99 protein-coding genes, 2 tRNA genes and 2 pseudogenes are annotated in these 108057 nt (G+C 69.0%); 58 read left to right on the top strand and 45 right to left on the bottom strand.

Going from position 1 to position 108057, the window contains the following annotated elements:
• Together QHF89_RS30995 and QHF89_RS30990 are read left to right on the top strand one after the other, a co-directional pair.
• Positions 1-290: pseudogene (locus QHF89_RS30995) on the top strand (hypothetical protein); the annotation flags it as partial.
• A 16-nt stretch (positions 291-306) separates the two neighbouring features.
• Positions 307-744 (top strand): hypothetical protein, encoded by a 438-nt coding sequence (locus QHF89_RS30990; protein ID WP_136927401.1) that lies wholly within the window; start codon positions 307-309, stop codon positions 742-744.
• Between the two features lie 108 nt (positions 745-852).
• On the opposite strand, the gene rpsI is transcribed toward QHF89_RS30990, so the two are convergent.
• Together rpsI and rplM are read right to left on the bottom strand one after the other, a co-directional pair.
• Positions 853-1248, bottom strand: coding sequence for a 30S ribosomal protein S9 (gene rpsI, locus QHF89_RS30985; protein WP_136927400.1), 396 nt, complete (start codon positions 1246-1248; stop codon positions 853-855).
• 14 nt (positions 1249-1262) lie between these two features.
• Entirely contained in the window at positions 1263-1706 is a 444-nt protein-coding gene (gene rplM, locus QHF89_RS30980) for a 50S ribosomal protein L13 (protein ID WP_136927399.1), read from the bottom strand.
• A 193-nt stretch (positions 1707-1899) separates the two neighbouring features.
• On the opposite strand from rplM, the gene QHF89_RS30975 reads away from it, so the two are divergent.
• A complete protein-coding gene (locus QHF89_RS30975) occupies positions 1900-3123 on the top strand; it encodes an acyl-CoA dehydrogenase family protein (RefSeq protein ID WP_136965397.1) in 1224 nt (407 codons plus the stop codon).
• Between the two features lie 22 nt (positions 3124-3145).
• Positions 3146-4369, top strand: a complete 1224-nt coding sequence (locus QHF89_RS30970; protein WP_136965398.1) for an acyl-CoA dehydrogenase family protein — start codon at positions 3146-3148, stop codon at positions 4367-4369.
• Positions 4370-4411: 42 nt separating this feature from the next.
• Here QHF89_RS30970 and QHF89_RS30965 read toward each other — a convergent pair whose 3' ends face one another.
• The 5 genes from QHF89_RS30965 to QHF89_RS30945 form a co-directional block, all read right to left on the bottom strand.
• Positions 4412-6523: a peptidase domain-containing ABC transporter gene (locus QHF89_RS30965; protein WP_136965399.1), complete on the bottom strand. Its 2112-nt coding sequence runs from the start codon at positions 6521-6523 to the stop codon at positions 4412-4414.
• Between the two features lie 4 nt (positions 6524-6527).
• Positions 6528-6746 carry a hypothetical protein gene (locus QHF89_RS30960; protein WP_136927395.1) on the bottom strand — a complete coding sequence of 73 codons (219 nt, stop codon included), beginning with the start codon at positions 6744-6746 and terminating at the stop codon, positions 6528-6530.
• Positions 6743-7909 carry an aKG-HExxH-type peptide beta-hydroxylase gene (locus QHF89_RS30955; RefSeq protein WP_136965400.1) on the bottom strand — a complete coding sequence of 389 codons (1167 nt, stop codon included), beginning with the start codon at positions 7907-7909 and terminating at the stop codon, positions 6743-6745. Before QHF89_RS30955 ends, QHF89_RS30960 begins: the two co-directional genes overlap by 4 nt.
• Positions 7910-7922: 13 nt before the next feature.
• Complete coding sequence (locus QHF89_RS30950) at positions 7923-9170, bottom strand: radical SAM protein (RefSeq protein WP_136965401.1); 1248 nt, start codon at positions 9168-9170, stop codon at positions 7923-7925.
• 108 nt (positions 9171-9278) lie between these two features.
• Complete coding sequence (locus tag QHF89_RS30945) at positions 9279-9431, bottom strand: hypothetical protein (RefSeq protein ID WP_170228813.1); 153 nt, start codon at positions 9429-9431, stop codon at positions 9279-9281.
• 293 nt (positions 9432-9724) lie between these two features.
• On the opposite strand from QHF89_RS30945, the gene QHF89_RS30940 reads away from it, so the two are divergent.
• The 4 genes from QHF89_RS30940 to QHF89_RS30925 are packed head-to-tail and all read left to right on the top strand — an operon-like array spanning position 9725 to position 14044.
• The gene (locus tag QHF89_RS30940) at positions 9725-10459 is read left to right on the top strand and encodes an ABC transporter ATP-binding protein (RefSeq protein ID WP_136965402.1); all 735 of its coding nucleotides are present in this window, start codon (positions 9725-9727) and stop codon (positions 10457-10459) included.
• Positions 10456-11574 (top strand): efflux RND transporter periplasmic adaptor subunit, encoded by a 1119-nt coding sequence (locus tag QHF89_RS30935; RefSeq protein ID WP_136927391.1) that lies wholly within the window; start codon positions 10456-10458, stop codon positions 11572-11574. Before QHF89_RS30940 ends, QHF89_RS30935 begins: the two co-directional genes overlap by 4 nt.
• Positions 11574-12797, top strand: coding sequence for an ABC transporter permease (locus QHF89_RS30930; RefSeq protein ID WP_284721139.1), 1224 nt, complete (start codon positions 11574-11576; stop codon positions 12795-12797). The genes QHF89_RS30935 and QHF89_RS30930 overlap by 1 nt, the downstream gene beginning before the upstream one ends.
• Positions 12794-14044 carry an ABC transporter permease gene (locus QHF89_RS30925; RefSeq protein ID WP_284721138.1) on the top strand — a complete coding sequence of 417 codons (1251 nt, stop codon included), beginning with the start codon at positions 12794-12796 and terminating at the stop codon, positions 14042-14044. Before QHF89_RS30930 ends, QHF89_RS30925 begins: the two co-directional genes overlap by 4 nt.
• A gap of 44 nt (positions 14045-14088) precedes the next feature.
• Here the strand turns inward: QHF89_RS30925 and QHF89_RS30920 are convergent.
• Positions 14089-14176 (bottom strand) — tRNA-Ser (locus QHF89_RS30920).
• Positions 14177-14279: 103 nt separating this feature from the next.
• Positions 14280-14366: transfer RNA gene (locus QHF89_RS30915), tRNA-Ser, on the bottom strand.
• Between the two features lie 86 nt (positions 14367-14452).
• Here QHF89_RS30915 and QHF89_RS30910 point away from each other — a divergent pair.
• A complete protein-coding gene (locus QHF89_RS30910; RefSeq protein WP_136965404.1) occupies positions 14453-15211 on the top strand; it encodes a hypothetical protein in 759 nt (252 codons plus the stop codon).
• Here QHF89_RS30910 and guaB read toward each other — a convergent pair.
• Entirely contained in the window at positions 15199-16650 is a 1452-nt protein-coding gene (gene guaB, locus QHF89_RS30905) for an IMP dehydrogenase (RefSeq protein ID WP_136965405.1), read from the bottom strand. The genes QHF89_RS30910 and guaB overlap by 13 nt on opposite strands.
• Before the next feature lie 284 nt (positions 16651-16934).
• Between guaB and QHF89_RS30900 the strand changes: the two genes are divergently transcribed.
• The 3 genes from QHF89_RS30900 to QHF89_RS30890 all read left to right on the top strand — a co-directional run bounded on the left by QHF89_RS30900 (position 16935) and on the right by QHF89_RS30890 (position 20981).
• A complete protein-coding gene (locus QHF89_RS30900; RefSeq protein ID WP_136965406.1) occupies positions 16935-18440 on the top strand; it encodes a serine/threonine protein kinase in 1506 nt (501 codons plus the stop codon).
• A 94-nt stretch (positions 18441-18534) separates the two neighbouring features.
• The gene (locus QHF89_RS30895) at positions 18535-19494 is read left to right on the top strand and encodes a PEGA domain-containing protein (RefSeq protein WP_136965407.1); all 960 of its coding nucleotides are present in this window, start codon (positions 18535-18537) and stop codon (positions 19492-19494) included.
• Positions 19494-20981 carry a hypothetical protein gene (locus tag QHF89_RS30890; RefSeq protein ID WP_136965408.1) on the top strand — a complete coding sequence of 496 codons (1488 nt, stop codon included), beginning with the start codon at positions 19494-19496 and terminating at the stop codon, positions 20979-20981. The genes QHF89_RS30895 and QHF89_RS30890 overlap by 1 nt, the downstream gene beginning before the upstream one ends.
• A 6-nt stretch (positions 20982-20987) precedes the next feature.
• Here QHF89_RS30890 and selD read toward each other — a convergent pair whose 3' ends face one another.
• Both selD and QHF89_RS30880 read right to left on the bottom strand, forming a co-directional pair.
• Positions 20988-22037: a selenide, water dikinase SelD gene (gene selD / locus QHF89_RS30885; protein WP_136965409.1), complete on the bottom strand. Its 1050-nt coding sequence runs from the start codon at positions 22035-22037 to the stop codon at positions 20988-20990.
• Between the two features lie 15 nt (positions 22038-22052).
• Positions 22053-23447, bottom strand: a complete 1395-nt coding sequence (locus QHF89_RS30880) for an ABC1 kinase family protein (protein ID WP_136927383.1) — start codon at positions 23445-23447, stop codon at positions 22053-22055.
• Between the two features lie 182 nt (positions 23448-23629).
• Here QHF89_RS30880 and QHF89_RS30875 point away from each other — a divergent pair, with 182 nt between their 5' ends.
• The 5 genes from QHF89_RS30875 (at position 23630) to QHF89_RS30855 (ending at position 26266) form a co-directional block, all read left to right on the top strand.
• Positions 23630-24127 carry a cysteine hydrolase family protein gene (locus QHF89_RS30875; protein WP_136965410.1) on the top strand — a complete coding sequence of 166 codons (498 nt, stop codon included), beginning with the start codon at positions 23630-23632 and terminating at the stop codon, positions 24125-24127.
• A 79-nt stretch (positions 24128-24206) separates the two neighbouring features.
• Positions 24207-24935, top strand: coding sequence for a hypothetical protein (locus QHF89_RS30870; RefSeq protein ID WP_136965411.1), 729 nt, complete (start codon positions 24207-24209; stop codon positions 24933-24935).
• Between the two features lie 7 nt (positions 24936-24942).
• A complete protein-coding gene (locus QHF89_RS30865; RefSeq protein WP_136965412.1) occupies positions 24943-25515 on the top strand; it encodes a hypothetical protein in 573 nt (190 codons plus the stop codon).
• A gap of 62 nt (positions 25516-25577) precedes the next feature.
• On the top strand, positions 25578-25829 hold the full coding sequence (locus QHF89_RS30860; protein ID WP_284721137.1) for a prolyl oligopeptidase family serine peptidase: 252 nt from the start codon (positions 25578-25580) through the stop codon (positions 25827-25829).
• A complete protein-coding gene (locus QHF89_RS30855) occupies positions 25826-26266 on the top strand; it encodes a GNAT family N-acetyltransferase (RefSeq protein ID WP_136965414.1) in 441 nt (146 codons plus the stop codon). The genes QHF89_RS30860 and QHF89_RS30855 overlap by 4 nt, the downstream gene beginning before the upstream one ends.
• Positions 26267-26303: 37 nt before the next feature.
• On the opposite strand, the gene QHF89_RS30850 is transcribed toward QHF89_RS30855, so the two are convergent.
• Positions 26304-27077: a hypothetical protein gene (locus QHF89_RS30850; RefSeq protein WP_136965415.1), complete on the bottom strand. Its 774-nt coding sequence runs from the start codon at positions 27075-27077 to the stop codon at positions 26304-26306.
• Positions 27078-27573: 496 nt separating this feature from the next.
• Between QHF89_RS30850 and QHF89_RS30845 the strand changes: the two genes are divergently transcribed.
• Together QHF89_RS30845 and QHF89_RS30840 are read left to right on the top strand one after the other, a co-directional pair.
• The gene (locus tag QHF89_RS30845) at positions 27574-28854 is read left to right on the top strand and encodes a hypothetical protein (RefSeq protein WP_136965416.1); all 1281 of its coding nucleotides are present in this window, start codon (positions 27574-27576) and stop codon (positions 28852-28854) included.
• Positions 28844-29506, top strand: a complete 663-nt coding sequence (locus tag QHF89_RS30840; RefSeq protein ID WP_136965417.1) for a DUF4304 domain-containing protein — start codon at positions 28844-28846, stop codon at positions 29504-29506. Before QHF89_RS30845 ends, QHF89_RS30840 begins: the two co-directional genes overlap by 11 nt.
• Before the next feature lie 49 nt (positions 29507-29555).
• Here QHF89_RS30840 and QHF89_RS30835 read toward each other — a convergent pair whose 3' ends face one another.
• Positions 29556-29969 carry a hypothetical protein gene (locus QHF89_RS30835; protein ID WP_284721136.1) on the bottom strand — a complete coding sequence of 138 codons (414 nt, stop codon included), beginning with the start codon at positions 29967-29969 and terminating at the stop codon, positions 29556-29558.
• Between the two features lie 57 nt (positions 29970-30026).
• Here QHF89_RS30835 and QHF89_RS30830 point away from each other — a divergent pair, with 57 nt between their 5' ends.
• Entirely contained in the window at positions 30027-30959 is a 933-nt protein-coding gene (locus tag QHF89_RS30830; protein WP_136965419.1) for a 1-acyl-sn-glycerol-3-phosphate acyltransferase, read from the top strand.
• Positions 30960-30967: 8 nt separating this feature from the next.
• Positions 30968-31921 (top strand): quinolinate synthase NadA, encoded by a 954-nt coding sequence (gene nadA, locus QHF89_RS30825; protein WP_136927375.1) that lies wholly within the window; start codon positions 30968-30970, stop codon positions 31919-31921.
• 25 nt (positions 31922-31946) lie between these two features.
• Here the strand turns inward: nadA and QHF89_RS30820 are convergent, their stop codons facing one another.
• The 3 genes from QHF89_RS30820 to QHF89_RS30810 form a co-directional block, all read right to left on the bottom strand.
• Entirely contained in the window at positions 31947-32375 is a 429-nt protein-coding gene (locus tag QHF89_RS30820) for a response regulator (RefSeq protein ID WP_284721135.1), read from the bottom strand.
• A 174-nt stretch (positions 32376-32549) separates the two neighbouring features.
• The gene (locus QHF89_RS30815) at positions 32550-33200 is read right to left on the bottom strand and encodes a deoxynucleoside kinase (RefSeq protein WP_136927373.1); all 651 of its coding nucleotides are present in this window, start codon (positions 33198-33200) and stop codon (positions 32550-32552) included.
• Between the two features lie 17 nt (positions 33201-33217).
• A complete protein-coding gene (locus QHF89_RS30810) occupies positions 33218-34054 on the bottom strand; it encodes a hypothetical protein (RefSeq protein WP_136965421.1) in 837 nt (278 codons plus the stop codon).
• Between the two features lie 109 nt (positions 34055-34163).
• Here QHF89_RS30810 and QHF89_RS30805 point away from each other — a divergent pair, with 109 nt between their 5' ends.
• Together QHF89_RS30805 and QHF89_RS30800 are read left to right on the top strand one after the other, a co-directional pair.
• On the top strand, positions 34164-34697 hold the full coding sequence (locus QHF89_RS30805; RefSeq protein ID WP_136965422.1) for a DUF4920 domain-containing protein: 534 nt from the start codon (positions 34164-34166) through the stop codon (positions 34695-34697).
• Positions 34698-34876: 179 nt separating this feature from the next.
• The gene (locus QHF89_RS30800) at positions 34877-36409 is read left to right on the top strand and encodes a glutamate-cysteine ligase family protein (RefSeq protein WP_136965423.1); all 1533 of its coding nucleotides are present in this window, start codon (positions 34877-34879) and stop codon (positions 36407-36409) included.
• On the opposite strand, the gene QHF89_RS30795 is transcribed toward QHF89_RS30800, so the two are convergent.
• Positions 36370-37251, bottom strand: coding sequence for a hypothetical protein (locus QHF89_RS30795; RefSeq protein ID WP_136965424.1), 882 nt, complete (start codon positions 37249-37251; stop codon positions 36370-36372). The two genes, QHF89_RS30800 and QHF89_RS30795, sit on opposite strands and share 40 nt — an antisense overlap.
• An 81-nt stretch (positions 37252-37332) precedes the next feature.
• Positions 37333-39477, bottom strand: a complete 2145-nt coding sequence (locus tag QHF89_RS30790; protein ID WP_136965425.1) for a DsbA family protein — start codon at positions 39475-39477, stop codon at positions 37333-37335.
• 203 nt (positions 39478-39680) lie between these two features.
• Here QHF89_RS30790 and QHF89_RS30785 point away from each other — a divergent pair, with 203 nt between their 5' ends.
• Genes QHF89_RS30785 through QHF89_RS30775 form a run of 3 tightly spaced genes read left to right on the top strand, consistent with a single transcriptional unit; the run spans position 39681 to position 42446 of the window.
• Positions 39681-40610 (top strand): MbnP family copper-binding protein, encoded by a 930-nt coding sequence (locus QHF89_RS30785; RefSeq protein ID WP_136965426.1) that lies wholly within the window; start codon positions 39681-39683, stop codon positions 40608-40610.
• A gap of 4 nt (positions 40611-40614) precedes the next feature.
• A complete protein-coding gene (locus QHF89_RS30780; protein ID WP_136965427.1) occupies positions 40615-41823 on the top strand; it encodes a methanobactin export MATE transporter MbnM in 1209 nt (402 codons plus the stop codon).
• Positions 41820-42446 carry a hypothetical protein gene (locus QHF89_RS30775; protein ID WP_136927365.1) on the top strand — a complete coding sequence of 209 codons (627 nt, stop codon included), beginning with the start codon at positions 41820-41822 and terminating at the stop codon, positions 42444-42446. Before QHF89_RS30780 ends, QHF89_RS30775 begins: the two co-directional genes overlap by 4 nt.
• Positions 42447-42455: 9 nt before the next feature.
• Here QHF89_RS30775 and QHF89_RS30770 read toward each other — a convergent pair whose 3' ends face one another.
• Positions 42456-43985 (bottom strand): glycosyltransferase family 39 protein, encoded by a 1530-nt coding sequence (locus QHF89_RS30770; protein ID WP_136965428.1) that lies wholly within the window; start codon positions 43983-43985, stop codon positions 42456-42458.
• 14 nt (positions 43986-43999) lie between these two features.
• Positions 44000-45106: a M14 family metallopeptidase gene (locus QHF89_RS30765; protein ID WP_284721134.1), complete on the bottom strand. Its 1107-nt coding sequence runs from the start codon at positions 45104-45106 to the stop codon at positions 44000-44002.
• 131 nt (positions 45107-45237) lie between these two features.
• Here QHF89_RS30765 and QHF89_RS30760 point away from each other — a divergent pair, with 131 nt between their 5' ends.
• Positions 45238-46218: a BREX-2 system ATPase PglY family protein gene (locus QHF89_RS30760; RefSeq protein WP_136965430.1), complete on the top strand. Its 981-nt coding sequence runs from the start codon at positions 45238-45240 to the stop codon at positions 46216-46218.
• A gap of 4 nt (positions 46219-46222) precedes the next feature.
• Here the strand turns inward: QHF89_RS30760 and miaA are convergent, their stop codons facing one another.
• Positions 46223-47176, bottom strand: coding sequence for a tRNA (adenosine(37)-N6)-dimethylallyltransferase MiaA (gene miaA, locus QHF89_RS30755; protein ID WP_284721133.1), 954 nt, complete (start codon positions 47174-47176; stop codon positions 46223-46225).
• Positions 47177-47254: 78 nt separating this feature from the next.
• Between miaA and QHF89_RS30750 the strand changes: the two genes are divergently transcribed.
• Positions 47255-48118 carry a phosphatase PAP2 family protein gene (locus tag QHF89_RS30750; RefSeq protein WP_136965432.1) on the top strand — a complete coding sequence of 288 codons (864 nt, stop codon included), beginning with the start codon at positions 47255-47257 and terminating at the stop codon, positions 48116-48118.
• Here QHF89_RS30750 and QHF89_RS30745 read toward each other — a convergent pair.
• Both QHF89_RS30745 and QHF89_RS30740 read right to left on the bottom strand, forming a co-directional pair.
• Positions 48115-49560, bottom strand: a complete 1446-nt coding sequence (locus QHF89_RS30745) for a cytochrome P450 (protein ID WP_136965433.1) — start codon at positions 49558-49560, stop codon at positions 48115-48117. The two genes, QHF89_RS30750 and QHF89_RS30745, sit on opposite strands and share 4 nt — an antisense overlap.
• Positions 49561-49598: 38 nt before the next feature.
• Entirely contained in the window at positions 49599-50297 is a 699-nt protein-coding gene (locus tag QHF89_RS30740) for an AMIN-like domain-containing (lipo)protein (RefSeq protein WP_136965434.1), read from the bottom strand.
• A gap of 204 nt (positions 50298-50501) precedes the next feature.
• On the opposite strand from QHF89_RS30740, the gene QHF89_RS30735 reads away from it, so the two are divergent.
• Positions 50502-50963 (top strand): STAS/SEC14 domain-containing protein, encoded by a 462-nt coding sequence (locus QHF89_RS30735; protein WP_136965435.1) that lies wholly within the window; start codon positions 50502-50504, stop codon positions 50961-50963.
• A gap of 118 nt (positions 50964-51081) precedes the next feature.
• On the opposite strand, the gene QHF89_RS30730 is transcribed toward QHF89_RS30735, so the two are convergent.
• From QHF89_RS30730 to QHF89_RS30720, 3 genes are all read right to left on the bottom strand, one after another.
• Positions 51082-51318: a hypothetical protein gene (locus QHF89_RS30730; protein WP_136965436.1), complete on the bottom strand. Its 237-nt coding sequence runs from the start codon at positions 51316-51318 to the stop codon at positions 51082-51084.
• Between the two features lie 222 nt (positions 51319-51540).
• Positions 51541-52074, bottom strand: a complete 534-nt coding sequence (locus QHF89_RS30725) for a hypothetical protein (RefSeq protein WP_136965437.1) — start codon at positions 52072-52074, stop codon at positions 51541-51543.
• Positions 52071-52517 carry a hypothetical protein gene (locus QHF89_RS30720; RefSeq protein ID WP_284721132.1) on the bottom strand — a complete coding sequence of 149 codons (447 nt, stop codon included), beginning with the start codon at positions 52515-52517 and terminating at the stop codon, positions 52071-52073. Before QHF89_RS30720 ends, QHF89_RS30725 begins: the two co-directional genes overlap by 4 nt.
• Positions 52518-52650: 133 nt before the next feature.
• Here QHF89_RS30720 and QHF89_RS30715 point away from each other — a divergent pair, with 133 nt between their 5' ends.
• Positions 52651-53520, top strand: coding sequence for a serine/threonine-protein kinase (locus QHF89_RS30715; protein ID WP_136965439.1), 870 nt, complete (start codon positions 52651-52653; stop codon positions 53518-53520).
• 11 nt (positions 53521-53531) lie between these two features.
• On the opposite strand, the gene QHF89_RS30710 is transcribed toward QHF89_RS30715, so the two are convergent.
• Positions 53532-54461 (bottom strand): esterase-like activity of phytase family protein, encoded by a 930-nt coding sequence (locus QHF89_RS30710; RefSeq protein ID WP_136965440.1) that lies wholly within the window; start codon positions 54459-54461, stop codon positions 53532-53534.
• A gap of 71 nt (positions 54462-54532) precedes the next feature.
• Between QHF89_RS30710 and purN the strand changes: the two genes are divergently transcribed.
• From purN to QHF89_RS30675, 7 genes are all read left to right on the top strand, one after another.
• Positions 54533-55198 (top strand): phosphoribosylglycinamide formyltransferase, encoded by a 666-nt coding sequence (gene purN, locus QHF89_RS30705; protein WP_136965441.1) that lies wholly within the window; start codon positions 54533-54535, stop codon positions 55196-55198.
• Between the two features lie 13 nt (positions 55199-55211).
• Positions 55212-56807: an NAD(P)-binding protein gene (locus QHF89_RS30700; RefSeq protein WP_136965442.1), complete on the top strand. Its 1596-nt coding sequence runs from the start codon at positions 55212-55214 to the stop codon at positions 56805-56807.
• Between the two features lie 93 nt (positions 56808-56900).
• Positions 56901-58040 carry a PEGA domain-containing protein gene (locus QHF89_RS30695; protein WP_136965443.1) on the top strand — a complete coding sequence of 380 codons (1140 nt, stop codon included), beginning with the start codon at positions 56901-56903 and terminating at the stop codon, positions 58038-58040.
• A 28-nt stretch (positions 58041-58068) separates the two neighbouring features.
• Entirely contained in the window at positions 58069-58650 is a 582-nt protein-coding gene (rsmD, locus tag QHF89_RS30690; RefSeq protein ID WP_136965444.1) for a 16S rRNA (guanine(966)-N(2))-methyltransferase RsmD, read from the top strand.
• Between the two features lie 81 nt (positions 58651-58731).
• On the top strand, positions 58732-59058 hold the full coding sequence (locus QHF89_RS30685; RefSeq protein WP_136965445.1) for a hypothetical protein: 327 nt from the start codon (positions 58732-58734) through the stop codon (positions 59056-59058).
• A gap of 15 nt (positions 59059-59073) precedes the next feature.
• A complete protein-coding gene (gene truA, locus QHF89_RS30680) occupies positions 59074-59907 on the top strand; it encodes a tRNA pseudouridine(38-40) synthase TruA (protein WP_136965446.1) in 834 nt (277 codons plus the stop codon).
• A 72-nt stretch (positions 59908-59979) separates the two neighbouring features.
• Positions 59980-61356, top strand: a complete 1377-nt coding sequence (locus tag QHF89_RS30675) for a trypsin-like peptidase domain-containing protein (RefSeq protein ID WP_136965447.1) — start codon at positions 59980-59982, stop codon at positions 61354-61356.
• A gap of 19 nt (positions 61357-61375) precedes the next feature.
• Here the strand turns inward: QHF89_RS30675 and QHF89_RS30670 are convergent, their stop codons facing one another.
• Together QHF89_RS30670 and QHF89_RS30665 are read right to left on the bottom strand one after the other, a co-directional pair.
• Complete coding sequence (locus QHF89_RS30670; protein WP_136965448.1) at positions 61376-62959, bottom strand: serine/threonine-protein kinase; 1584 nt, start codon at positions 62957-62959, stop codon at positions 61376-61378.
• Between the two features lie 139 nt (positions 62960-63098).
• On the bottom strand, positions 63099-64580 hold the full coding sequence (locus QHF89_RS30665; protein ID WP_136965449.1) for a serine/threonine protein kinase: 1482 nt from the start codon (positions 64578-64580) through the stop codon (positions 63099-63101).
• A 168-nt stretch (positions 64581-64748) separates the two neighbouring features.
• On the opposite strand from QHF89_RS30665, the gene QHF89_RS30660 reads away from it, so the two are divergent.
• Entirely contained in the window at positions 64749-65951 is a 1203-nt protein-coding gene (locus QHF89_RS30660; RefSeq protein ID WP_136965450.1) for an exo-beta-N-acetylmuramidase NamZ family protein, read from the top strand.
• A gap of 82 nt (positions 65952-66033) precedes the next feature.
• Complete coding sequence (locus QHF89_RS30655) at positions 66034-66672, top strand: hypothetical protein (RefSeq protein WP_136965451.1); 639 nt, start codon at positions 66034-66036, stop codon at positions 66670-66672.
• Positions 66673-66676: 4 nt separating this feature from the next.
• Here the strand turns inward: QHF89_RS30655 and QHF89_RS30650 are convergent, their stop codons facing one another.
• The 3 genes from QHF89_RS30650 to QHF89_RS30640 are packed head-to-tail and all read right to left on the bottom strand — an operon-like array spanning position 66677 to position 71198.
• The gene (locus QHF89_RS30650; protein WP_136965452.1) at positions 66677-67645 is read right to left on the bottom strand and encodes a GNAT family N-acetyltransferase; all 969 of its coding nucleotides are present in this window, start codon (positions 67643-67645) and stop codon (positions 66677-66679) included.
• A gap of 48 nt (positions 67646-67693) precedes the next feature.
• Positions 67694-69421 (bottom strand): acyl-CoA dehydrogenase family protein, encoded by a 1728-nt coding sequence (locus tag QHF89_RS30645; RefSeq protein WP_136927340.1) that lies wholly within the window; start codon positions 69419-69421, stop codon positions 67694-67696.
• A gap of 40 nt (positions 69422-69461) precedes the next feature.
• On the bottom strand, positions 69462-71198 hold the full coding sequence (locus QHF89_RS30640) for an HDIG domain-containing metalloprotein (RefSeq protein WP_284721131.1): 1737 nt from the start codon (positions 71196-71198) through the stop codon (positions 69462-69464).
• A gap of 310 nt (positions 71199-71508) precedes the next feature.
• On the opposite strand from QHF89_RS30640, the gene folP reads away from it, so the two are divergent.
• From folP to QHF89_RS30625, 3 genes are read left to right on the top strand one after another with little or no spacing between them, the layout of a single operon-like run.
• Positions 71509-72381, top strand: coding sequence for a dihydropteroate synthase (gene folP, locus QHF89_RS30635; protein ID WP_342763976.1), 873 nt, complete (start codon positions 71509-71511; stop codon positions 72379-72381).
• A 3-nt stretch (positions 72382-72384) separates the two neighbouring features.
• Entirely contained in the window at positions 72385-73716 is a 1332-nt protein-coding gene (gene cdaA, locus QHF89_RS30630; RefSeq protein WP_284721130.1) for a diadenylate cyclase CdaA, read from the top strand.
• Entirely contained in the window at positions 73713-74660 is a 948-nt protein-coding gene (locus tag QHF89_RS30625) for a CdaR family protein (protein ID WP_136965453.1), read from the top strand. The genes cdaA and QHF89_RS30625 overlap by 4 nt, the downstream gene beginning before the upstream one ends.
• A 34-nt stretch (positions 74661-74694) precedes the next feature.
• On the opposite strand, the gene QHF89_RS30620 is transcribed toward QHF89_RS30625, so the two are convergent.
• Positions 74695-75744: a BMP family lipoprotein gene (locus tag QHF89_RS30620; protein ID WP_136965454.1), complete on the bottom strand. Its 1050-nt coding sequence runs from the start codon at positions 75742-75744 to the stop codon at positions 74695-74697.
• 74 nt (positions 75745-75818) lie between these two features.
• Between QHF89_RS30620 and QHF89_RS30615 the strand changes: the two genes are divergently transcribed.
• Positions 75819-76496: a hypothetical protein gene (locus QHF89_RS30615; RefSeq protein WP_136965455.1), complete on the top strand. Its 678-nt coding sequence runs from the start codon at positions 75819-75821 to the stop codon at positions 76494-76496.
• A gap of 8 nt (positions 76497-76504) precedes the next feature.
• Here QHF89_RS30615 and QHF89_RS30610 read toward each other — a convergent pair whose 3' ends face one another.
• The gene (locus tag QHF89_RS30610) at positions 76505-77314 is read right to left on the bottom strand and encodes a UPF0158 family protein (RefSeq protein WP_136965456.1); all 810 of its coding nucleotides are present in this window, start codon (positions 77312-77314) and stop codon (positions 76505-76507) included.
• Positions 77315-77673: 359 nt separating this feature from the next.
• Positions 77674-79185, bottom strand: a complete 1512-nt coding sequence (glpK, locus tag QHF89_RS30605; protein ID WP_136965457.1) for a glycerol kinase GlpK — start codon at positions 79183-79185, stop codon at positions 77674-77676.
• Positions 79186-79360: 175 nt separating this feature from the next.
• Here glpK and QHF89_RS30600 point away from each other — a divergent pair, with 175 nt between their 5' ends.
• From QHF89_RS30600 to QHF89_RS30590, 3 genes are read left to right on the top strand one after another with little or no spacing between them, the layout of a single operon-like run.
• Positions 79361-81361 carry an adenylate/guanylate cyclase domain-containing protein gene (locus QHF89_RS30600; protein ID WP_136965458.1) on the top strand — a complete coding sequence of 667 codons (2001 nt, stop codon included), beginning with the start codon at positions 79361-79363 and terminating at the stop codon, positions 81359-81361.
• Positions 81362-81373: 12 nt separating this feature from the next.
• Positions 81374-82321, top strand: a complete 948-nt coding sequence (locus QHF89_RS30595; protein ID WP_136927333.1) for an acetyl-CoA carboxylase carboxyltransferase subunit alpha — start codon at positions 81374-81376, stop codon at positions 82319-82321.
• 60 nt (positions 82322-82381) lie between these two features.
• Positions 82382-83356 (top strand): Gfo/Idh/MocA family protein, encoded by a 975-nt coding sequence (locus QHF89_RS30590; RefSeq protein ID WP_136965459.1) that lies wholly within the window; start codon positions 82382-82384, stop codon positions 83354-83356.
• Here QHF89_RS30590 and QHF89_RS30585 read toward each other — a convergent pair.
• The gene (locus QHF89_RS30585; RefSeq protein WP_284721129.1) at positions 83322-84440 is read right to left on the bottom strand and encodes a metallophosphoesterase; all 1119 of its coding nucleotides are present in this window, start codon (positions 84438-84440) and stop codon (positions 83322-83324) included. The genes QHF89_RS30590 and QHF89_RS30585 overlap by 35 nt on opposite strands.
• Before the next feature lie 121 nt (positions 84441-84561).
• Between QHF89_RS30585 and QHF89_RS30580 the strand changes: the two genes are divergently transcribed.
• The 5 genes from QHF89_RS30580 (at position 84562) to QHF89_RS30560 (ending at position 88408) form a co-directional block, all read left to right on the top strand.
• Positions 84562-84897, top strand: a complete 336-nt coding sequence (locus QHF89_RS30580) for a gamma-butyrobetaine hydroxylase family protein (RefSeq protein WP_284721128.1) — start codon at positions 84562-84564, stop codon at positions 84895-84897.
• The gene (gene yihA / locus QHF89_RS30575; protein ID WP_136927329.1) at positions 84894-85643 is read left to right on the top strand and encodes a ribosome biogenesis GTP-binding protein YihA/YsxC; all 750 of its coding nucleotides are present in this window, start codon (positions 84894-84896) and stop codon (positions 85641-85643) included. The genes QHF89_RS30580 and yihA overlap by 4 nt, the downstream gene beginning before the upstream one ends.
• Positions 85644-85783: 140 nt before the next feature.
• Positions 85784-86401: an RNA polymerase sigma factor gene (locus QHF89_RS30570; RefSeq protein ID WP_136965462.1), complete on the top strand. Its 618-nt coding sequence runs from the start codon at positions 85784-85786 to the stop codon at positions 86399-86401.
• 97 nt (positions 86402-86498) lie between these two features.
• The gene (locus QHF89_RS30565) at positions 86499-87614 is read left to right on the top strand and encodes an AAA family ATPase (protein ID WP_284721127.1); all 1116 of its coding nucleotides are present in this window, start codon (positions 86499-86501) and stop codon (positions 87612-87614) included.
• On the top strand, positions 87611-88408 hold the full coding sequence (locus QHF89_RS30560; RefSeq protein ID WP_136965464.1) for a DUF3226 domain-containing protein: 798 nt from the start codon (positions 87611-87613) through the stop codon (positions 88406-88408). The genes QHF89_RS30565 and QHF89_RS30560 overlap by 4 nt, the downstream gene beginning before the upstream one ends.
• A 4-nt stretch (positions 88409-88412) precedes the next feature.
• Here QHF89_RS30560 and QHF89_RS30555 read toward each other — a convergent pair whose 3' ends face one another.
• Complete coding sequence (locus QHF89_RS30555) at positions 88413-89285, bottom strand: PAS domain S-box protein (protein ID WP_284721126.1); 873 nt, start codon at positions 89283-89285, stop codon at positions 88413-88415.
• Between the two features lie 125 nt (positions 89286-89410).
• Here QHF89_RS30555 and QHF89_RS30550 point away from each other — a divergent pair, with 125 nt between their 5' ends.
• The 6 genes from QHF89_RS30550 (at position 89411) to QHF89_RS30525 (ending at position 98116) form a co-directional block, all read left to right on the top strand.
• Complete coding sequence (locus QHF89_RS30550; protein WP_136965466.1) at positions 89411-93241, top strand: NADH-quinone oxidoreductase subunit M; 3831 nt, start codon at positions 89411-89413, stop codon at positions 93239-93241.
• Between the two features lie 3 nt (positions 93242-93244).
• Positions 93245-94825, top strand: a complete 1581-nt coding sequence (locus tag QHF89_RS30545; RefSeq protein WP_136965467.1) for a type I restriction-modification system subunit M — start codon at positions 93245-93247, stop codon at positions 94823-94825.
• The gene (locus QHF89_RS30540) at positions 94818-95504 is read left to right on the top strand and encodes a restriction endonuclease subunit S (protein WP_136965468.1); all 687 of its coding nucleotides are present in this window, start codon (positions 94818-94820) and stop codon (positions 95502-95504) included. Before QHF89_RS30545 ends, QHF89_RS30540 begins: the two co-directional genes overlap by 8 nt.
• Before the next feature lie 33 nt (positions 95505-95537).
• Positions 95538-96350, top strand: coding sequence for a hypothetical protein (locus QHF89_RS30535; RefSeq protein WP_136965469.1), 813 nt, complete (start codon positions 95538-95540; stop codon positions 96348-96350).
• A gap of 169 nt (positions 96351-96519) precedes the next feature.
• Entirely contained in the window at positions 96520-97596 is a 1077-nt protein-coding gene (locus tag QHF89_RS30530; RefSeq protein WP_136965470.1) for a GTP pyrophosphokinase, read from the top strand.
• A complete protein-coding gene (locus tag QHF89_RS30525; RefSeq protein ID WP_136965471.1) occupies positions 97589-98116 on the top strand; it encodes a hypothetical protein in 528 nt (175 codons plus the stop codon). Before QHF89_RS30530 ends, QHF89_RS30525 begins: the two co-directional genes overlap by 8 nt.
• Before the next feature lie 65 nt (positions 98117-98181).
• Here QHF89_RS30525 and QHF89_RS30520 read toward each other — a convergent pair whose 3' ends face one another.
• Complete coding sequence (locus QHF89_RS30520) at positions 98182-98337, bottom strand: hypothetical protein (RefSeq protein ID WP_284721125.1); 156 nt, start codon at positions 98335-98337, stop codon at positions 98182-98184.
• Positions 98338-98367: 30 nt separating this feature from the next.
• Positions 98368-100194, bottom strand: a complete 1827-nt coding sequence (locus tag QHF89_RS30515) for an SMI1/KNR4 family protein (RefSeq protein ID WP_136965472.1) — start codon at positions 100192-100194, stop codon at positions 98368-98370.
• Between the two features lie 249 nt (positions 100195-100443).
• Here QHF89_RS30515 and QHF89_RS30510 point away from each other — a divergent pair, with 249 nt between their 5' ends.
• Positions 100444-100881 (top strand): hypothetical protein, encoded by a 438-nt coding sequence (locus QHF89_RS30510; protein WP_136965473.1) that lies wholly within the window; start codon positions 100444-100446, stop codon positions 100879-100881.
• A 311-nt stretch (positions 100882-101192) separates the two neighbouring features.
• On the opposite strand, the gene QHF89_RS30505 is transcribed toward QHF89_RS30510, so the two are convergent.
• The 5 genes and pseudogenes from QHF89_RS30505 to QHF89_RS30485 all read right to left on the bottom strand — a co-directional run.
• Positions 101193-102281 carry a nucleoside hydrolase gene (locus tag QHF89_RS30505; protein WP_136965474.1) on the bottom strand — a complete coding sequence of 363 codons (1089 nt, stop codon included), beginning with the start codon at positions 102279-102281 and terminating at the stop codon, positions 101193-101195.
• Between the two features lie 81 nt (positions 102282-102362).
• Positions 102363-102875 carry a hypothetical protein gene (locus tag QHF89_RS30500; protein WP_136965475.1) on the bottom strand — a complete coding sequence of 171 codons (513 nt, stop codon included), beginning with the start codon at positions 102873-102875 and terminating at the stop codon, positions 102363-102365.
• Positions 102876-102904: 29 nt separating this feature from the next.
• Positions 102905-103948 carry a hypothetical protein gene (locus QHF89_RS30495; protein WP_136965476.1) on the bottom strand — a complete coding sequence of 348 codons (1044 nt, stop codon included), beginning with the start codon at positions 103946-103948 and terminating at the stop codon, positions 102905-102907.
• A complete protein-coding gene (locus QHF89_RS30490; RefSeq protein WP_136965477.1) occupies positions 103945-105525 on the bottom strand; it encodes an FG-GAP repeat domain-containing protein in 1581 nt (526 codons plus the stop codon). Before QHF89_RS30490 ends, QHF89_RS30495 begins: the two co-directional genes overlap by 4 nt.
• Before the next feature lie 90 nt (positions 105526-105615).
• Positions 105616-108057 (bottom strand): annotated as a pseudogene (locus QHF89_RS30485) (hypothetical protein); the annotation flags it as partial.

Raw genomic sequence — 108057 nt, 5'->3', positions numbered from 1 at the left:
CGGGCGCGCCGCCGTCGCCCGCGGGGAGCGCCGCGCCTGCCGCGCCGGGCGTGCCGCCGTCGCAGCCTGCGGGGGAGCCGGCCGCGGTCCAGCCCGGCTTCGTCGAGGAGACGGGCGATGATGACGATGAAGGCGGCGGCCAGCCGATCCCCGCGCCGCTCTTGAACGGCCTGCCCATGGGACCGTCGTCGGCGACGCCGATCGGGTCTGCGGCGGGCAAGAAGCCTCCGGCACAGCCTGCGCCGGACGCGCCCCCGGACGATCCGGGCGAAGAGTCCGAGGCACATTGAGCGCGACGGGGTTCGTTTGAGCCGCAACGAATCGTCGAAGCCGGTGCAGATCGCGCAGGCGGGCGACAGCGTGCTCGAAGTGGAGGAGCCCGACCTCGTGATCTACCGCCTTGGCGGGGTCGTCGAGGGGCACCAGCTCCGGACGTTGCGCGTGGCCGAAGGCCAGTGGAACGAGGGCAAGCGCTACTTGCTCGTGCTGGTCGACATCTCGCGCCAGATGAGCTCGACCATGGACGCGCGCAAGGCGTCCACCGAGCCCGCGCTCGGGACGCACAACCGCGCGATCGCGATCTGCGGCGGCAACCACTACGTGCAGGTCCTCTCGGACCTCGCGGTGCGCGCGATGCGCTCGCTCACGCGCACCGAGGTGCAGGTGCGTTTCTTCCCGGACGAGGAGATCGGGCGAGCCTGGCTTCACGCGCAGCGCGCCGAGCTCGTGTCGAAGACGAGCTGATCGCGAAGGTCTTTCCTTGGGCGGGGAACGCTTCGAGACAAAACACCAAAACCCCCTGTCCTTCCCGTGAAGGCGGAGAGGGGATTTTGGAGACCGAACGGGCAGCGATCAGCGCTTCGAGTACTGGAAGCGCTTGCGGGCGCCCGGCTGACCGTACTTCTTGCGCTCCTTCTTGCGCGCGTCGCGCGTCAAGAAGCCGGCGCGCTTCAGCGAGGCGCGGCGCTCGGGGTCGGCGAGGCAGAGGGCGCGCGCGATGCCGTGGCGCATCGCCTCGGCCTGCGCGCTGTGCCCGCCGCCGGACACCGTCGCTTGCACGTCGTACTGGTCGACGAGCTCGAGGAGCTCGAGCGACTGACGCATGATCATCTGGTTCGTCTCGCGCACGAAGTAGTCGTTCGCGCCACGAGCATTCACCGAGATCTTGCCGGAGCCCGGCGAGATCCACACGCGCGCGACGGCCGTCTTGCGCTTACCGGTAGCGTAGATGCGATTGTTCTCGGGCATGGATCGGTCTCAGTTCACGCAAGGGGCTGCGGCTTCTGCGCCGCATGGGGATGATCCGGTCCGGCGTACACCTTGAGCTTCGTGATGAGCTCGCGGCCGAGGACGTTCTTCGGGAGCATTCCCTTGACCGCCTTCACGATCGGCAGCTCGGGCTTGCGCTCGAGCAGGTGACCGTAGGCCTCGGTCCGGAAGCCACCCGGCTCACCGCTGTGCCGGACGTACTGCTTTTGCTCCAGCTTGCGTCCCGTGAGCGCCACCTTCTGGGCGTTCACGATGATCACGAAATCCCCCGTATCGACGTGGGGCGTGAACGTGGGCTTGTTCTTGCCACGCAGGATGGTCGCGACTTGCGAGGCGAGGCGGCCGAGGGGCTTGCCCTCCGCGTCGATCACCCACCACTTACGATCTGCGAGCGCCTGCGCAGGCTTGGCGCTGTACGACTTGGGGACTGGATTCATCGCTCGGACTCCGAGGGACACCGGCTAGCTGAAAGGGGCGCAACTTCTACAGGCGGGGTGGCGGTCTGTCAAGGATCGACGAGGGCAAAACCGCATTGGATCGTTCGTGATCCACCCGTCCTCACACCCGGAAGGTGCGTAAAACCCGCCGCGTTGACGGCGATGCCACCCTTGGCCGACCTTGCCGGGACCCATGATTGCCTTCGAACCGACCGAAGACCAGCGGTTGATGCAGGACGCCGTGGCGGAATTCGCGAAAGCCACGCTTCTGCCCCGGACACGCGAGCTCGAACACGCGCGCTGCGTGTCCGAGGACATCCGGCGCACGGCACACGAGATGGGGCTCGGGCTCGTCTCGGTCCCCGAGGCCGCCGGCGGCCAGGGCCAAGGGCTCGTGACCACGGTGCTGATCGAGGAGGAGCTCGGCGCTGCCGACGCCGCCGCAGCGTTTGGCCTCGCAGGGCCCGGCGCGTTCGGTCGCGCGGTGATCGAGCTCGGCGGACCCGAGCGCGCCGCAGAGCTGCTCGCCGGCTTCGCAGAGGAAGGCGGCTGGGACCGGTTTGGCGCGGTCGCGTGGAGCGAGCCCGCGCCGTGTCGCACGCACGAAGGCTTCGCGACGAAGGCCGAGCGGACCGACGAGGGCTACCGGATCACGGGGAAGAAGGCGTTCGTGGGGAACGCGGCGCTCGCCGATCGGTTCGTCGTGTTCGCGCAGGTGGAGCCCGAGCGCGGCTGGGGCGGGATCGGCGCGTTCGTGGTGCGGCGGGACAACGCCGGGATCCGCGTCGGGGAGCGACACAAGACGCTCGGGCTCGACGCGGCGAGCTTCGGCGAAGTCGTGCTGGAAGGCGCGGTCGTGCGCGATGCGGATCGGCTGCACGGCGACGGAGGCGAGGAGGGTTTTACCCGCGCGGCGCTGCGTTTCTTCGTGAAGCACGCGCTCGTCGTGGCGGCGCGGGCGGTGGGGCTTTCGCGCTTCGCGTTCGAGCTCGCGCGCGAGCACTGCGATACGCGCGTCGCGTTTGGAAAGCCGATCGGCCACTTTCAGGCCGTCGCGTTCACGCTCGCGGATCGGGCGATGGACGTGGAGACGTCGCGCTGGCTCGTGTGGAAGGCGGCGGCGGCGTGGGATGCAGGTCAGTCCGAGCGGGACGCGTTGCTCGCGTCGGCGCGCGCGGCGGCGCACGCGTTCGAGGCGACGATGCGCACGGCCGACGACTGCGTGCAGCTCTTCGGCGGCTCGGGCTTCATCCGCGACCTCGTGGCCGAGAAGCTGATGCGCGACGCGAAGCAGCTCATGCTCGCCGCGCCGACGGCCGAGCAGCTCGATCAGCTCGCGAGCGCGATCGAGCTCGGGCAGAAGCTCGATCCCGCGCTCGTGCTGCCCACCCCCGACACCCAGGCGATCTTCACCTGACGGACCGAACGAGGAGCCGACGATGATCGAATTTGCTTTGAGCAAGAAGCAACACGAGCTGAAAGAGGCGCTCCAATCGCTCGGACGTCACGTGATCCGGCCGATGAGCCTCGACATGGATCGCAACAAGGAGGTGCCGGAGTCGTTCCTGCGCAACTTCATGATGATGTCGAGAGGCTTCCGCTCGGACGACATCGCGGAGTTCCAGGAGGGCGCGCCGCGCAAGGAGCGAGATCCGAGCAAGCCCTCCGAGGCGAACCGCACGGCGGTGATCGCGGCCGAGGAGCTCGCGTGGGCCGACGCGGCGATCCCGCTCAGCATGCCGGGGCCGGGACTCGGCGCGCCGCCGGTGCGCGCGACGGGGACGCCGGAGCAGAAGAAGCGGTTCCTCGGGATGTTCCGCGACATGGACACGGGCCCGCTCAAGTGGGGCGCGTACGGGCTGACGGAGCCGGATGCGGGCAGCGACGTGGCGGGCATCCGCACGAGCTGTCGCAAGGACGGCGCGCACTGGGTGCTGAACGGGCGCAAGTGTTACATCACGAACGGCGGCCGCGCGGTGTGGACCGTCATCTTCGCGACCGTGGATCCTTCGCTCGGGCGCGCGGGGCATCGCGCGTTCGTGGTGGAGAAGGGGACGCCCGGGTTCGAGGTCGGCAAGATCGAGGACAAGATGGGGCTGCGCGCGAACGAGACGGCGGAGCTCGTGCTCGAGGATTGTCGCGTGCCGGAGGAGAACCTGCTCGGCGGCGAGGAGGCGTATCGATCGAAGGAGGGCTTCATGACGGCGATGAAGACCTTCGACAACACGCGCCCGCTCGTCGCAGCGATGGCCGTGGGCATCGGGCGCGCGGCATACGAGTACGCGCGCGACTTCGTGAAGCAGAACTACGTGCTCGGGCGGCCGATCCCGAGGTACGCGGCGATCGCGGAGAAGCTCGCGAAGATCGGGCGACGTCTGGAGGCGGCGCGGCTGCTCGTGCATCGCGCGACGTACCTCGCGGACATGAACATCCCGAACGCGAAGGAGGCGAGCATGTCGAAGGCCGCGGCGGGGCAAGCCGCGACGCTCGCGTGCATCGACGCGATCGAGATCTGCGGCGCGCACGGGACGCTCCAGGCGGAGCACGCGCTGCTCGAGAAGTGGTTCCGCGACATCAAGGTCTACGACATCTTCGAGGGCACCGGGAACATCCAGCGCGTGGTCATCTCGAAGCGGATCGTGTCGAACCTGAAGTCGTTTTGACGTCAAACGGAGCGGGGTCGACCGCGGGGGGCTCGATCCGGCTCAGCGCATCCGGGTGACGCGTCCGCCGCGGACCTCGTAGACGATGTCGGCGACCGAGACGAGGTGCGAACGATGCGCGACGACGATGCGCGTCGGCGCCAGGTTGGCGAGGACGGCCGCGATGCGCGTCTCGTTGTCGGCGTCGAGGTTCGCGGTGCCTTCGTCGAAGAGGATGATCTTCGGCTGGCGGTAGAGGGCGCGCGCGATGAGGATCCGCTGCCGCTGGCCCCCTGAGATCTGCGCGCCCATGTCCCCGACGAGCGTGCCGTACTCCATCGGCATCGCCTCGATCTCGTCGGCGATCGAGGCGTCGCGGGCCGCTGCGCGGACCCGGTCCATGTCGATCGTCGCGTCGAAGAAGGCGATGTTCTCGGCGATCGAGCCGGCGAGCAGCGTGTCGTCCTGCATGACGGTGCCGAAGCGCTCTCGCCAGCCGTGCCGGTGGACGTCGCGGATCGAGGCATCGTCGAGGTGCACGTCGCCTTCGCTCGGCGTCTCGATGCCGAGGATGATCTTGATGAGCGTGGACTTCCCGCTCCCGGACGGCCCTACGATCGCCACGCACGCGCCGGCCGGGACCTCCAGCGAGACGTCATCGAGCACCAGCGGCTCCGTCGCCGCGTACCGGAAGCGGACGTTCTTCAGCGACAGCGCGCCCGCGCCGTCGACCGGCATGTCGCGTCCGCCCACGGGCTCCGCTTCGGCGAGCATGAGGTCGTCGAGCCGACGCAGGTGGACGCCGACGAGCTGCAGGGAGGACAGGTTCTCGGTGAGCGTCCCGAACCGCTCACGGAACACGCCGCGATACGCGAGGAAGCCGAAGAGGGTGCCGAGCGGCACGGGATCGGCGCCCACGCCGAGCACCCCGATGCCGAGGACGAGCACCCATTCGAGGGCCCCGATGGTGGACGCTGCCGATTCCACGCCGGTCTGCAGGCGGCTCAGGCGCATGTTGGCGTTGAGGACACGGACGAGGTCGTTCTCCCACAACGCGAACCGCTGGGCCTCGCGCCCCGCGAGCTTGATGGCTTGCACCGCGCGGATCGATTCGAGGAGGCGGGCGAGCTCTTTTCCTTCGGCGTGCAAGAGCTCGTCGGAGAGCTCGCGTTGCCGCGGCAGCGCCGCGAACCGCATCGTGGTCTCGACCGCGAGGCCGAGGATCACGATCGCAGCGAGCTTCGGGCTGAACCGGATCATCAGCGCGGCGGTCACCACGCTGACCGCGAGGTCGATGAGCAGGGGAATCGCCCGATCGGTGACGAAGCGCCGGATCGCGTCGACCGATCGGACGCGCGCCAGCACGTCGCCGAGGATCTGCCGCTGGAAGAAGGACACCGGGAGCGAGAAGAGACGCCCGACGATGTGCGCGGAGACGCGGTGGACGAAGAGATTGCCGAACCGCGTGACCAGCACCCCGCGTGTCCACGACGCGCCTGCCTGCACCACGATCATCAAGGCAATGCCCGTGAGGATCGTCAGCATCGCTGGGTCCGATGTGCCGGCCGTGGGGTGACGGTCGATCAGGGTCCGATATGCGAAAGGCAGGGAGACAATGGATGCCTGGAGCAGGACCGTGAGCCACAGGGCCCGAAGCGCGACCGAGCGCAGGTGCGGGTCGTCGATCCACGCCCGCCGGAAGCTCCGCGAGAGCGCGAGGGGCTCGCGGGAGAACGCATCCGTGGGCGTGAGCTCGACCGCGATCCCGGTGAAGGAGGGCGATACCGCGTCGATTTTCATGCGCACGCGGCCCCGCGCAGGATCCACGATCGACGCGACGTCGCCCGTGAGTTTCTCCAGGACCACGAAATGGTCCATGTTCCAGTGGAGAATGGCGGGCGTCTTCAGATCGCCGAGGCGGTGAAGGCCGATGCGCACGGGGCGCGCCGCGAGGCCGAGCGCCGCCGCGAGGCTCATCAACATGCGCAGGCTGAGTCCACGCGGCGTGGTGGTGAGCTTCGCGCGAAGCGCCGCGAGGTCGGCCTCGAGCCCCCAGGAAGAGGCGACCATGGCGAGGCACGCGAGCCCGCATTCGCTGGGCTCTCCTTGCAGAATGATGGGGACGGCTCGCGCGGGGCGGGGGGGCGAGGCTTCGCTTTCGGCGACGCTGGCCATGGGCTCAGCGGGCTCCCCAATACAACGCGACGAGGCCGGCCGCCGCCAGCAACGTCAGGACGGCGAGAATCCCATGCTCGGCGGGCAGCCGGCCTTCCCACGGCTCGCCGGCGCCACGCGTGGCGTGCGCGGCCACCGCCTCCGGGCGGTAGAGTCGATGATTGTCCCGCCGGTTGCTCTTGCCGCCTTTTTCCTGGCTCTCGCTCGCCTTGCTTTCGCTCATTGTCGTGCTGCGGAATCGACCGCGTTGCACACGCCCCGCCAGAATCGCTGGCCGCTCTCCGTGAGGGTCTTGCTCTGGTCGAGGGCGGGCCGGTAATCCTCGTCGAACCAGCGCTGATGGACGTTGAATCGATCCTGCGAGGCAGCGTCGAGCCCGGTCGTCCGGCGAAGCGCGTGGTAGTAAACGATCATGTTCCCCACCGCGTGCGCCCCGGAGAGGACCCGCTCGATCGGCCGGTGCGCCCGCTTGATGGGAGAGTAGTACACTTCGTCGCTCCCTGTCTGCACGAACGGCGCGACCATCGAGTAAAGCAACATGTGCTGGTGGGCGCACTCGTGGACGAGAAGCTCGCCGCAGAACGCCGCGTCGTCGGGCGTTTCGATCGCAATGAGCCCGGGATGATCGTAGGAGCTGCCGGATTGGGCCTCGTGACTCCCGCTCCGGTCGAGGAGCAAGCACCCCGCGGCCGTGCTCGCGACCCACGGTGCGAAGAGCGGCGCGCTCTCCAGCAAGAGCCGCCACGCGGCGCGAATGACGTCGATGCGCTCCTGCGGCGCAGCTACGGTCGCAGGCGGGGCGGGCGGGGGGGCCGCCATCCAGGGGAATCCCTCGACGGAATGGCGCAGCCCGCTGACCGTGACGTACCGCGGCGCGAGACCGCCGCTCGGAAAAACCCTCCACGGGCCGCCCGGCGCCTCGGCCGGGACGAGGTTTTTCTCCGGCGAGAGGACGTACGTCGCATGGCCCAGGTCCGAATGAACGGTCGTCTTGTTTTCCCCCGCCGTGAGGCGGCACGTCCCGTGAATGGGTTCGAGCCACCCGTCGAGGTAAAGCCATTGCGGCGTGTCGATATCGACCTCCACGACGCCCGACCCGCCCATGCCGCCGTGGAGCGCGGCGAGCTGGAGCGCGGCGAGCGCGGGCGCGTCGTTTCGCAGGGCGAGCAGGGCCAGACCCATTTCGGGGCGCCACGCGCTGCCTCGGCCCGGGGTGAACGCGACGAGGGCGCGGGCGGCCTCGTCCTTTCCGGCCCGCGTCAATACGTCCGCCACCCGGCGGCGCGTGGCATTGAGGCGACCTGCCGCGAGCGAACGCACGGCGCCGACGGCGTCGCCGTGGACGGGCGACGCGAAGATGTCCGCGTGGGAGGAGATGTCTGCCATGGGTTTGTCCGGCTCAGCGTGGAGGGGACGCCAGTTGCCCGTTCTCCGGGGCGACCCCCGGTTCGGGCGCGGGCGCAGGGTCGATCGCGGCGATCCTGCTCGTGATCTCGGAGAGGGGAATCCCGTTCCGGACGAGGAATGCGGCGATCTCGGCGTAGATGTCCTGCAGGCCCTTGCAATACAGCGATTTGTTGTCGAACCGGAGGGCCTTGGAGAAACGATTGATCGGTCGCCCGGCCTTGCAGATGTTCCACCACCCGCACGCCTTGCACCCTTCCGGTCGCCTCAGCGACGCCTCGGCCTGCTCGCGCCAGGCGTCCGACTCGACGAGGTCTTCGAGGCCATGGGTCTCGATATTGAGGCCCATGGAGGCGAAGCGCGGATCGACGACGCGCAGCGTATCCTCGGGGGCCAGGTCGCCGTTCGACGAGACGGAGATGATGTTTCGATAGTCGTCGCGATACGTTCGGAGCAGGTCCATGGCTTGCGAGCTCACCATCGCGGACAGGAGCTCCGAGAAGACGCGGATGTGGACCTTGGGGTTCTTGTCGCGCAGCCACGCGCGGCACGCCGAGAGCAAATATCGCTCGACGCCGCGGACGATCTCCTCGTTCACCCCCGAATCCCACGTGTAATCCGGGGTCAAAAAGCTCATGTCGGTCACGCCCAGGGTGTGGACGAAGTGACGGTACACGGCGCCGCCGTCGGCCCCGGGGTTGATCACCGCGAGGAGCCCGGGCGCGCTGATCCTTTTTTGTGCCGCGGCCTCCTGGAGCAGGCGTAGCCCCGCGACCGTGCGGTCATACGAGCCGCGGTCCTTGAGGTCGAGCCGGTGCTTGTCGTTCACGGCGGGTGGCCCGTCGAGCGATACACCCACGGAGATCTGATATTTCTCGAAGAGATCGATCCACTCGTCGCGGACGAGGACCCCGTTCGTTTGCAGGCCGAAGTCGAAGCGGAATCCGTCTTCGTGCTTGCGGAGCCTCTCGCACATGTCCGCGAATCGTGCGCGTGGCATCAGCAGCGGCTCGCCGCCGTGAAAGATGAGCGTCACCCGCTCGATGCCGTACTTCTTCGCCGCTCGCGCCGAGAACGCCCCGAGAGCGTCGACGACCTCGGGCGACACAAGCGGGGGATGCTTCTTCCAACTGTCGTCGCCGGCGAAAAAGAAATAACAATAGTCGCACTTGAGGTTGCAGCGCTCACTTACCTTGAATACGATGTTCAGATACTCGGCGGTTCGACGGATGTCCTGAAGCATCTCGCGCTGATTCCTTTCGTATCCAAGGCCCGCGTTCGAGCCACCGAGCGCGGCCTCCTTATAAAGAAGGAGGCCGCGCCCAGCGGACTCACTCCACGTGGTGGAGGTTTACTTCTGCTGCTGCTTGAACTGGACGTGCAGGCTGAAGCCGCCGCCCGTGACCTCGTCGATGTGGGCCTCGATGAGGTCCTCGGCACCTTCGAAGTCCATGCTGTCCTCGTCGGCGAGACGATCCTGGATCTGCTTCTCGATGTCGTTCATGGTTTTCTCCTGCTCGTGAATTACTCCGGTGAGGAGCAATACTCAGAATTATCAATCTCCGCGTCGTCCCACAAGAACATTCGTTGGCGCGTCGTCTTCGGAGAAGGCTTGGGGTGGGCGCGTGTTGTAGAATTCAATTTGTGTTGCAACGGAATGCTCGGGGAAGCCTGCGACGATGCCGTTCCTGCGTTTTTTGTGCGGAGCGATGAAATTTCTGGGTGGCGTGAGACGAAGTCTCGTAGCATCGGCCCCTTCCGCGGGCGCGACCGCTACGGCCGGAAGAGGTTCCGTTCATGGATCCCCTGATCCAGATCGAGTCGATCACGAAGGTGTACTGGATGGGGCAGATCGAGGTGCACGCGCTCCGCAATGTCTCGCTCGAGATCGGGAAGGGCGAGATGGTCGCCATCATGGGCGCCTCCGGGTCGGGGAAGTCGACGATGCTCAACGTCATCGGGACCCTCGACCGGCCGACAGAGGGGCGATATCGTCTCGATGGAGAGGATGTGGGGGCGCTCGACGAGGTGGAGCTCGCGCACCTCCGAAACCGCAAGATCGGGTTCGTTTTTCAGTCGTTCAACCTCCTGCCCCGGGACAACGCCCTCCAGAACGTCGAGCTGCCGATGATCTATTCGGGTATCCGGCCGTCGGAACGCCGAGAACGCGCGCGGCGCGCGCTCGTGCGCGTCGGCCTCGCCGAGCGTATCGATCATCTGCCGAACCAGCTCTCCGGCGGCCAGCAGCAACGCGTCGCCATTGCCCGCGCGATCGTCAATGAGCCCTTGCTCCTGCTCGCCGACGAGCCCACGGGGGCGCTCGACTCCGCCACGACGGTGCAGGTGATGGGCCTCTTTCGCGAGCTCCACGCCCAGGGAATGACCGTGGTCGTCGTGACGCACGACGAGGCCATCGCCGCTTATGCGGACCGGGTCATCACCTTCAAGGACGGGACCTTGCTCTCCGACGTGTCGAGGTCTGTCGAGGCCGACCCAGGATCGGCCGCAGCCGCGCAGGGAGCCACGGCATGAGCGCGAAGCGGAAACGGCGGTGGCCGTGGCTCTTCGCGCTCGTCGTGATCGTCGCCCTCGGCGTCGTCATTTCGCAGCGGGGCGGCGCGGGAGCGGCCCCGCTCGACCCCGCGCTCGTCGTGACGGCGAAACGCTCGGAGTTGGTCCTGGAGGTGGTCGAGACCGGGAAGGTCGAGGCGCGCAACAAGGTCGAGCTCAAATCGAAGGTCCCTGGCCAGGTGGCCGAGGTCCTCGTGGACGAAGGCGCGCAGGTGAAAAAAGGAGACCTGCTCGTCGTCCTCGATCCGACGGACTATCAACGCGAGCTCGCCCGCGCGGAAGCCGAGCTCGCGAACGCGCAGGCGTCCGTTGCTTATGCCAAACTCGTCCTCGGCCGGAAAACCGCGGGTGTCGAGGGGTCCGTTGTCCCCGCGCACGAGCTCGATGCGGCCCGGCACGACCTGGCCACGAAGGACATCTCCGTGCGGCAGGCGCGCGTCGCGGTGGACATCGCCCGGGATCGCCTTCGATACACGAAGATCGTCGCGCCGATGGCCGGCACGGTGATCCAGCGCGGAATCGAGCCGGGGGAGGTCGTCACCCCCGGCGTGCAGGCCACCTTCAATGGCGAGGCGCTGCTCGTCGTGGCCGACCTCTCGACGCTGGTCGTCAAAATCGAGGTCAATCAGATCGACGTGGCGAAGATTCAACTCGGGCAGGCCGCGACCCTGACGCTCGACGCGCTCCCCGGGAAAACCTACGAGGCGCGCGTGACGAAGATCGCGCCGGCGTCGACGCGCCCGCAGGGCAGGGACGTGGACGTGTTCCCGATCGAGGCCGAGCTCACCGCGGCCGATGCGCAGATCAAGCCGGGGATGTCCGCCGACGTGCGGATTCGTCTCGACGTACGCCGCGACGTCCTCACGCTGCCGATCGAGGCGGTCCGGGAGAGCGGCGGCAAGGCGCGCGTCACGCGCGTCCACGATGGCCCCGAGGGCCGACAAACGACGGAGGAGGTCGAGGTCGTCCTCGGCGCGCGCACCGATCGCGAGGTCGAGGTGGTGCGCGGGATCGAGGAGGGGAACCGCGTCCTGCTCGAGCCGGGGTCTGCCGCCGCCAACGAGACGCAGATGTGATGTGGACGAGTCACCTCGTGATCGCCGCCAAGGCGCTCGTGGCGCACAAGCTCCGCTCGCTCCTGACGGTCACGAGCATCATGATCGGCGCGTTCGCCATCGTCCTCATGTCGTCGCTCGCCGAGAGCGGGCTCCAGACGCTCAGCCGCGGCATCGAGGAGATCGGCGGCGCTCGGCTGCTCCTCTTCGTGCCCAAGGTGCCGGAGCGCGCCGCGCGCAAGCAGGGCATGTACACGCTCGGCTTCGAACTGCGCGACAAGGCGCGGTACTTCGATCAGGTCCCGCACGTCGTCGAGACGGCGATGTACGCGTCGCTGGGCACGAAGGACATCCTCTCGTTGAAAGGGAAACAGGAGCGCACGTCCCTCGTCGCCAGCGACGAGAGCTTCTTCGCGGCGTACGGGATGCGCATCGGTCGAGGCCGCGCGTTCACCGAGGAGGAGAACAAACGCCACGCGCGGGTCTGCGTCGTCGGCCACAAGCTCGCGGAAAAACTCTGGGATGGTGATCCGCTCGGGCAAAACGTCACCATCGGCGTGCTGCGGTGCCGGGTCATCGGCGTCCTCGCGAACAACGAGCGCTTCGGCGTCGGGTTCGGGTTCGATTGGGTCGACCTGCTCATCGCGCCGCTCGAGACCGTGGCGGAGCTTTTGCCGCGCACGCGATTCGAAACGACGGTCGTCGCGAAGACCGACGACGCGAAGCAGAACGACGCGGTCAAGCGCATCGTCAACGCGCGCCTCGTCTCGCGCCATCGCGGCGTCGACGATTTCACGATCTACGACTTCAGCTCGATCATGGGGAAGTTCGAGATGATCTTCCTGATCATGGAGGCCGTCGTCGGCCTGATCGCTGGCGTCGCGCTTCTGATCGGCGGGATCGGCGTGATGAACATGATGCTCGTCAGCGTCTCGGAGCGCGTGCGCGAGATCGGGATCCGCAAGGCCCTCGGCGCGACGCCGCGCGACATCGGCGCGCAGTTCCTCGTCGAGGCCATGCTCCTCTCCGGCTTCGGCGGTCTGCTCGGCACGGCCGCAGGCGCGCTCGTCGCGCTGGTCGCGGCGCCGCTGGTCGCGTCGGCCATCCCGACCTGGGTCGGCTCCGTCTCGACGGGAGCGGCCACGGCCGCGCTGCTCGTTTCGCTCGGCCTGGGCGTGGGTTTTGGCTGGTTGCCGGCGCGTCGCGCGGGTGGCCTCGATCCTGTCGTGGCGATGCGTCGATGAGGTTCCTCGATCTGCTCCGGTCCGTGCGGTTCGTCGTCGGCGGGCGGCTGCGCGCCCTGCTCACGCTGCTCGGCGTGATGATCGGATCGGGCTCCATCGTGGTCCTCGCCTCGCTCCTTCGAAGCGGCGAAGCCGCGCTGCTGCGCGCCAGCCAGGAGGCCACCGAGAGCGACCTCGTCCAGGTACGCCGTGAAGAGGCCAACGCGCGAGACCGCAAGCGCACGCGGCGTGAGCTGTCGCGTGACGATGCCCGCGCGCTCCGCGCGTCCGGCGGCATCCGCGGCTTTGATGCGCAGAGCGAGTCGACGAAGCGAACGGAGGCACACGCGGGCGACAAGAAGACGAGCATCACGCTCGTCAGCGCCACGCCGACCGCGCGCTCGCTCTATCGCCTCGAACTTGCGCGTGGTCGTTTCTTCGTCGACGCGGACCTCGAACGTCGCGCGAGGGTGTGCATCCTGGGCCATGAGGTCTGGCAGAAGCTCTTCGGCGATCGGGGCTTCGCGGGGTTCGAAGCCGACGAACTCCCTCGGATCCTCGTCGAGGGGCACACGTGGACGGTGATCGGCGTGCTCGTGAATCGTCCGATCTTCGGCTCGACGGACAGCACCGACATCTGGAACCGGAAGGTGCTCGTCCCCGAGACGACCTACGACGCGATCCTCTCGCCGAACCACGCGGTGAACCGCATCTACGTGCGACGAACGGACACGGCCGAGGTGACGACGCCGCTCTCCACGCTGCGGAGCATCGTCTCGTCGACGCTCCTGCGCAGGCACCTCGGCGTGAAGAACTTCAAGATCGAGGACGACGAGAGCAGCAGTCAGGATCGGCTCATCCTGAGCGTCGTGGAGCTCTTGCTCCTGAGCACGAGCCTCATGGCTCTGCTCGTCGGCGGCATCAACATCATGAACATCATGCTCGTGACCGTGACGGAGCGGACGCGCGAGATCGGCATCCGCCGCGCCGTCGGCGCGCCACGCCGCGCCATCCTGGCCCAGTTCCTCCTCGAAGCCGCGGCCATCTCCTCCGTCGGCGGCGCGTTCGGCGTGCTCGGAGGCGTCGGCATCTCGTGGCTCTTGGCCCAGGTGATGACGCAGGTGGTGGGCCGCTGGGATCACCACGTCGAGCCGTGGTCCCTCGGCCTCGGCCTCGGCCTCGCGCTCGTGACGGGCGTGATCTTCGGCTTCTACCCAGCCTGGCGTGCTGCGCGGCTCGATCCCATCGAGGCGCTCCGCACCGAGTAGGTGCGGCGTGCGTCCGGACGCATCCTCGAGCGCGTTATTGTTTTTGGCGGAGAGAGCGGGATTCGAACCCGCGGTACGTTGCCGTACACACGATTTCCAGTCGTGCACCTTCGACCACTCGGTCACCTCTCCAAACGGTGTGACGATCTGCTGTCTCGCCACCCCGCAGCGCACTCGCGACAACGCGCCGGTAGCTTGGGGCCATCGGCGCGCGTCACGTTTACGCTGGTCTGTGCGGAGAGAGCGGGATTCGAACCCGCGGTACCCGTGAGGGTACACCTGATTTCGAATCAGGCACCTTCGGCCTCTCGGTCACCTCTCCGCGGGCGAAGATGGCAAAAGGCGGCCGCCTGGTCAAGCGTCGTCCGTCCTTGCCAACGAAGAAATATCCAGCGTATGGCTCGGGCCATGCCCCCGCTCGCCCCGAAGGCCCGGAAGGCCCGCGCGTTTGGCGCAGCCGCGCTCCTCGTATCCCTCCTCGGAGCCGAGGAGGCGCGTGCCCAGGCCGCCCCGACGGCCCAGCCGAGGAAGCCCCGACAGACCGCGCTCGACCTCTCGGCGTCGGTCGGCGGCGGCGTTCGCCTCGGCGATGCGCCCCTCTTCCCGGTCACGCAGCGCGGCGGGACCCTGTTCGGCCTCGGGCTCACCTACCTCCTGCACCCCCTCTCGATCGGGCTCACGTACGAGCACGTGGGCCTCGGCCGCGAGGACAGCGGCGTCGTGCCCTTCGGCGCCGTGCGCATCGCGCGCTCGACCGACTCCGCGTGGGCCTCGGTCCGCGTGCGTTTTTCCGGCCTCGAGCCCATCGTGCCGTTCCTCGGCGTGGGCCTCGGCGCCGTTTGGCAAAGCGCACACGCCGACGGCGTCTTCCTCGTCGATGGAGGGCTCCGCGGCGGACAGCCCTTCTCCTGCTCCGCGACGGACAGCCTGAACCTCGGCCTGCGCGCCGCCGTCGGCGTCGAGGTGCCGATCGGAAAAAAGGTCTCGTTCACCGGCGAAGGATCCCTCGACGCCTACCGCCTCTCAAGCGAGGTCATCGAGGGCTGCGCGCCCGGCGCCGGGACGACGAACGCGCTCCTCTTCCGCGTGGGCTTGCTCTACCGCTTCGATCTCAGCGAGGGCCGCGACAAGCCGCTGCCGCCGACGAGCGCTCGTTACGTGCGGTAGTTCGGCGCTTCTTCCGTGATGATCACGTCGTGCACGTGGCTCTCGCGGAGCCCTTGCGACGTGATGCGCACGAAGCGCGCCTTCTGCCGCAGCTCGGCCACCGTCGAGCAGCCCGTGTAGCCCATGCCCGAGCGCAGGCCGCCGACGAGCTGGAACAGGATCGAGCCGAGCGACCCGCGGTACGGCACGCGGCCCTCGATGCCCTCGGGCACGAGCTTCTCGTCCGCCGCGCCGCCCTGACCGTAGCGATCCTTCGAGCCCTTGCGCATCGCGCCGAGCGAGCCCATGCCGCGGTACACCTTGTAGCTGCGGCCCTGGTAGAGCACGAGGTCGCCGGGCGACTCGTCCGTGCCCGCGAAGAGCGAGCCGACCATCACGCACCACGCGCCCGCGGCGAGCGCCTTTGTCACGTCGCCCGAGTACTTGATGCCGCCGTCGGCGATGATCGGGATGCCGTGCCGATCGGCGACGCGCGCGCAGTCGGAGACAGCCGTGATCTGCGGGACGCCGACGCCCGCGACGATCCGCGTCGTGCAGATGCTGCCCGGCCCGATGCCGACCTTCACCGCGTCTGCGCCCGCGTCGACGAGCGCCTCGACGGCCTCGGGCGTGGCCACGTTCCCGCCGACCACGTCGATGTGCGGGAAGCGGTTTTTCACGCGCTTCACGGTGTCCAGCACGCCACGCGAGTGCCCGTGCGCCGTGTCCACGACGAGCACGTCGACGTTCGCCGCCGCGAGCGCCTCGGCGCGCTCGTCCGCGTCCGGCCCCGGGCCGAGCGCGGCGCCGACGCGCAGACGGCCGGCCTCGTCCTTCAGCGCGTCCGGGTTTCGATCGGCCTGCAGGAGATCCTTGATCGTGATGAGACCGATAAGCTTGCCGTTCTCCACGACGAGCAGCTTCTCGATGCGGTGCGCGTGGAGCAGCTCCTTCGCGCGGTCGTTCGAGACGCCCGGCGGCACCGTCACGAGCTCGCGGGTCATCAGCGCGCTGACGGGCTGATCGAGGTTCTTTTCGAAGCGGATGTCGCGCGCCGTCAGGATGCCGACGGGCTTTCCGCCTTCGACGACGGGCACGCCGCTGATGTCGTGCTCGTTCATCACGCCGAGCGCGTCGCGCAGCGACTCGTCGGGGCGCACGGTCACGGGCGAGGTGATCATGCCGCTCTCGGCGCGCTTCACGCGCTCGACCTCGCGCGCCTGCTGCGCGATCGTGAGGTTCTTGTGGACGATGCCGATGCCGCCGGCGCGCGCCATGGCGATGGCGGTGCGTCCCTCGGTGACCGAGTCCATCGCCGCGCTGACGAGCGGAATGTTCAGCGGGATGCGCCGGCTGAAGCGCGCCCGCACGTCCACCTGGTTCGGCAGCACTTCGCTATAGGCCGGGACCAGGAGCACGTCGTCGAAGGTCAGGCATTCGCGGAGCTTGTCGTCGAGCATCAGCTACCTCGGGGGTTTGGGGGCGTAGCTCGCTTGCCGAGCGGAGCCCCCAAGCGTCGAGCGGAGGGGGGCGGGTCTAGCGCGTGCCCGCGGCGAACGCCACGGATCCGGGGCATCGGTGTGTCGGTGCCCACGGCATAGTCGTAAATATTTGTAACAATTACGTAAATTTGGCGGCTCAGCGCGCCTGTTTTCCGCGCGTCGGGCGGCCGTTCGCGCGAGAAGGCGAGCGGCGCGGCGCGGCTATTGAAAGCGGAAGACTGCACGCTTAGAAGGAAGATCCCTTGGCGGAACCGGATGCGGGGCTGCTCGCCCCCGGCAAGATCTTCCACGGCCATTACGAGGTCGTGCGTTGCGTCAGCACCGGCGCCATGGGCGCGGTCTACGAGGTCATCGACCAGAAGACACTCCGCCGCCGCGCCCTCAAGGTGATGCTGCCCGGCCTCGTCGGCAGCCCCGAGATGCGCGAGCGCTTCAAGCTCGAAGCCACGGTCACCGCCGACATCGTCAGCGAGCACATCGTCGAGACGTTCGACGCCGACGTCGACGCCGCGACCGGCGCGCCCTTCCTCGTGATGGAGCTTTTGCGCGGCGACGACCTCGCGAACGTGCTCGGCGACCGGGGGAAACTCTCGCCGCCCGAGATCGTCCTCGTGCTCTCGCAGGCCGCGCGCGCGCTCGACAAGACGCACGCCGCGGGCATCGTGCATCGTGATCTCAAGCCCGAGAACATCTTCATCACGTACCGCGACGACGGCACGCCCCGCATCAAGCTGCTCGATTTCGGCATCGCCAAGGTGCTCGCCTCCGGCCAGCACGCCGGCATGAAGCAGCAGACGATCAACCTCGGCACACCGCCGTACATGTCGCCCGAGCAGATCCTGGGCGAAGGCACGATCGATCATCGCGCCGACCTCTACGCGCTCGCCCACATCGCCTATGCGCTGCTCGTCGGCGAACCGTACTGGCTCGAAGACAGCCGCAAGCTCGAGTCGCTCTACACGCTGCTCTTGCACATCGTGGAGGGCGCGAAGGAGCCGGCTTCGGTGCGCGCGCGTCGCTACGGCGTCGAGCTGCCGCAAGCCTTCGATGCCTGGTTCACCCGCGCGACCTGGCCCAAGCCGGACGGGCGGTTCGTGAAAGCCACGGACCTCGTCCTCTCCCTCGCGCAGGTGCTCGGCATCCCGCTCGACGCGCGGCCGATGACCTCGTCTGGCGACTGGGATCTCACGGCGACCTCGGTCCGCAAGCTCGCGGGTGGGCTCTACCGTCCGCCCACGCCCGGCGCGCCTTCGTCGAACCCCGGCATGCCCGCGCCCGTGCCGCCGCTCCCGCCCGCGCCCGCGCTCCGATCGCCGGGCGCCGCGCCGTACGGACCGTACTCGAACGCGGCGATGGCGACCCCGGCCGCGCCGCCCGCGAAGAAGTCGAACCGCAAGACGATCGGGGCCGTGCTGCTCCTCGCGTTTGTCGTGGGCATCGGCGTCGCGGCGATCGTCCTTCGCTTCTCCGGCCCGGCCGACGCGACGGCCACCACGCCGGCCGCAGGGGGCGTCGCGCCGACCGTCGCCTCTTCGGCCCCCGAGGCCCGCGCGCCTTCGAGCGCCGCGGCGCCTGAGGCGCTTCCCGCGGCGACGACCGCAACGCCGGCGCCCTCGTCCGCAAGCGCCACTACGCCGGCGGCAGCGACGACGGGCAAGGCAGCAAGCCCGACGACCACGACGACGAACCCCGCGACCAAGCGCACGACGAAGAAGCAAACGGGGTATGATCCGCTCCGTGAGCTTTGAGCCACGCGATCCCGCTGCGCTGTCGTGCACAGACGTCGCTCGCTCCCCGCGGAAAACCCGCTCGGCGGGCGCTCGACGTGCGCGCGTCGGATCCGTGCTCCTCGCGTGCCTCGGAGCGTCGCTCGTCGCGGCGCCGCCTCGTGTCGCGCAGGCGCAGAGCGCGTCCGTCCCCGATCCTGCGGCGGCCGCGCTCTTTCAGGCGGGCCGGGATCTGCTCGATCGCGGCAACTGGAAGGAGGGCTGCGCCAAGTTCGAGGCGAGCATGATCCTCTACCCCGCGGCGAGCACCCTGCTCAACATCGCGCGATGTTACGAGCATGAAGGAAAGCTCGCGCTCGGGTGGTCGGCCTACCAGCGCGCGATCATCCTGAACCGCGAGACCCAAGGGGAGGAGCGCAAGCGCGCGCTCGAGGACGTGGCGCAGAAGGGGCTCGCGAAGATCGAGCCGCGCCTGCCGCGCATCAAGATCGCCGTCAGCGGCAGCGCGCCCCCGGGGCTGCGCGTCACGCACAACGGCAAGGATGTGCCCGTCGCGATGCTCGGCACGGTCATCCCCGTGGATCCAGGCCCGCAGTCGATCAGCGCCGACGCACCCGGTTACGAGCCGTTCACGCAGACCGTGGAGGTCGCCGAGGGCAAGGTCCTCGACGTCGTGATCGCGCTGCGCACCGACGAAGAGGCCGCGGGAGGCCGGCGCATCCCGATCTGGGCATGGGCGGCCGGGGGCGCCGGCGTCGCGCTCCTCGCGGGCGCGGCCGCGTTCCGGATCGATCAGGCCTACATCGAGGGCAAGCAGTCGGGCATCTGCGACGGCGACGTCCAGAAGAACTGCCCGCCGCTCACGTTTTACGACCCCGCGCCCGACAACACGCGCAAGAACCGCAGCAACGCCCTCTTCATCGGGCTCGGCATCGGGGGCGTCGCGGCGCTCTCGGCGGCGGTCGTCGGGTTCGTCACGGCGCCGAAGACGGGCGCGTCGCGCACGGCGAAGCTCACGACATGGCCGTGGGTCGGCCCGGACGGCGCGGGCGCGGGGATCGGAGGTCGTTTCTGATGGACCGCACGGATCGCAGAGCTCTCCTCGTGCTGGCCCTCGGGCTCGCGGCGATCGGCGCGCCAGGATGCGCGGCCGAGGACGCCCAGCCGGGGACCCGGGTCCCCAACACCACGACCGGCGGCGGCGGGCGCGAGGGCGGAGATCTCGTCTGGCAGAAGAGCTTCGGCCAAACGGGCATCGACTCGAACCAGAGCGTCCGCGACATGGCCGTCCTGCGCGACGAGGGCCACGTCTTCGCCGTCGTGGATTTCGACAATCAGCTCGAGATCCCGAACCTCGAAGGCGCCCCGTACATGACCACGGGGGCGTTCGACATCGCCGTCGTGAAGATGTCCGTCGTCGGGGGCAACGTGGTGTGGGGCAAGCACATCGGCGATCCCTCCGAGCAGTACCGGACCACGGTGGCCGTCGACAAGGTCGGCAGCGTCGTCCTCGCGGGCGGGTGGGACGGGCTGCTCTCCGTCGACGGCCACACGGCGAACCCGTTCGGCGGGGTCGACGCGTACGCGGTGAAGCTCAAACCGGAAGGCGTGGCTCAGTGGGTCTACCGGGTCGGGGACGCGGAGACGCAGTTCGTGACCGACGTCGCGCTCGATCCGGAGGGGAACGTGATCCTGGTCGGCGTGGTGAGAGGAACCGTCGACTTCGGCGACGGCGTCCCGAGCGCGCCGGACCCCGGCACCGACATCTTCGTCGTCAAGCTCGACTCTGCGGGCAAGCACCTCTGGCACCAGCGCGTCGGCAGGGCGGCGAGCGACGACGTGAAAAACCCGAGCGCGTCGGTCGAGGTCATGCCGAGCGGCGACATCGTCGTCGCGGGCAACATGGCCGAGACGCTCACGTTCTCGGGCTGCACGCTTCCGCAGTACGGCGGCTCTGACGCGTTCGTCGTGCGGCTCGCGCCGGACGGCTCCTGCGTGTTTGGAAAGACCTTCGGCCCGGCGGAGGATCAGCGCGCGTACGGCCTCGCGATTGGTCCGTCGAACGAGATCCTCGTGACGGGCGAGTTCGCGGGCGCGTTCGACCTCGGCGGTGGCGCCACGCTGAAGAGCCGGGACGGCACCGATCTCTTCGTGCTCGCGCTCGACGCCACGGGCCAGCACCTCTGGAGCCGCCGCTTCGGCTCGTTTGGCAACCAGACCGGCCGATCGATCGCGGTCGCGCCGAGCGGCGAGATCGTCGTCGGCGGCGAGTACCGGGGCATGCTCGAGTTCTACGACGAGGACGCGGTCATCAACGTCCAGAGCGGCGGGTCGCCGAGCGACGTGTTCGTCCTGAAGCTCGACGCGGCAGGGCAGGTCTTGTGGGGGAAGGGCTTCGGCGCGGACGACGACCAGGCCGCGACCACCGTCGGCTTCGACAACGAGGAGCGGGTTCTCGTCGGCGGCTGGTTCAGGCGCTCTCTGTCGCTGTCCGCGGACAAGGGGCTGACGAACAGCGGCCCGAACGGCGACGACGGCTTCGTCTTCGCGCTCTCGCCCTGACGCGGACTACGTTCGCGTCGCGGCGACGCGGATCTTCCCGGCCGGCCCGTCGTCGAGCCTGCCCACGATCGCCCGCGCCGGCGTGCCGCGTGCTTCGAGCTCCCTGACGAGCGCGTCCACGCGGGCCGGCTCCACCGCGATGAGCAGCCCGCCCGAGGTCTGCGCGTCGGAGAGCACGAGCTCGGCGGGTTTGTCGATCCCGTCCTCGTAGCTCACGTGATCCTTCAGGAAGCGCCAGTTCGCGTGTGTCCCGCCGGGCGCGATGCCTTCCTTCACGTAGGCCCACGCCTCCTCCACGACGGGCACCGCGTCGAGCCACACCGTCGCGCCGCATCCGCTCGCGGCCACCACGTTCCGCAGGTGCCCGAGCAGCCCGAAGCCCGTCACGTCCGTCGCCGCGTGCACGCCTACGGCCGTCATCGCCTCGCAGGCCCCGCGGTTCAGCGTCGACATGAGCTGGATCGCCTTCCCGATCGCGCCGCGCGTGTCCTTGTTCTGCTTCGCGGCCGTCGTCAGGATCCCGATCCCGAGCGGCTTCGTCAGCACGAGCAGATCACCCGGACGACCTCCCGCGTTCGACACCACGCGATCCGGATGCACCACGCCCGTCACGGCGAGCCCATAGATCGGCTCGTCCGTCTTGATCGTGTGACCTCCGACGAGATCGATCCCCGCCTCACGCGCCTTCTCGGCCCCGCCGCGCAGGATCTCCGCGAGGATCGAGGCGTCGAGGGTTTCGTCGGGGAAGCCCACGAGGTTCAGCGCCGTCAGCGGCTTGCCGCCCATCGCGTACACGTCGCTGAGCGCGTTCGTCGCGGCGACCGCGCCGAAGTCGTACGGATCATCGACGACGGGCGTGAAGAAGTCCGTCGTCAGCACGAGCGCCGTGTCGGCGGAGAGCCGGTAGACGGCCGCGTCGTCGGCGGTGCTCGTCCCGATCATCACGTTGGGATCGGTGATCGGCGGCAGACCTCGGAGGAGCGGGAAGAGATACCCGGGCGGATGTTTCGCTGCGCAGCCCGCGCGCTTGGCGACCTGGGTGAGCCGTACGGTCATGGTTGCCTCGACGTCCTACGCAGGGATGGGGTGCACGCCGTCGCGGATCCAGCCCTCGCTGATGGTGCGGAACGACGCCTCCGTGCCGAGCCCGGCCATCACCGAGGCGAGGCCCCATTGCAGGCGGTTCACGAACGTGAAGTCCTGCGGCATCTTCGGCACGTGCGGGATGTTCGGGATCGCCTCGCCTTCCTTGAAGGCCAGGCTCTTGATGCCGCGCGCCAGGAACTGCACCGTCTCGCGTGATTTCTCGCGCGAGCAGACCCACGTGCCCTTCGTCGTGAGCGGCATCATGAGCTCCATCGTGTAGCTCCGGTAGAGATCCCAGGTCTCGTCGTTCGGGTCGTAGCCGAGCACCTCGATGCACGCGCGATCGAACTCGACCCAGTCCCCGTCGAGCGCGGCGCGCATGTAGCGCTTCATGTCGTTCACGAGGTCGGGCGGCAGCATCTTCACGCAGCCGAAATCCAGGAACCAGACGCGCCCGTCCGGCAGGAAGCGGTAGTTGCCCGGGTGCGGGTCGGCGTAGAGCACGCCGTAGCGGAGCATCGACCGGAACGTGAAGCGCCAGATCGCCTCGCCGGCGCGGTTGCGCGCCTCCTGGCTGCCTTCCTTGCAGAAGTCGGCGTAGGGCGCGCCGTCGGCGAAGCTCGTCGTGATCACGCGCCTCGTCGTCAGCGAGTGGTGGACCTCGGGGATCAGGATGTCCGGCTCGTCCGTGTTGAGGCGGCGGAAGAGGTCGGCCATCTCGGCCTCGCGGCCGTAGTCGAGCTCGGCCAGGAAGACCTGCCGGATCTCGTCGAGCGTCTGCGTCGCGTTGAGCTTGCGCGAGAGCGGCTTGATCATCGTCTCGAGCAGCGAGATGCTCTTCAGGTCGTTCTCGATCGCCTTGTCGATCCCGGGGTATTGGACCTTCACGGCCACGCGCTCGCCCGCCTTCGTGACGGCGCGGTGCACCTGACCGATGCTCGCCGCGGCGAAGGGCTCGCGCTCCCACTTCGCGAAGACCTCCTCGGGCGGCGCGCCGAGCTCGGTCTGGATCATCTGCGCGGCGGACTCGGCCGAGAGCGGCGGCGCCTTGTCCTGAAGCTTTTTCAGCGCGGCCTGGAATTTGTCCTCGTGGCCGGGTGGGGCGAGGCCGTCGATGTAGCTCGCCATCTGGCCGAGCTTCAGGGGCAGGCCCTTCATCTCGCCGAGCGTCTTCAGCATCGCCTCGGCGGTCTTCTTGACCTCGGCGGCCATGCGCTCTTTCGCGGCCGCCTCCTCGTCCTCGGTGCGAGGGCTCTTCGAGAGCGCGCGTTTGGCGCCTTCGAGGGCGAAGGGGATCGAGCGCGGGGCGAGGCTCGCGAGCCTCGCGATCCGGCCGAGTCGAGAGGTCGGCGGCTTGTCCTTGGGCTTGTCGTCGGCCATGCGGGGGCGCGGCGCCTTGGGTGCCGCAAGCGTTACTTGGGCTTGCTCGACCAGCATCGTCAAGGGAGATGGCTGCTCGCGCCGAGGAAATCGTGCCGTGGACGACCCTCGTCCCGCCGCGCTACGGTCGCACCTGCCGTGCGCGGGCGCGCATGAACGCGCCTGCGACGAGGAGTTTCCCGATGAAGCCTGCCCTCCTGGTCATCGACGTACAGAAGCAATTTTTCGACGAAAGCCCCGAGACAGCGCGCTCGCTGACGAACGCGATCGAGTACATCAATGCCGGCATCGCGCTCTTTCGCGCGAAAAACCTGCCCGTCGTCTGCGTGCAGGACATCGGCGAAGAGGACGAGCGGGTCCCGGGCACCACGCGCTTCGAGGTGCCCGAAAGCGTGAAGGTCCTCCCCTCGGACCTGCACATTCACAAGACGTACGGAAATTCGTTCAACAAGACGCCGCTCGCGGGCGCCTTGCGCGAGCGCGGCGTCGATACCGTCATCCTCACCGGGTATTGCGCCGAGTATTGCGTGCTCTCCACCTATCGCGGCGCGCTCGACCACGACTTCACGCCGATCCTCCTTCGGGGCTCGCTCGCGAGCGGCGTCGCGGAGAACATTCCGTTCGTGGAGCGCATCAGCGACGTCATTTCTTATGGCGCGCTGAAGCAGGTCCTCGGCTGATCGGACGTAAAGGCGGACACGCACCGCGTTGACAGAAACCGGGGATCTTGGTCGCATCCCGGCAATGACGTCCCCGCGTGTGCGAACCTTCCTCTCCCTCGGCCTCCTCGGTTTCGCGACGACGGCGCTCGTGCCGCTCGGCTGCGGGGCCAAGATTGTCTACTCGGCGATGAGCGAGGGCCCACGCGTACCGGACGCCACCGCGGAGCGCTTGCGAGAATGCGTCGATGAGTTCGGTGGCGACCTTCGCGGGGGGTACTACACGTTCGACTACACGGTGAAGGTCGACGAGGAGGGCCGCGTGGTCGATGTGGAGTCGAAGGGCGTGCCCCACGCGGATCTCGCGGGCTGTACGCGGATCGCGTTGCACGTCATGACCATCCCGGAGGACCTCTTCAGGCTGCGCAAGCTGCGCCTGTCCGAGTCGCCCGCTCCTGCGAACGGGCAGACGCCGGCCGAGCGTGGACTCGTCGGTAACCCCGGGGTGCTCGTGGCTGTGGCCATTGCGCTCGCCGACCTCATCATCGAAGCGGGCCCCGTCGTCATCGTGATCGCCGCTTCGCTGGAGCTCAGCAAGGATATTGCGGAGACGGTTGGGAAGAAGTCAGGCCCGCTGTCCTGTCAAGACCATCTCAACGCTTGCCTGGGCTCGCCTCTGGCAGACTTGCCGGGGCATGTCGAAGGCAATAAGAGATGTGCCATGTGCTATGATTTGTGCAGGGGCAGGGGAACATGGCCCAAGGGAATCGAATTGACGGATGAGTCCTGGGCGTCGTGCATCTACCCGAATATCAAATGGTACCATTAGGACCGACATGATTACGGAAAAAGAAAGAGCGGCTCAACTCTTCTCGGATTTCGCGAAGGCGCACGACGCCCTCCTGGTCAAATCGCTGGACCGAAACCGGACTTTCGCCGAGGCCGTCGACGACTACCGAAAGCTCGAGGCGGAGTTCGTGGCGCGCGCAGGCGACAGCGACTTTGCCGTGGTCGAAACGAGGCGACGCGTCGCTGAGGCCATCCTCTTGCTCGCGAACGAAAAACGCATGCCCTTTGAGGTCTGCCGCGAGGCGTGGAACGAGCTTGTTCGCCTCGGCTTCACGAATATTCACGTCAGGTGCATGAAGACCTGGTTTTACGCGGATTGCTGCGCGTACGACGAAAAGCCCGAGGAGGGTCTCGCCGTGCTCGAGCCCCTCATCGCCGAACTCGAGTGTGGGTTCGAGGAAGCCAAGGCGGCGCAGCGCCGCACGGGCTTTTACGAGGACCAGCTGGAGACCCTGGAGAAGCTCCGGGGCGCGCTCTTGGCCCAGCAAAGGGGAGAACTCCGCCCGGAGCGAAGCACCCGGCGGCTCGACGAGGCGGCCCCTCCGACGCCGGAAGAATGAAAAGAGGCTCGATGCGCTCGATGACGAGTTCTCCAAGGCGCGCCTCTCCGTCGTCAAGACCTTTGCGAGGACAGCGGGGCGGAGCTTCGCCGACGTCGTCGCCGGTCCCCGGCGTCCTCGTTCGGCTCGACTCGCCCGCGCACCTCGCCGGGCAGGGCACGAGCGCCGGCGGCATCATGATCGGCGGCGTGATCGTCCGCCGGCCCGACCTCTTCGGCGCCACCGTGATCCGCGTGGGCATGGTGAACGCCTTGCGCTTCGAGCAAATCCCGATCGGCCCCTTCAACACGAGCAAATTCGGAACGGTCAAATGATTCGTCCTCCCCGCATCTCCGACCTCCACGCCGTCTTCGCCGTCGAGCGCGACGTCTTCGGCACGCACGTCTATCCGGACTTTTTCTTCCGGCAGGCGTTTGATCTCTGGGGCGACACCTTTTTCGTGGCCGACGGCGAAGACGGCTCGCTCGACGGATACGTCCTCGGCGTCTCCTCGCACGAGCCCGGCGTCATGTGGGTCCTCTCCCTCGCCGTTCGGGCCGCGTCACGGGGGCGCGGCATCGGCAAAGCGCTGATGCACGAGCTGCTCGCGGCCATGAAGGCCCGCGGCACGTCCTCGGCCAAGCTCACGGTGCACCCGGACAATCCGGCCGTGACGCTTTACCGGAACCTCGGATTCGAGGTCATCGGCGAGGAACCGCATTATTTCGGCGAGAAGGACCCCCGGTGGGTCATGGAGCTGCGATGGGGATGAAGTCGCTCGCGGGGGGGGGCGGGAGAGGGGCAGCCGGTCAGCCCGTCGCGGGGGCGTCGTCCGCGCTGTCATCCTCGACGGCGCGGCTTGGCGGCTTGATGTGGGTGAGCGCGAATGCCTTGAGGAGCGCGGGTTGCGATTGGGAAGCTGCCGCCAGCCGCGCGGTGTTTCTCGCCGAGCGGCACAGGGTCACGATGATCCCGTCGATGACATCCATCTGCTCGGTGGAGAGCTGCGTGCCGGTCCCCTCGCGCGCGTCCGCGGCAGCGCGCAGCGAGGCGGCGGCCGCGGCGAGCGATAGCAACGCCGTCATCCCCCCGCGCTTCTTCGCGACCTCGACCACGGTCTCGCTGCTCATTGTCGTCCGAAGCGAGTCGAGCTGCGTCGCGAGCTTCTCCGCGTCGTCGGGCAACACGCTCGCGCGATCGAGCGCCGTCTCCACCGTGCGCGCCGTGTCCTCGTACCCCGCGTCCTCGAGCACGCGGTGCGCGGCTGCGAGGACCGATCGTGCGCGTGCGCGCGCGGCCTTCGCTTCCGTGGTCGCGGCGAGATAAGCCTGGCTCGTCGACCTCTTTTTCCCGGCGGCCTCGTCGCGCCCCACGCCTGCGTCGATCAGCGCATTTCGCGCGGCTTCGAGCAGCACCACGTCCTCGGAGGCGAATCCGCAGTCGAGGAGGGCCGACGCGTACGAATCGAGGGCGTGGAGGGTCTTGTTCGCCTGCTTGAGCGTGTCGCTGGACCCGTACGCGCGGCCGATGCGGAGGTAACGGTCGCGGCCTTTGGGGGAGATCGTCGTGAGATCGAGGGGCATGTTCGTGTCCTACCTGCGCATGTGCGCGGTTCTGAGGTTGTCAAGGCGCCGTCAGCGCGAGCGTTCGACGAAGCCGAGCGCGCATTCATGGGTTGAAATTGTGCCTTTGTGACGGAGACGTCTGCCGCGGCGGAGCGCGCGCGTGCATGCACCCGTCGGCGCGCTGCATTCACCCGTCGGCGCGCTGCATTCCTGCGGTCGGCGCGTGCCTTCACGTGTTCGACGTGTGCCGCCACACGTCGAGGGCCTGCCTTCGGGTAGAGCGAGCGTGCCTTCGCGGGGAGAAGGTGTGCCGCCACACGTGGATGGCGTGCCGTGGCGGGGTTTGGGGATGCCTCCGCGGGGGAGGGCGTTGCCGCGCGGGGGCGGTGGCGTGCAATCTCTTGTCCCCGCGTCGGGGCTTGTTGCAGAACGGACCGCCAGGAAGAACGCGGGTCCGCGCACGGCGCCACGGGGGTGGCCGGGTGAGGCCTTGCGCAAACGGAAGGCCACTTCCATGGCCTGGTTGTCGAACCGCTTTGTTCGGTTTTGGCTCCTCGTGCTCGTCGCTTGGGGTCTCTCGATAGGGCTCCTCGGGTGCGCCGCGACAGGCGCGCATACACAGGCGTGGGCGCAGAGGACGCCGAACGGAATAAGGGTGTTCCGCATCTGCCGGCGCCATCCCCACGTCGACCCGAATGCCCGTTATTGGTACGACGTGGGGGACGGAACGCCTCGAACGACGTTCCTGTCGCTCGACGATCTCTTGGAGAGCCGCGAGGCCAAGGCTGTTTATATTCATGATCCCCACGCGCCGTCCGAGAGCCGGAAGCTCTTGGGGATTGCGTTCCAGCATCTCCCCTGCGACAAGCCGCCGCCGCCCCCGCCGGAGAAGGTCGCGGCGAAGGAGAAGGAGGGCGGAGAGAAGAAGGACGAGGCCCGGCGCGCCGAGCCGCCGAAACCGCTGCCAAAACCGCTGCCGCGACCGATTGCGAGACCACCGGAGCGGGAGCGGTGCACGGCGTATCGGGAGCCAGGCCAGACGCGGCAACGCCGCGGCACGGGTTCACGTACGTGCACGAGGATTCTGGTCAAGCGGCCCGGCGGGGAGCCGGCCGTCGCGGAGAATCGACCGCACCCGGTCGAGGCGCCCGTGCCGAAGGACCCGAGCGAGGTGCAGCCGGGTGAGGTATGGCAATACGAGACCTGGAGCCAAACCCCGGAGGAGATCGCGCGGCTCGATCGCGCCTACGAGTGCCTCGCGGGCGTTTGCCATGCGAGACACCAGAACTTCATTCCGAAGGACAAGAAGAAGCCCGCCGGGAAGCACCATGGGCAGTCGTTGTCAACGGGGAGTGGCAGCGGTGGGGGAGCGAGCACGCCGCAGCCCGCGCCAAAGTCGACGGTCAAGACGAGGACCAAGCCGGTCGGGAAGCCGAACGGCGCGAAGCCGAACGGCGCGGCGTCAGGGCAGGGGGGCAACGGGAGCGCGGCGGACCCGCCACCGCAGGCCAAACCGAAGCGGGGAGGCGAGAACCCGGCGGCGGCGCGGGGGCGGGAGGTGCATGAGGAGTTCAAGAAGAAGGTCGAGGCGAAGCAGGCAGAGGGGTGGAAATCCGAACCGCATATCAAGGTGGAGGGTGGCACGCACGTGAAACCCGACGCGGTCACGCCCAAAGGGCATCCGATTGAACTCAAGCCGAACACGCCGACGGGCAGAGAAGCGGGCAAACGCCAGATGCAGAAGTACGAGGAAGTTCTCAAAAAGAAGGGACGTGTGATCTATTATGACCCCTGAGCGAGCCCTGCGGGACCGAAGGAGCCACATCTTCAAGACCTGGGTCGCGCCCACGCTCCAGGCGGCGGGCTTCAAGAAACGAGGGAGCGTGTACGTGCGGGACTTGGGGAGCGTCCAGCACCTCTTCAACCACGAGACTGGCAAAATCAACACGGCCGGCAAGTCCAGCTTCACGACGAATTGTGGGATCCATGTGCCGGGGGTCAGAGTTCTCTACTGGGGTCCAGGCAGCGTCGAATCCAAGGCACCTCAGGCCGCGGACGGAATCCTGAACGTGAGGCCCGGAATGCTGACACCAACGGGCGACAGGTGGTGGCATCTCACGTCCTCCGATGGGCCCGAGAAGGACGACGAGGTAGGACAGGAGCTATTGAGGCTCGTGGAGGTCGCGGCCCTGCCCTTCTTCGACCGGTTTCGAGACGAACGCGCGGTCGCGGAGTTCCTCTCGCAGCCCCGAAGGAAGGAGGACCGCTTCATCGATCCCCGTGAAGATACGTTCGAGCTCTTCTATGCCGCGATCCTCTGGAAGCGGCTGGGGTGCAAGGACAAGTGTCGCGAATGCATCGAGCGGGAGCGGTCGAAGACCAAGAAGCGTTATGGCGCCAAGACCGACGAGGCGTTCTTCGCGCGCTTCTCGTGTGACGACGACTGACGCATTTGCTGCGGAGGGCCGGCCCGCGGGCGCGCGCTCGTGGTCTGCTTCACGGGAGCACCTCGATCGAATCCGGCGTGAGAATGGGCAATTCGCCCTGGATGAGACATTGCTCTTGCGGCCCGCACTTGTGAATCCGGAGCTTGCCCCGCACGCGGACGCGTTTTCCCACGGTCGTCTTCTGCCAATCCTCGCCGAGATGCTTTTTCAGGTCGTCGCGCGGGATCAACACATCGGCGACCGAACCGAATCCCTTGCTCGGATGAAGCTCGCCCTCGCGCGTCTCGACGCCCTCTTCGGCCTGCTTCGGCGCGGGCGCAGCCTTCGGCTCCTCGACCCCCGGGGCCTCGACCCCCGGGGCCTCGACCCCCGGGGGCGGACTCGCCGCCTCGCGGCAGCCTGGCGTAAACACCGCTCCGGCGAGCATGACGACAAGGGCGAAACGGCGTGAAACGGAGAGCATGAAACGCATCATGTCGAGCGCGCTCGGCCGCCGCAACCAGAGTATCTTGGGCGCGTCGTGAACGCCGCGCGCTCTGCCGACCTCGCCGAGATCCTCCACATCGCGCGCGCCGAGATGGCCGGGCACCTCGCGAAAGATCGCGGCCCGCTCGCCCATCGCGCAGCCGAGATCGTCCTCCACCCCGCGGCGCTCTCGCTCGCGAAACACCTCGTCGCCTTCGACGACGACCTCGCGCGGCTCGGCTCGCTCCGCCGCGCTTCGCTCGCCATGCTCGCTCGGTATGGCGTGCGCGCGCGCCTCGCCGACACCTCCGGCGGCCCGCACGACCTCACCGCGCGACGCGCAGCGCTGCCCGAGCGGGGCCCTCTCCTCGTCGTGTCGAACCACCCCGGCCTTTACGACGCCCTCGCGCTCTTTTCGGCGGTGGGCCGCGACGACCTCGCCGTCATCGCCGCCGCGCGGGATCTGCTCTTCGCCTTGCCCCACGTCCGCAAGCACCTCCTCTCCGCGCCGCCCGACGCGCGCGCCGGCCTCGCGCTCCGCGCTGCCGCCCGTCACCTCACGCGCGGCGGCACGCTCCTGCACTTCCCCGCAGGCCGCATCGAGCCCGATCCACGCCTCGTCCCTCCCGGCGAAAGCGCGCTCCACGCCTTCCAACCCGGCCTCGACGCGCTCATCTCGCTCACGGCGCGCGCACGCCCCGACCTCGTCGTCGTGCCCGTGATCGTCTCGGGGGTCGTCTCGCTCCGCGCGCGCGCCTTCGCCTCCGCGCTCGCGGGCCGCGCGGGGTTGACCGATGCGTTCGTGCCGCTCCTCCAGCTCACGCTCCCCGGCTTCGGCGACGTCGACGTGCGTGTCACGATCGGCCCCGCGCTCGACGTCGCGGAGCTTGGCGCCGAGCCCTCCACGCACCTGCGCCTCGCCCTCGAACGCCTCGCGCGCGCCGTCCCGCGCCCCCCTGGCGCGGCGCCCGCGGAGCCTCTACGTTGAGGCCCACGATGAGCGAAACCGTCCGAGGCAAGATCGACCCGGGTCTGGATCTCGAGGCCGAGATCGTGCGGCTCAAGAAGGAGCGCAACGCCGTCCTGCTCGCCCACTACTACCAGGAGGGCGACATCCAGGATCTCGCGGACTTCCTCGGCGACTCGCTCCAGCTCGCCCAGCAGGCGAAGAAGACCACGGCCGACGTCATCCTCTTCGCGGGCGTGCACTTCATGGCCGAGACCGCGAAGATCCTGAACCCCGATCGTATCGTCGTCGTGCCCGACCTCGAAGCCGGCTGCTCGCTCGCCGACGGCTGCCCGGTCGACCGGTTCCGCGCCTGGCGCGCGAAATACCCCGACGCCGTCTCGATCACGTACATCAACTGCACGGCCGAGGTGAAAGCCGAGAGCGACTACATCTGCACCTCGTCGAACGCCGAGAAGATCGTCCGCGCGATCCCCGAGGACAAGGAGATCCTCTTCGCGCCCGACAAGAACCTCGGCCGCTGGCTCGAGCAGAAGACCGGCCGAAAGATGCGGCTCTGGCAGGGGAGCTGCGTCGTGCACGAGACCTTCAGCCTGCGCAAGATCATCGCCCTGCGCGAGCAACACCCCACGGCCAAGCTCATCGCGCACCCCGAGTGCGAAGAGGCGCTCCTCCGCATGGCCGCGTTCATCGGCTCGACGACCGCGCTGCTCAAGTACACGCAGACCGACGACGCGGAGGCCTACATCGTCGCGACCGAGAGCGGCATCGTGCACCAGATGCGCAAGGCTTCGCCGCACAAGACGTTTCTCGAAGGGCCGCCCGAGAAGAACTGCGCCTGCAACGAGTGCCCCTTCATGCGCCTCAACACGATGGAGAAGGTCTACCTCGCGCTGCGCGACCTCGAGCCCCGCATCGAGATGCCCCTCGACCTGCGCGAGCGCGCGCGTGTGCCGATCGACCGGATGCTCGCGCTCTCGTGAGCCATCCCGGACGCCCCCTTCGTGCTCAAAGGTTCGTCGGCGTGTCGGGCTTGCCCGTCGCCAGCTTGCGCACGAGCGCGCGCAGCTCGGACGGGTCGTAGGGTTTTTCCAGGAGCAGGTTCTCTACGCGCGCGAAGAATGCGCGCACGTCGCTCGTGAACGCCGCGCCCGTGAAGAAGACGATCTGCCGCGCCACCTCCGGCGCCGTCACGAGCAGCCGCTCATAGAGCTCGAACCCGTTCATCCCCGGCATCCGCACGTCGCACAGCACCACGTCGAAGCGCGCGCCCGCCTCCACCACCGCGAGCGCCTCGTGCCCGCTCGACACCGCGGTCACCTCGTGCTCGTTCGCGAGGAGCCGTCGGATCGAAGCCACGATGAACGGCTCGTCGTCGACGAGCAACACGCGCGTCCGCCGCGCGGATCCCCCATGTCCCGCCGTCGTTCCCATCATCGTCGTGCCAATGAGCCCCACGAAAACTCCAGGAATCCCATTAGGTCGCCCATCGCTGAACATTGCGCAAGCGCCAAAAGCAAGCATGCGGCAACTTGTCGCCCAGTGCCAATGGGTTGACACTGACGCCGCGTGTCGCAATGAACGCAATGGTGCGGCTGCCAGGCGAAATGTTCAGCCGAGGTGCTTCTCGATCGCGCGGATGACCTCGAGCCTGTCGAAGAGCCGCTCCACGTAGTCGAGTCGATCGGTCTCGATGACCATCGTCGGCGAGAGATCGTACCGCGCGTGCCATTCCTCGTAAAGCTTGTCGAGCGCGGCGAGGTAGCTCTTCGGCACTTTGCGTTCAAAGTTTCGTCCGCGCTGGCGGATGCGCCGCACGAGGGTCGGCAGAGGGCAGCGGAGGTAGATCATCAGGTCCGGCGGCCGGATCTCCTCGCGCAGCGTCCGATAGAGATCGTCGTACATCTGCCAGTCGCGGGCGTCGATGTAGCCGGCCCGGTGCAGGTGCGCGGCGAAGATCTCCGCGTCCTCGTAGAGCGTCCGATCCTGCACGATCGGCCGAGGATCCACGGCCGCGCGGCGTACGACGTCGCGGTGGATGTGGAAGCGCTTGACGAGGAAGAAGAGCTGCGAGCTCATCGCCCAGCGCGACATGTCCCCGTAGAAGTCGGACAGGTACGGGTTCTCCTCGTTGGGCTCGAAGAACGGCACCATTCGGAACTGCTGCTCGAGCCATTTCACGAGGCTCGATTTCCCAGCTCCCATGTTCCCAGCCACCGCGATGATCCGGGGGCGCGCGCCATCCCGCCGGCTCTCGACCATCTCGTCCTCCGCTCCCCTCAAAGCACGAGCGAAAGCCCGAGCGTCGTCACGAAACCCCCAGCAAACCTGGGGAAAGGCCCCACCGTCACGCGGCGCCCCGAAGCGTCGATCGCTTGCTCTTCCTCGAAGGCACGGCCTCGTTGCGCCGTCTCGGGGTAAAACGCGCCCGTCGTCTCGATCTCCAGCGCGAGCCACCGCGGCACCACGTCGAACGACGCGCCGAGGCCAAGCGGAATCTCCACGAACGACGCAGCCCGCTCACGCACGGGAAACACGCTCCCCCCCGACGTCGCGACCGAGAACCGCCCGAGCTCGAGCCGCCCCCAGCCCGCGCCCGCCGAGACCCACGCCCGCGCCCGCGGCGTGATGCGCCACGTCGGCGCGATCCGCAGGCCGAACGAGTACGTGTAGAACTCGGCATCCCCCGGATCCCCGACGAGCCCGAGGGCGCCCGAAGGCATGTTGAAGTCGCGCTCCGTGCGCACCGCGTACAGGCTCGCGCGCAGGTACCGCGTGATGTCGACCCGCGCCCAGAGCCCCATCCCGACGGACGCGGGATACCGCACGCCCGTGTCGCCGCTCGGGATGCGATGCACGAGCGCCACGCCGCCGCCGAAGTCGACGTGGCGTGTGAACGGCGGCTCCGTGATGTCGAGCGGAGGCAGCTCCTTCGGCCGTGGCGGCGGCTCGGGCGCAGCCGGCGCCGCGGCCGCGTCTGCCGCCTCTTCGCTCGCGCTCGCGCCGCGCGCCGTCCCCATCACCCCGCCGAGCGCGAGGGTGATGGCGGCCGCGGACGCGAGCGCACGTCGGCCTCTCCGCCGTCGGTCTTCGAGGCGCTTCACCCGTGCTCGCATCGCGTGCCCCTTGTAGCAAAGTTCGGGCTCCTCGGTCGACCGACCACGGCTTTGGTCGTTTCGATCCCTTCTGGCACGGTCCCGAAATCTGCGGCACACTCCGCCCGCCATGCACACGTCTCGGCTCTTCGTTTCGCTCGCCGGTCTCACCCTTCTTGTCGCGGCTTGCAACAAGTCCGAAGCGCCCCCCGCGCAGGCCGATCAGCCGGCCGCCCTGCCGACGCAGGTGCCCGGGCAGCCGCAGGGCGCGGTCGCGGAGAGCATCAAGCCGCTCGCGCAGAAGAAGTTCGGCCAGCCGGTGACGGAGACGAAGACGACGGCGCTCACGGACCTGACGAAGGAGCCCGCGAAGTTCGCCGAGCAGACGGTGCGCACCGAGGGCGTGGTCTCGGCGGTCTGCAAGTCGATGGGCTGCTGGATGGAGATCGCCGACACCACGGGCAAGGCGCACATCAAGATGGCGGGCCACAGCTTCTTCGTCCCGCGCGACAGCTCGGGCCACCGCGCCGTCATCCAGGGCAAGGTCCTCACGCCCGAGGCCGACAAGGGCGTCTGCGGCGCCGACGACGGCTGCGGTCAGGGCGGCAGCGCCAAGATGGCCCAGGTGAACATCGAGGCGACGGGCATCGAGTTCATCGATTAGTCCCGAGGGGGACGCCTCGCGTCCCCCTCTCGCCCGGGCAAAGCCCGGTCGATTCACCCCCCGAGGCGAGTTCGCTTCGCGATCTCGCAGAGCGCCGAACAGGTCGGCGCTCTCGTCCCGAGGGGAATCGCGCCTCCCCCGCTCCCGCCCGCCGCGCGTGAACGCAAAGCTCGGAGGGCATGGGCCTCCTGATCACGCGCGACGATTTCACCGAGGACGAGTTCGCTCGTTTCTCCGAGCGGATCGAAGAGCAGCTCGACGTCCTCGGCACCCTCGCAAACCTCCCCGGCTTCGGCGAAGGGCCGGCCACGGTCGGCGCCGAGCTCGAGCTGTTCCTGGTCGACCCGGCGGGCCTGCCGCTGTCGGCGAACCGCGAGGTCCTCGCGCGCACGGTCGATCGACGGTTTACTGTCGAGCTCGACCGGTTCAACCTCGAATTCAACGCAAGCCCGTGCCCGCTCGCCGGCCGCCCGTTCACGGCGCTCGCGGACGAGCTCGCCGGCGCGCTCGTGGAGATCACGCGCGCGGCGCGGGAGCAGGGCGGGCGTATCGTGCCCATCGGCATCTTGCCCACGCTGCGCCGCGAGGATCTCACCGCCGCGGAGCTGACCGACGTCCCCCGTTATCGCGCCCTCGGCAAGCGCATCCGGCGCCTGCGCGGCGGCCCTTTTCACGTCCGCATTCACGGCGAAGACCCGCTCGCGCTCGACACGGACGACGTCGCGATGGAGGGCGCCGGCACCTCGTTCCAGGTCCACCTCCGCGTCCCGCCGCAAAGTTTCTCCAGATATTACAATGCGGCGCAGATCGCCACGATCCCGGCCCTCGCCGCCTCGTGCAACTCGCCGATCCTGATCGGCCATCGCCTCTGGGACGAGACGCGCATCGCGCTCTTTCGCCAGGTCGTCGACGATCGTCTGGACGCCCCGGCAGCCTTTCACCCGCCGTCGCGCGTGTCCTTCGGGTATGGCTGGGCCCGCGACGGGGCCGCCGAGCTTTTTGCCGAGAGCGTCCGGCTCCACGCCCCGCTCCTGCCCGTGCTCGGGAGCGAGGACCCCCGACAAACCCTCGCCTCGGGCGGCGTCCCCGGCCTCGCCGAGCTCCGTTTGCACCACGGCACCGTCTGGCGCTGGAACCGCGCCGTCTACGACCCGGGCAGCGGCGGCCATTTTCGTATCGAATATCGCGCCTTGCCCGCCGGGCCCACCGTGGTCGACATGCTCGCGAGCGCCGCGTTCCTCCTCGGCGCCACGCTCGGCCTTGCCCCGGATGTCGATCGCCTCTTGCCCGCCTATCCGTTCGAACTCGCGCGCCACGCGTTTCATCGAGCGGCGCAACATGGCCTCGACGCCGTCGTTCCGTTTCCGTGCGACGAGGCCCCGTCCCCCCGCGCGGTCCCGGTCGTCACGTTATGCGAGCGCCTCCTGCCCCTCGCCCGGAGCGGTCTCGTGGGCGCGGGCGTGCTCGAAAGCGAGGCCGACCGCTTTCTCGATGTCTTCGCCGCCCGGGTACGATCTGGACAAAACGGCGCGCGGTGGCAACGCGCGGCGCTCGCGGCTTTGCGGGTCCGACATTCACACGAGGAGGCGTTGCGGCGGATGCTTGCCCAGTACGAGGAGCGCGCGGCCTCCGGCGAGCCCGTGCATACGTGGGCGCCGGTCGAGGGAGGTGCTCAGAACAAACCCATGACTGACAGCCCCATCCGATCCTGACCCATCATCGGCACGACCGTGACCGAGCTCGGCAGGATCGCGCGCGCGCCTTTCACCGATTCCTGGGGCGCCTCCACGGTCTCCGTCGAGAAAACGGCCATGTCGAGCGCGGGTGCGGCGACGTATCCGACGAGGGCCCCGATGGCGACGTACCCGATGGCTTCGTACCCGGTCCCCGCGCCGGCCATGAGCCCGAGGAGCCCGCCTCCGAGGGGAAGGCCGACGTTGAGGCCGAGGCTCGCAAAACCCTTGCCGACGTGCCCGTGTGCCCAGTGAACGATGGGCCCCGTGAGCACGTGCCCCGCAAGGCCGAGGTACGTGATCGGGCTCCCCTGGCCGACGACCGCCACGAGATCACCCGCGACCACGCCAATCAAGGTTTGCCACCCATACCAGCGTTTCACCTTCTGCGTGGGGACCTCCGTGGTCCAGCCGGGCAGGGGCAACGCGTACCCTCGCCCCCAGGCCCCGTTGGGGGGAGGTTGCGGATACGGCCCCGGCGGATAAGGCGCATAAGGTCCGGGCGGGTAAGGCGCGTAAGGCCCGCCGCCCGGCGGCGGGGCCGGCGGCGGCGGAAGGGAAGCCCCATTCGCAGCCGATCCTGGCGGCGGCGGTGGAGCCGGCACCCCTGGCGTGGGTGTCAGGGGGCCTGCGGGCGGCGCAGGGAAGGGATTGGCTTGGGGCGGCGTGGGGACCGCGGGCGGCGGCGGCGCCGGGTTCGTCGCGGAAGGCGGGGGCGGAGGGGGCGGGGGCGCCACGCCCGGTTGCTGCGCGTTCACGCGCGTCGCGAGGGTGATCGTGGCGAGGGCGAGGGCGGGGCCGAGCCGCGGGCGTGTGCGCATCGGCGGCGAGGATATCAAGAAGCGTGCCCCCGGCGGAAGGCCGGCCACGTCGAAACCCCGACGTGGCCCGGCGCCGGGGGGTTACTTCGCTTCCTTGAGGGCGAGGTTCACGGCCTTCTTGAACTTCGACAGCGGCTGCGCGCCCGAGATGAGATACCCATTGATCACGAACGTCGGCGTGCCCGAGATCGAGGCGTCGTCGGCGGCCTTGATGTCCGCGTCGATGAGCGCCTTGTGCGTCTGCCCGTCGATCGCGGCGAGGACCTTCTGTACGTCGAGCCCGAGCGCGGCGGCCGTCCGCTCGATGCCGGCGCGGTCGAGCTGCGTCTGGTCCTGGAAGAACGCGTCGTGCATCTTCCAGAAGGCGTCGTTGCCCTTTTGCTTGAACGCCTCCATGGCCGCCAGCGCGGCGGGCATCGCGTTCTTGTGGAACGGCAGCGGCTTGTTTCGCCAGACGAACCGGATCTTGCCCGGGAAGGCCGCGTCGAGCTCGGCGAGCGTGGGCTCGACGCGCTTGCAGAACGGGCACTCGAAATCGGAGAAGATCTGCACCGTGACCTTCGCGTTCGTCGGGCCCTTGGTGGGGTTCTCCTTCGTGAATGCGGGGATCGCCTTCACCTTCTCGAACGTCGCGGCCTTGCCGTCCTTGATGATCGTGTCGTAGAGCTTCGCCGCGGGCGTGCCCTTCTTGACGAGGGCCTCCGACTTCGTGATCTCCTCGTCGATGAGGGCCTTGAACTTGTCGATCGGCTGCGCGCCGACGAGGCGGCGGCCATTGATGAAGAAGTGCGGCGTGCCGCTCGCCTGCACGTCGTCGGCGAGGTCCAGGTCCTGCTCGATGCGGGCCTTGTGCTTCTTCTTCGCGATCGCGTCGCTCGCCTTCTTCACGTCGAGCCCGAGGTTCTTCGCGATGGCCTCGAGGTCCTCGGGCGCGAGCTTGCCGTTTGCCGCGAAGAGCAGGTCGTGCGCCTGCCAGAACGACGCTTCGCCTTTTTGCGCGCGTGCCTCGAGCGCAAGCTCGGCCGCGGGCTCGGCGTCCTTGTGGAAGGGCAGGGGGTTATTCTTGTACACGATTCGGAGTTTGTCGCCGTAATCGCGGGCGAGCTGCTCGATCGTCGGCGTCACCCTGACGCAGAACGGGCACTGGAAATCCGTGAACATCACGAGCGTCACGAGCGCCGTGTTCTTGCCCCGCACCGGCGAGCCGTCGACGGGCACGCGCCAGACCGTCTTCGTGTCCTCGGCCTGGCTCGGGCTCGCGCCGGGCCGGTCCTCGGGCTTCTGGTAATTCTGCGCCGAGAGCACCGCATAGACCTTCTCGGGCGCGGTGCCGCTCGCCGTCGCTTTGCGTGCGGCCGCGATCTGCTCGTCGATGACGGCGCGGAACTTGTCGACCGGCTGCGCGCCGGAGAGGTGCACGCCGTTGATGAAAAAGGCGGGCGTGCCCGTCACGCCGAGCTTCTTGCCGAGCTCGATGTCCTCGTCGAGCTTCTTGCCGATCTCGCCGCTCGCGAGCGTGGCATCGACGAACTTGCGCGTGATGCCCCGCGGCAGCGAGCCGTCGATGACCTGCGGGTCGAGCCGGCCGGCGAAGAGCGCGTCGTGATAGGCCCAGAACCAGGGCGAGCCCTTCAGCTTGAACACGGCCATCGCCGTCTCGGCGGCCGGGCGCGCATTCTTGTGGAACACGAGCGGGAAGTTTTTCCAGACGATCCGGAGCTGGTCCTTGCCGTAGATTCTTCCGAGCTCCGCGAGCGTGCCCGCGGCGCGCGCGCAGAACGGACACTCGAGGTCGGAGAACGCGACGATCGTGACGGGCGCTTTCGGGCTGCCCCAGCTCGGATCCGCGGCCGTGACGGGCACCGGGCTCTTCGCGCCTTCGCCCGTGTCGGCCTCGGTTCCGCCGGTCCACGTGCCGACTTCGGCGGGGGCCACGGTGCGCACGGGGAATCCGTTTCCGGTGTTGTCGTCCTCGGCGCCGCCGACGAGGGCCCTTTCTCCGTCACCTTCGGCTGCGCCGGCGGCACGTGGCGCGCCTGCGCCTTTGTCCCCGCCGCGGCCGGCGGTTTCGGCGCCCTTTCCAGCGGCGGCGCCGTTCGCGCCCTGATCAGCGGGCCCCTGGGACCCGTCTCCGGGCGAGGCGGCCTGCGGCGTCGGCGCCGGGCCGCAGGCGACTGCGGCCGAGAGGGCCGTCACGAACCCGATTCGGAAGAGCTTCACGAGCATGGCCGGCACCCTACAAGAAACGTCGCCACGACGCACGCGGCTTGCGCGCGGATCCACGTGGCTTCAACATCCCCACGAGGTTCCGTCAATGGCGCCGCGCAGCCGAAGCAAAGACACGGATCCGAGTGGCACGGGGGATGCATCAAATTGTCGCATTGCCTGGACACGGAAACGGGTTCATGGCTTTCGGACGGAGGTGAGACGTGGCTTCTGAACTTGGTACTTCGTTGGGAAGGTGGCTCATCGTGGCGCTCGGCGCGGCGCTCGTCGCAGGGTGCGGCGGAGGCGGCGACGGATCGGGCGGCAACGGCGGAGCGGGCGGCAGCGGCGGATCGGGCGGCGGTGGATCGGGCGGCGGCGGGCCGAACCTCCTCGACGTGGAGGTCGCGTTCGAGGGGCGCGTCGGAGACGAGGCATTCGATTGCGGAAAGACCTACACCGCGGGAAGTGCGTCCACCGAGGTGCGGATCTCCGACTTTCGGCTCTACGTGCACGACGTGCGCCTTTTGCGCAAGGACGGCAGCGACGTCCCGGTCGAGCTCACGCAGGACGGGCTGTGGCAACACGAGAACCTGGCGCTCCTCGATTTCGAGAACAAGGCCGGCGCCTGCGCGAACGGCACCAGCGAGACGAACACCACGATCAAGGGCAGGGTGCAGGCCGGGAGTTACCAAGGCATCACGTTCAAGGTCGGCGTGCCTTTCGAGCTGAACCACGGCGACGCGGCGGCGGCGCCTTCGCCGCTCAACCTGAGCGCGCTGTTCTGGAACTGGAACGGCGGGTACAAGTTCCTCCGTGTGGATGCGGCGCCGACGGCGGGCGGCGGGGCGTTCAACGTGCACATTGGCAGCACGGGCTGTACGGAGGACGCGTCGGGCGCGGTCACGGCTTGCGAGCGGCCGAACCGCCCGGAGGTGCGCCTGACGGACTTTGATCCGCTGATGAGCAAGATCGTCGTCGATTACGCGGCGCTCGTCGCGGAGAATGACGTCTCGCAGAACGTGGACGGCGCGCCGGGCTGCATGGCGGGCTTCGACGACACCGAATGCCAAGCCGTCATGGGCCGGCTTGGCATTCACGTGGATGACGGGTCGGTTCATCCGGACGAACAGAAGCTCTTCGTGGCGGAGTGAACCCATGAAATACCTTCCCCTCCTCCCCTTGGCCGCGCGGGGGTCTTTCGCCGCGCTTTTGCTTCTTGGCGCCTTCGCAGGCTGCGGTGGGGAGGGGGAGGGGCCGCCCGCGCCCGTGCCCCCGGCCCCCGCGACCTGGGATTTTGGCCTGCCCGCGGGGTATCCGAAGCCGAAGGTCCCCGCGGACAACCCGATGTCGGTCGACAAGGTCGAGCTCGGCCGGCGCCTGTTCTACGACAAGCGGTTGTCCGGGAACGAGACGCAGAGCTGCGCGTCGTGCCACGACCAGAAGCTCGCGTTCACGGATGGGCGCGCGGGCGGGCTCGGATCGACGGGCGAGGTGCACCCGCGGAGCTCGATGTCGATCGTGAACGTGGGCTATCTGTCGACGCTCACCTGGGCAAACCCGTTGATCACGGAGCTGGAGGAGCAGGCGCTCCTGCCGCTCTTTGGCGAGACGCCGGTCGAGCTCGGGCTCGCGGGCAAGGAAGACGTGCTCCTCGAACGATTGCGCAAGGAGCCGGTGTACGAGGCGCTCTTTCCGAAGGCGTTTCCAGACGAGGCGGACCCCGTGCGGCTGGAGAACGTGGTCCGGGCGATCGGCGCGTTCGAGCGCAGCGTGATCTCCTACCAATCGGCCTGGGATCGGTACAACTACGCCGGCGATTCGAAGGCGCTGTCGGAGGCCCAGAAGCGCGGCAAGGACCTGTTCTTCTCGGAGAAGCTCGAGTGCTTCCATTGCCACGGCGGCTTCAATTTCTCGGACTCCGTGGTGCACGACGGCAGCACGTTCACCGAGACGATGTTCCACAACACGGGCCTCTACAACCTCGGCGGCACGGGCGCGTATCCGGAGGGCAATCGAGGCGTCTACGAGGTGACCCAGGTCTCCACGGACATGGGCCGGTTCCGCGCGCCGACGCTCCGCAACATCACGCTCACGGCGCCCTACATGCACGACGGGAGCATTGCAACGCTCAGCGAGGTGCTCGATCATTACGCGGCCGGCGGGCGCACGATCGCGGATGGCCCGTACGCGGGCGTGGGGAGCACGAACCCGTACAAGAGCGAACTCATCAATGGATTTGTGTTGACCGAGGAGGAGAAGGCTGACGTGCTTGCTTTCCTCGCGGCGCTGACGGACGATGCGCTGCTCACCGATCCGCGCTTCGCGGACCCTTGGAAGCAGGACAGCGCGGGAGGAATGCCGTGAAGAGAATCGGACGAATCGTGGGAATCGTATCGCTCGCCGGCGCGGTGTTCGTCGGGACGAGCGTGGGCGCGTGCGGAGGCGAGACGGAGAACCCGCCCGCGACGAACGAGCCGGACCTGACCGGCGTGATCTACACGGGCGCGGCGACGGACGAGGCGCTCGAAGCGCTGCTCTTGGCCGCGCCGAAGACCGACGCGGCGCAAGGCGTGGTGGTGGACACGCCGGCCGCGGGCGCGACGCTGCCGAAGGACGTGCCGCCGACGATCGAATGGCACGTGGGCGGGTCCTCCGCGGCGCGCGAGCCTTCGGCGGGAGAAAGGTTTGTCGGGGCCGCGAAGGCGATCGCCTCGTTTTTCGGTCCGCGCGAGGCCTGGGCGCACGGGGCGCCGGTGAACGGCCGCGCGTATCTGCTCGTGTTCTCGACGCCGAAGAGCCCCGAGCTCGTGCGTGTCTTCACGACGGAGCTTTCGTACACGTTCGACGCGGCCTCGTGGACGAAACTCGCGCTCACGGGGGAGCCGGTGACGCTCGTCGTGACGAACGCGATCTTCGAGGACAACCGCGTGGCGCAGGACGGAGGGCCGTTCACGGGGGAGGCGGTGACGTTTTCGATCGGGCCGTGAGCCGCCGCCTCACCGCCGCTGCCCCGCCGGCCGCGGGGAAAACACCCCCCGCGGTCGCGTCTTCATCCCCGTCACCGGGAAGAAATCGTTCCCCCCGAAGAGCGGCGGGTCCTTTTCGTTGCGTTGGTAAAACAGGTTGATCTCTTTCTTGTAGAAATCGGTATCCGGGATGACCGCGCCGAAGCGCTGCGTCTTCAGCGCCTCGCGGAGCTCGTCCCGGAGCGCGATGCCCGGCGGGCCGCCGCCAATGCCCAGGATGTCCTGCATCGCCATCTCGTGCGCGAACGGGCGCTTGCCCGCGAGCGTCGGGAGGTGGCCGTGCGCCGGGAGCCATACCTCGCCGGGCAATGCGGCGAGCTTCTTCACGAAGGCGTGGCCCGCCTGCTCGTCGCTGCGCGAGGGCACGAGGCGGCGAGGATCGTAGATGACGCAGGCGAGCTGGAGGGCCGCGACGCCGAACGCCGCGGCGCGCAGGCGGGCCCGCAGGGCTTCCGGCGCCTGGCCGATGCTCTCGAGGGCCGTGGCGATGCCGAGGCCAAAGAGAATGGCGAGCACGGAGAACGCGGGCATGAGCACGTTCGGCCAGCCGCCCGCATGCAGGCGCCCGCCCCACGAGGTCCCGAGCGCGCCGGCCGCGGCGAAAAACCAGAAGAGACGCGCCTTTCGCGCGCCCTCGCCCGAGGCCGCGAACCAGTAGAGCGCCGCGGCGAACGAGACGGCGAGCGGCGCGAAGAGGTCGTCGACCCAGTAATCGACCCACATTGCCGGCACGTTCGGGTGCTGCGAGGGCAAAAAGAAGACGTAATAACGGAACCAGCCGCCGTGCAGGCGATCGAGCGCGAGGACCGAGAGGCCGATCGTGCCGAAGAGCGCCACGCCAAACCCGAGCCCGCGCTTCCACCCGTCCGCGAAGAGCGCATACGCCGCAAGAGGCGCCGCGGCCACGAGCATCGATTGTTTCGTGAGGAACGAGAGCAGGAACAAGGCGACGGCGAGGAGCCGGAAGCCGAGGCCCTCGCGGAAGCGGAGGACGTAGAGGCCGAGGAGCAAAAAGAGGAGCGCGAGCGAGTCGACCCGCGCGATATCCATGAACGCGACGCTCTCGCGGTACGTGCCCGCGAAGAGGCCCGCCGCGAGCACGGCCGCGAGGCGGTTTTTCGTCTCGCGATGCACGAAGAGCGCGATGAACGCGAGGCAGCCGAGCGACGAGAGAACCGAGACGAGGCGCAGGGAGAAAAAACCGAGGCCGAAGAGCTTGCTCACGGCCGCGGAGACGTAGAAGTAGAGCGGCGTGTAGATGAAGGGGACGAAATCGATCGTGGGGCGATCGTAGAGGCGTTTGCCCGAGAGGATGTGGCGGACGTGGTCGACGGCGCCGCCTTCCATCCATTCGATCTCGAATGGATACCGGAGGTGCAGGACCGCGAGCACGAGATAGATGCCGACGTACGCGACGGCGCCGAGGCCGACGAGCCAGGGCAGGCCGCGGCCGAGGAAGGCGGGGAGGCGCCGCCAAAGGGGGAGGAGCCGAGCAAGCATCGAGGGGCGCTACCCTAGCGCAGCGCGCCCAAAGATTCGAGCACGGCCTCGAGCGAGGAGCGACCAAGCTCGGCGGCGCGGTCAGGGCCGAAGCCGCTCGGGCCCTCCTTGAACGGCATCTCGATCGTCATCGACAAGCAATCGAAGCGCTCGCCGACCCAGTTGTTTCCGATGCGCAGATCACCCTTGCCCGGGTCGTCCGCTCCATAATCGAGCTCCGAGGAAAAACCTCCGTCGCGCCGCGCGAGGCTCCGCGTGAAGCGCCGTTCCAGCTCGTAGAGGCGCTCGGAGTAGCCGGGGTTTCCCGCGCAGCCGATGGCGAACGCGGCGTCGGCGTGCTCGTCGCCGTGCACGTCGAGGAAGAGGTCCACGCCCGCCTGCTCCATGGCGCTGCGTACGGAGGCGACCTCGGGGCTCAGCTCGCGGCTCGGCGCCTGCCATTCACGATTGAGGTCCCGCCCGGCCGCGTTCGTGCGGAAATTGCCGCGCGTGCTGCCGTCCGGGTTCACGATCGGCACGACGTACACCACGGCCTCGTGGAGGAGCGTGTCCGTGACCAGGTCGTCCTCGGCGAGGAGCCGGACGAGCGCGCCCTCGACGAACCACGAGCCCATCGTCTCGCCAGGATGTTGCCGCCCCGTGATCCAGAGGCGGCGCTTGCCCGGGTGCTCCTCGCCGAGGACGATGAGGTGGATCGGGCGTCCCTCGACGCTCGCGCCGATCGGGAGCACGCGCGCCCGCGGCGAGCGATCGACGACCGAGAGGAGCGCAGCGAGGCGATCGAGGGGATACGCTGCAAAATACGAATAATGGACCGTGTCGTGCTCGGGCCGGTGCTGGAGGACGAGGCGGCGTCCATCGAAATGGGTGGGGACGCGGAACCATCGTTCGAGGTCATACGATGCGAGCGCGCGGTAGCCGTGGAAGGCGTCGGGGTGCATCGCCTCGCCCGCGTCGTGGATCGTGAGCTCGACGTGGCGGCCGCGCGCGCCTCGAACCCGGAAATGGAACCATTGCCGGATGCCGGCGGCGCTGTCGGCGCGCAAGGAGAGTTCGGCCTCGGCCCCGTGGTGGCCCGTGACGACAATGCTTCCGCCGCAGAGGTCCGCGTCGACGTGCATGAAATGCATCATGCCACGAAGAGCGGGCGAGCGGGGAGCGATCGTGGGCCCGCGCGCGGGTGTGTCCCGCACATGGCGAAGGCCCCGGCGTGCGGGGCCGTTTCGCCTATACTCCGCCGCGGAGAGGTCGAATGGGGAAGAGCAGGACGGGCATCGACAGCAGCGCAGGCTCCCTGCCGGAAACGACGACATGGGCGCGCGCCGTCGTCCTCGGGACGGGGATCCTCGGCGTGAGCCTGACGGAGCGCGCGCTCTCTGCGAAGGCCCTGGAAGAGTTCGCGCGCAAGGTGCTGGAGGTCGTCCGCGCCATCACGCCCGCGACGCGCAAGCTCGTCGAGGTGCTCGAAGCACGCATGAGCGAGCTCGGCATCGATCACGACTGCGACAGGCTGCGCACGGCCCGGAGCGCGCGCCTTCTCTGCGAGGCGCTCGCCAGCAGGTCGCTGCGCGAAGCCCGCGAGATCGTCGAGGCGCTCGCCTCCGCGCGCCTCGAGACGAGCTCGTCGGCCGTGCAGGCGAGCCTCGGCGCTGCGGACGATTCGCTGGAGACGCTCGACGATCCGCTGGTGCTCGGCGTGCTCAAGCAGCTCGCGGGGCGCGAGAAGAATGATCTTTCGGCGTCCAAGTATCTGCGCGAGGCGCGCGCAATCCTGCGGCAGGACGAGATGCGGCGGTCGCTGTCGGTGGAGCTGCGCATGGTGGCGGGCGCGGCGCAGGCGTATCTCCTGAGCGGCATGCCGAGCGCTGATGGAGCGCCGCTGCACGGCCTTCCCGAGGATGGCGTGTTGCCCAAGAGCGCGGTGCTCGCGAGCGTCGTGGCGCCTGCCGCGGTGCGGATCGAGGCGTCGCGCGGGACGCCGCCGCCGAGCGCGACGCGGTCCCGCGCAGAGAGCACGAAGCGCAAGTCGCTCACGCAGACGCTGGCGTCGGAGGGCGTCTTGCCGTTCACGCGGGTGAGCGTGGAGCGGCGTGGATCGATGCCCGACCGAAAGTCCGCGCGCGCGCTCCTGGCCGAGGCGGTGCGCGAGGTGGAGCAGAAGCTCGAAGCCTCGAAGGGGCCGGCGTTGCTCTCGCTCGTGATCACGCTCGACATCAGCGACAAGGGCGCGTGATGGATCAGGCGTCGAGCGCGACGTAAAGGACGGGCTCGTCGCGCAGCCACGTGCGCTGGCGGCGCGCGAAGACGCGTGTCGCGCGGACGATCGTGTCTTCGAGTTCCTCCCGCGGGAGCTCGCCTTCGAGGTGCGCGCGCACCTGCTTGTATCCGACCGATCCCATCGGTCGCGCCGTGGCGTGGCCCGCGCCGAGCAGCGCGCGCACTTCGTCGATCCAGCCCGCGTCGAGCCAACGCCGGACGCGCGCGCGCATGCGATCGTCGAGCGTCTCGCGGGGCCAGGCGACGCCGACGAGGCGCGTGTCGTGGCGCTTCTCGCGGAAGCCGTGCTCGGCGAACCACTGGCTCTGCGGTTTGCCCGAGAGCTCGTGAATTTCGAGCGCGCGGCTCACGCGGACGAGGTCGTTTGGCGCGAGGCGCGCGGCGCTCTCGGGGTCGACGGCGGCGAGCATGGCGTGCAGGGCCGCGCGCCCTTCGGCCTCGGCGATCGCTGCGTGCCGCGCGCGGATCGCGGGGTCGGCGGGCGGCGCGGGGGCGAGGCCGTAGACGAGCGATTTGATCCAGAGGTACGTGCCGCCGCAGACGATGGGCACGCGGCCGCGGCGTTTGACGTCCTCGATCGCGCGCTCGCCGAGCCCGGCGAAGGTCTGCGCGTCGAGGGGCACGAGCGGGTCGGCGATGTCGACGAGGTGGTGCGGGGCCCGCGCGCGCTCCTCGGCCGTGGGTTTGCCCGAACCGACGTCGTAGCCGCGGTAGATCTGCACGCTGTCGGCGTTTATGATCTCGCCGCCGAACGTCTCGGCGAGGCGGAGCGCGAGCTCGGTTTTTCCGCTCGCGGTGGGGCCGACGACGACGAGGAGCTCGCCCTCGCGCGGCGGCTCGATCGTGCGCCACGAGGGGGCCGTTCGAGGGGGCTCGTTCGGCTCGTCGTTTTCGTCCGGGGGACGGGCATCCACGGTTTCGTGATCGTTCGGGCGCATCGTTCGGGCCCGCGAGGGGTCTTCCGCGCGGGGGACTTCCTGTAGCATCTCCGGATGTCCTCGAAGCCGCGCTTCCTGCTTTCGTTTGCCTTCGTCACGTGCCTCGCCGCGCCGGGGGTGGCCTCGGCACAAGAGCCTCCGCCCGCCCGGCCGATGATGCGGGTGAACCTGCCGATCGATCTCACCGTGATCGGCGTGGGCGGCGCGGCGTGGATCACGACGGAGGTGCTGAAATCGAAGATCGCGCCGGCGACGTGCCGATGGTGCAGCCCGCCGGGGTTCGACGATTCGATCGCGCGCACGCTGCGCTGGAACAACACGAAGACGGCGGCCCGGATCAGCGATGTCGGGTTGTATGGGCTCGCGCCGCTCGCCGCGTTCGGGTTCGACGCGGCCGTCGTGTACGCGAACGGCGGCACGCTCGCGGAGTGGGGGACGGACGTGATCGTCCTTTTGCAGTCGATGGTCGTGGCTGCAGACCTCACGCAAATCGTGAAGTTTTCCGTGGCGCGGGAGCGGCCGCTGCTCGAATACAACTCCGTATCGCCCGAGGATCGGGACAACCGCGACAACAACCTTTCCTTCTTCTCCGGGCACACGTCGTTCACGTTCTCGGCGGCGGTCTCGGCCGGGACGCTGGCCACGCTGAAGGGATATCGCGCGGCGCCCTGGATCTGGGCGACGGGGCTCACGATTGCCACGGCCACGGGGTATCTGCGCATGGCCGCGGACAAACATTATTTTTCGGACGTGATGGTCGGCGCGATCGTCGGATCGGCCGTCGGGTTCGTGGTGCCGTGGCTGCACCGGCCGAGCGCGAACCCGAGCAAAGACGCAGGGGCGCGGCTCTCGGGGATGATGGCGAGCCCGCTGCCCGGCGGCGGGCCGTTCGTGGGCTTCAGCGGGATCTTGGATTAGTTCGCGGCGCGCCTCGCGCGGACGCGGAGGAGGACAGGTCTTTCGGGGCGGAGGACCGCGGTGTAATCGGGGCCGATCGGCGCGTCGCTCACGGGCTCGAAATCGAAGCGCTGGGCGATCTGCGCGAGCAGGAGCTCGGCTTCGAGCGTGGCGAAGGTCGCGCCGATGCAGACCCGCGGGCCGGCGCCGAAGGGCATGTAGGCGCCGCGCGGTCGCTTCGCCTCGTTCTCCGCCGAGAAGCGCGTCGGATCGAAGCGCTCCGGGTCGGGGAAGATCGACGCGCGCCGGTGGAGCGCGTGAATCGGGACGATGATCGACGTCATCTTGGGCAAGTGGTATCCGCCGACCTCCACGTCCTCGATGGCGACACGGTCGATCGCGAAGGCCGGCGGATAAAACCGCAGCGCTTCGCGGAAGACGCCGCGCGTGTATTCGAGCCGGGAAGCCTCCTCGGCGGTCGGGGTTTTTCCGGACAGGCCAGAGACCTCCTGCTTCCAGCGGCGGTACACCTCGGGGTGGCGCGCGAGAAAATAGAGGCACCAGGTCGTGGACGTCGCCGTCGTCTCGTGGCCGGCGATGAACAACGTCATGGCCTCGTCCCGCACCTGGCGGTCGGTCATGAACGAGCCGTCGTCCTCGTCGCGCGCCGCGAGCAGCCGCGAGAGCAGGTCGGGCCGGTCGCCGCCTTTTTGCCGGCGATCGGTGATCATGCGCTGAATGCGGTCGTCGACCGTCCGGATCGCGGCGAAGAGCTTGCGCCGCTCGGCCGTGGGCAGGGGGACGGGCCGGTGCAGGGCCTCGATCGTCGCTTCACGTGCGCGTTCGAGCGGCGCGGGGAGGTGTTGCGGCTGGAGAAGGAGCTGGGCCAAGGTCGCGCGGACGAAGAGCGAGACGCTGGCGGTCTGCTCGCCGAGGTAGTTGAACATCGCGCGGATCGCGGCGCTGATCTCGTCGGACTCGTCGAGCGTGTCGGCGTCGAAGAGGATCTTCGCGGCGATGCCCATCGTGATCCGCGTCATCTCGCGCCCGGCGTCGAGGATCTGGCCGTCCTGCCAGTCGTCGAGGCAGCGCGTGATGACGTCGTTCATCATCGGCGCATACCCTTCGATGGCGCGCGGGTGGAAGAGCGGCGCCATGAGCTTGCGTTGCTTGCGCCACGGCTCGCCTTCGCTCGTGAAGAGGCCACGGCCGGCGAAGGGGTAGAACATCATCTTCGTGGGGAGGCTTTTTTCGAAGCTCTTTTGCTTCTCCACGAGCGCCTCGTGTGCGAGCTCGTGCGCGCAGAGGACGATGAGCGGGAAGTTGAAGAATCGAATCTGCCCGAGGTCGCCGAGCTCGCGCGCGAGGCGCAGGAAGATCGCCGCTTGTGTGGTCCGGAACTCCGTCGCGTGCCCGGAAAACGTTCGTCCCGACAGGATGGGGATGTCTGCGACGGTCTTCATGGTCCCTCCTGCGGCGGTAGGAGCGCCTGCGAGGCGCGTCAAGGGGAGCTGCGGGCGTGCCGGACGTCGACGACGATCCGCGGGGGCTCACGGAGCTCCTGCACGCGATACCGATTCTTCGAGCCGACACCGAGCACCCAGGTGAGCTGTCCCTCGAAATCACAGGTCGCTGCGAGCTCGAGCAGCACGGGCAGCTTCGGCTTTCGCTCGACGGGGCCGAGCGTCGGGAGGCCCGCGTCGGTGTGGGCCCGTGCAGGCGTCATCCGGACCCGGAGCCATCCCTCACCTGCCACCGTCACGGTGTCGCCCGTGCCGCAAAGGCGCACGGGTTTGTCGATGTACTCGACCCGGTAGCCGGGCAATGCCTGGCCCGAAAATTCGAAGACGACACGATCGAATCCCGCGTGACGGCCGGCCCGGACCGACCGCACCTCGACCGTATGCACCTCGGGGATCTTTTTCTCGATCGGCGCGGTCGTCCCCTCGAACGCCTCGGGCGCCGTGTCCCCGGGCTCCTTCGTCCCCTGCGCGGGCTCCGCGGGTTTCGCCGAGGAAGGCGGCTCGGCGGCCTTCGCGGGCGGCTCCGCGGGGGGCTGCGCGGCCGTGGTCGGCGTCGTCGGCGCCACCGCGCTGGCGGCGGGGGTTTTCGTGCTGTCGGGCGCGGTGCTGTCGGGCGCGGCGTCACGACAGGCGAGGAGCCACGGGCTGGCGAGCAGGAACAGGAAGAGCGTACGCATGGGGGTTGTTGCGTCTCCGTTTGGCGCAAGGGGCCTGGCCGCAAGGGCCTCGGCGCGCGCGGCGCGGACGACGTCGGCGGCCCGATTACAATGGGTGCGTCCGTACGTCAACGCCCGCCGCGGGGCTTGACACGGTCGCGGCGGCGGGCTCATCCTGTGCGGGTGGGCATTGCGCCCACAATCAGCGTTTTTCCTTCGGGTTGCATGACGTTATCGGATACGGGCTGGGAGGGGTTCGGGGAGCACGTCTATCGCTTCGAGGCGCCGGATGTCGTGCACATCCGGAACGTCGGCGACGTCGCCCTGGAGGACATGCAGCGGATGTTCGAGCTGATCCGGGCGGCCCGAGCGCAGGTGGGGGGGCTGGTCTTCTGGCTTTCGGACATCACGCAGATGGGGCACGTGCGCGCCGAGGCGCGCAAGCTCGCGATCGAATCCGACACCAACAAGAACCTGCGGGGCACGGCGATCTACGGCGGCAACTTCAAGCAACGCGCGATCGCGAACCTCGCGATCAAGGCCGCGCGCGTGCTCAGGCCCTCGCGCGTCCTGACCCCGTTCAAATTCGTCGCGACCGAGGCGGAAGCGCGGGCCTACATCGAGGCGATCCGATGCGGTACGCAGGGCGTGGCGTCGCGCGGCTCCCGTCCGCCGCCCGTGCACTGACGGCGCGCAGGGAGGCGTTTCCGGGGACACGACGCGGAGGCGGGCGCGGGGGCGCCGGCCGGCCGGCGAGCGCCCCCGATGGTTCGTGTTGTGGTTTCAAATCCCCCTGGGACGTGAATCAGTAGCGGCGTCCGGGGCGGCCCCGATCTTCGAGCAGGCGCACCGGATCGGGCGCGTCCGAGGGCGACACGCTCGACGTCTGCATGCTGCCCGAAGCGGAATGCCCCTTCGATTCCACGATCCACGAGGCGACGCCGAGCAGCACGGCGCTGAGAAGGATAAAAGCAGCAACGGCTGCCACGATCATGGGCATGCGGATACGAACGCCGTCGAAATGATGCATCGCGAGCGTCACGAGGACCTCCTGATGTGAGGGCGGATCGATACAAGTTGCCGGGGGCGCTCTCCGCGCCTTCACCGGCCCCCCTCGATGAACCGCCGTTGGGTCACGCCGCTCGTCGCCGAGCCGCGTGTTGTTCTTCGTTGGAACGGCGCACAGATTACCGCATGCGCGTGCGATTTCCAGGGAAATGACGGCCAAGATCGGACAGGGAATGTCCGAGTGTGGGGATGTGGGCTACTGGATCCGGGGAGGGCGCGCGTCGAGGAGGAGATCCGGCAGGAGGAACACGAACATCGCGGTCCGGCGCGTGGCCAGGGTCATTCCTTCGACGTGGAAGTCCCTCTCGGTGCCGACGATGTGCCCCGCGGTGTCGAAATGCATCCTTTGCGGCGGGCGGTCCGGCGATCGCATCGTCGCGACGCCGGCCTCGTCGAGGACGAGCGTGCCCACAGCGATCGGGACCGTGCCGTCGGCGTTCATGGTGATGGCGAGGGTGCCGCCGAGGTCGACGAACGTCCCATCGGAATGCAGGGTTCCGAGCACCTCGCCGCGCTGCACGAGCAAGCCGTTCCGGTAGAGCACGAGGTACGGCTCGTTCGAACGGAGCACGCGCAGATCCGCAAGCACGAGGAGGTCTTCCGGAGGGGTGCTGCGGGCGGGCGGCGGGTCATGCGCGGCGTGCGTCGCCGACGGCGTCGAGGGCGGAGGCGCGGAGGAGCAGCCGCCCACGAGCGCGAGCGCCACGAGGAGGCGCCAGCTTGGCTTCACAGACAGCTCACGTTTTCGATGTAATGGACGTGGTAGCAGCATTCGTCGCCCTGGGGCGGCAAGTCGCAGACGACCTGGCGGAACGCGGGTTTGTTGCAGCAGGCCGTGGGGCTCGTCTCGGCGCAGACGCCCGCTGCTTTGGCGAGCGTGGGGAGGAGGCTCGACCCCGCAGGGGGGCAGAAATCCCCGCCGCCCATGGAGACGCACACGGCGAGGATCTTGCCGACCGTGGGCTCCTCGCCGCACTGCAGGCCGCCGGTGCCGCCAGTGCCGCCGGTACCACCAGCGCCGCCGGTACCGCCAGCGCCGCCGTCGCCGGTCGCGTTTTCGGCATCGACGACGACCTTGGCGCCGCACGCCGCGCCGAACAGGGTGAGGGCCGCGAGCACGGCGGCGCGAGCGAGGGGAAGGGCGGCGAGGAAGTGGAATCGTCGTTCGAGCATGGTGAGGTCTCCCGGCTGTGCGTCGCGGATAAGAGAGGCGTTACTGTACCCACCGTCCTGACAAGTCCAGCACTCCGTGTAGGATGGCTCTCGCGGTTTTGTCTTGGCTGCGCGGCCTGTGGAGGATCGGGGGATGTTTCGGGTGAACGAGGTGATCGACGGGCAGTACCGGATCCTGCGCCGGATTGGCGAAGGCGGGCATGGGACCGTCTACGAGGCCGAGGATCTCGACATCGGCGCGCCCGTGGCCGTCAAGTTCCTGCGCCCCGAGGTCGCGGACGCGCCCGAGTTCGCCACGCGCATGCGCAGGGAAGCGCGCGCGATGGGCGCCCTGTCGGGGACGAGCGCGGTGCAGATCTTCGCGCTGAACCGCACGAAGTCGGGGCAGATGTACATCGTGATGGAGTTGCTCCGCGGCAAGGATTTCGAGGGCTTCCTCGCCGACCACGAGCGTGAGGTGGGGAGGCTCTCGCGATCGAAGCTCTTCGAGCTGATCTCGCCGATCGTGGACACGCTCGACGTCGCGCACCAGCGGGGGATCGTGCATCGCGACATCAAGCCGGCGAACATCTTCGTGCTGGAATCGACGGCGCGAGGGTCGGTGCGGCTGCTCGATTTTGGTCTGGTCAAGGTGCTCTCGGTGTTGACGCCGCTCACGCAGGAAGGGCTCGTCGTGGGCTCGCCGTCGTACATCGCGCCCGAAGGCTGGCAGGGCAGGCCCGATCGGGTCACGCCGGCGGCCGATGTATACGCGATTGGTGCCGTGATCTTCCGTGCGCTCGCGGGCCAGGTGCCGTTTCCCGCGGATACGCTCATCGACGTGGTGAAACTGAGCACGCGCGGCAAACGGCCGAGCTTGCACGTGCTGCGGCCGGATTTGCCGGCGGGGATCGATACGTGGGTGGAGCGCGCGCTCGCGATCGAGCCGGAGCAGCGATTTCCGACGGTGAAGGCCTTGTGGCTATCGCTCGTTGGAATGCTCGGGCCCGGAGGGGCGCGCTGACGAACGATGCGTTACGGTGAGCCGGGCAGCGTCACTTCGAGGAGCTCGTTCGGTCCGGAGACCTTTTCGCCATATTGATTGTCCACGATGAGCAGCGCGTGGGTCTCGTCCTTCCAAACGATCCCCTCGAAATTGCGTTTGCCATCGTTCGAATACGGCGCGAGGTCCACGAGGACGCGGGGCTCGATCGGGGCCGCGGTCCCCGGGCCTTTCGCAGGGAGCGTGAACGCGAGGATGCGCGAAACCGCGAAATGCCGCTCGATCGCCAGGACCTCGATTCGATCGTCCCCCCGGGCACGGCAATCAAGGCCGGAGATTTTTCCTTTTTCGTCCTTCGTGCTCGTGAGCGACAGGCGAAAGGCCGCCCGGTCCCCCGTCGCCGGGTCGATCCGTTCGATCGGCGCATGACGCGCCTTGCCCTCGCCGTTCATCACGTCCTCGATCGCCGCGACGATCTGCCCCGACGCGGCGCACAGGCCTTCGAGGCCATGCCCCTCGTCGCACGACGCGCCCCACGCCGAGAGCGGGACGTCGAGCGTACGCGTCACGCGCGCCGCGTCGCCCTCGCGCGTGGCGAGCAGGATGCGGTCGGCGCCCGTCTTCGAGCAGCCGCCCTCGGTGCCGATCGCGAACGATTCCCCCGAGAGCCACGCGAGCGACTCGAAATCGAGGCCCTCGGGCACGCCGCTCACCGCGGTCTTGCGGACCACGGCCCCGTCCGGCGAGAGCTCGAGCAAGAGCGGTTGTCTCTCCGTCATCGTGAAGAGCGCGCCGGACGGGCCAACCGCGAGCGACGAGAGGCCCACCACGTCGGTCCCGGTCACCAGGATCTGCCGCGGCGTCCCGCCGTCTCCGGCCGGGACGGGCGAGGAGCGCGACGGCTGGCACGCGAGCGGGAGCAAGAGAGCCGCGAAAAGGGGGCACGAAAAACGAGGGCGCACACGGCGATGATATCCGAACGAGCGCGCGGTCGATGCGCGTCCCCCATCCTCGGCTACGATGGCCCGGCCCGATGACCCTCGACCTCGGTGTGCTCATCTCCGGCCGCGGAAGCAACCTCCAGGCGATCCTCGACGCGATCGCCGCGGGGAAGCTCGACGCGCGCGTCCGCCTGGTGATCTCGAACCGCGCCGGCGCGCCAGGCCTCGATCGCGCACGGGAAGCCGGCGTGCCGACGGCCGTGATCAGCCACAAGGATCACCCGGACCGGGCGTCGTTCGACGCCGCGCTCGTGAACGCGCTCGGGCAAGCCGGCGCGTCGTGGGTGGTGCTCGCGGGCTTCATGCGGATCGTGACGAGCGTGCTGCTCGACGCGTTCCCGGCTCGCGTGCTCAACATCCACCCGTCGCTCCTGCCCGCGTTCCCGGGCGTCTCCGCGCAGGCGCAGGCGCTCGCGCACGGCGTGCGGATCACGGGTTGCACGGTGCACCTCGTCGACGCCGGGACGGACACGGGGCCGATCCTCGCGCAAGCCGCGGTGCCGGTGCTGCCGGACGACACGGAGGAGCGTTTGTCCGAGCGGATTCTCGCCCGCGAGCACGCGCTGCTCGTGCACGTGCTCGCCGCGATCGCCGCGGGACACCTCACGGTGCATCCGCCGACCACGGTCGCGGCGAGGGCGCGCGTCGAGCTCGTGGGTGTCCCCGGCGCGCTCGGGGTCGAGACGACGAACGATTGAGGGAGAGCGCGTCGTGACCTCCAAGCATTTCGACGTCGTCGTCCTCGGCCGATCGCTCGGCGCCCTGGTGACGGCCGCGTTGCTCGCGCGGCGCGACTTCACGGTGCTCGTGCTCGGCCAGGGTGGGAGGCCCGCAAGTTACAAGCTCGGCGAGCGCACGCTGCGCAGGCGCGCGTTCACCATGCTCGCGGCGAGCTCGCCCGCGTGGACGCGTGTGCTCGTGGAGCTCGCGCAGTCGCAGACGTGGAAGCGACGCGTGGTGTCGGCGAGCCCCATGATGCAGGTGCTCGCGCCGCGGCGCAGGCTCGACATCCCGCCCGATCTCGTGCTCTTCGGCCGCGAGATCGATCGCGAGATGCCCGAGGTGCGCCGCGTCGTGGACGATCTCTACGCCGAGCTCGCCCGCGTGAACGGCGCCGCCGACGAGGCCTTCGAGAGGGACGCGGTCTGGCCGCCCGGTACGTTCTGGGAGCGGCGCGAGACGGGGCGGTATGCCGCGATGTTGCCCTACGTGCGCGCCGAGCCGGACGCGGATCTCCTGGTCGAGCTGCCGCGCGGGCATTTCTTTCGGCAGGTCGTGACGTCGTCGGTCTCGTTTGCGACCGATCTCGCCTCGCTGCCGCCGCCGTTCGCGGTCGCGCGTCTGCACGGCGCGTGGACGCGTGGCCTCTACACGCTCCCCGGCGGCGAGGACGAGCTCGAACAGTTCCTCGTCGATCGCATCGTGGCGCACGGCGGCCGTTGCATGCTCTCGGCGCGCGCGCGGGCCTTGCACCTCCGGCGTGGCGCGGCCGCGGGCGTGGTCGTCGACGGCGACGAGGGGCCGACGGGCGCGAGCTTCGTGATCGCCGACCTCGACGGCGAGGGCCTCGCGGCGCTCTCGGGGGGCGAGGGCATCCACAAGCGCGCCCAGCGCGAGTGGCCGCGGATCACGTCGTCGGTCGGCAGGTTCGTCGTGTCGCTCGTGGTGCGCGACGAGGGGTTGCCCGCGCCTCTCGGCGTGGAGAGCTTCGTGCTGACCGGCGATCGTCCCGCGCTTCGGAGCACGGCGCGCACGGCCGCGGCGGCGGGCACGCGTTCGAGCGCGCCGCCGGCTGCGCAGCGCCCCGTGATTCACCTGGAGCGGCACGTGATGCCCGGCGTGCGTGGAGAATCGCTGCTCGTCGCGGAGGTGCTCCTGCCCGATCGGAGCCCGATCCCGGTCCTCGGCATGCGCGAAGTGGTGTTGTCGACGCTCGCGGCGGAGCTGCCGTTCCTCGAACGTCACCTGCGCGTGGTCGACTCGGTGCACGATGGCCTCCCGGTCTGGGTGTACGAGGACGGCCGATTTCGCCCGGTGGATCGCGGCTCGCTCGCGGGCGCCGGGCTCGCGCCGGAGCCCATGGTCCGGCAGCTCGACGTGGATCCGCCGGGGTATCTCGGGCTCGGCGGCGAGCCGATTCGCGGGCCGATCGAGCGCACCTTGCTCGTGGGTCGCAGCGTGCTGCCCGGCCTCGGGCAAGAGGGACAGCTCCTCGCGGCGTGGGGCGCGGCACGGCTCGTCACGCGGACCGACCGCCGCAAGGAGAAGATGCGCCGCGACATGTGGAGCAAGGTCGAGATCGGCTGAGCCAGCGTGATCCTCCTCGCCCCGTCACCGCATAATTGCGGAACCAGCCCAAGGGAGGATAACGTGGTCGCGCGGAGGAGAGAGAGCGGCAAGATGACCACGCGCGCACCCCGATACGGTCTAGCGACGACGCTCGCGCTTGCGATGTGGATGTCCGTCGGCGCGGCCCAGGCCTCCGAGCCAGGGCCGGACACGCTGCCGATCCACATCATTTCGGTCCAAACGATGGACGCCGACGACCAGGCGGAGGCGCTCACGAAGGCGCTGCGGAACGCGGTCCGCGCGACGCCGGGTTGGTCGCAGGGCGAAGGGGACTACTCGCTCGAGGTGCTCACGCTCTCGCTGAAGTGCCCGGATCCGCCGGACGCGGGGTGTCAGTCGCGCATCGCCGATCAGATCCGCGCCGATCGGTACGTGTGGGGCAAGCTCGACAAGGGCAAAGGCGGCAACGTCGTCGGCGAGCTGCATTTCTGGGTGCGCGGCAAGGGCACGACGGACCACAAGGTCGAATACACTGCGAACCTGACCGAGTCGCAGGACGAGGCGCTGAAGAAGATCGCCACCGAGGCGCTCAACAAGTTGACGGACGGCCCGCCCAAGGGCGAGGTGAAGGTCAAGGCCGGCAGCGTGGCTGGGCAGGTCTTCGTGGACGGTCAGCCCCTCGGCGCGCTCGCGAACGGCGAGGGCACGTTCTTCGTCCCCTCGGGCACGCACAACCTCGTGGTGAAGGCGCCCGGATACGCCGACATGTCCACCGAGATCACGGTCAAACCGAACTCGCCGACGGACGTGGTCGTCGCGCCCGTCCCCGCCGGTGACACGTCGCCGACGAACTGGAAGCGCATCGGCGGCTTCGCCGCGCTCGGCGCGGGCGTCGCGTTCGGCGCAGTCGGGATCTACGGCACCGTGACCGTGAACGGGGTCAACACCGATTCCAAGTACGACGACTATCAGAAGCTGCACACGCAGGACGAGAATATCTGCGACATCGCTCGCAACAAGCAGGGTGGCGAACCGTTCAACACCGACGTCGCCAACCTTTGCTCGAAGGGCGAGATGGGCCAGCTCCTGCAGCTCGTCTTCTACCCGCTCGCGGCCGTCGCGGCGGGCGCAGGCGTGTTCCTCATCGCGACGAGTGGTACGGCCTCGAAGGAAAAACCCACGACGGGCTTCATGGTCCTGCCCCGCGTCGATCGGACCGGCGGCAAGCTCGACGTCGGCTTCCGCTTCTGACCCCGAAGCCCTCTCCACCTCTCCACCCATGCGCGTGATCGGCGGCTCGCTCGGCGGACGCAGGCTCGTCGCCCCATCGGGGCACGCCACGCGGCCGACGAGCGACCGCGTGCGCGAGGCGCTCTTCAACGTGCTCGGCGACGTCTCGGGCGCGGCCGTGCTCGACCTCTACGCAGGCACGGGCGCGCTCGGGATCGAGGCGATTTCGCGCGGCGCCTCGCGCGTGGTGTTCGTCGAGAACGGCCGCCCCGCGCTCGCCGCGCTCCGGCAAAACCTCGCGTCGCTCGGGATCGAGAGCGCATCGCGGGTGATCACGCAGCCGGTGACACGCGCCCTCGCGTCGCTCGCGCCGTTCGGCCCTTTCGAGCTCATCCTGCTCGATCCGCCGTACGCCGCGCTCGCCGAAGCGGCGCGCGTGCTCGATGCGCTCGCCGCCGAGACGTCGAACCTCGCCGCGCCCGGAGCCCGCGTCGTGCTCGAACACGCGAGCCGCGACGCTCCCCCCGAGCCTGCGCGCCTCGTCCGCGACGAGACGCGGATCTACGGAGATACGGCGATCTCCTTGTACACGCGCGCGGAGGACGTTCCCTCCGGGGCCGCAGATGGGTAAGGTACAGGAACGCATCGCTTCGCGAGAGAGCGCACGCACCGCGCTCGCGCGCACCCCTTTCCAGCCATGAGCACGACCTCGATGAAACCCCTCACTTCCCCGAAAGGCGTCGGTAAGGCCTCTCCGCTGCTCGCGGCGATCGTCGTGGCGCTCCTGTGCGGCGCCGCGGCGTGCGCGTCCGAGGAGGGCACGACGCCCACGTGCAACCAGGACCTCAGCGAGAACGGGCACATCGACGTCGACAACGGCTGCAACCCGTTCGCTACCTGCGTCGTCAACGGCAAGGTCTCGCCCCCGGCCGAGTGCTGCAAGGACCTCCAGGGCTACGAGCTCCAAGCCTGCCTCTACGGCTACGGCGCCGCGCCCGAGCCGACCGGAGGCTCCGGCGGCGGTGGCGGTGGCAATTAGCCAGCGACCCCTTCCATGAACGAGCCCGCTGACGAGAGGGGCGAATCCCCCCTTCCCGACGGCATTCTTCTCACCGTCGCCTACGACGGCCGTATCTTCTCTGGCTTCGCCCACCAGCCGGATCGCCGCACGATCGCAGGCGAGCTGCTCGCCGCGGTCCGCGCCCTCGATCCGACGATCCGCGAGATCCGCGGATCGAGCCGCACCGACGCGGGCGTACACGCCTTCGGCCAGCGCGTCGCGTTCGATCCGTCGCGTGTGGTCCCGCCGCGAGGATGGGTGCTCGGCACGGCGAGGCATCTGCCGAAGGAGATCGCGGTGCGCCGCGCGTCGCTCGTGCCGCGCGGGTTCACGCCGCGGTTCGCGAGCCAGGGTAAGCGGTATCGATATCTGCTCCTGCGCGACCTCGTGCGGGATCCCTTCCTCGAAGGGCGCGTGTGGCGCGTGGATCAGCTCCGCGACGACGCCGCGATCACGCGCGCCGCGGCCGAAGCGAGCCTCGCCGTCGGCACGCACGACTTCGCTGCGTTCCGGTCCGCCGCGGATCCACGGGAAAACACGGTGCGAACGTTGCGGCGTGTCTCGGTGGAGGTCGACCGGGACGATCCCCGCCTCGTCCGGATCGAGGTCGAGGGCGACGCGTTCATGCACAACATGGTGCGTATCCTCGTCGGGACGTTCGTGGACGTCGCGCGGGAGCGGCTCGCGCCCGGCGCCGTGTCGCGCGCGCTCGCCTCGAAGCGCAGGGATGACGCGGGCATCACCGCGCCTCCCGATGGACTGTATCTGGTCTCGGTGACGCTCGCCGACGAGGGGCGGGAGGCGTGGCCGAGCGAGACGGGGACGTAGGCGCGCGTCTTCCGCGTGCTTTCGTGGCCCCGAGAGATCCATAATCGAACCCCTGTCTTCGTCGGAGGAACGATGCGCCCTCGCTGCATGCTCGCCTCGATGCTGGTCATGGCCGGGCTCGGCTCGGCCTCTGCGGTCGCTTCCGCGCAGGTCCCGCGCCCGAAGGCCCCGCCGCCGCCCGCGCTCCCCACGCCCGCGCGAGGTTTGCCCACGGCGGCCGACGTGCGCGCGCTCGGCGATACGTTCGTCGCGGTCGCCGAGAAGACGAGCCCGGCCGTCGTGCAGATCGACGTGACGGTCGGAAGCGGCGAGAGCTCCGCGGGCCGCTGGTTCCGCGCCGACGCGACGACGCGTGGGATGGGCTCGGGCGTGATCTTCTCGGCCGACGGCGCGATCCTCACGAACAACCACGTCATCGAGGACGCGCGCGCCATCAACGTGCGCCTCAAGGACGGCCGCACCTTGTCCGCGCGCGTGGCCGGCCGTGACCCCGCGACCGACCTTGCCGTGCTCCGTGTCGACGCGACGAACCTGCCCGTCGCGACGTTCGCAGACAGCGACGCCGCGCGCGTGGGCGAGTGGGTCGTGGCGATCGGATCGCCCTTCGGCCTCGGCCACACCGTGACCACCGGCGTGCTCAGCGCGAAGGGACGCGGCGGCGTGGGGATGAACGCGATCGAGGACTATCTGCAGACGGACGCGAGCATCAACCCGGGCAACTCCGGCGGGCCGCTCGTGAACCTCGACGGCCAGGTGCTCGGCATCAACACGATGATCGTGAGCAAGGGCCAGGGCATCGGCCTGGCCGTGCCTTCGAACATCGCGCGGCGCGTGGCTACGCAGATCCTGAAGACGGGGCGCGTGATGCGCGCCTGGATCGGCATCGGGATCCAGGACCTCACGCCGCAGCTCGCGGCCGAGATTCCGAGCGCGCCGACCTCGGGGGCGCTCGTCAACACCGTGGTGGCCGGCGGGCCTGCGCAGAAGGCGCACCTCGAGCCGGGCGACATCGTCACGAAGATCGGCGCGCGCTCGATCGCCGACGCGCAGGACGTGATCCGCGAGCTCTTCCTGCACGACGACGGCGAGGTGCTGGCGATGGAGGTGATCCGCTCCGGCAAGCGCTACCAGACGAAGGTGACGCTCGAAGCGAAGAGCGAGACGTCGCCGCCGGCCTTGCCGGTCGAGCGCAAGGTGTCGAGCCCGCAGGGACTCGGGATCACGCTGCGGGACGTGGAGATCGACGGCGGCAGCTCGCTCGCGCAGATCGTGGCCGTGTCGGCGGATTCGCCGGCGGATCGGGCGGGGCTCAAGCCCGGCGACGTCGTGCTGGAGGCAGACTTCGCGCGGCTGCCCTTGTCGGCCGACGTGCAGAAAGCGGCGCAGGACGGGCGGCTCTTGCTGCGGATTCGTCGCGACAAGGCGACGTTTTACACGGCGGTTCGGTAGGTCTGCGCGGGCCGCGATCTCAGAGATCGCTGCCCATCTTGCGACCGCCCGTCGACGTCGCCGTCGTCGTCGGCGTGGGCGGCTTTTTGCCCGTCCCGGTCCCCGTGCCGGACGGCGCCGTGTTGCTCGTGCGCGCGCCCGTCGGCAGCGGACCCCCCACGCCGATCGGCGGCGTCGTTGTGCCGACCGCGGCCGTGTTCGTATCGGCCGGCGTCGGCGCCTCCTCCGTCGCCGCAGCCGTGGGCGTCGGCGCGAGCGTCGGCGTGGGCGTCGGCATCGGCGGCGGCTGTGTCGCCGCGGCTTGCGTGGTCATGGCCGGCGGCGTTCCGGGGGCCGGTTTGTCGAGCACGAACTTCCAGACGATGAGCCCGCTCGCGGCGACGAGCAACGTGCCGAGCAGGCCGATCGCGACCATGGCGCCGTTGCCGCTCTTCGGGGGCGCGCCTGCGACCGTGAGCCCGGGGTGCGACATGCCGAGGTTCGGGTGCGACATGCCGAGGCTCGTCCCCGGGATGGGCTGCTGGCCCATGACCATCGGGTTTTGCTGGCTCATGCGCGGATCGAACCCAGCGGGCAAACCGAGCTGTCCCGTGCCGACGAGCGGGTTTTGCTGGCTCATGCGCGGATCGAACCCCGCGGGCAAACCGAGCGGCCCCGTGCCGACGAGCGGGTTCTGCTGGCTCATGCGCGGGTCGAACATGCCCGGCTGGATCGTGGGGATGCGGCCGGCGCTGAGCTCGGGGCCCGCAGGATTCGCCATCATCCACTGCGCGACGGCCGCCTGGAACTCGCGCGCCGTCTGGAAGCGGACGTTCGCGTCGCGGATCATGGCTTTCGCGATGATCGCCGCGAAGTTCGGGTCGAGGTTCGGCACGACGAGCTCGGCGGGATCGGGCGACTCGAGCGCGATCTTGAAGACGAGCTCGTTGAACGTCTGCGCCTGGAACGGCAGGCGCCCCGTGATCGCCTGGTACATGACCACGCCGACCGAGTAGAGGTCGCTGCGCGCGTCGATCTTGCCGCCCCGCGCTTGCTCCGGCGACATGTAGTAGGGCGTGCCCATGACCGCGCCGGTCTTGGTCATGCTCATGTCGGTGTCGAGCGCGGAGAACTTCGATACGCCGAAGTCGAGGATCTTGACGAAGTCGCGCTGGTTCTTGTTGTTGATCAGGTAGACGTTGTCGGGCTTGAGATCGCGGTGGACGATCCCCGCGTCGTGCGCGGCCGCGAGCCCTTCGAGCATGCCGTGGATGAGCGGCGCGAGCTCCTGCGGCGTGAGGCGTTTTCGCTTCTTGATGCGATCGCCGAGGCTCTGGCCGTCGAGGAACTCCATCACCATGAAGCGCTCGCCGCTCGGCAGGTTGCCGAGGTCGAGCACCTCGACGATGTGCTCAGAGCCGATGCGGCCCGCGGCTTGCGCCTCGCGCTCGAAGCGCTGGACGACGTCCTCCTTGCCCGAGACGGACGCGTGCAGGACCTTGATGGCCACGCGGCGATGGATGCGCTCGTTCTCGCCCTCGTACACCGCGCCCATGCCGCCCTGCCCGAGGAGGCGGACGATGCGGTATTTGCCTTCGATGGTGTTGCCGGGCTGAAGCGTCATCGGCTGCCCTATCGGGTCGGGAGGAAGATCCGGGAACGGTCCCGGAGCGCGCGTGGGCGTTGCATCATACCGCGCGGAAGGCGCATGGAGTCGAGTTCTCGACGGTCGGACCGACGGCCTCGTACGATCTCCGAGGCGCTCACAGGTCGTCCGAAATGCGGCGCTTGCCCGTACCTTTCGTGGGGGACGTGCGCGCGGGCCCTGTGCCTTTCGTGTTCGTGCCAGGCGTCTGCGGCGGCGTGATCACCCGCGTGGACCCCTCCACCGCTTCGGAGGTCTCGACCGGCGTCACCGTGACCGCGGGGAGCACGGCCGAAGGCACGGGCGCCGCGGAGGCCGAGGCGGCCGGAGGCGTGGCTGCCTCGGTCGGATCCTGCGTGAAGCGCACGATCAGCATGATGATCGCGCCCAGGACGAACACGATCACGAACGCCGCGCCGCCGACGATCGGGGCGAGCGCTTGCGGCGGACGCGCGGCTTGCGGCTGCGGTCGCGCGGGGAGGCCGGTGATCGACGAAGGCAGGACGGGCAGCCCCGCGGGCGCCGGACTCGACATCGGCGGCTGCCCCATGGACATGGGGGCCGGGTGGCGCTGGCTCGGCGGCGGATTCGGCGGCGGCGGATTCGGCGGCGGCGGACGCGCGGGAAAGTGCGGCTTACGGTCCATGATGACCGTGCCGTGGTCCGCGATCATCAGGTCGTCGTCGTCGTCCCCGGGGGCGCTCATGGAGGGCGATGGCGGGCGCGGAGAGTGCGGTGCAAAAGGCACCTCAGGGACGGCGCCGAGGCCACGTCGAGCCCGGAACGTGGCGAGCGCTAGCGCGAGGTCTTGGTCGCGTTGATACCGGACCCTCGGGTCGCGCGCCATGGCCTTGTGCACGATCGTCGCGAGCTCGGGGTCGACGTCCGGCGCGAGCTTCTCCAAAGGTGCAGGGTCCTGCATCACAATGCTGAAAAGAAGTTCATCTTCGGCGCTCGTGGCGAAGGGGGCCTGCCCGGCGAGGCACTCGTAGAGGATCACGCCGAGCGCGTAGATGTCGGCGCGCGCGTCGATTTCGTTCGTGGTGCGGATCTGTTCAGGGGCCGTGTACGGCGTTGCATGGTCGGGCGGCTGCTTCTCCGCGATGTGAGCGGCGCCGAAATCGAGGAGCTTGACGTGCTCGATGCGGGGCTCGTGCCTGCGCGCGAGGAAGATGCTCTCCGGTTCGAGGGCGCGGTGCACGACGGAGACGGCGTGCGCGGCGACGAGGCCGCGCGTGATTTCGATGCCGATGCGGCTCGTCTCGTCGGCATCGAGCCGGCCGCGCTCGCGCATGCGCTTGCGCAACGTGATCCCTTCGCGTGGCTCCTTCACGAGCACACGCGCGCCGCCGACGATCTCGATGTCTTCGAGGATCTTGTCGACGTGGAGGGACGGCGCGCCGTTCGCCGCCTGTGCGTCGTGTGCGAACGCTGCGAGATCGGCGGGACGCGCGCGCGGCGACGGCGCGAGCTCTTCGAGGGTGACGCGCCGATGGATCTCGACGTTTTCCCCTTCGTACACGGGGCCGTGTTTGCCTTCGCCGAGCACGCGAAGGACGCGGTACCTGCCGCCGTAGATCTGGCCGATCTGAAGAGCCATCGTGCGGCGCCGTAACCCCCCGAAAAGACGAAATGTAAGCTACCACGGCGACGGATTCCTGCGCGCGCAAAGCGCGAACCCCTATGATTTCCCTCAGAATTGTGGAGACCCTGGTAAGTCATGTGCTCACCCCTGGACGAGCGGCCAGGGCCGGAGTACGGCCGGAAAGTGCTCGTAGGACTTGATCGGCTCCCTCGCCTCCCTTCGGTCACCTCCCGCCTGAACCGCACGCGTTTCGGCGTGCTCGCGCATCCGGCCAGCGTGGATCGGGGCATCGAGCACATCGGTGACGTGCTCGCGCGTATCGGCGCCAAGCCCGCGCTCTTCTTCGGGCCAGAGCACGGCTACGGAGGCGAAGCGCAGGACATGGTCGACGTGCCGCACGCGCGCGACAAGCGCACGGGCGCGCCGATCATCAGCCTCTACGGCGACCGCTTCGAGGACCTCTCGCCGCGGCCCGAGCACCTCGCGTCGATCGACGTGTTGCTCATCGATCTCGCTGACGTCGGCTCGCGGTACTACACGTTCGTCTGGACCGCGTTGCTCGCGACGCGCGCGGCGGCGAAGGCCGGCGTGCCGGTGATCCTGCTCGATCGACCGAACCCGATCACGGGATCACGCCGCACGATCGAAGGCCGCTCGCAAGCGCCGGGTTTCCTGTCGTTCGTTGGCCTCGAGCCCATCCCGGTCCGGCACTCGCTCACGATCGGCGAGACCGTGGCGCTCTTCGCGCGGCGTGAGGGCATCCCGCTCGGCGACGCGCTCTCGATCGTGACGGTCGAAGGCTGGGACCGCGAGAAGTACGCGGACGCCTGGGACCGGCCGTTCGTGATGCCCTCGCCGAACATGCCGACGTGCTGCACGGCGATCGTGTACCCGGGCGGCTGCTTGCTCGAAGGGACGAACCTCTCCGAGGGGCGCGGCACGACGCAGCCCTTCGAGATCGTCGGCGCGCCGTGGATCGACGGGCATCAGCTCGCGCAGGGGCTCCGGGCGACGGGCCTGCAAGGATTCGTCGCCCGGCCTCTCACGTTCCGGCCGACCTTCCAGAAGCACGCCGGGCAGATTTGCGGCGGCGTGCAGATCCACGTCGCCGATCGCATGACATTCCGCCCCGTCGCCACGTACACCGCGCTCGTCGCCCTGGCGCGCCGGCAGAACCCGCAGAACTTCACGTTCCGCACGGAGCGGTACGAGTACATCGACACCATCCCCGCGTTCGATCTGCTCACGGGATCGGATCAGGCGCGGCGCGCGATCGAGGCAGGCGAGGACGCTCGTTCGATCGCCGAGTACGTGTCGACGCCGGATCCGACCTGGCCGGACGTCATGGCCGAGGCGAGCGCGGCCCTGCAAGAAGCGGCGATCTGAACACGAAGCGCGGCTTTTGCGCGCCTACCTGCGGGCGACTTCCGGCGCTACGCTGGGGCGTCGACCGAGGAGGCCCACCTGCATGATCACCGAGCCGCTCACGAAGGCGCTCGCAGGGTTCGACGAAGGGATTCGGAGAGACGCAGCCGCGTTCGTCCACGCATTCTGTACGGATCTTTGCATCGACGTGTCGGTCTTCTCGGCGGAGGCTCTGATCACGGCCGTCGAGGAGGCGGCGGCAGCGTCGTCGGGGCGCGCGTCGTCGCCTGCGTTCACGGAGCGGCTGCGCAGCATGCTGCTCGGGTACCTGCACGAGCGGATGGTCGAACTCTCCCGCGACGGCGTGCTGCTCCCGACGGGCCTCGACGGCGCGCGTTTCGCGGCGCTCCTGCACGAGCTCGAGCGGACCTTCGGCGCGCTGCCCGCGCCCGAGGTGAGCGTGTACATTTACGGGGTTATCGACAACCGCACCGGCTGTATGTTCGAGGTGGAGCTGCCCGGTCGAAAGGTGCAGCCGGAGACGACGCTCGATCCGAGCGACGGTCCGCTCGGGCAGCACAAGGACGCGATCGCGACGCTGCGCGAGGCGATCACCGCGGGCCAGATCGGGGTGAACGAGGCGAGCTCGGGATCGCAGAAGCGCGTGTCGCTCGCGGCGTTTGCCCGCGTGCTGGAGATCGATGCGATCCTCGAAGTGATCGGTCCGATGGCGGTGCGCTGAGGGGCTAGAGCACGCGATCGAGGTCGCCGTCGCCCCAGGTGTGGTACCAGCGATTCGCGTCGAACACGGCCGGATCCATGCCTTCGCAGGCGTGGACCTGGAAGGGTTTGCCCTCGCGCGGGAAGAACCCGGCGCGCGCGAGGCTCCGCGCGTGCGGGCCGCGGTCGTTGAGCTGCGTCACGAGCGAGTCCGCGCCCGAGGCGGAGGCGATGATCGTGAGCGCGTCGCCGAAATCGTCCGGATGCGCGAAGACGTCCACGAGGGCGACGCGGCGGTCCGAGCGTTCGAGCACGCAGAGGCCGAGCGGTTTGTCCCGGCGTAAGACGACGTAGGCGCGCTGCGCGCGGGCGGGGCTGTCGACGAAGCGCCACGCGTAGTGGGCGGCGTCGCGCACGGGCGTGACGACGCTGCCGTCGACGGCACGCTCGAAGATCTGATCGACCCGGCGGTCGCGCCCCTCGATCGGCACGAGGCGCGCGCCGCGGACAAGGAAGCGGCCGAGGGGGCCGAGGAGGCTCTGCAGGACGCGCGGGCGAGAAAAGCGTCGGACGTGACAAACCACGCGCGCGCCGGCACGTTCGAGGGCGCGGAGGTTGTGCGGCTCGGGCGGGCCGAACATGATCTCGACGCCCTCGGCGCGCATGCTTTCGAGCGCGGCGCGGTGCATCGCGGTGGCGATGCCACGACGGCGGGCCGAGGGACGCACATAGCCGTCGCCTCCGACCGAGCCGAGGCGCGTGCGGCCGGCGATGAGCATGCGGCGCGGGAAGGCCGAGGTGATCCCGAGCGGCTCCCCGGTCCGTTCGTCGCGGGCGATGACCGTCACGGCGCGGCCGTGCGGGTTCTGCTCGTAGAGCCAAGTGTACCTGCGCGCGACGTCCGACCCGGGCAGGTGCTCCGAGAGCAAATGCTGCACGAAGTCGCGATGTCGCGCGTCGGCGCGTTCGATGAGGAATCCAGGAGACGTCGTCACGCCCGGGCGTCGTGCAAGGCACGCGCCGGGATCGCTCGACCGCCCGCGCTAGAGCACGTCGAACGGATACGCGCCGTCGATGTAGGCGCGCCCGGCGATCGCCTTGCGCAGCTCATCGTCGTTGCGCGCGAAGTCCGAGACGTTCTGCCGCAGGCGCTTGTGGGCCATGTTCAGGTAGAGCGAGCAGAGATCGATCTCGCGCCGCGCCCCGTCCTCGCCGCGTCGCTCGATCGCGCGTGTCGTGCGGGTGAGGCACGCGGCCACGGCGAAGAGATCCATCACCATGTCGGCGATGCGGAGCTGCGTGAACTGCATCTCGGCGATGTCGCGGCCGTGCTTGCGCAGCACGTTCTCCGCCTGCACGGCGAGCTCCGAGACGTACTCCTCGAAGATCACGGCTTCGCGTCCGAGCAGCGGGTGCACGCGGGTCATGCGCTCGCGGCCGAGCGCGGCGCGCGCCTTGCGGAGCGCGAAATCGCTGAGCAGGCCGAAGCCCTTGATGGGCTCGCGCATCGCCTTCACGACCTCGGCGAGCGCCTTGCCCGGCGCGGCCATGCCCGAGAGCGCGATGAAGCAACGGAGGATGTCGTTCGTGCCCTCGAAGATGAGGTTCACCCGCGAGTCACGCAGGATCCGCTCGTACGGATAGTCCTGCATGTAGCCGATGCCCGCCGCGATCTGGAGCGTATCGTTGACGACGCTCCAGAGCGTCTCGGAGCCCTTCACCTTGCAGATCGCGCTCTCCATCGAGTAGTCGGCGATCTTCGAGTCGACGAGGCCGGCCGTGAGGTACGTCATCGATTCGAGCGCGTACGTCTCGGCGAGCATGCGCGCGATCTTGTCCTTGATGAGGCCGAAGTCGCCGATGTTGCGGCCGAAGGCGCGGCGCTCCTCGACGCGCGCGATCGCCAGGCGGAGCAGCGTCTTGCACACGCCGACGCAGCCCGAGGCGAGGCCGAGGCGCCCCGAGTTCAGGACCTCCATCGCGACCTTGAAGCCCTTGCCCACGTCGCCGACCACGTTCTCGCGGGGCACGCGCACGTTCTCCAGGAAGAGCTCGGTCGTGGAGGAGCCGCGGATGCCGAGCTTGTGCTCGTTCGGCCCGTTCGTGACGCCCATGCCGCGCTCGACGAGGAAGGCGGTGATCTTCGGCTTCGAGCCCTCTTCGAGCGCGCTCGTGCGGGCGAAGAGGGTGAAGACGTCCGCGAAGCCGCCGTTCGTGATCCAGATCTTCGAGCCGTTCAGCACGTAGGCTGCGCCGCCGTCGACCGCCTCCGCGCGGGTCTTGATCGCCGCCGCGTCGGAGCCCGCGGACGGCTCGGTGAGCGCGAAGGCCGCGACCGACTCGCCGGTCGCGAGCTGCGGCAGATACCGTCGCTTCTGCTCGTGGGTGCCGAAGAGCAGGAGCGACTTGTAGCCGATCGACTGGTGCGCCCCGAGCGTGACCGCGATCGAGGCATCCATGCCGCCGATCTCTTGCATCACGCGCGCGTAGGCCGCGGTGGAGAGGCCGATGCCGCCGTACTCGGTGGGGATTTGCAGGCCGAAGAGGCCGAGCGAGCGAAGGCCGTCCAGGACCGCCTTCGGGATCTCGTGGTCGCGGTCGATCTTGGCGCTGTCCACGTTCGCCGCGAAGAACCGGCGGACGCTGTCGAGGATGATCGACGTGCTCTGCCGCTCCTCGGAGGTCATCTCCGGGTACGGGAAGATCATGTCCTCGGCGATCACGCCGTGGAAGAGCGCCTTCGTGAAGCTTTGCTCGATCAGCGGGGGCACTCGCTCGTTGTAGCAAGTTTTCCCGCGAGGGGCGCCGTCGTCAGCTCGCGGACTCCTCGGTCGTCGCGGACTTGCCTTCGCCCTTCGCCTCGCCGGATTTCGGGCCGTCCTTCGAGCTCTTTGGCTCGGGCAGCTCGGCGGGCGAGTGCACGACGGGGGTCGTGTTCGCGGGCGGCGCGCCGTGCACGATGGGCGTCTTTTCGGCCTCCTGCTTCGCGCTGTCGCGTTGCCACGGGTACTTGATGCGGCCGTGGTAGAGGTTCACGAGCGTCGTCGCCATGCGCGTCGTGATGATGCGCAGGTCTTCCAGGGAGAGGCCCGACTCGTCGAGCTGACCGCTCGACAGCTTCGTGAAGATGACGCGCTGGATCATCTCCTCGAACTTCTTCTGCTCGGGCGGCCAGATCGTGCGGCTCGCGGCCTCGATGGAGTCGACGAGCATGAGGATCGCCGTCTCCTTCGTCTGCGGCTTCATGCCCGGGTAGCGGAAGTACTCCTGCGTGAGGCCACGCGGGTTTCCCTGCTCCTTGCACTTGTGCCAGAAGAACTCGACGACCTGCGTGCCGTGGTGCGTGTAGGCGAACTCGACGACGGGCTCGGGGATGCGGCCGTCGCGCAGGATCTTCGTGCCCATCACGACGTGCGCCATGATCGCGTCGGCCGAGACCTCGGGGTCGAGCTCCTCGTGGGGCGATTTCTCGCCGTGCGCGAGGTTCTCGACGAAGTACTTGGGCTGCACGGTCTTGCCGAGGTCGTGGTAGTACGCGCCGACGCGCGTGAGCAGCGCGTCCGAGCCGATCGCGCTCGCCGCGGCCTCCGCGAGGTTCGCCATCGCGCGCGCGTGCTCCCAGCTCCCCGGCGCCTCCGCTGCCATCTTCCGCAGGAGCGGTTGTTCGAGGTCGGTGAGATCGATCAGCTTTTCGCGGGACACATGGCCCATCGCGCGCTCGGCCGGATCCCGCAGCGCGCGCGCCAGGATGCCGGCGAGCATGCCGCCGCCGATGCAGGCGAGCACGTTCGAACTCGTGCCGCGGAAGATGTCGGCGAGCACGTTGAAGCGGCCCTCGTAGACGACGGTCAGCGCGATGAACACGACCGCGCCCGAGATGCCGGCGAGCGTGCCGGCGACGACCATTTGCCGCGCGTGCTTGCGATCGAAGAAGAAGAGCGTGGCCGCGACGCCGCGCACGAGCAGCACCGACAAGAGAAGGTTGTCGAAGCGCAGGAGCGAGGCGGCGACGAAGGCGACGGCGAGATCGACGAGGAAGGCCGTGCGTCGATCGAAGGCGTGCGCGACCCAGAGCGGCAGCGCCGCCATCGGCACCCAGAACTCCGGCAGCGCCGTGAGCAGGAGCATGCCCTTGGCGAGCGCGACGCTGCCCGCCATGAGGCTGAGCAGCCCGATCTGCGCGCGCAAGAGCCGTACGCGGTTCTGCCCGAAGCGCCGCAGGTACGCGGTGAGCATGAGGCAGACGATGAAATGGATGACGAACACCGAGACGAGGCGCGCCGTCGCCGGGGGCCTGCGCGTCGATTCGTAGGCGAAGGCGGCGCGGTGCTCGTCGTTTTCCTCGTGGAGGAGGGTGCCGCGCGGCACGATCACGCGGGCGTGCTCGTAGGCGAGCCGGCCCGAGCGAGCGTCGCGGACGATCCGCGGGCCGTAGGGAATTCGCAGCGTGACCGGCGCCGTTTCTCCGAGGCGAGGTGCCAGGGAGGGTACGTACAGGTCGAAGGTGCCGATGGCCGTGAACAGTGCGGCGAAAATCAGGCTCAGCACGAGGCCGGCCGTCGCCCCTGCTCGAACACGCGTGGCTAGCATCATTCGCTCGGGCCGCGGCGTGGCCTCGGCCGAATGCGGCCCGAGACGCCTCGGACACGCGGATCGGCCGACCGTAGCAGGCATTTCGCCGCGCGTCAGGGAGATCGCACGTGCCGCGCCACCCGACGAACACACACGGACCGGCCGCGCCCGGACGTCTGCAAGGACGACCTCGGGAAAGTCCAAGGATTTCGCTGACGGATCGTGGGGTTTTTGCCGCACACGGTCGAAGATTGCCGGCCGGCTCGGAACTTGCTACGCACACACAATGTCGTCCCCGCTCCGCGCGCTTCTTTCGAGCCGACGGGGCGCGCTCGTCATGGGGGTTTGTAACCGCACCCCGGACTCTTTCTCGGATGGGGGACGATTCCTGGATGATGCGGCAGCCGTTGCGCATGTGCGGGGGCTCGTGATCGAAGGAGCGCACATCCTCGACATCGGCGCCGAATCGACGCGGCCGGGTGCTTCCCTGATCGACGCGGCTGAGCAGATCCGGCGCATCGGCGGGCTCATCCGTGCGAGCGTGGAGCTCGGCGTGGTGGTCTCGATCGACACGACCTTGCCCGACGTCGCCGCGTGGGCCCTCGGCGAGGGCGCGCGCATCGTGAACACGGTGTCGCTCGAGCCTGCGGCCGAGCTCGGCGCGCTTTGCGCACGCTCCGGCGCTTCGCTCGTCCTCATGCATTGCCGCGGATCGATGACCGACATGCGCGGCTTCTCGATGTACGACGACGCTGCGTATGAGGACGTCGTCGCGGACGTCGCGCGCGAGTGGACCGAAGCGGCCGAGCGGGCGCTCGCGGAGGGCCTACCGCGCGACGACCTCGTGCTCGATCCGGGGCTCGGGTTCGCGAAGAACGCGCGTCACTCGATCGAGCTTTGCGCGCGGCTCGACGAGCTCGCGGCGCTCGGCTTCCCGGTGCTCGTGGGGCCGAGCCGGAAATCGTTCGTCGCGCGCGCGGCAAATCCGGACGCGAGCGCGCTCGCGCCGCCGGACGAGCGGCTTGGCGGGACGATCGCCGCGGTGCTCGCGTGCGTGTCGGGCGGCGCGGCGATCGTGCGGGTGCACGACGTGAAGGCGGTGGTGCAAGCGCTCGCCGTGGCGGCGGCGATCGACGCGCGCCGAGGAGGGGACGCCTGAGCCATGCTCGACGGCCTGCTTCGCCTCTTCGCCCCGCGCCCGTTCCTGCAGATCCTGCGGGACTTCATCGACATCTTCATCGTCGCGTACGTCATCTACCGCGCGCTCCTCGTGATGCGCGGGACGCGCGCGATGCAGATGGGCCTCGGGCTCGGCATCGTCTTTTTGCTCTACCTCGCGGCGAAGACGTTCGAGCTCGTCACGCTCCTGCACCTGCTCTCGTGGCTGCTCTCGTCGATCATCCTGATCGTCGTCGTCGTCTTCCAGAACGACATCCGCCGCGCGCTGATCCGCATGGGTTCGAAGGCGTGGCTCGCCGGAGGGCGCGAGCAGCAGTCGCGCGTCATCGACGAGGTCGTGGCGGCGGCGACGGAGCTCGCGCGCCATCGCATGGGCGCGATCATCGCCTTCGAGCAGGACGCGAACGTGCTCGAGTTCTGCAAGAGCGAGGGCATCGTCCTCGACTCGGTCGTGACGCGAGAGCTGCTCGTCAGCATGTTCGTCCCCGAGTCGGTGAACAAGCTTCACGACGGCGCGGTCTTGATCCGCGACCTCAAGATCGCGCGCGCCGGCGTGTTCTTCCCGATGCCCGAGACGAAGGTGCTCGACGCGAGCCTCGGCTCCCGCCACCGCGCCGCGCTCGGCATCACGGAGGAGACCGACGCGGTCGTCGTCGTGGTGAGCGAGGAGCGCGGGACGATCAGCTTCTGCTTCAGCGGCAACATCGTCTCGAACCTCGACGGCCAGTCGCTCCGGCACGCGCTGCTCGGCCTCTTCGGGCGCTCGTCGCGCAAGAAGCAAAAGGCCGCCGCCGCGCGCAAGCCCCCGGCCCCGCCCACACAGGCCCCGCCGCAGCCCTCGCGCACGCCGGCGATCCCGCCGCCCGCGCCGCCCGTGCGTCCGTCGATCCCGACGCCCCCTTCCGTCGGCGCGACGCCGATGCCCGGCGTTCCGGGCGCGCCCGCGTCCCGCATGCCGCAAAGCAGCGCGGCCATGCCGATGCGCCCGGCCGCGACCGTGGAGATGCCGCCGGCCTCGGTCGCGGCGCCGACCCTGCGGCCGAACACGTTCGTGCCCACGTCGACCGTGCCGCCGCCGCCGCCGTCCTCGGACCCCGCGCCCACGGCCGCGATTGCGGCCACGATGCCGCCGCCCGGCGTGGTCCCCGTGGCGCCGCAGGCCGCGACGCCTCCGAGCACGCCTCCGAGTACGCCCCCCGGTCCGCCTTCGAGCGCGCCGCCGGGCACGCCGCCGACGACCGCGCGCGCGGGCGAAGGCAACCCTGCACGCGCGGGTGAAGGCGCTGGCAGCCCCACCCATGGTGACGACTCATGACGGCCAAGGACGGGCTTCGCGAGAACATCCGCGCGGCGTTGCTCGACAACATCGGGCTGAAGATCCTGTCGCTCCTCTGCGCGCTCGGGATCTACGCGTTCATCCACGGCGCCGAGAACGCGCAGCGCACGTTCTCGGTCAGCGTCGTGACGATCATGCCGCCGGAGAGCGCGAACCGGCAGCTCATGACGCAGATCCCGAACGAGGTGAAGGTCACGCTGCGCGGCTCGCGCACGCAACTCGACGACCTGCGCAGCGACGATCTCGGCACGCTCCAGCTCAACCTGCGCAGCGGACGCGAGACGAACCTCGACCTCAAGCCGAGCATGTTCCGCGTGCCCACGGGCGTGCAGATCGAGGAGGTCCAGCCGCCGTCGATCGAGCTGCGCTGGGACGACGTCGTCGAGCGCGAGATCCCGGTGCAGATCGCGCGCACGGGCGAGCCGGCGCCGACGTTCGCGGTGAAGGGCGTGATCGGCTCCGAGCCGAAGGTCGTGCGGGCGCGGGGCGCTCGCTCGATCGTGGACGTCATGCAGTACGCGCGCGCGGCGCCGTTCGACGTGACGGGCTTGACCGAGGGCGTCTACCGCCGGCCGCTCCCGCTCGACAAGCCGCCGAAGCTCGTGAACTACGACGTCGTCGACAGCGTGATCGCGACGGTCGAGATCACGCGTGAGCTCGCGAAGAAGGAGTTCGCGAACCTGCGCGTGGAGGTCGTGGGGCTGCCGCGCGCCGTGACGACGCCGCCCACGGTGAAGGTGCGCCTCGTCGGATCGAACGAGGACGTGAACGCGGTCTCGCCCGAGTCGCTCGTGCCGCGCGTGGAGCCGAAGAGCTCCGGCGCGGACGTGAGCAAGCCGGGCAGCGTTTACCTCGACGTGCTCCTCGAAGTGCCGCACGTGAAGGTCGTGGTCGATCCGCCGAAGGTGCTCGTGAAGTGGTGAGGGGTCGTCCCGAGGGAGCGAAGGGCTCGCTGCTCTAGCGCTCGGGGATCTTGATCTCCCCGCGGATCACGCGCTGCGCGAGCGCCTCGACCTTCTGCTTCGTGTCCTCGGGGATGCCCGCGGCGTGGGGCCCTTCGTCGACGTACCCGACGGCGCCCTCGGCGAGGCCGAACGTGCGCAGCCCGGCCTGGAAGCGGCCCTCGGCCACGTCGTGGATCGTGTCGAAGACGGCGACGTCGCCGCGCTTGATCATGCTCGTCAGCACGGTGCCGGGCATCTCGTCGTGCTGATCGGCGTCGACGCCGATCGCCTTCACGCCCATGTCGCGCGACGCCTCGAAGACGCCGTGCCCCGTCGTCCCCGCCGCGTGGTAGACGATGTCCGCGCCCGCGGCGATCTCGCTGTTCGCGAGCGCTTTGCCCTTCACCGGATCGCGGAACGCCTCGGGGGTCGTGCCCGCGAAGGCCGCGTGCACCTCGCAGCGCGGACAAACCTCATGCACGCCTGCGCGGTAGCCCGCCTCGAACTTGCGGATGAGCGGGATGTCCATGCCGCCGACGAACCCCACGTGGCCCGTCTTCGACATGAGGCCCGCGACCGCGCCGACGAGGAACGAGCCTTCCTCTTCGCGGAAACGGAGCCCCGTGACGTTCGGCGGCATCACGCCTTCCATCGGCGGCGCGTAGTCGATGCAGGCGAAGCGCGTGCTCGGGAAATCACGCGCCACCACGTTCACGTCGGTCGAGAAGATGAACCCCACGCCGATCACGAGGTCGAAGCCGCGCGCCGCGAAGAGGCGCATCGCCGCCTCGCGATCCTCCGCGCCGCTCGGCTCGAGCACCTCTGTCGTCACGCCGAGCTCGCGCGACGCGCGTGACAGCCCCTCGTACGCCGCGTCGTTGAAGCTCTTGTCGCCGCGTCCGCCGACGTCGAACACGAGGCCCACGCGCACGTTCGCGTGCGGGCCCTCCGGACGCGGCTCCTCCGCGCGCGCCGGGAGGAGCGTCGACGCAGCCGCCGCGAGCGACACGACGAGCGTGACCACGGTCAGCCGCGATCCGGCAGGGAGGCTCCTTTCGGCCATGGAACGAGGCTAGCGCAGACGCTCGTTCGATGGAGCGGCGGAGCGGCGTGGCCGCGGTATAGTCCGTACCCTCGATGCGCCCGGCCGTCCTCCTCGTCCTCGCCGCGCTCGCGTTTGCTGCGCCCGCCGGCGCACAGGCCGAGGCGAAGCCTGCGCTCCTCGATCGCGTGGTCGTCCGCTGGCATGCGCCCGAGACGGGCGGCGTCGCGCGTCCGCAGTTCGTCTACGAGCGCGAGCTCGCGTTCGAAGCGCGCATCGAGGCGATGGCCGATCCGGATCCGGAGCCCGCGCCGTTCACGGATCGCCACGTCCGCGCGGCGCTCGATCGCCACATCGCCGAGACGCTCCTCGCGAGCTTGCCCGTCCTGCCTGCGCCCGACGCGACCGAGATCGCGAGCCGCGCCGAGTCCGCGCGCGCGGTGCTCGAGCAACGCGTGAAGGGGCGCGACAAGCTCATCGCCGCGGCCAAGGCCGAGGGGATCGGCTCGGACGAGATCGACGCGCTCCTGCGCCGCCACGCCCGCGCGAGCCTCTACCTCGACCGCATGGTCGCGCCGATGCTCGCGCCGAGCGACCCGGAGCTCCGCGCGCTCTTGCGCACGGGCACGACGCCGTTCACGGGCCGTCCGTACGAACAGGTCTCGGTCGCGCTCGGTCGGTGGGTCGTGGCGCAGCGGCTCGGCGAGGCGATCGCGAGTTACTTCCAGACCGCGCGCTCGCGCGTGACGGTCACGATCGTTCGCTCGCGCTGACGCGCGCGTCAGGACGAAGCGGAGCGCGCTTCGCCGCCGACGATCTCTTGTGAGGCGGGAGCGGGCTCCTCCTCGGTGTGCGCGTGGCTGCCCTCGTAGTGATGGGCGAACGAGCGCGCGGCGCGGCGTGCCTTCAGGAACTCTGCGAAGGCCGTGAGCGTGTCGAGGTCGCGCGGGCCGAGCGCGTCGGCGATGTCGCGTAGGTTCTTGCGCAGCGTCTCCACGCTCTTTCCACGGCGCAGCTCGCGCGGCGGTTCTTCGCGGAGCTCGCGCGTGCTCGGGGCGGGCGGGGCGACGGGGGCGTCCGCGGGTTGGCCTTCTGCGCCCGTGCGCGAGGGCGGCTGCTCGGGCACCCACACGGGACGTGCGATCGGGTTCAGCGCGTGCGCGTTCAGCCACGCTTCCATGAAGATGCGGAGCCGCTCGCTGCGGAACGAGAACCAGCGCTCGCGCTCCGGGCCGTAGCTCATCAGCACGTCCTTGAAGCGGCGGAAGGCGCCTTTCCCGTCGATCGCTTGCGTCAGCTTTCCCTGCAGCTCCGGGTCCTCCACCATCGGGATGAAGCGCTCCATCCAGCGGTACTGCTCGCGAGAGCTCACGGGATCGATGCGGAGGTAGTTCGGATCGGCCGCGATGCGCGCGTGCATCTGCGGGTCCGCGACTCCGTCGACGACGCGCAGGACATCACCCGTCACGAGGTGAAGGTAAGAGTGGACCTCGGGCGCGTTGTTCTCGAACGCGTCCTCCAGCGCCTCCCAATCGATCGGGATGTCCCGGTAGACCACCCCCGAGGTGGAAGGATTTTCAGGCTTCGGCATTTCCTCCTCATCGAGCGACACGACCCGACGTGTGGCGGGCCGGCCGGGCCTCTGCAGGGGAACCAAGTGAGAACGGGAGCTCTCCGTTGACATAGAATTTTACGCTCTGTGAGGTCGCTTTGGGGTGAACTCTCGCAACATAGTGCCTGTTCCCCAGGCCGGAAGCTCGGCCATCTCCGTGCGATGGGCGCCGCCGCGACAGATTCGTCCAAGGCGTCGGGTGTGCCGGCTTGCCAAGCGTCCCACGTCTGGCATCCGAAAACAGCGAAGTAGCAGGTTCGCGCCGGAAATGCTCGTCCAGCGAGCGGTCGAGCTTGTCTGGCCGGAGTTCATCTGTCCCGGGCGGCGGATCCCGCGCTTCAAGCGCGCGACGACCGGGCGCGGGTGACGGCGTCGGCCCAGCGGGCGAGGTGGGCTTTTCGTTCTTCCGGGGGCATTCCGACCTCGAACGTCCGCTCGACCCGGGACATGCGGGCGGCGTCCCGCATGCTGCGGAAGAGGCCGGCGCCGACGCCGGCGAGCATGGCGGCGCCCCGGGCGGTCGATTCGAGCTCGATCGGGCGCTCGATCGTGAGGGCCGCCGTGTCGGCCTGGTATTGCATGAGCAGATCGTTGTTCGCGGCGCCGCCGTCGACGCGCATGCGACCGAGGGGCTTGCCGAGGTCGTCGCACATGGCGCGGAGCAGGTCCGTCACTTCGAGCGCGATGCCTTCGAGCGTGGCGCGCGCGAGGTGCGCCTTCGTCGTGCCGCGCGTGATGCCGTGGATGAGGCCGCGCGCGTCCGGGTCCCAGTACGGCGCGCCGAGGCCCGAGAGCGCGGGCACGAACGTCACGCCCTCGCTCGACGGCACGCTCGCGGCGAGCGGCTCGATCTCGGCCGCGCTGCGGATGATGCCGAGACCGTCGCGGAGCCACTGCACGGCCGCGCCTGCGATGAACGCGCTGCCTTCGAGGGCGAAGACGACCTCGCTGCCGACCTTCCAGCCCACCGTCGTCAGCAGCCCGAAGCGGCTCGCGATCGGCTGCGCGCCGATGTTGACGAGGACGAAGGCGCCCGTGCCGTACGTGCATTTCGCGTCGCCCGTATCGAAGCAGGCCTGGCCGAAGAGCGCGGCTTGTTGATCGCCCGCGATGCCCGTGATCGGCACGCCGTCGGGCAGGTGCGGAAAGCCGAGCGTCTTCGCGATGAGCCCGGCCGAGTCGACGATCTTCGGGAGCACCGAGCGTGGGGCGCGGAAGAGCTCGAGCATCGCGTCGTCCCAATCGAGCGTCGCGAGGCTCATGAGCAGCGTGCGCGAGGCGTTCGTCACGTCGGTCGCGTGCACGGGCGAGCCGCCCATCGCGCCGCCGGACAGGCGCCAGACGAGGTAGCTGTCGACGGTGCCGAACGCGAGCTCGCCCCGCTCGGCGCGCTCGCGGGCGCCGTCGACGTTGTCGAGCAGCCACGTGAGCTTCGTGCCGCTGAAGTACGGATCGAGCACGAGGCCGGTCGTGCGTTTCACGGCGGGCTCGTGGCCGCCTTCGCGCAAACGCGCGCACGCGTCTGCGGTGCGTCGGTCTTGCCAGACGATCGCGCGGTGGATCGGCTTGTCGGTCGCGCGTTGCCAGACGAGCGTGGTCTCGCGTTGGTTCGTGATACCCACGGCCGCGATGCGATCGCCTTTGACGCCGGCCGAGCCGAGCGCGGCCTCGACCGATTCGAGCACGCTTTGCCAGATGTCTTCGGGCTCGTGCTCGACGAGGCCGGGGCGCGGGAAGTGCTGGGGGAACTCGCGCGTCGCGCGCCCGCGGGTCGTCCCTGCTGTGTCGAGCACGAGGGCGGTCGTCCCGGTCGTCCCTTGGTCGATCGCGAGCAGAAGGTCGGCGGCCATGGTTTCGGGCCTAGCCTGGCCGCCGCGCCGAGGGAAGGAGGATCGGCGCGTCGAACCTCTCGCTTAATTCCACGAGAAGGAATACACTTCTGCGCGTACCGGTTCGGCGGCCGTCTGCATTCGTGCGGGCAGGGCCTCCCGTGGTTCTCGGAATGCAAGCGCAACGGCTCACCTGATGGCTCGACTGATCCTGCAGACCGCCGAAGGGCAGCAGGCCATCGAGCTGCGGCCCGTGAACTCGTTGGGGCGCCACCCCAACAACTCGATCCAGCTGCTCGACAAGATCGTCTCCAAGGAGCACTGCATCATCGAGCTCCGCGGAGCGCAGTTTTACCTGCGTGATCTCGGCAGCCTGAACGGGACGTTCGTCAACAACGAGCGTGTCCGCGGCGAGGCTCCGCTGAAGCACGGCGACGAGATCGCCCTCGGATCGACGCGTGGCCGCTTCGATGACACGCCGTCGCCGATCGCAGGTACGGCCGGGGGGCCGCCGCCCGTGGCGCCGCCGCAGCAGCAACCGCAAGCGTGGGCCGCGACGCCGCAGCCCGCGCCCGTCGCGCCGTCCCCGCTTGCCCAGTCCGCGCACGTCCTTCCCGCGTTGCCCGCTGCCGCGCATGCGAACCGGCCGCCGCAGGGCGCCTTCGCGCCGCCGCCGATGCCGCCGCGTCCGCCGCCGCAGCAAGCCGGTCCGGTCGCGCCGAACCTGCCGCCGCGTCCGCAGGCGCCTGGGCTCCCTGCGCCGAACCCGGCGCTCGGCATTCCGGGCGCGAACCCCAACATGACGATGATGGGGAAGGGCTCGGGCGCGCACACGTTCATCACGGGCCCGCACTCGTACGTCGCGCAAGGCACGCGCATCGACCTGAACGATCAAGCGCGCCAGATCGGCACGCAGATCGCCGCCGTCGAAAAGGGGTTTTTGCCCTTCGACCGCCTCGCGAGTGATCTCAACCAGCTCCGCGCCGACTACGAGCGGCTGCGCCTCTCGCACGAGCTCGCGCGCGACATCGCCTCCGAGCGCGACACGTCGAAGCTGCTCGACAAGATCCTCGCGAGCATCATCAAGTTCATCAAGGCCGACCGCGGGGTGATGTTCCTCCGCGACGACAACAACGGCGAGCTCATGCCGCGCGCCTCGCAGCGGCGCGACGGGACCACGGCGCCGATCAGCGTCTCGTCGACGATCCTGAACCACGTGGTCAAGGAGCGCGCGGCCGTCCTCACGCACGACGCGGCCATGGACTTCGCGGCCTCCAAGGGCAAGAGCATGATCCTGAACCGGATCAGCTCGGCCATCGTCGTGCCGCTCGTCGCGCCGAACAACACGCAGGACGTCCTCGGCGTGCTCTGGCTCGACTCGGAGACGCTCGCGCAGTTCCAGCCGAAGGACCTCGAGCTCGTGGTGGCCGTGGCCCACCAGGCCTCGATGTTCATCGAGATCAACATCCTCGGAAAGAAGATCGAGAACGAGATCATCGCCCGCGAGCGCTTCTCGCGGCTGCTCTCGCCGAACATCGCCGAGCGCGTGATGAGCGGCCAGCTCGAGGTGCGCCTCGGCGGTCAGCGCGTCGACGAATGCACGGTCTTCAACAGCGACATCCGCGGCTTCACCGCGATGAGCGAGAACACCCCGCCCGAAGAGCTCGTCGACATGCTGAACGAGTACTTCGAGCTCATGGTGGACACGATCTTCAAGTACGAAGGCACGCTCGACAAGTTCATGGGCGACGGGATCATGGCCATCTGGGGCGCGCCCGTGATCCACCCCGACGACGCGATCCGCAGCGTGCATTGCGCGCTCGAGATGGGCGAGGTGCTCGGCGACTTCAATCGGAGGCGCCTCGAGCGTGACCTCGCGCCGCTCGCGATCGGCATCGGCATTCACACGGGCCCGCTCGTCGCGGGCTACATCGGCAGCTCGAAGGCGCTCTCGTACACGGTCATCGGCGACACGGCGAACACCTCGGCACGGCTCTGCTCGGTCGCGTTGGCGGGGCAGATCGTGGTCAGCGAGATGACGCACGACAGGCTCGTCGGGCGCTTCGAGACCGAGGAGTTGCCGTCGGCGAAGGTGAAGGGCAAAGAGAAGCCGCTGCGCGTGTTCAACGTGATCCGGGCGGCGACGTCGGTGCAGGTCCCCGCGAACATCCTCGCGGAGCCGACGATCTCGGAGTGACCTCGGCCTGCCATGTTCGTCCTGCCATTCGAGAAGCCGGTCGCGGATTTGGTCGAGAAGGTGAGGGCCCTGCGCGCGCTCGCCGCCTCCGATCGCAGGTTCGAACCCGAGCTTCAGCGCCTCGAAGAGAAGACGTCGCGGCTCGCGCGCGAGATCTTCGCGGACCTCACGCCGATTCAGAAGGTCCAGCTCTCTCGGCACGCGAACCGGCCCTACACGCTCGACTACGTGAAGCGGCTTTTCACCGGATGGGTTGAGCTCAAAGGAGATCGGCGCTTCGCCGAGGATCAGGCGATCGTCGCGGGGCTCGCGTCGTACCACGGCCGCAGCGTCGTCGTGGTCGGCCACCAGAAGGGCCGCGGCACGAAGGAGAACGTGAAGCGCAACTTCGGCATGCCCCACCCCGAGGGCTACCGGAAGGCGATTCGCATGTACGAGCTCGCCGACAAGTTCGGCCTGCCCGTGCTCACGTTCATCGACACGCCCGGCGCGTATCCCGGCATCGGCGCCGAGGAGCGCGGGCAGAGCGAGGCCATCGGCGCGGCGCTCGCGGCCATGGCGAGGGCGCGTGTGCCGATCCTGGCGACGATCATCGGCGAAGGCGGGTCGGGCGGCGCGCTCGCGCTCGGCGTCGCGAACCGCGTGCTCGTGATGGAGTTCGGTTGTTACTCGGTCATCTCGCCCGAGGGGTGCGCGGCGATCTTGTGGAACGACGGCGCGCGCGCGGACGAGGCTGCGGCGCAGCTCAAGATCACGGCGCCGGAGCTCTTGCAGCTCGGCGTGGTCGACGCCGTCGTGGAAGAGCCGACGGGCGGCGCGCACCAGGACCACGACGAGGCGGCGCGTCGGCTCGACGAGGCCTTGTGGCCGAACCTCACCTCGCTCGACGGCCTCTCGGGGGATGAGCTCGTCGACGATCGGTATCGTCGCTTCCGCGCGCTCGGCTCTTTCCTCGCCTGACCTTTCCCGCACGGCGGGCCGGCGCTATACGCCGCGGATGTGCATCAACAGGGAGCGGCCGTGACCGTACCCGTCGCCCTCGTCGGCTGCGGCGCGTGGGGCGAGAACCTGCTCCGTGTGCTTTGCGAGAGCCCGCGGGCCGAGCTCGTCGCGGTCGCCGAGACGAGCGCGGCGCGGCGCGAGCTCGCGCGCGTGAAGGCGCCTTCCGCGGCGATCGTCGAGAGCTTGGAGGAGGCGATCGGGCTCGGCGCGCGCGCCGTGGTGATCGCGACGCCGCCGCGCTCGCATGCGTCGCTCGTGCTCACGGCGCTCGACGCGGGGCTCGACGTGCTCGTCGAGAAGCCGCTCGCGCTCTCGGCCGCGGACGCCGAGCGTTGCGCCTTGCGCGCGGCCTCGCTCGGGCGCGTGGCGATGGTGGGGCACCTTTTGCGGTACCACCCGGCGGTCGAGCGCCTCGTCGCGATGGTGCACGAGGGGGCGCTCGGCACGATCCGGCACCTCGCGGCGTCGCGCCTCTCCATTCGTGGGGATCGATCGGTGCCCGCGCTCTGGTCGCTCGGCCCGCACGATCTCTCGATCGTGCACGCGCTCGAACCGCTCCGCATCGAGGCGCTCGAAGCGACGAGTGGCCCGGAGGGTGATCCGGTCGTGCTCGGCTTGCGGCTCGCGTCGGGGTTTGACGCGCGGATCGAGCTCTCGCGCGTGCATGCGACGAAGGAGCGGCGGATCGTCGTCGTGGGCTCGTCCTGCGTGGCGATGCTCGACGACGTGCGCGCGCCGGATCGCATTTTTCTCTCCCGTTCCCCCGCGAGCAGCGCAGGGCTCTTCGAAGGGCCGGCCGAGGAGATCCGCGTCCCGTGGCGCGAGCCGATGGCCGTGGAGATCGATCACTTCCTGCGTTGCGTGGAGGAGCGCCGCGCGCCGCGCACGCCGTTGGAGGAGGGCGTGGTCGTCGTGCGCGCGCTCGGGCAGGCGGAGCGGGTGCTCGGCGAGATGGACCTCAGGCCGGCTTCGCTTCGAGCCGAAGGATCGTGATCTCCGGCGCCGCGCCGAGCCGCACCGGCGGCCCCGTCGTCCCGAGCCCTGGGCTCACGTAGAGCCACGCGTCGCCTTCGCGGTAGAGGTCCGCGTGATAGCGATACACGCGGGCCGACAGATTGTACCGCGTCGAAAGAAAGGGCACGGCGACCTGGCCCCAGTGCGTATGACCCGAGAGCACGAGCGAGGCGCCCCGCGCGGACAGATCCGGGAAGAGCTGCGGATCGTGGGCCAGCACGACGATCGGCGCGCCGTGATCGTGGCCGTCGAGCGCGCGTTGCACGTTCGCGCGGCGCGACCACGTGTCGTCGACCCCCGCGATCATGAGGCGCTCGCCGTCTCGCTCGATCGCCTTGCGTTCGTTTCGCAGCACGGCGACGCCGGCCTCGCGCAGCTTCCCCACGAGCGCCTCGCCGTTGCCGAAATAGTCGTGGTTGCCCATCACGGCGAGCACCCCGTCGCGGCTCTTCAACGAGCTCGCGAGATCAGCGACCTCGCCGTGGAACGTGTTGCCGCTCGTCACGTAGTCGCCCGTGAGCGCGACGAGGTCGACGTCGAGCGCGCGGACGGTCTCCGCCCAGCGATCGGCGTGCTCGCGGGGGCAAAGCGCGCCGATGTGCAGGTCCGACAGGTGCGCGATGCGGTAGCCGTCGAAGGCGGGCGGAAGGCCGCGGATGGGCACGTCGATCGTCCGCACGCGGACCCAGCGGCGCCGCACGAACACACCCCAGCCGGCGAGCGCGAGCCCGAGCGCGTACGCGACGATCGCGAGCGACCCCGACGTCGGCACGTGCGTCGCCGGCACGACGAAGCTCGCCAGCATCGCGAGGGCCAGGCTGACGAGCCACAACGGCAGCGCGGCCACGAGGGCGCACCAGTGCACGTAGTACGGCTCCTCGACGAGCAGGCGGCGCAGGCGTGGGACCGGACGATCGGCCGACGCGAGCTGAATCCGCCCTCGAAACGCAAACGCCAGCAGCGCGCAGAGCACGAGCGTGAGGAGCCAAGGCGTTGGCGCGTCGAGGCGCGCGAGGATCGCGTGTGTGGCCATGGCGAACGTCACGTGCAGCGCGATCGTCACGGCAAAGAGGACAGTCCAGAACCTTCGCATCACCCTCGGGGCCGCCAGGAAAATGGCTGCTTTACGTCGCCCGAAGCTTCATGCTAGCGCGCGAGTCCCAAGATCACAGGGAGCAGGCACGATGAGCGATCCGAGGATCGAACCCACGATGGTCAAAGCCCCGCATGGGGCACGGACCATGGAGATCGAGTGGGCCGACGGGCACAAGAGCGTGCTTCCGCACGAGATCCTGCGCGGCTACTGCCCTTGCGCGGTCTGCCAGGGGCACGGCGGCACCATCCATTTCGTGCCGGGCGGCGACCTCTTCCTTCGGGACATCCAGCAGGTCGGCAACTACGCCTTGCAGTTCACCTGGGGCGACCAGCACGACACGGGAATTTACTCGTTTCGATACCTCCGTTCGCTCTGCCAGTGCGACGCGTGCAAACCCACGTTCAGCCCAGGATCGGTGCCGTGAACGAAAAGACGAAGCCGGCGAAAAAGACACCTGCCGCAGGACCCAAGCCCAAGGCCGCGCCGCCGGACGGCAAAAAGAAGGCGCTCGATCCGAAGCAGATCGTGCATGCCGATTTCCTCGCCGCGGCCGCGCCGGGCTCGTCGCTCCCTGCGCCGACGATGGCCGAGATCGCGTTCGCGGGCCGGTCGAACGTGGGCAAGTCGAGCCTCATCAACACGCTCGTCGAGCGCAAGGGCCTCGTGCGCACGGGGGCCACGCCGGGCGTCACCCGGCAGATCAACCTCTTCGAGGCGCGCGCGCGGGACGGCGCGACCTTCCACCTCATCGACCTGCCCGGCTACGGCTACGCCAAACGCTCGAAGGCCGAGCGGACGGCGTGGGGGGACCTCATCGAGGGGTACCTGCGCGGCCGCATCACGCTCGCGGCCCTCGTCATCCTGGTCGACGTGCGTCGCGGCCTGGAGGAGGACGACCTCGAGCTCATCCAGTTCGTGGAGGAGGCGCGTGACGTCCAGCGCCGGCCGGTGGAGATCGTCATCGTCGCCACGAAGGCCGACAAGATCGGCCGTTCGGCGAGCCGAAGCGCGACGGCGGCGATGGCGAAGAGCACCGGGCGCAAGGTGATCGGTTTCTCCTCGGTCACGGGCGAGGGCCGCGCGGAGCTGTGGGCGCTCCTGCGCAAGGTCACGCTCGGCACGCCCGAGGCGACGTCCGTCGTGAAGGACCCGGAGCCGGAGCCTGCTTGACGGCGCGCGTGTGCGTCCTTTTCCATCTGCGCGCGGCGTGCCCGCCCTTGGGACGCGTGCCCAGCAGCACGGGAGCGTACGGCGATGCGCACCGTAAATCGGTTGACGTTCGGCCTGTGTGCTCCTTTCGTTAGGTGGCGATGACGGCGGGTGGGCGCCAGAGCCGGGCGGAGCGTGACGCGCTGGACGCGCGCGCCATGCGCCGCATCTGTGATGGGGACGACGACGCCATCGCGGAGATCTACGATCGCCACGCGAGCGTCGCGTACGGCCTCGCGCTCAAGATCGTGCGGGACGCGCTCGAAGCCGAGGACGTCGTGCACGACGCGTTCGTCGCGATCGTCGAGCGCGCCGATCAGTACCGCGCCGAGCGCGGCACCGTCGTCGCTTGGCTCGTCACCACGGTGCGAAACCTCGCCCTCGATCGCGCGCGGCGACGCACGCGGCGGGCGCAGATCACGGACGAAGAGCTGCGGCACGAGCCGATCGAGCCCGTGGTCGATCCCGAGTCGAGCTCGGTCCTCGACCTCGAACGCCGCGCCGTGCGGGCCGCGCTCGGTGGTTTGCCCGCGGCGCAACGCGCGACCCTGGAGACGGCGTTTTTCGAAGGGCTCAGTTATCCCGAGATCGCCGAGCGCGACGGCGTGCCGCTCGGCACCGTGAAGTCCCGCGCGGCGCGCGCCCTCTCGGCGCTGCGCGTGGCCCTCGAAGGGCCGCTCGAAATGCAAGGCGTGGGCAGCGGCGGCGAGGACGAGTGAACACTCGGGTTTCCTCGGAAAACGAGTCAAAGCCCCGTCGTCGTTCGCACGGTGGTATAGAGCTTGCCATCTTCGGGACATGTCCCCGGTCGTGCCCATGAGACTGCCTCTCGAGAGCTTCACGGTGGAGCGGTTCCGCGGGGTTCGCGATCTGGAACTCCGTGATCTCGGGCGGTTCAACCTGCTCGTCGGCCGGAACAACTCGGGAAAAACGAGCGTGCTGGAAGCCCTGCGCATCTTCAGCGCGCCGCTTGATCCGTGGAACTGGCTGAACACGGCTTGGCAGCGAGAGCCTCTCGGGGGCTCGGGCTTCACGGTGATCGAGCGGCTCTGCTGGCTGTTCCCCCATACGGCAGGTCGCGATCGGGAGACCCCCTATGATGGGACCGTGCGCCTCCTGGGGTCAGGACGAGTCCCGCTGCGTGAAGTCACGGCTCGGTACCTTGAGGTACGAGGGACAATTTCGAACTCGCAGATGACGATGACGGAAGAGTTCACGGCTGAATCGCTTGAGCGTCGCGGTGCGCAGATCGACTTGTTGCTGAAGCAGCGTCAGCTCGATCTGTTCGATGGCGACGAAGCACGTGGTTCATTCACCCTATGGGAAGGAGAACGCTTCGAACGTCCTCGCGAGCGCGTGCAGCTTGGGACGGCCTTCCGATACATTCACCAACCGGATCACTGGATCCAGACCGTCCGTCTCTACTCCGATGCGAAGCTGGCGGGCTTGGATGGGGCCGCGATCGATCTGTTACGGAAGATCGAACCGACGATCGAAGGTGTCGAGTTGCTCGTGCCTCCCCAGGGCAATCCTGGTGCGCCCCGCGTGTACCTGCGCGACAAGCACGCAGGACTCTCGCCCCTCAGCTCCTATGGTGATGGGGTCCGGCGAGCGCTGCTCTTCGCCCTCGCGATTCCGAGCGTCGCTGGCGGCGTTCTCCTCATCGACGAACTCGAAACCGCGATCCATGTCTCCGCACTGGGGCATGTCTTCCGTTGGCTTCTCGACGCCTGTACGAAGCACGACGTGCAGGTCTTCGCGACGACGCACAGCCTCGAAGCGCTCGACGCGATCCTGGCCGTCGATCCGACGCCCGAAGAAGACATCGTCGCCTACCGACTCGAACGTGAGGGCGAGCAGACGACGGCCCGCCGTTACGGAGAGGACCTGCTCAAGCGCATCCGCTACGAGCGAGGGCTCGACGTGCGATGAGCGTTCGGAACGCGTACATCGTCGTGGAGGGCCCGCACGACGTGGAGCTCGTCGCGCGGCTGCTCAAGCCTCTCGGCTTGAAGCGGGTCCAGAAGCAACCGGGAGTCGATCCCTACTGGAAGCGACTCATCCCCACGAGCTTCCCACCGCCGCCCGATCTCGATCTGCTCCGCCGCGTCTCGGTTCCCTTCTTCTTCCAAAACGCTGATGTTTCCCTCGCCATCCATGCAGCGACCGGCGAGTCGCGCATTGCCGAGACCATCGAGGAGTCTCTCTCCGAGCTGCGCCCATCCCCAGGGGCCATCGGTGTCTTCCTTGACGCCGACCAGAAGGCGACTCCGCGCCAGCGCTTCGCGGAACTGAAGGCCAGGCTCGCGGCCTCGAAGGATGCCCCCGTGGCCCTCGCCGACGAGCCCGGCGAGATCGCACCCGGCCCACCGCGGACCGGTGCGTTCGTGCTGCCGGACAACGAGCAACAAGGCACGCTCGAAGACCTCCTCCTCGCGTGCGCGGCGACCAGCTACCCCTCGCTCCTCTCCGCGGCCCGCACGCTCGTGGCAAGCGTGAATCCAGAGGATGACGCCTTCGATCGTCAGGACATGGCGGACTTCACGAAGCCAGCAGGGCGAAACAAAGCGACCGTCGCATGCATCACGGGCGTCCTTCGTCCCGGCAAGGCTGTCCAGGTCTCCATCCAGGACAATCGCTGGCTCGAAGGCGCATCCTGCGAACTCCCGCGCATCAAGGCCGTGCGCGCCTTCCTCTACGCTCTCCTCGACATCACCGGGACGTAGGTCCTCACCTGCGCCTCTGCGCCCCCAGCGCAAACGTGATCCCCCGCGCCAGCGTGCTCAACGTCCGCACCCCGTGCAGCTCGAGCTCCACCATCGTCCGGGCCACCTCGGACCGCACGCCCGTCAAGAGCACCTCCGCGCCGAGCAGCCGGGCTCCGCGCACCGCTTCGCAGAGCAGCCCCATCACCGCTTGATCGGCTGCGCGCAGCCCCGTCAGATCGATGATCGCGAACGTCGCGGCGCGCGTCGACACCGCGGCGAGCAGCGCGTCGACGATCCTCGCGGCGCGGCGTTTGTCCACCGAGCCGATGAGCGGCATCACGATCACGCCCTCGGCCACGGGCAGGAGCGGCGTTTCGAGCTCTTCCAGCATCGACTCCTGCGCCCGGATGATCTCCTCCTGCATCCGCGCGCGCTCCGACTCGGCCACCTTGCGCATCGTCACGTCGCGGTCCACGCCGCGATACCCGCAGTAGCCGCCGGCCTCGTCGAAGAGCGGCACGCCGCTCGTCTCCAGCACCACGCGCCGCCCGTCCTTGTGCACGTTGACGTTTTCCACGTCCTTGAACGGCGCGCGTGCCGTCACGATCGGGATGAAGAGGGCGCGCATGCGGGCCACCTCCTCGGGCGGCATGAAGTCGAACGGCGACTTTCCGAGCGCATCCTCCGGCTCGTAGCCCAGAAAATCGCGGATTCGCGGGCTCACGAACGTGTAGATCCCGTTCGTGTCGATCTCCCAGACCCAGTCGTTCGTCACCTCGACCAGCGTCTCCAGGCGGCGCTGGTCCTCGCGCAGGCGCCGGTTCTCCTTGCGCAGCCTGGCCAGCTCGCTCGCCGCGTCGTCGCTCCGGAATGCGACGTCGGTGTCCGTCTGCATCCGCGGAGCGTGACACGCCCGCCCGTTTCTCGCCCTGACGATGCCCTGCTCTTTCCCGCTCGATCGCGGGGCGTGACGAACGGGGCTGGCGCCTTGCGACGCGCGCGACATTCTCCCGGACAGCCATGCCCGCGTATGCCGGTCCGCTCACGCCCGTCGAGGCGCCCCTCGTGCCGCTCGGCCTCGTGCCGCTCGTGCCTCTGCTCGCCGCGATCGTCGTGGCCCTCTTCGGCGCGCGGATGGGGCGACGCCGCGCGACGCACCTCGGCCTCGGCGCGACGCTGCTCGCGCTCGGGCTCGCCCTCGTCGACACCACGCGCCTCGCCTCGCTCGAACCTGCGCGCCGCGCGCTCTTCGACGTGGCCTTCCGCCTCGTGCGTATCGGCTCGCTCGACGCGAACGCCTCGTTCGCCCTCGACCCGCTCGGCGCGGGCTTCCTCCTCACGGCCCTCCTCGTCGTCGCGCTCGTGCATGTCGCCGCGAGGAAACGCGTCGAGGACGATCGCGCGGCGATTCGGTTCACCGCGACGGCTTCGCTCTTTTCGTCCGGCCTCTCGCTCGTCGTGCTCGCGGCCGACGCGATCGTGTGGCTCTTCGGCTGGGGCGCCGTCGTCCTCGCGACGGGCCTCTTCGTGGTGCAGGGCAAGAGCTCGCAGCCTGCCGCGTCCGCGGGCATGCGCGCGGGCGTCGTGGCGAGCCTCGGCGGCGCTGCGACCGTCTCCGGCCTCGCCTTCCTGTTCTGGGGCCTCGGCGGCGCGTGGATCGACGAGGGCCATTTCCTCGCGGATTTCCGTGCGCGATTCGTCCCGGTGTATGCCGAGGGGCGGATTCCCGCCGACGCGACGCTCGCCGAGGACGTCCAACGTCCGCGCGGCGAGCGCGACGTGAAGATCGTCGCCGAGCGCGCGGAGAAGCGCGGCTTCCTCACGCTCACGAGCCATCCGGGCGCGCGTGTGTACATCGGCGTCTCCGACCGCGCGCAGCTCGCGCAGAACCCCGCGCCCTTCGCGGTCGCGCCCTTCGTGCGCCGGGAGATTGCGGCGGGCCCGCATTCGATCGTCATCGCGCCGGGCGGCGGCGCCACGGTCACCGGCGATGGCCTCGAGGTCGCCTGGATCGAGGGCCTCGTCGTCCCCGCGGGCGAGGAAGTGCGCATCACGCCGCTCGGTCCCACGGTCGCGTTTCGCGAGATCCACGATCAGCTCGTCCTCCGCGACGAGGCGGGGCGCCAGAGCGTCACGCGCTCGCTCCTCGGCAAGCTCGGCGCCGGCTCGATCGGCCTCGTCACCCTCGCGTGCCTCCTCCTCTTCGCGGGCGCCGCCGCGACGAGCGCGACCTTTCCCTTCTCCGGCTGGCTCCCGGGCGCTGCGGCGTCTCTCTCGCCCCCTGCGCTCGCGCTTGTCCTTGGCCTCGCGCTCGCGCCTGGGCCGCTCCTCCTCGTGCGCCTCTCCGACCTCTTCACGTTGAGCCCCATGGCTGCCGGCGTCGTCACCATCTTCGGCGCGTTCTCGGCCGTGGTCGCGGCGCTTCGTGCCGTGCTCGACCCACGACACCCCCATCGCCTCGTGTACGGCGCGCTCGCCGTCACGGGCCTCGCCTTCGTCGCGGTGGGCCTCGACGAGCCTGCCTTCGCCGTCGTCCTCCTCGCCCTCCATGCGCTCGTGCGTGCGGCGACTTGCCTGCGCGCGACCGAGCGTGACGAGACGCGACCTGCGAAGACCTTCCCCGGCGCGCGTCTCCTCCTCGAAGGCACCGGCACGAAGCTCGGCGAGGTTCTCTTCGAGGCGGCCACCACGATCGCGCGCGGCGCCTCCAAGCTCGTCTCCGCGATCGACGACCTCGTCCTCGGCTTGCCGGCGCGCCTTTTCGAGCGCCTCTTCTCCCTCTTCGCCGCGCTCGTGATCCTCGGCCTCGCCGCCCCTGCTTTCGCGGACGAGCCTGCGGGCCGCGCCGTCCTTCGCCCCGAGTTCGGCGGCGATCATGTCGAGCTCTCCCTCGCGCCCGACGGCGAGCACATGACGGGCGCGTTTTTCCTCCGCAACGAAGGCCCCGGCCCGATCGAGCTCTCGCGCGTCGACGTCCGCTCTTCCGCGAACGATCCACGCCTGCCGCCCGGCATCACCGTCACCGTCGAAGGCCCGCGCGCCTCCACGCGCATCCCGCCGGGCCAGGAGCGCCGCGTCAGCATCCGCTGGCGATACGAATCCGCCCGCGCCCGCGAGCTCTACGGCCAGGTCCTCGTCGAATCGAACGCCCGCGCCGGCGACGGCGCCGAACCCGGCCGCCCCCTCGCCCTCGCCATCCACGCCGAACGCCCGCTCGGCCTCGGCTTCCTCGGTCGCACGCCGCTCTCCGTCGTCGTCTTTTTCCCTCTCCTCGGCACGCTCCTCGCGCTCCTCCTCCGCGTCACGCGCCGCGACAGCCCCCGTGTCCTCGCCGCGACGAGCGCCCTCGTCCACGGCTCGCTCCTCGCCTTCGTCGCCTGGCTCTGCGTCCGGTTCGACCGCGCCTTCAGCCACGCCGACGGCAACGACGGCTTCCAGCTCCTCGAGCGCGGCCGCCTCTTCCCTTCGCTCGGCGTCGAATACTTCCTCGGCGTCGACGGCATTTCCCTCGCGCTCGTCGCGGCGGCCGTCCTCCTCGCCTTCGTCGCCTCGATCGCCAGCGCCGGCTTGCGCGACCGCGCGGCCACCTACCACGCCCTCGCCGGCGTCTTCCTCACGGCCTCGCTTGGCGTCCTCGTCTCGCTCGACCTCTTTCTGTTCTGCGCCTTCTGGCTCCTCGGCCTCCTCCCCACGAGCCTTCTCGTCGCGCGCCGCGGCGGCCCGGGCCCGCGCCGCGCCGCGGCCCGTGTCCTCGTCTCGTCCCTGATCGGCGCCGCGCTCCTCTGCGCTGCGTCCTGGTTCCTCTGGCAACACGGAGACCCCACGTACCTCGCGACCGGCGAATCCGTCCGCCGCTCGGCCGCGATTCCGGAGCTCGCGCGTGTGGCCTGGGTCGACAAGGGCCTCGACATCGGCGGGTTTTCGGCCGTGAAGGTCCTCTGGACCGCGCTCTTCGCCGCCTTCGCGCTCCGCATGGCAGCGTTCCCGTTCCCCGGATACCTCGCCGACATGCATGCCGAGACCGACGCGCCGACGAGCGTCCTTCTCTCGGGCGCGCTGCTCTCCACGGGCGTGTACGGCCTTCTGCGCCTCAACGTCGGCGTCTTGCCGGAGGGCATGCGCTGGGCGGCGACGACGATCTCGATCCTCGGCGCGGCGGGCATCCTCGTCTCCGCGCTCGCGGCGATCGCGCAAGACGACCTCAAGCGCTTCTTGGCGCGGATTGCCGGTGCACACGGAGGGATCGCGCTCCTCGGGATCGGATCCCTCACGCCGCAGGGATTCGAGGCGAGCGTCGTGGTGGCGGCGACGCACGGCGTGATCCTCGGCCTGCTCTTCGTGCTCGTGTCGGTCCTCGAATCGCGGGTCCAGACGCGGGACCTCGGGCGATTCGGCGGCCTCTCGCGGGAGATGCCGCTCTTCGCGACGCTCTTTGCCCTCGGCATGCTCGCGTCCCTCGGATTGCCGCTGCTCGCGGGCTTCTGGGGGCCGCTGCTCGCGCTCTGGGGCGCGTTCGCCCGGGAGCGGGCGATTGGCGTCTTCGGGGCGATCGGAATCGTGGCGCTCGCGGCGGTGCACATCTTCGCGATGGGGCACCTCTTGTTTGGCGAGGCCCGCGGGGAGTGGCAGACGAGCAAGTACCTGGAGCCGTTCGGCGGCAAGTTCCCCGCCATGTACAGGCGCGAGCTCGCGGCGGCGTTGCCCCTCGCGATCGGATTGGTCTTGCTCGGCGTGGCGCCGCGGCCGCTCCTCGGCATGGTGGATCAGGCCTGCCTCGGAATGCACAGGCTCGTCGATCGACCGGGGCCTTTGCAGATTGCGTCGACGGAGCAGCCCCGTGGGCGCGTCTGAACGATGACGCGCACGGCCAGAACGAGCGCGCCCAAGCCGCCCGCCGAGGGCGGAGGCGTCGGTGATTACGAGGCGACGTTATGGGCGGCGGCCGACAAGCTGCGGAGCAGCCTCGACGCCGCGGAGTACAAACACGTCGTCCTCGGGCTCATCTTCCTCAAATACATCTCCGACGCCTTCGAGGAGAAACACGCCGCCCTCTCCGCGGTGGCCGGCGCCGATCCCGAGGACCCGGCCGCCTATCGCGCCGACGGCGTCTTCTGGGTCCCCCGGGAAGCGCGCTGGTCCTTCCTCGCGGATCACGCCACCGCGCCCACCATCGGCAAGCTCGTCGACGAGGCCATGCTCGCGATCGAGCACGAAAACCCTGCACTCGCGGGCGTCTTGCCCAAGGACTATGCCCGGCCCGCGCTCGACAAACAGCGCCTCGGCGAGCTGCTCGTGCTCTTCGGCGACATCGGCTTCAGGGACAAGGCGCGGCGCGGGCGCGACGTCCTCGGCGACGTGTACATGTACTTCCTCGGCCATTTCGCCGCGGCCGAGGGCAAACGCGGCGGCCAGTTCTACACGCCCAAATGCATCGTCGAGCTCCTCGTGGAAATGCTCGCCCCGTACAAGGGCCGTGTCTTCGACCCGTGTTGCGGCTCGGGCGGCATGTTCGTGCATAGCGAGAGGTTCGTCGAGGAGCACGGCGGGCGCATCGGCGACCTTCGTGTGTACGGCCAGGAGTCGAACCCCACGACGTGGCGCCTCGCGAAGATGAACCTCGCCATCCGCCAGCTCGAAGGCGACCTCGGCGCCGAATGGGCGGACAGCTTCCAGCGCGACCTGCACGAGGGCCTCGAGGCCGATTACATCCTCGCGAACCCGCCCTTCAACGACTCCGACTGGGGCGGCGTGCGCCTGCGCGAGGACCCGCGCTGGACGTTTGGCCTGCCGCCCGTGGGCAATGCGAACTTCGCGTGGGTCCAGCATTTCCTCCACCACCTCGCGCCTGCGGGCGTCGCCGGCTTCGTGCTCGCGAACGGCAGCATGTCGTCGCAGCAATCGGGGGAGGGGGAGATCCGGAGAAAGCTCCTGGAGGCGGACCTCGTCGATTGTATCATCGCGCTGCCCGGCCAGCTCTTCGACTCGACGCAGATCCCGGTGTGCTTGTGGATCCTCGCGCGCGACAAGAAACACGGGATCGGCGAGCAGGGCAAACGGCTCGGGGACCGCAGCGGCAACGTGCTGCTCCTCGACGCGCGGAATCTGGGGACGATGGTCGACCGCGTGAAGCGCGTCCTCACCGCCGAAGACATCAAGAAGATCGCCGACACCTACCACGCCTGGCGCGGCGAACGCGAACCGGTCCGATATGCCGACGTGCCCGGCTTTGCTCGCTCCGCGACGCTCGCCGACATCCGCGCGCACAAATACGTGCTCGTCCCGGGCCGCTACGTGGGCTTCGAGAGCCGCCCGCAGGCGACGTGGGATCACGGCGCCTTGCAGGCGGAGCTCGCCGAGATCCTCGCGCGGTTCCAGCAGATCGATCGTGCCTCGAATGCGGCCTTGCGTGTCCTGGAGGACCTCCTCCGTGGCTGAGCCGTATTTGATCTGCCCGAAGAGCTGGCGCCGGAGCACGCTGGAGCCGGACGGAGACTTGATCACGCGTGTCGACAGCGGCGGCACGCCGAGCACGTCCGTCGACGCCTACTGGGACGGCGACCTCCCCTGGCTCACGCCAAAAGAAATCACGAGCCTGCAGGACGGCCTCTTCGTCTCGCGCACGGAGCGCTCGATCACGCAGCTCGGCCTGGAACACTCCTCGGCGAAGCTCCTGCCCCCCGGGACCGTCATGCTGAGCAAACGCGCGCCGGTCGGGGCCGTCGCCGTGAATGCCGTCCCGATGGCGACGAACCAGGGTTTTTTGAACTTCCGCTGCGGCCCGGCCTTGCGCCCGCTCTACCTCGCGTATTGGCTGCGCGCGAACCGGCCTTACCTCGACAAGGTGGCGAACGGCTCGACGTACCCGGAGCTTTACCAGAGCGACCTCTTCGAATTCGAGCTCGCCGTGCCCCCGCTGGATGTCCAGGATCGTATCATTGAAGTCCTGAGCGCCCTCCAATTCGCCGCGCTCCTCGGCCTCCCGCTCGAACAATCCGTCACGCGCCCCGAGGCGATGGTCGCGCTCCAGGCGCAAAACCGACGCCTTTCGAGCATCCGCGACGCGCTCCTCCCGCAGCTCCTCTCGGGCGCGCTCGACGTATCGAAGAAGCCGTGACGATCGCGCGCCCCATGGCCTTATCCTGAGGCCATGATGCAGCACCTTCTTTTCTTGCTTGCCCTCCTCGTCACCGTCCCCGCGTGCAGCCCTGCCATCGCGCCGCGCACGGGCGACACCACGCCGGCCGGAAAGCTCGGCTGGTCCGTGCACGGCGCGCTCTGGAACTTCGGCACGGGCCACTTCGAGCGCGGCAGCGCCGCTGACGACTCCGTCTCCACCGGCGGCGCGGACATCTACCCCGAGACCGAGACCTTCCCCTGGTTCATGAGCGCGGGCTTCAGCGTGTACGACGTCGGCCTTCGTTATGGCGTCAATCGCTGGTTCGAGCTCGGCGCCTCGCTCGGCTTCCAGCGCATGGGCGGCGAAGCGCGTTTCGCCTTGCTCGACGAGGACAACGACGACCCTGTCTCCCTCGCCTTTGGCGCCGGCGGATATTACTCAGCGATCGGCCATGGCCCCTGGGGCCGCGCCGGCTTCGACCTGAGCATTCGCCTCGGCCGCGTGGCGCCGCTCTTCAACCTCTACGTGAGCCATGGGGCCACGTACAACAGCGCCTACCTCGATTTGCCGGGTGATGACGATTGCCCCGAGGAGGCGCCGTGGCAGCCCTGCGGCCGGCTCCAGGGCGTCCTCTCGAACGAGACGCGGCTGAGCGCGGCGCTGGGGGTCGCGATTGCGGTGGGCAAGGAGGAAGGCAAGCAGGGGGCGTTCACCGTGGGCCTCGTGCCGCACCTGGTGCTCCATTCGTACGGAGAGGAGCGAGCGTTGGGGAGCTGGGGCGACGATCTCCGTCACGATGCGGGGTTGCATATCGTGATTGGAGGGCAAGGGCCGGGGTGGTGAAGCGTACACGCCAGAGCCCATGTGTTGGATCGGGCGGGGCACGACAAACGAAGGAGTGACCGAGCGTTTCCGCCCGAGGCACGTGTGCGCATCGACCGTCATACCGTTCGGGGCGACGGACCACCGCAGTCTCGACACGCGCGTGACGTTGGAGTAACGTCATTTGCCGATGAGCGGTCTTCTCCCCGCCGACAATCCCGAGGTTGCACCGCTCCTCGAACCCGAGATCGAGCGGCTCGTTCAACAATACATCCGCGAGATGGCGCGCTACGAAAAAGCAGCCGCCATCGTGGCCGACAAGCTGCGCCGGGAGCTGCGGGCGGAAGCGCGCTTGAGGCACCTCATCAGTTTTCGCGCCAAACATCCGGACGATCTACGGGAGAAGCTGCGTCGAAAGGCGAAGGACAACGACGCGAAGTATCGTTACGACGCCCTCCGCGACGACCTCAACGGCGTGGTGACGGATCTCGCCGGGTGCCGTGTCGTCGTGTATGTGCCTGAGGACGAACTGCGGGTGGTCGATCTCGTCGACCGCGTGTTCCGCTCCCCTGCGCGCAGCGATGCTCGTCCTGCGCAGTATCAAAAGCCTACCGGTTACCGGGCCACGCATCGACTCGTCATCGCGTCGGAAAGCCCCGAGGAGATGTCGGTCAGCGGTGCCATCTGCGAGATTCAGATCACGACGCTCGCGGCACATCTGTTCAATGAACTCGAGCATGACATCACCTACAAGGAGCACGGTCAAAAGCCGTCGCTGAATGAGCGCGAGATGCTAGAGCATGTCCTTCATGCCGCGCGGCTCGCGGATCATGTTGTAGGGACGTTGCTCGTGGCGCACCGCCAGACGACGAGAGACCATGGCGTCCTCGACAACCCCGAGGCGCTGCGCTTTGCGCTCGAGCACGAGGCTGGGCGAGCGCTTGCCGGGGATTTCGTGCGACTTCACCGGATGCTCGACGCGAGCGTAGAGAAGCTGAACATGACGACGTTGCGTACGCTTGGAAACGTGAAGCAGGTGCTCCTGCGCGGCAGGGCCAAAGCATCGGCGCTGAAGCTTGACAGCGATGTGGATGACGTCGTGTGCTTTGCCCTTGGTCTCCCGGCGCAGTACGAGGAGTTCGCCAGCCAAGCCAAATCCTGGCGAGGGCCGGAGACACCGCTCAAACAAGCGCTTCTCCTTGTTGCGGAAGAATCGGTCGACACTTCGCTACGAACGACACAAGATAACGAGCGAAGCCATGCCTAATCTCACACTTTCAGACCTGGTTTCTGGGCTGGAGGAGTTCGGTGAGCGGTACCACGCCCTCGACGTGTTCGTTCACGACGTGGAAGGGCTCAAGCGCGCGCTTGATGGTGAGGTCGAGCCGGGGTTCGAGCCGATTGAAGGCGTCGGCCCTGTCGCCTTCTCGATTCCCTACAACGGGAAGCACTACCGGCTGACGGTGTTCGCGGAGCAGGGAGTCGCCCGTCTCACGCGGGAAGAGGGGGTGCGTGCCGAGGTCCTGACGAGCGCTGCGATCGGAAGCGCTGTCGGAGGAGCTGTCGGGGTGGCTGCGTCCCCACGTCCACAGGTGCAAGAGTTCGCTGCACTGGCAGGGATGGTGCTCGGCTTGTTGGTGGGTGCCGCCATTGGCGCAGCGGTGGCTGACTCGAATGCTCCCCGTCGTGTCTTCGCCCTTCGTTTCGATCCCCAAATGAAGGAGTGGCGCGCCTATGACGGCGGACTCGTGCGCTGGATGAAGGAGCGCCTCGCCGCTCCTGGGTGACCTGGGCCAAGGCTGCGTGCCACCGTACGCCCACGCCGCGGCGTCCAGATGGAAGTGGGGCTCCTCTACCTCCGATACCGACCCCGCGTGATCCGCCAATACACGAGACTCGCCACCTGCCGCAGGCTCATCCCCTCGACGCGCAGGCGCAGGAAGCGCGCGAGGCGCAAGAGCCCGCCGGGGTTCAAACGTGCGGCCTTCCGTAGGGTGCCACGGCGCATGACTCCCTACAGATAGCAGCGACGACGCCCTCAGTCCTCGTCGCCCTCGTCCTCGCCGTCCTCGCCCTCCTCGTCGTCCTCCTCCACCCCGGCGAACAACGCCGCATGCCGCAGGATCTCGATCGTGCCTTCGATGCTCAACTTCGGCGACGCGAGGGAGAGATCGTCGTACGCGAAGCGGTATCCATCGACGATCCCCTCCTCCGACAGAAGAACGAATCGGTCGGCCCCTTTGGGCTGCGTGACGAGAACGGCGAACGGAACGGACGGCGGGCTCGTCTCTCCGAAAAAGCTTTCCTGCGCCGCGCGGTCGCGGATCTCGTCGATCGAGAGGAAACGGAACATCCCCCACGAGAGCCCATTCACCCGCTCGTAGAAACGCACGACGGCGGGGGGCAGGGGCGCGCCGAGGTGCGCTTGTAGCCAGGCGAGGTCCTCCGCCGAGGCGCCGCGGATCGGCGCGTCGTCGTCCGGAAGGAGCGACGCTCGCAGCGCGACGAGACGCTCGAACCAGTCGTCCCGGTCGAGCAAAACCGCGACACCGTCGTCCGGGGTCGAGACGCCCAGCACCATCCCCGGGCATTGCACGTACATGGCGCCGTCGCACATCGTCCGCGCATGGTGCCGGAGGCGGGAGGCGAAGCGGAAATCATCGAATCCGCTCGAATACGTCTCGTACCGGATGCCGATGACGTTCGCCTCCTGCGCGAGCCACACGTCGAAGCCCGGGTACATCGGCCCGAGCGAGGGCACGTCGTCGATGTCGATGTAAAGGATCGGATAATCGCCTTCGCAATCCGGCTCCTTCGAGAGCATCCACACGCGGCGATGCTCGCTCCCGCCGGGCACGAGGAATCCGTGCTCCATCGCCGGCACGGCGAAGAAGTCCGCCCAGGACTTCGCGACCTCCGCGTCCGGCTCGGGATCGGAGGACGGCTCGCCCATATCGCCGAATTCGTCCTTCGCGATGGCTTCGAGCGATCGCGAGGTCCACCGGAAGGCCGGCGTGAGCTCGAACCAGCCGAGCGCCGCGAGCCATTGCGCGTCGAACGCGAGCCACGTCCGGAGGCTCTGCGGCAGCGGCGCGCCGTTCGGGAGCGTGAGCGCGCCGAGGACCTCCGGCGAGAGCGGGCGGAAGTCCTTGTCGTGCTTCGGCCAGGCGTCCTTCTTTTTTTTCTTCGCGGCCTCGATGCCGACCGCCGGCCAGCCTTTCTCCTGGACCTTCGCAATCACGCGCTCGACCAGCGCGACGCCTTGTGGCCCGCGGTCGTCGAGCGCGTCGAAGAAGCGGCGGTCGTCGCGGATCTTCGCGAAAAACGCCTCGGCGCGGAAGGCCGTCCGCATCTTCTCGCGCCCGTCGTACCCGAAGCGCACCGCGTCCTTGACGAAGCCGAGCGCGGCGTCGAGGTCGTCGAGCTCGAGGGCGACACACGCGGCATTAAAGAAGATCGCGGGGTTCTCCGGGCCGTGGGGGAGGCAGGCGGCGAAGTACGTGCGGGCGCGCGCGGGATCCTTGCCGAGGTGCGTGTTGTCGTCCTGCACGGCCCACAGCGCATTGCAGTACGTGGCGAGGTCGTGGTTCTTCACCTGGAGGAGCGCATCGAAGAGCACGATCGCGTCGCGCGGCCGGGTCTTCAGCCACGCGACCGAGAGCTGGTTCAAAGCGCGCTGGAAGGCGCCGCCCGCGTACCCCCCTTTCGAGCGTGTGAGGAGGCCGACGCGCTCGGCGTCGTCGAGGGCGAGGAGGGTCGCTGCGTGGGCCTCGTTGTCGTGCTTGAAGGAGCTGCGGAGAGCGTCCTCGTCGGGGCCGTTCATTCGGGCGCGGACGAGGGCGAGGTCGAGCCAGGCGTCGGACATGCCGCGGAAGCTAGTCGTCACCGGGGACAAGCTCAACCTCGACGAGGACGGGCTGGACGGCAGGGCCCTTCGCGTCTCCCTGCGGAGCGCCCGCCGCCCCCGCCGCTCCGCACCCCGCCCCTGCGGAACCGCCACCGCACCCGGCTCGGGCCGAAATCACGCGGATTCGCCCCTCTCCCGGTGTGGCACGCCGGCTGCAATCACCTTATGGCGAGCGCCGAGAGAGGCGCCAACCAGAAGGAGCCCGTCATGTTGCATCTTCGTTCGATCCTCCGCTCGTTCGCCGTTGCTCTGACCCTGGCGGTGGTGGCCGCGCCCGTGGTCGCGCAGGCCGACGAGGGCCGCGCGCCGGCCGCCGCGAGGCACGAGAGGAAGCAAGGCGGGAAGCACGAGAAGCAGTTCCCGATCGCCGCGGCGAAGTTCGAGAAGCGCGTGGACAAGGGCCTGGCGAAGCAGCGCGAGCGGCTGGAAAAGAGAATGGCGGAGCACAACGTGCCGGAGGCGAAGCGCGCCGAGCGCCGGAAGCAATTCGAGGAGAACGCCGCGAAGGTCCGCGCCGAGGTGAAGCGGGTGGGCGCGGACGGGACGGTGACGAAGGAAGAGGCACAGCAAGTGAGGGCTCTGGCGCGCCCGGTGCACAAAGAGGCGCGGACGCACCAGAAGCGCGCGAAGGCGAAGGCGAGCTGAGGCGGGTGGGGGACCCTCCGTGATCGAAGCCCTCGGACTCCGTGATCGGAGTCGGCGAGCCCGTGATCGGAGTCCTCGGACTCCGTGATCGAAGTCAGCGAGCCCGTGATCGAAGACCGAGGACTCCGACATCGAAGTCCGGGGACCCCGACATCGAAGCCGGCGAGCCCGTGATCGGAGTCCTCGTACCCCGACATCGAAGTCGGCGAGCCCGTGATCGATGACCGAGGACTCCGTGATCGAAGTCGGCGAGCCCGTGATCGGAGTCTTCGTACCCCGACATCGAAGTCGGCGACCCCGTCATCGAAGGCTCACGACCCCGTGATCGAAGTCCGCGAACCCGTCATCGACGTCCCACCTCCCCGATTCCACGTCCCCCAAGCCTCCGCGACCCGCGCCCCTTCCTCCCCGAGCAACGCCTCCGCGATCGCTCGCCGGGTCGCCTCGTCGTCCGTATCGAGCGACATCCGCGCCTCGATCGTCCGACCCTCGACGGGCCCCCACGGCCCCGCCAAAACCCCCGCAATCACCTTCCCGCGCGCCGGCAACCCCACCCCGAGCGCCCCATGCGCCGCCTCCGTGAGCCCCACCCAGCCATCCTCCCGCAGCACGAGCGAGACCTCCTCGAAATCCACGAGCCCCGGCAGCGCCGCCGACAGCACCGTGAGCGGGTCGTGCATGATCGAACAATCCTTCCCCGTCTCGACCCACGCCTCCAGATGCCGCACGAACATCCTCGCTGCTGGATGCGCCTCTCGCAGCGCACCCGCGAGCGGATCGTCCGGATACACCCCGAGCTTTTGCCGCATCCCCTCGCCGAAGCTCCCCCAGCTCGAATGGCTGAACAAGAGCCGCGGCGCCTCCACCTGCCCAAGCACACGCGCGAACGCCCCAGGGTCGAGGCGGGCATTGTATTGCGCAGCTTCCCGACGGTACGCCCCCGCGAGCGCCGGGCCCATTTGAAAGAGCCGCACCCGCGCCGCGAGATCCGGCCTCCGCGAAAGCGCCGCGTCGAGGTTCGTCAGCGGCCCGAGCCCCACGTAATCGACCTGCGGATATGCATCGAGGACACGGACGATCTCCCCGACCGCGTCGCGCGAGTAAGGCACGTCGTCGCGCGCGAGCCCCGCCTCCTCCACGAGGCACGCGGCGCGACGGCGTAGGCTCGGCAGCCCCGCGGCGACGGGAAGAGCAACCCCCGCGGCGCGAAGCAGCCCCGCGAGGAATCGAGCGCGGCCTTGCTCGTGGGTCTCGTCGCTCGTGACGAGCAGGGCAGGCTGGAAGCGGGAGGGCCGAGCGGCGAGCATCGCCGCGACGCACGTATCGTCCGGATCGGTGCCGATATCCATGTCGAAGATGGCCGGCGCCGCGCCGAGCCGGGCTTCGTGGGGCGAGAGCACGCCCCGGAGGATACTACGGCGTGATCCGCACGCGCCCGAAAAGCGTGGTCGCGCCGCGGTGCTGCCGGCTCGTTCCGCTCGTCATTGGACGCGGAAGCCTTGCGGCAACGTCGCGCTCTGGTCGTCGATGCTGCGCGTCACGCGGAGGGTATAGGCGCCCGGCGGCAGATCCTTCGGCAGGTGCAGCGTCCCGATCAGCTTGCTCTCCTCCAGCCCGGCGCCCTCCACGCGGCTCACCTCCACCGAGACCGTGCGATCCTTCCCTTCGAGGGTCGCCTTCATCCCCGCCGAGAAGTAACGGCCCTTGACCGTGAAGCCCTCGATCACCACGCCGGGGCTCGCCGCATCGGGCTGCACCGGACCGGTGATCTCCACGATCGGCGCGAACCACGTTCCAATGGGAGGCGTCATGAAGACAGCCGTGCCAAGCGTGAGCTGACCCATGAACTGGCGTCGATCGGGGGCGCGCAGGCGAGCGCGATCCTCGTCCCCAAGGCCGGCGTTCTTCATCGTGGTCTCGGGATCCTGGGTGAAGGCGCGCTGGAGCTTCTCATCGCGGAGCAGGCGAGAAAGAAAGTTCTTGAGGATGGACACGGTACGTGGGTTCCTTTCGAGAGATGGGTTCAATCCACCAAGGAGAATGCTGTCTGGAGTTCGAGATACCCCTTGGCCTCCAGCGGCTGACCCGAACGGTGCACGAGCTTGAAGCTCGTGGCCTCGATCAGCGCCGTGGGCCACGCGGTGCCGGGGAAAACGACATTTCGCCGCGTCGGGAATGCGACCAGCGCGTCGCGGCGCGCCGGGGGACAGAGGCCCCAGTCGACCAGCCGATCGGCGATCTGGTGGAGCCGGGGATCGTCGGGCGAACGCATGACCGGGGATGGACAGCTCGTGATCGGGAGCAGCTCCTCACCGATATCGAGGTAGATGTCCGCCTGGCTCGAAACGTCGGCATAGGTGAGCAAGTATTCCTCCACCTCGTCCGTCGAGCCGGGGAACCCTACGCGGCGCAGATACGCGATGACCTCGCGCCGCGGCATCGCGACGATGAGGCGCACGGCGTCGCGTCCGCGCGGCTTGTTCGAGGATACGAGCGTCACGCTGGATCCCTCGGGCAGTTGGTCGATACAAGCGCGGACCTTCCGCTCCACGCCGGGCGAGAGCGGGCCTCCGTGCAGCAGATGCAGCACGCGCCACGTGATTCGCTCCACCTCGTCCGCCCCGGGGTCGGAGGTGCTCACGAGCTTCCCGTTCAAATACCCGGGCTGCACGCAGGCCGTGGCAAAGGGCGGCGGGACGCCTTCTCGGTCCGGGTGCAGGTCGAACTCGAGCCACAGGCATGGCATGCGCTCGTGAAGCACGCTCGCCGGATCGGCCCACTCTCTGCACAACGCCGCGATGGTTTGCCAGACCGACTCCATGTGCGAGCCGGGTTCGCCCCGCGGCGCGCCGGCGGCGAGCTCGTCACAGCCCCAGGCAGGCGAAATGCAAGCGACGAGATCCACCCGCGCGGAATCGGCGCCGAGGTAACACTCGAAGCTGAGCCCGCGGGCGGCCGGGAGCCAGGCCGCCGCCTGCCGCATGCGAGAAAAGGCCGCCGCGGACACGAGCGCCGGTGGCACGCGGGGGGCGAACCAGTCGAGCGTCTCCAAGGGAGAGAGAATCATCGCGCCCCCTCGTCGATGGCACAATGCGGCGCGGTCGTGTGGTGGTCGTAGCGAGAAGCGCCGATCCCGCAATCCTGGTTGGCGACGACGATGTCGACGAAGCTCGGGCGGGTGTACGCGATTTCGAGTTGATCCCCGGCCTCCAGCGGCTTCGCGAAGGAGAGCCAGGGCGCGGCCGGGATCGTCGTGTAGTCGCGCCGCCCGTCGAGCGCGGCGCCGTTTTTCCGGATCCCGGTGACGTTGCCGATCAACGCCTCGGGGAGGGAGATCGCCGCGGCGCGGCGAGGGAGGACCACGCGGTGCAAGCGCGAGCACGTGGCGTCGCCCCGCAGGTCCGCGGCGTCGATGGATTGAATCAAGCTCGCGCGTGAACGTGTGGCGCGGAAGATGGGCTCGCGCGTGAATGCGGCGCCTTCGCCGCGGTAGATTTCGAGCCGCCCGCCGTCGGGGCGGGTCTCACCCCAGGAGCCGCCCAAGAGGTCGGTCACGCCGTCCCCGTCGACATCGGCGAGCCGGACCCCTGAACCGAGGCCGCTGGACGACGAGCTCCATAACGGCTCGTGCCTGCCCAACGCTGGCTGGTAGGCCTCGTACCGGGGGGAAGGGCAAGGCTTGCCGGCGAACAAGCAGAGGAGATCATTGCGCGAGGCGACGAGGGCCCAGCTCCCCGTACGGCCGAGCGGGCCCGCGGCGAGATAAGGGACGGAGGGGCCTTCCCGGGAGACCCACCACGGCTCCAGAGAGAGCTCGACCGCTCCGCTTTCGACGGGTTCCCCTCGGTACACGAAGACCCGCGACCCACCCACCACCAAATCGAGGAAGCCGTCCTGCTCGACGTCGGTGAAAAGGACAGCGGCGCCGAACATCCGCTTCCGCGCCTTCCAGCCGGGGGTCTCTGCGATCACGCCTCGGTTGTTGAAATAGACGCGCGCGGCCCCGCCCTCCGGGCTCCCAGGCTCGGCCATCACGGAGACGGCCAGATCGAGATCCCCGTCGCCGTCGGCGTCCCCGAGCGCACAAGCAAAGGAGCTGAACACGTCCCTGGAGCGAAAGGATGGTTTTCGTTCCAGCGTCCCTTGCCGATTGAAGTAGATCTTCACCCCGCCGGTGCCGTACGGCGGGCCCAGCGTGGAGACGGCCACATCGAGGAATCCATCCTGATCGATGTCCCCGACAGCGAGGTTCATATTCGCGTCGAGGTCCTCGGAAAGGGCGCTCGGTCGGGCGGGAAAGTTGCCTTTGCCGTCGTTGCGGTAGATGGCAAGCGGCTGGAGTCCCGTGTCGTTGCCGCTGGCGGTGAGCAGATCGGCGTGACCGTCTCCATCGATGTCCGCGAGGGCCAGGCCGGTCTCGTACAAGCCCATGGCCTCGGTCTTCCAGGTGGAATCGCCTGCATAAGGGACCGCGCCGGTGGGCGGATCGTCGACGCTCGCCGGGCGCGCGGGGCCCTCGATGCTTCGGGGCGCGCCCGGCGCGGCACAGGCCGAAAGCAGCCAAAGCAGCGCGCCGAACGATAGATGCTTCGCGAAGACGTGCCGCGTGGGCCCGTGGCGAGGGGCGATGGTTGGTATGTCCAAGTGAATCAGATGGCGGGTAGCACGGGCTGCGTCGTGGAGGCAAGCGGAGGAGCCGCTCCTCGGTCGGAGAGCACGACTCTGCCACCCGCCCTACGGCGCGAATCGCACGAGCCCGAAATCCGTCCCGCCCTTCGGCGAGAACCCGCGGCCGGCGACGACGAGCTTTCCATCCGGCTGGAGCAGCCCGTCATACGCGCCCCACGGCCCCGGGGCCGCGACGAGCGCGCGCCCCGCATGGCCGAAGCTCAGGTCGGGTTTGCCATTCGGCAAATACTTGAAGACCACCATCGTCTCGCGGTCGAGCACTTGCGTGGTCGCGAGGTAGAACGAGCCGTCCGATAGCGGCACGACCGCGGGGGGGTCGGAGGTGAAGACGCTCGCGACGTTCTGCCGGACGAAACCATTCTCGCCGAACGTCATGTCACGCACGCCCTTGTCGTCGACGCGCACGATGCCGACCTCGAAGTTGCTGATGTTCCCCGGCGAAAAGAACACGCCCGCCGCGAGAAACCCTCCGTTCGCTTCGCGCGCAAGGCGGTTCGAACACAAGTAGCTGTTCGGCACCGTCGAAACGCCCGCATCGCCGAAGGACGTGTCGAGCACGCCGGTCGGGAGCACGCGGAGCACGAACGCCTCGGTGTAGTCTTTGTAGCCCGTGGCGACGATCGAGCCGTCTTCGAGCACCACGAGGTCGTAGACCTGCCCCACCACCTGGGGAAACGTCACGAGCCCGTCGCCGTCGAACGTCGTATCGAGCGCGCCCGTCGCGAGCAGCCTCGCGAAATAGGCGACCGCGTACGCCCCCGAGTTGTTTCCGAGCCCGCCAATCACCACGCGCCCGTCGCCGTCGAGGCCCAGCGCGGTCGGCAGGCCATGCGTCGCACCCGGCAGGTTGACCACGCCATTCGCGCCGAAGCTCGCATCGGGCAGGCCCGCCGCGTCGAGCCGCACGACCTGGCGGGTGCTCGGGCCGATGGGCAAGCCCGCGACGACCGTCTTGCCGTCCGGTTGCAGCACGACGTCCACGGCTTTCAGCAGGGTGTCGAGCACGACGACGCCGCCCGCGCCGAAGCCCGCGTCCGGCGTGCCGTCCGGCAGGTGCCGCGTGATCATCGCGTTCGTGAGGTCCGTGAAGCTGCCCGTCGCGCCGGCCGAGACGATCTTGCCGTCCGCGCCGAGCTTCACCGAAACGGCAAGGTCCCACGTCGCGCCCGATTGCAGCGTGCCGACGCCTCCCGGGCCGCCATACGCGGTGTCCGGCACGCCGAGCGGCGCGAGCCGCGTGAGCGTGGCGCCGACGGTCGGGAAGGTCTGGCGGCCGGCGGCCACGACGCTTCCATCGGGGGCCACGGTGATGTCGCGGACCGCGCCCTGCTTGGGGAGCTGCGCGAGGCCCCCCGTGCCGTAATTCGCGTCGAGGGTCCCGTCGGCGGCGAAATGCGCCACGGCGTAGGAGCTTTTCGAACGGAAGACGACGAACGCCGAGCCATCCGGCTGGAGCTGCAGCGATTCCGCGGTGCCCGAGCCGCCGGCGGCGTCGCTGACCGTCGCCAGGCCATCGCCTTCGCCGTAGGTCGTGTCGGCCGTGCCGCTCGTGTCGAGGCGCAGCACCGCGGTGGAGCCCATGGTCCCGCCGGCCACGAGGATCTTGCCGTCGGGCGCGACGGCGCAGATCGAGCCGGCAGAGGCGATCGTCCAGGTGGCATAATTGTACGGACCGACGAGCGACGTCACGAGGATGCCGTCCTCGTCGAAGCTCGGATCGAGCGCTCCATTCGGCAGGAGCCGCACGAGGGCCGTGCCGCTGTCATTGCCGTTTCTCCCGCAGAGGACAATCTTGCCCTCGCTCGTGAGGGCCACGGCCGAGGGGAACGATCCGTTGTCGAATGGGGTCTCGACGGCGCCCGCCTCCCCGAACGTCGTGTCCACGCTCCCGTCGGCGAGGAAGCGCTGCACGAGGTGTTTGTACGGCGCGTACCACCCGCCTTGGCCGGCGACGACGATCTTGCCGTCGGGCTGGAGCGCGATCGCGAAGGCTGTCCCCTGGGCGCCGAGCGCGAGGCCTCCCTCGCCGAAGGAGGCGACGGGCTTGCCGGTCGCGTCGAAGCGCGCGACGAGCATGCGGTTCATGCCGATCTGCGGCGTCGCCATGCCCGCGGCGAGGATGTCGCCGTTCGGCGCGACGATCACGCCGTGGACCGAGGCGCGGCTCCGGGTCGTCGCGAGCACCTTGCCGCCCTCGCCGAACGAGGTGTCGAGCGTGCCGTCGGTGTTGGCGCGGAAGAGGAGCCCCTCGCCGTAATACCTGTCCGACGTGCCGCCGGCGATGAGGACCTTGCCGTCCGCCTGGCGCGCGGAGGCGTGGATGAAGTCCGGGTTCGGCTTGGTCCCGGCGGCCGTGGCGAGGCCGTCGGTGCCGAAGCTCGGGTCGAGCGCGACAAAGGCCTCGCCGCCGCCCGCGCCGCCGCCGCCCGCGCCGCCGGAGGCGCCCGAACCCCCGGAGCCGCCGCCACCCGACGCGCCCGCGCCGCC

The sequence above is a fragment of the Polyangium sorediatum genome (assembly GCF_029946465.1).
In the GTDB taxonomy this organism is placed as follows: domain Bacteria; phylum Myxococcota_A; class Polyangia; order Polyangiales; family Polyangiaceae; genus Polyangium; species Polyangium fumosum.
The sequence above is the reverse complement of the archived record's forward strand: the minus strand, read 5'-3'. Positions and strand labels throughout refer to the sequence as shown.

Excerpts from the sequence above, each read along its gene's own strand:
- rpsI (WP_136927400.1), bottom strand. The coding sequence starts at position 1,248 with ATGCCCGAGAACAATCGCATCTACGCTACCGGTAAGCGCAAGACGGCC.
- rplM (WP_136927399.1), bottom strand. The coding sequence starts at position 1,706 with ATGAATCCAGTCCCCAAGTCGTACAGCGCCAAGCCTGCGCAGGCGCTC.
- QHF89_RS30975 (WP_136965397.1), top strand. The coding sequence starts at position 1,900 with ATGATTGCCTTCGAACCGACCGAAGACCAGCGGTTGATGCAGGACGCC.
- QHF89_RS30970 (WP_136965398.1), top strand. The coding sequence starts at position 3,146 with ATGATCGAATTTGCTTTGAGCAAGAAGCAACACGAGCTGAAAGAGGCG.
- QHF89_RS30965 (WP_136965399.1), bottom strand. The coding sequence starts at position 6,523 with ATGGCCAGCGTCGCCGAAAGCGAAGCCTCGCCCCCCCGCCCCGCGCGA.
- QHF89_RS30960 (WP_136927395.1), bottom strand. The coding sequence starts at position 6,746 with ATGAGCGAAAGCAAGGCGAGCGAGAGCCAGGAAAAAGGCGGCAAGAGC.
- QHF89_RS30955 (WP_136965400.1), bottom strand. The coding sequence starts at position 7,909 with ATGGCAGACATCTCCTCCCACGCGGACATCTTCGCGTCGCCCGTCCAC.
- QHF89_RS30950 (WP_136965401.1), bottom strand. The coding sequence starts at position 9,170 with ATGCTTCAGGACATCCGTCGAACCGCCGAGTATCTGAACATCGTATTC.
- QHF89_RS30945 (WP_170228813.1), bottom strand. The coding sequence starts at position 9,431 with ATGAACGACATCGAGAAGCAGATCCAGGATCGTCTCGCCGACGAGGAC.
- QHF89_RS30940 (WP_136965402.1), top strand. The coding sequence starts at position 9,725 with ATGGATCCCCTGATCCAGATCGAGTCGATCACGAAGGTGTACTGGATG.
- QHF89_RS30935 (WP_136927391.1), top strand. The coding sequence starts at position 10,456 with ATGAGCGCGAAGCGGAAACGGCGGTGGCCGTGGCTCTTCGCGCTCGTC.
- QHF89_RS30930 (WP_284721139.1), top strand. The coding sequence starts at position 11,574 with ATGTGGACGAGTCACCTCGTGATCGCCGCCAAGGCGCTCGTGGCGCAC.
- QHF89_RS30925 (WP_284721138.1), top strand. The coding sequence starts at position 12,794 with ATGAGGTTCCTCGATCTGCTCCGGTCCGTGCGGTTCGTCGTCGGCGGG.
- QHF89_RS30910 (WP_136965404.1), top strand. The coding sequence starts at position 14,453 with ATGCCCCCGCTCGCCCCGAAGGCCCGGAAGGCCCGCGCGTTTGGCGCA.
- guaB (WP_136965405.1), bottom strand. The coding sequence starts at position 16,650 with ATGCTCGACGACAAGCTCCGCGAATGCCTGACCTTCGACGACGTGCTC.
- QHF89_RS30890 (WP_136965408.1), top strand. The coding sequence starts at position 19,494 with ATGGACCGCACGGATCGCAGAGCTCTCCTCGTGCTGGCCCTCGGGCTC.
- selD (WP_136965409.1), bottom strand. The coding sequence starts at position 22,037 with ATGACCGTACGGCTCACCCAGGTCGCCAAGCGCGCGGGCTGCGCAGCG.
- QHF89_RS30880 (WP_136927383.1), bottom strand. The coding sequence starts at position 23,447 with ATGGCCGACGACAAGCCCAAGGACAAGCCGCCGACCTCTCGACTCGGC.
- QHF89_RS30875 (WP_136965410.1), top strand. The coding sequence starts at position 23,630 with ATGAAGCCTGCCCTCCTGGTCATCGACGTACAGAAGCAATTTTTCGAC.
- QHF89_RS30865 (WP_136965412.1), top strand. The coding sequence starts at position 24,943 with ATGATTACGGAAAAAGAAAGAGCGGCTCAACTCTTCTCGGATTTCGCG.
- QHF89_RS30855 (WP_136965414.1), top strand. The coding sequence starts at position 25,826 with ATGATTCGTCCTCCCCGCATCTCCGACCTCCACGCCGTCTTCGCCGTC.
- QHF89_RS30850 (WP_136965415.1), bottom strand. The coding sequence starts at position 27,077 with ATGCCCCTCGATCTCACGACGATCTCCCCCAAAGGCCGCGACCGTTAC.
- QHF89_RS30845 (WP_136965416.1), top strand. The coding sequence starts at position 27,574 with ATGGCCTGGTTGTCGAACCGCTTTGTTCGGTTTTGGCTCCTCGTGCTC.
- QHF89_RS30840 (WP_136965417.1), top strand. The coding sequence starts at position 28,844 with ATGACCCCTGAGCGAGCCCTGCGGGACCGAAGGAGCCACATCTTCAAG.
- QHF89_RS30835 (WP_284721136.1), bottom strand. The coding sequence starts at position 29,969 with ATGCTCTCCGTTTCACGCCGTTTCGCCCTTGTCGTCATGCTCGCCGGA.
- nadA (WP_136927375.1), top strand. The coding sequence starts at position 30,968 with ATGAGCGAAACCGTCCGAGGCAAGATCGACCCGGGTCTGGATCTCGAG.
- QHF89_RS30820 (WP_284721135.1), bottom strand. The coding sequence starts at position 32,375 with ATGATGGGAACGACGGCGGGACATGGGGGATCCGCGCGGCGGACGCGC.
- QHF89_RS30815 (WP_136927373.1), bottom strand. The coding sequence starts at position 33,200 with ATGGTCGAGAGCCGGCGGGATGGCGCGCGCCCCCGGATCATCGCGGTG.
- QHF89_RS30810 (WP_136965421.1), bottom strand. The coding sequence starts at position 34,054 with ATGCGAGCACGGGTGAAGCGCCTCGAAGACCGACGGCGGAGAGGCCGA.
- QHF89_RS30805 (WP_136965422.1), top strand. The coding sequence starts at position 34,164 with ATGCACACGTCTCGGCTCTTCGTTTCGCTCGCCGGTCTCACCCTTCTT.
- QHF89_RS30800 (WP_136965423.1), top strand. The coding sequence starts at position 34,877 with ATGGGCCTCCTGATCACGCGCGACGATTTCACCGAGGACGAGTTCGCT.
- QHF89_RS30795 (WP_136965424.1), bottom strand. The coding sequence starts at position 37,251 with ATGCGCACACGCCCGCGGCTCGGCCCCGCCCTCGCCCTCGCCACGATC.
- QHF89_RS30790 (WP_136965425.1), bottom strand. The coding sequence starts at position 39,477 with ATGCTCGTGAAGCTCTTCCGAATCGGGTTCGTGACGGCCCTCTCGGCC.
- QHF89_RS30780 (WP_136965427.1), top strand. The coding sequence starts at position 40,615 with ATGAAATACCTTCCCCTCCTCCCCTTGGCCGCGCGGGGGTCTTTCGCC.
- QHF89_RS30770 (WP_136965428.1), bottom strand. The coding sequence starts at position 43,985 with ATGCTTGCTCGGCTCCTCCCCCTTTGGCGGCGCCTCCCCGCCTTCCTC.
- QHF89_RS30765 (WP_284721134.1), bottom strand. The coding sequence starts at position 45,106 with ATGCACGTCGACGCGGACCTCTGCGGCGGAAGCATTGTCGTCACGGGC.
- QHF89_RS30760 (WP_136965430.1), top strand. The coding sequence starts at position 45,238 with ATGGGGAAGAGCAGGACGGGCATCGACAGCAGCGCAGGCTCCCTGCCG.
- QHF89_RS30750 (WP_136965432.1), top strand. The coding sequence starts at position 47,255 with ATGTCCTCGAAGCCGCGCTTCCTGCTTTCGTTTGCCTTCGTCACGTGC.
- QHF89_RS30745 (WP_136965433.1), bottom strand. The coding sequence starts at position 49,560 with ATGAAGACCGTCGCAGACATCCCCATCCTGTCGGGACGAACGTTTTCC.
- QHF89_RS30740 (WP_136965434.1), bottom strand. The coding sequence starts at position 50,297 with ATGCGTACGCTCTTCCTGTTCCTGCTCGCCAGCCCGTGGCTCCTCGCC.
- QHF89_RS30735 (WP_136965435.1), top strand. The coding sequence starts at position 50,502 with ATGACGTTATCGGATACGGGCTGGGAGGGGTTCGGGGAGCACGTCTAT.
- QHF89_RS30720 (WP_284721132.1), bottom strand. The coding sequence starts at position 52,517 with ATGCTCGAACGACGATTCCACTTCCTCGCCGCCCTTCCCCTCGCTCGC.
- QHF89_RS30715 (WP_136965439.1), top strand. The coding sequence starts at position 52,651 with ATGTTTCGGGTGAACGAGGTGATCGACGGGCAGTACCGGATCCTGCGC.
- purN (WP_136965441.1), top strand. The coding sequence starts at position 54,533 with ATGACCCTCGACCTCGGTGTGCTCATCTCCGGCCGCGGAAGCAACCTC.
- QHF89_RS30695 (WP_136965443.1), top strand. The coding sequence starts at position 56,901 with ATGACCACGCGCGCACCCCGATACGGTCTAGCGACGACGCTCGCGCTT.
- rsmD (WP_136965444.1), top strand. The coding sequence starts at position 58,069 with ATGCGCGTGATCGGCGGCTCGCTCGGCGGACGCAGGCTCGTCGCCCCA.
- QHF89_RS30685 (WP_136965445.1), top strand. The coding sequence starts at position 58,732 with ATGAAACCCCTCACTTCCCCGAAAGGCGTCGGTAAGGCCTCTCCGCTG.
- truA (WP_136965446.1), top strand. The coding sequence starts at position 59,074 with ATGAACGAGCCCGCTGACGAGAGGGGCGAATCCCCCCTTCCCGACGGC.
- QHF89_RS30675 (WP_136965447.1), top strand. The coding sequence starts at position 59,980 with ATGCGCCCTCGCTGCATGCTCGCCTCGATGCTGGTCATGGCCGGGCTC.
- QHF89_RS30670 (WP_136965448.1), bottom strand. The coding sequence starts at position 62,959 with ATGACGCTTCAGCCCGGCAACACCATCGAAGGCAAATACCGCATCGTC.
- QHF89_RS30665 (WP_136965449.1), bottom strand. The coding sequence starts at position 64,580 with ATGGCTCTTCAGATCGGCCAGATCTACGGCGGCAGGTACCGCGTCCTT.
- QHF89_RS30655 (WP_136965451.1), top strand. The coding sequence starts at position 66,034 with ATGATCACCGAGCCGCTCACGAAGGCGCTCGCAGGGTTCGACGAAGGG.
- folP (WP_342763976.1), top strand. The coding sequence starts at position 71,509 with ATGTCGTCCCCGCTCCGCGCGCTTCTTTCGAGCCGACGGGGCGCGCTC.
- cdaA (WP_284721130.1), top strand. The coding sequence starts at position 72,385 with ATGCTCGACGGCCTGCTTCGCCTCTTCGCCCCGCGCCCGTTCCTGCAG.
- QHF89_RS30625 (WP_136965453.1), top strand. The coding sequence starts at position 73,713 with ATGACGGCCAAGGACGGGCTTCGCGAGAACATCCGCGCGGCGTTGCTC.
- QHF89_RS30620 (WP_136965454.1), bottom strand. The coding sequence starts at position 75,744 with ATGGCCGAAAGGAGCCTCCCTGCCGGATCGCGGCTGACCGTGGTCACG.
- QHF89_RS30615 (WP_136965455.1), top strand. The coding sequence starts at position 75,819 with ATGCGCCCGGCCGTCCTCCTCGTCCTCGCCGCGCTCGCGTTTGCTGCG.
- QHF89_RS30610 (WP_136965456.1), bottom strand. The coding sequence starts at position 77,314 with ATGCCGAAGCCTGAAAATCCTTCCACCTCGGGGGTGGTCTACCGGGAC.
- glpK (WP_136965457.1), bottom strand. The coding sequence starts at position 79,185 with ATGGCCGCCGACCTTCTGCTCGCGATCGACCAAGGGACGACCGGGACG.
- QHF89_RS30600 (WP_136965458.1), top strand. The coding sequence starts at position 79,361 with ATGGCTCGACTGATCCTGCAGACCGCCGAAGGGCAGCAGGCCATCGAG.
- QHF89_RS30595 (WP_136927333.1), top strand. The coding sequence starts at position 81,374 with ATGTTCGTCCTGCCATTCGAGAAGCCGGTCGCGGATTTGGTCGAGAAG.
- QHF89_RS30580 (WP_284721128.1), top strand. The coding sequence starts at position 84,562 with ATGAGCGATCCGAGGATCGAACCCACGATGGTCAAAGCCCCGCATGGG.
- QHF89_RS30570 (WP_136965462.1), top strand. The coding sequence starts at position 85,784 with ATGACGGCGGGTGGGCGCCAGAGCCGGGCGGAGCGTGACGCGCTGGAC.
- QHF89_RS30565 (WP_284721127.1), top strand. The coding sequence starts at position 86,499 with ATGAGACTGCCTCTCGAGAGCTTCACGGTGGAGCGGTTCCGCGGGGTT.
- QHF89_RS30560 (WP_136965464.1), top strand. The coding sequence starts at position 87,611 with ATGAGCGTTCGGAACGCGTACATCGTCGTGGAGGGCCCGCACGACGTG.
- QHF89_RS30555 (WP_284721126.1), bottom strand. The coding sequence starts at position 89,285 with ATGCAGACGGACACCGACGTCGCATTCCGGAGCGACGACGCGGCGAGC.
- QHF89_RS30550 (WP_136965466.1), top strand. The coding sequence starts at position 89,411 with ATGCCCGCGTATGCCGGTCCGCTCACGCCCGTCGAGGCGCCCCTCGTG.
- QHF89_RS30545 (WP_136965467.1), top strand. The coding sequence starts at position 93,245 with ATGACGCGCACGGCCAGAACGAGCGCGCCCAAGCCGCCCGCCGAGGGC.
- QHF89_RS30535 (WP_136965469.1), top strand. The coding sequence starts at position 95,538 with ATGATGCAGCACCTTCTTTTCTTGCTTGCCCTCCTCGTCACCGTCCCC.
- QHF89_RS30530 (WP_136965470.1), top strand. The coding sequence starts at position 96,520 with ATGAGCGGTCTTCTCCCCGCCGACAATCCCGAGGTTGCACCGCTCCTC.
- QHF89_RS30525 (WP_136965471.1), top strand. The coding sequence starts at position 97,589 with ATGCCTAATCTCACACTTTCAGACCTGGTTTCTGGGCTGGAGGAGTTC.
- QHF89_RS30520 (WP_284721125.1), bottom strand. The coding sequence starts at position 98,337 with ATGCGCCGTGGCACCCTACGGAAGGCCGCACGTTTGAACCCCGGCGGG.
- QHF89_RS30515 (WP_136965472.1), bottom strand. The coding sequence starts at position 100,194 with ATGTCCGACGCCTGGCTCGACCTCGCCCTCGTCCGCGCCCGAATGAAC.
- QHF89_RS30510 (WP_136965473.1), top strand. The coding sequence starts at position 100,444 with ATGTTGCATCTTCGTTCGATCCTCCGCTCGTTCGCCGTTGCTCTGACC.
- QHF89_RS30495 (WP_136965476.1), bottom strand. The coding sequence starts at position 103,948 with ATGATTCTCTCTCCCTTGGAGACGCTCGACTGGTTCGCCCCCCGCGTG.